This is a genomic window from Mucilaginibacter rivuli (genome assembly GCF_019391655.1).
Classification (GTDB): domain Bacteria; phylum Bacteroidota; class Bacteroidia; order Sphingobacteriales; family Sphingobacteriaceae; genus Mucilaginibacter; species Mucilaginibacter rivuli.
In genome coordinates, this window is sequence record NZ_JAHXPQ010000001.1 from 692,058 (window position 1) to 807,400 (window position 115,343).

Annotated in this window: 99 protein-coding genes and 3 tRNA genes (2 of these 102 cut by a window edge); 58 read left to right on the forward strand and 44 right to left on the reverse strand. The window is 42.3% G+C overall.

Translation table 11 applies throughout. The features are described 5' to 3' along the window. A protein-coding gene (locus KXQ82_RS03010) for a hypothetical protein (RefSeq protein ID WP_219486631.1) crosses the window boundary here: on the reverse strand, positions 1-84 show its 5' portion. 1,005 nt of this gene lie to the left of the window's left edge; the window shows 84 of its 1,089 coding nt (coding positions 1-84); it begins with the start codon at positions 82-84; its stop codon lies beyond the left edge, outside the window. A 177-nt stretch (positions 85-261) separates the two neighbouring features. Here KXQ82_RS03010 and KXQ82_RS03015 point away from each other — a divergent pair, with 177 nt between their 5' ends. Continuing rightward, positions 262-1,653 (forward strand): LutB/LldF family L-lactate oxidation iron-sulfur protein, encoded by a 1,392-nt coding sequence (locus KXQ82_RS03015; protein ID WP_219486632.1) that lies wholly within the window; start codon positions 262-264, stop codon positions 1,651-1,653. 40 nt (positions 1,654-1,693) lie between these two features. Here the strand turns inward: KXQ82_RS03015 and KXQ82_RS03020 are convergent, their stop codons facing one another. Continuing rightward, the gene (locus KXQ82_RS03020) at positions 1,694-2,464 is read right to left on the reverse strand and encodes a hypothetical protein (protein ID WP_219486633.1); all 771 of its coding nucleotides are present in this window, start codon (positions 2,462-2,464) and stop codon (positions 1,694-1,696) included. A gap of 1,225 nt (positions 2,465-3,689) precedes the next feature. On the opposite strand from KXQ82_RS03020, the gene KXQ82_RS03025 reads away from it, so the two are divergent. After that, positions 3,690-5,939 (forward strand): DUF3858 domain-containing protein, encoded by a 2,250-nt coding sequence (locus tag KXQ82_RS03025; RefSeq protein WP_219486634.1) that lies wholly within the window; start codon positions 3,690-3,692, stop codon positions 5,937-5,939. 95 nt (positions 5,940-6,034) lie between these two features. On the opposite strand, the gene uxuA is transcribed toward KXQ82_RS03025, so the two are convergent. Both uxuA and KXQ82_RS03035 read right to left on the reverse strand, forming a co-directional pair. After that, positions 6,035-7,234: a mannonate dehydratase gene (gene uxuA / locus KXQ82_RS03030; protein ID WP_255563383.1), complete on the reverse strand. Its 1,200-nt coding sequence runs from the start codon at positions 7,232-7,234 to the stop codon at positions 6,035-6,037. A 14-nt stretch (positions 7,235-7,248) separates the two neighbouring features. After that, positions 7,249-8,064 (reverse strand): SDR family oxidoreductase, encoded by an 816-nt coding sequence (locus KXQ82_RS03035; RefSeq protein ID WP_219486635.1) that lies wholly within the window; start codon positions 8,062-8,064, stop codon positions 7,249-7,251. Positions 8,065-8,482: 418 nt separating this feature from the next. On the opposite strand from KXQ82_RS03035, the gene KXQ82_RS03040 reads away from it, so the two are divergent. Both KXQ82_RS03040 and KXQ82_RS03045 read left to right on the forward strand, forming a co-directional pair. After that, positions 8,483-8,554 (forward strand) — tRNA-Glu (locus KXQ82_RS03040). Positions 8,555-8,648: 94 nt separating this feature from the next. After that, positions 8,649-8,720 (forward strand) — tRNA-Glu (locus tag KXQ82_RS03045). Positions 8,721-8,877: 157 nt separating this feature from the next. On the opposite strand, the gene KXQ82_RS03050 is transcribed toward KXQ82_RS03045, so the two are convergent. Then, a complete protein-coding gene (locus tag KXQ82_RS03050; RefSeq protein ID WP_219486636.1) occupies positions 8,878-9,438 on the reverse strand; it encodes a helix-turn-helix domain-containing protein in 561 nt (186 codons plus the stop codon). Between the two features lie 180 nt (positions 9,439-9,618). On the opposite strand from KXQ82_RS03050, the gene KXQ82_RS03055 reads away from it, so the two are divergent. From KXQ82_RS03055 to KXQ82_RS03070, 4 genes are all read left to right on the forward strand, one after another. Then, the gene (locus tag KXQ82_RS03055) at positions 9,619-11,304 is read left to right on the forward strand and encodes a GH39 family glycosyl hydrolase (RefSeq protein ID WP_219486637.1); all 1,686 of its coding nucleotides are present in this window, start codon (positions 9,619-9,621) and stop codon (positions 11,302-11,304) included. A 71-nt stretch (positions 11,305-11,375) separates the two neighbouring features. Further along, positions 11,376-12,650, forward strand: a complete 1,275-nt coding sequence (locus KXQ82_RS03060; RefSeq protein ID WP_219486639.1) for a PQQ-dependent sugar dehydrogenase — start codon at positions 11,376-11,378, stop codon at positions 12,648-12,650. Between the two features lie 160 nt (positions 12,651-12,810). Further along, positions 12,811-14,205, forward strand: coding sequence for a glycoside hydrolase family 88/105 protein (locus KXQ82_RS03065; RefSeq protein WP_219486640.1), 1,395 nt, complete (start codon positions 12,811-12,813; stop codon positions 14,203-14,205). A gap of 78 nt (positions 14,206-14,283) precedes the next feature. Continuing rightward, entirely contained in the window at positions 14,284-15,285 is a 1,002-nt protein-coding gene (locus KXQ82_RS03070) for a pectinesterase family protein (protein ID WP_219486641.1), read from the forward strand. A gap of 357 nt (positions 15,286-15,642) precedes the next feature. Here the strand turns inward: KXQ82_RS03070 and KXQ82_RS03075 are convergent, their stop codons facing one another. Next, a complete protein-coding gene (locus KXQ82_RS03075; RefSeq protein WP_219486642.1) occupies positions 15,643-16,629 on the reverse strand; it encodes a c-type cytochrome in 987 nt (328 codons plus the stop codon). 140 nt (positions 16,630-16,769) lie between these two features. Then, complete coding sequence (locus KXQ82_RS03080) at positions 16,770-17,594, reverse strand: DUF3667 domain-containing protein (RefSeq protein WP_219486643.1); 825 nt, start codon at positions 17,592-17,594, stop codon at positions 16,770-16,772. Between the two features lie 157 nt (positions 17,595-17,751). Between KXQ82_RS03080 and KXQ82_RS03085 the strand changes: the two genes are divergently transcribed. From KXQ82_RS03085 to KXQ82_RS03105, 5 genes are all read left to right on the forward strand, one after another. Continuing rightward, complete coding sequence (locus tag KXQ82_RS03085) at positions 17,752-18,297, forward strand: RNA polymerase sigma factor (protein WP_219486644.1); 546 nt, start codon at positions 17,752-17,754, stop codon at positions 18,295-18,297. Between the two features lie 11 nt (positions 18,298-18,308). After that, complete coding sequence (locus KXQ82_RS03090; protein WP_219486645.1) at positions 18,309-19,121, forward strand: zf-HC2 domain-containing protein; 813 nt, start codon at positions 18,309-18,311, stop codon at positions 19,119-19,121. A gap of 12 nt (positions 19,122-19,133) precedes the next feature. Continuing rightward, positions 19,134-20,006, forward strand: coding sequence for a DUF4097 family beta strand repeat-containing protein (locus KXQ82_RS03095; RefSeq protein WP_219486646.1), 873 nt, complete (start codon positions 19,134-19,136; stop codon positions 20,004-20,006). 11 nt (positions 20,007-20,017) lie between these two features. Further along, entirely contained in the window at positions 20,018-20,833 is an 816-nt protein-coding gene (locus KXQ82_RS03100) for a DUF4097 family beta strand repeat-containing protein (RefSeq protein WP_219486648.1), read from the forward strand. A 111-nt stretch (positions 20,834-20,944) separates the two neighbouring features. Then, positions 20,945-23,398 (forward strand): TonB-dependent receptor, encoded by a 2,454-nt coding sequence (locus KXQ82_RS03105; RefSeq protein ID WP_219486650.1) that lies wholly within the window; start codon positions 20,945-20,947, stop codon positions 23,396-23,398. Between the two features lie 8 nt (positions 23,399-23,406). Here KXQ82_RS03105 and KXQ82_RS03110 read toward each other — a convergent pair whose 3' ends face one another. Continuing rightward, positions 23,407-24,501, reverse strand: a complete 1,095-nt coding sequence (locus tag KXQ82_RS03110) for a sulfotransferase family protein (protein ID WP_219486651.1) — start codon at positions 24,499-24,501, stop codon at positions 23,407-23,409. A 115-nt stretch (positions 24,502-24,616) separates the two neighbouring features. Next, complete coding sequence (locus KXQ82_RS03115; protein WP_219486653.1) at positions 24,617-25,117, reverse strand: DUF4251 domain-containing protein; 501 nt, start codon at positions 25,115-25,117, stop codon at positions 24,617-24,619. Positions 25,118-25,279: 162 nt separating this feature from the next. Here KXQ82_RS03115 and KXQ82_RS03120 point away from each other — a divergent pair, with 162 nt between their 5' ends. From KXQ82_RS03120 to KXQ82_RS03200, 17 genes are all read left to right on the forward strand, one after another. Then, a complete protein-coding gene (locus KXQ82_RS03120) occupies positions 25,280-25,564 on the forward strand; it encodes an acylphosphatase (RefSeq protein ID WP_219486655.1) in 285 nt (94 codons plus the stop codon). 32 nt (positions 25,565-25,596) lie between these two features. Next, positions 25,597-27,132: an oligosaccharide flippase family protein gene (locus KXQ82_RS03125; protein WP_219486657.1), complete on the forward strand. Its 1,536-nt coding sequence runs from the start codon at positions 25,597-25,599 to the stop codon at positions 27,130-27,132. Beyond that, positions 27,129-27,560: a dUTP diphosphatase gene (gene dut, locus KXQ82_RS03130; protein WP_219486659.1), complete on the forward strand. Its 432-nt coding sequence runs from the start codon at positions 27,129-27,131 to the stop codon at positions 27,558-27,560. The genes KXQ82_RS03125 and dut overlap by 4 nt, the downstream gene beginning before the upstream one ends. A gap of 8 nt (positions 27,561-27,568) precedes the next feature. Next, positions 27,569-29,308: a tetratricopeptide repeat protein gene (locus KXQ82_RS03135; RefSeq protein WP_219486660.1), complete on the forward strand. Its 1,740-nt coding sequence runs from the start codon at positions 27,569-27,571 to the stop codon at positions 29,306-29,308. Continuing rightward, a complete protein-coding gene (gene lolB1, locus KXQ82_RS03140; RefSeq protein ID WP_219486663.1) occupies positions 29,286-30,113 on the forward strand; it encodes a lipoprotein insertase outer membrane protein LolB1 in 828 nt (275 codons plus the stop codon). Before KXQ82_RS03135 ends, lolB1 begins: the two co-directional genes overlap by 23 nt. 12 nt (positions 30,114-30,125) lie before the next feature. Continuing rightward, positions 30,126-31,409, forward strand: coding sequence for a murein hydrolase activator EnvC family protein (locus KXQ82_RS03145; RefSeq protein ID WP_219486664.1), 1,284 nt, complete (start codon positions 30,126-30,128; stop codon positions 31,407-31,409). 362 nt (positions 31,410-31,771) lie between these two features. Then, entirely contained in the window at positions 31,772-33,205 is a 1,434-nt protein-coding gene (gatA, locus tag KXQ82_RS03150) for an Asp-tRNA(Asn)/Glu-tRNA(Gln) amidotransferase subunit GatA (protein WP_219486667.1), read from the forward strand. 60 nt (positions 33,206-33,265) lie between these two features. Next, on the forward strand, positions 33,266-34,690 hold the full coding sequence (locus KXQ82_RS03155; protein WP_219486668.1) for a lytic transglycosylase domain-containing protein: 1,425 nt from the start codon (positions 33,266-33,268) through the stop codon (positions 34,688-34,690). Between the two features lie 102 nt (positions 34,691-34,792). Further along, positions 34,793-37,075, forward strand: a complete 2,283-nt coding sequence (locus KXQ82_RS03160) for an NADP-dependent malic enzyme (RefSeq protein ID WP_219486669.1) — start codon at positions 34,793-34,795, stop codon at positions 37,073-37,075. A gap of 92 nt (positions 37,076-37,167) precedes the next feature. Beyond that, the gene (gene ruvA, locus KXQ82_RS03165) at positions 37,168-37,752 is read left to right on the forward strand and encodes a Holliday junction branch migration protein RuvA (protein WP_219486670.1); all 585 of its coding nucleotides are present in this window, start codon (positions 37,168-37,170) and stop codon (positions 37,750-37,752) included. Positions 37,753-37,832: 80 nt separating this feature from the next. Further along, complete coding sequence (gene sov / locus KXQ82_RS03170) at positions 37,833-44,798, forward strand: T9SS outer membrane translocon Sov/SprA (protein WP_219486671.1); 6,966 nt, start codon at positions 37,833-37,835, stop codon at positions 44,796-44,798. 67 nt (positions 44,799-44,865) lie between these two features. Continuing rightward, entirely contained in the window at positions 44,866-45,357 is a 492-nt protein-coding gene (locus KXQ82_RS03175; protein WP_219486672.1) for a YcxB family protein, read from the forward strand. 79 nt (positions 45,358-45,436) lie between these two features. Continuing rightward, positions 45,437-46,201: an ABC transporter ATP-binding protein gene (locus KXQ82_RS03180; RefSeq protein ID WP_219486673.1), complete on the forward strand. Its 765-nt coding sequence runs from the start codon at positions 45,437-45,439 to the stop codon at positions 46,199-46,201. A gap of 65 nt (positions 46,202-46,266) precedes the next feature. After that, complete coding sequence (locus KXQ82_RS03185) at positions 46,267-47,379, forward strand: ABC transporter permease (protein WP_219486674.1); 1,113 nt, start codon at positions 46,267-46,269, stop codon at positions 47,377-47,379. Positions 47,380-47,678: 299 nt separating this feature from the next. Then, positions 47,679-48,974 (forward strand): phosphopyruvate hydratase, encoded by a 1,296-nt coding sequence (eno, locus tag KXQ82_RS03190; protein ID WP_219486675.1) that lies wholly within the window; start codon positions 47,679-47,681, stop codon positions 48,972-48,974. Between the two features lie 143 nt (positions 48,975-49,117). Further along, a complete protein-coding gene (locus KXQ82_RS03195) occupies positions 49,118-50,041 on the forward strand; it encodes an RDD family protein (RefSeq protein ID WP_219486678.1) in 924 nt (307 codons plus the stop codon). A gap of 76 nt (positions 50,042-50,117) precedes the next feature. Further along, complete coding sequence (locus KXQ82_RS03200) at positions 50,118-50,594, forward strand: GNAT family N-acetyltransferase (protein ID WP_219486680.1); 477 nt, start codon at positions 50,118-50,120, stop codon at positions 50,592-50,594. A 75-nt stretch (positions 50,595-50,669) separates the two neighbouring features. On the opposite strand, the gene KXQ82_RS03205 is transcribed toward KXQ82_RS03200, so the two are convergent. The 3 genes from KXQ82_RS03205 to KXQ82_RS03215 are packed head-to-tail and all read right to left on the reverse strand — an operon-like array spanning position 50,670 to position 52,781. Then, positions 50,670-51,914 (reverse strand): MFS transporter, encoded by a 1,245-nt coding sequence (locus KXQ82_RS03205; RefSeq protein ID WP_219486682.1) that lies wholly within the window; start codon positions 51,912-51,914, stop codon positions 50,670-50,672. Between the two features lie 27 nt (positions 51,915-51,941). Then, on the reverse strand, positions 51,942-52,172 hold the full coding sequence (locus tag KXQ82_RS03210; RefSeq protein ID WP_219486684.1) for a hypothetical protein: 231 nt from the start codon (positions 52,170-52,172) through the stop codon (positions 51,942-51,944). Between the two features lie 15 nt (positions 52,173-52,187). Next, positions 52,188-52,781, reverse strand: a complete 594-nt coding sequence (locus tag KXQ82_RS03215; RefSeq protein WP_219486686.1) for a TetR/AcrR family transcriptional regulator — start codon at positions 52,779-52,781, stop codon at positions 52,188-52,190. A gap of 249 nt (positions 52,782-53,030) precedes the next feature. On the opposite strand from KXQ82_RS03215, the gene KXQ82_RS03220 reads away from it, so the two are divergent. Both KXQ82_RS03220 and KXQ82_RS03225 read left to right on the forward strand, forming a co-directional pair. Next, positions 53,031-54,308 (forward strand): DEAD/DEAH box helicase, encoded by a 1,278-nt coding sequence (locus KXQ82_RS03220; RefSeq protein ID WP_219486687.1) that lies wholly within the window; start codon positions 53,031-53,033, stop codon positions 54,306-54,308. 191 nt (positions 54,309-54,499) lie between these two features. Further along, positions 54,500-54,826 carry an FtsB family cell division protein gene (locus KXQ82_RS03225; RefSeq protein ID WP_255563386.1) on the forward strand — a complete coding sequence of 109 codons (327 nt, stop codon included), beginning with the start codon at positions 54,500-54,502 and terminating at the stop codon, positions 54,824-54,826. A gap of 108 nt (positions 54,827-54,934) precedes the next feature. Here the strand turns inward: KXQ82_RS03225 and KXQ82_RS03230 are convergent, their stop codons facing one another. Next, the gene (locus KXQ82_RS03230) at positions 54,935-57,034 is read right to left on the reverse strand and encodes a hypothetical protein (RefSeq protein WP_219486688.1); all 2,100 of its coding nucleotides are present in this window, start codon (positions 57,032-57,034) and stop codon (positions 54,935-54,937) included. A 107-nt stretch (positions 57,035-57,141) separates the two neighbouring features. Next, positions 57,142-57,885 (reverse strand): 3-oxoacyl-[acyl-carrier-protein] reductase, encoded by a 744-nt coding sequence (fabG, locus tag KXQ82_RS03235; RefSeq protein WP_219486689.1) that lies wholly within the window; start codon positions 57,883-57,885, stop codon positions 57,142-57,144. A 485-nt stretch (positions 57,886-58,370) separates the two neighbouring features. Here fabG and KXQ82_RS03240 point away from each other — a divergent pair, with 485 nt between their 5' ends. From KXQ82_RS03240 to rodA, 8 genes are all read left to right on the forward strand, one after another. Next, a complete protein-coding gene (locus tag KXQ82_RS03240) occupies positions 58,371-61,517 on the forward strand; it encodes a SusC/RagA family TonB-linked outer membrane protein (RefSeq protein WP_219486690.1) in 3,147 nt (1,048 codons plus the stop codon). 21 nt (positions 61,518-61,538) lie between these two features. Further along, the gene (locus KXQ82_RS03245) at positions 61,539-63,179 is read left to right on the forward strand and encodes a RagB/SusD family nutrient uptake outer membrane protein (protein WP_219486691.1); all 1,641 of its coding nucleotides are present in this window, start codon (positions 61,539-61,541) and stop codon (positions 63,177-63,179) included. Between the two features lie 144 nt (positions 63,180-63,323). Next, positions 63,324-64,850, forward strand: coding sequence for a bifunctional phosphoribosylaminoimidazolecarboxamide formyltransferase/IMP cyclohydrolase (purH, locus tag KXQ82_RS03250; RefSeq protein ID WP_219486692.1), 1,527 nt, complete (start codon positions 63,324-63,326; stop codon positions 64,848-64,850). Between the two features lie 94 nt (positions 64,851-64,944). After that, positions 64,945-65,967, forward strand: a complete 1,023-nt coding sequence (locus KXQ82_RS03255; protein ID WP_219486693.1) for a rod shape-determining protein — start codon at positions 64,945-64,947, stop codon at positions 65,965-65,967. A 144-nt stretch (positions 65,968-66,111) separates the two neighbouring features. Continuing rightward, positions 66,112-66,948, forward strand: a complete 837-nt coding sequence (gene mreC / locus KXQ82_RS03260) for a rod shape-determining protein MreC (RefSeq protein WP_219486695.1) — start codon at positions 66,112-66,114, stop codon at positions 66,946-66,948. Next, entirely contained in the window at positions 66,941-67,456 is a 516-nt protein-coding gene (locus tag KXQ82_RS03265) for a rod shape-determining protein MreD (protein WP_219486697.1), read from the forward strand. Before mreC ends, KXQ82_RS03265 begins: the two co-directional genes overlap by 8 nt. Further along, positions 67,456-69,477, forward strand: coding sequence for a penicillin-binding protein 2 (mrdA, locus tag KXQ82_RS03270; protein WP_219486699.1), 2,022 nt, complete (start codon positions 67,456-67,458; stop codon positions 69,475-69,477). The genes KXQ82_RS03265 and mrdA overlap by 1 nt, the downstream gene beginning before the upstream one ends. Further along, positions 69,467-70,741 (forward strand): rod shape-determining protein RodA, encoded by a 1,275-nt coding sequence (gene rodA, locus KXQ82_RS03275; protein ID WP_219486700.1) that lies wholly within the window; start codon positions 69,467-69,469, stop codon positions 70,739-70,741. Before mrdA ends, rodA begins: the two co-directional genes overlap by 11 nt. A gap of 3 nt (positions 70,742-70,744) precedes the next feature. Here the strand turns inward: rodA and KXQ82_RS03280 are convergent, their stop codons facing one another. Next, complete coding sequence (locus KXQ82_RS03280; RefSeq protein WP_219486701.1) at positions 70,745-71,599, reverse strand: DUF8457 domain-containing protein; 855 nt, start codon at positions 71,597-71,599, stop codon at positions 70,745-70,747. Between the two features lie 85 nt (positions 71,600-71,684). Between KXQ82_RS03280 and KXQ82_RS03285 the strand changes: the two genes are divergently transcribed. Then, the gene (locus tag KXQ82_RS03285; protein ID WP_219486894.1) at positions 71,685-72,260 is read left to right on the forward strand and encodes a thymidine kinase; all 576 of its coding nucleotides are present in this window, start codon (positions 71,685-71,687) and stop codon (positions 72,258-72,260) included. A gap of 18 nt (positions 72,261-72,278) precedes the next feature. Here KXQ82_RS03285 and KXQ82_RS03290 read toward each other — a convergent pair whose 3' ends face one another. The 4 genes from KXQ82_RS03290 to KXQ82_RS03305 form a co-directional block, all read right to left on the reverse strand. Further along, positions 72,279-72,668 carry a hypothetical protein gene (locus tag KXQ82_RS03290; protein WP_219486702.1) on the reverse strand — a complete coding sequence of 130 codons (390 nt, stop codon included), beginning with the start codon at positions 72,666-72,668 and terminating at the stop codon, positions 72,279-72,281. A gap of 1 nt (position 72,669) precedes the next feature. Further along, positions 72,670-73,296 (reverse strand): hypothetical protein, encoded by a 627-nt coding sequence (locus KXQ82_RS03295; protein ID WP_219486703.1) that lies wholly within the window; start codon positions 73,294-73,296, stop codon positions 72,670-72,672. Further along, positions 73,293-73,940 (reverse strand): hypothetical protein, encoded by a 648-nt coding sequence (locus KXQ82_RS03300; protein ID WP_219486704.1) that lies wholly within the window; start codon positions 73,938-73,940, stop codon positions 73,293-73,295. The genes KXQ82_RS03295 and KXQ82_RS03300 overlap by 4 nt, the downstream gene beginning before the upstream one ends. A 115-nt stretch (positions 73,941-74,055) precedes the next feature. After that, positions 74,056-74,418, reverse strand: a complete 363-nt coding sequence (locus tag KXQ82_RS03305; RefSeq protein WP_219486705.1) for a hypothetical protein — start codon at positions 74,416-74,418, stop codon at positions 74,056-74,058. Positions 74,419-74,585: 167 nt separating this feature from the next. On the opposite strand from KXQ82_RS03305, the gene KXQ82_RS03310 reads away from it, so the two are divergent. Together KXQ82_RS03310 and KXQ82_RS03315 are read left to right on the forward strand one after the other, a co-directional pair. Then, a complete protein-coding gene (locus KXQ82_RS03310) occupies positions 74,586-74,930 on the forward strand; it encodes a single-stranded DNA-binding protein (RefSeq protein ID WP_255563390.1) in 345 nt (114 codons plus the stop codon). Between the two features lie 269 nt (positions 74,931-75,199). Beyond that, positions 75,200-75,469 carry a hypothetical protein gene (locus tag KXQ82_RS03315; protein WP_219486706.1) on the forward strand — a complete coding sequence of 90 codons (270 nt, stop codon included), beginning with the start codon at positions 75,200-75,202 and terminating at the stop codon, positions 75,467-75,469. Between the two features lie 267 nt (positions 75,470-75,736). Here KXQ82_RS03315 and KXQ82_RS03320 read toward each other — a convergent pair whose 3' ends face one another. Continuing rightward, on the reverse strand, positions 75,737-76,441 hold the full coding sequence (locus tag KXQ82_RS03320; RefSeq protein ID WP_219486708.1) for an SDR family NAD(P)-dependent oxidoreductase: 705 nt from the start codon (positions 76,439-76,441) through the stop codon (positions 75,737-75,739). 44 nt (positions 76,442-76,485) lie between these two features. Then, positions 76,486-77,625 (reverse strand): lysylphosphatidylglycerol synthase transmembrane domain-containing protein, encoded by a 1,140-nt coding sequence (locus tag KXQ82_RS03325; RefSeq protein WP_219486709.1) that lies wholly within the window; start codon positions 77,623-77,625, stop codon positions 76,486-76,488. 161 nt (positions 77,626-77,786) lie between these two features. On the opposite strand from KXQ82_RS03325, the gene KXQ82_RS03330 reads away from it, so the two are divergent. From KXQ82_RS03330 to KXQ82_RS03340, 3 genes are read left to right on the forward strand one after another with little or no spacing between them, the layout of a single operon-like run. Then, positions 77,787-78,656 carry a carbon-nitrogen hydrolase gene (locus tag KXQ82_RS03330; RefSeq protein WP_219486710.1) on the forward strand — a complete coding sequence of 290 codons (870 nt, stop codon included), beginning with the start codon at positions 77,787-77,789 and terminating at the stop codon, positions 78,654-78,656. Continuing rightward, positions 78,646-79,695: an agmatine deiminase family protein gene (locus KXQ82_RS03335; RefSeq protein ID WP_219486711.1), complete on the forward strand. Its 1,050-nt coding sequence runs from the start codon at positions 78,646-78,648 to the stop codon at positions 79,693-79,695. Before KXQ82_RS03330 ends, KXQ82_RS03335 begins: the two co-directional genes overlap by 11 nt. 48 nt (positions 79,696-79,743) lie before the next feature. Beyond that, positions 79,744-80,727, forward strand: coding sequence for a type I phosphomannose isomerase catalytic subunit (locus tag KXQ82_RS03340; protein ID WP_219486712.1), 984 nt, complete (start codon positions 79,744-79,746; stop codon positions 80,725-80,727). A 55-nt stretch (positions 80,728-80,782) separates the two neighbouring features. On the opposite strand, the gene KXQ82_RS03345 is transcribed toward KXQ82_RS03340, so the two are convergent. The 9 genes from KXQ82_RS03345 to KXQ82_RS03385 all read right to left on the reverse strand — a co-directional run bounded on the left by KXQ82_RS03345 (position 80,783) and on the right by KXQ82_RS03385 (position 87,958). Beyond that, a complete protein-coding gene (locus KXQ82_RS03345) occupies positions 80,783-81,190 on the reverse strand; it encodes a response regulator (protein ID WP_219486713.1) in 408 nt (135 codons plus the stop codon). A 13-nt stretch (positions 81,191-81,203) separates the two neighbouring features. Then, a complete protein-coding gene (locus KXQ82_RS03350) occupies positions 81,204-82,730 on the reverse strand; it encodes a PAS domain-containing sensor histidine kinase (RefSeq protein WP_219486714.1) in 1,527 nt (508 codons plus the stop codon). 336 nt (positions 82,731-83,066) lie between these two features. Next, positions 83,067-83,816: a LytR/AlgR family response regulator transcription factor gene (locus KXQ82_RS03355; protein ID WP_219486715.1), complete on the reverse strand. Its 750-nt coding sequence runs from the start codon at positions 83,814-83,816 to the stop codon at positions 83,067-83,069. Next, positions 83,813-84,847: a sensor histidine kinase gene (locus KXQ82_RS03360; protein ID WP_255563392.1), complete on the reverse strand. Its 1,035-nt coding sequence runs from the start codon at positions 84,845-84,847 to the stop codon at positions 83,813-83,815. The genes KXQ82_RS03355 and KXQ82_RS03360 overlap by 4 nt, the downstream gene beginning before the upstream one ends. A gap of 23 nt (positions 84,848-84,870) precedes the next feature. Continuing rightward, positions 84,871-85,218, reverse strand: a complete 348-nt coding sequence (locus tag KXQ82_RS03365) for a DUF4288 domain-containing protein (RefSeq protein WP_219486716.1) — start codon at positions 85,216-85,218, stop codon at positions 84,871-84,873. Positions 85,219-85,240: 22 nt separating this feature from the next. Further along, positions 85,241-86,062 carry a LiaF transmembrane domain-containing protein gene (locus tag KXQ82_RS03370; RefSeq protein ID WP_219486717.1) on the reverse strand — a complete coding sequence of 274 codons (822 nt, stop codon included), beginning with the start codon at positions 86,060-86,062 and terminating at the stop codon, positions 85,241-85,243. Positions 86,063-86,293: 231 nt separating this feature from the next. Further along, entirely contained in the window at positions 86,294-86,686 is a 393-nt protein-coding gene (locus KXQ82_RS03375; RefSeq protein ID WP_219486718.1) for a LiaF transmembrane domain-containing protein, read from the reverse strand. 121 nt (positions 86,687-86,807) lie between these two features. Further along, on the reverse strand, positions 86,808-87,482 hold the full coding sequence (locus KXQ82_RS03380; protein ID WP_219486719.1) for a hypothetical protein: 675 nt from the start codon (positions 87,480-87,482) through the stop codon (positions 86,808-86,810). 50 nt (positions 87,483-87,532) lie between these two features. Continuing rightward, a complete protein-coding gene (locus tag KXQ82_RS03385; protein WP_219486720.1) occupies positions 87,533-87,958 on the reverse strand; it encodes a globin family protein in 426 nt (141 codons plus the stop codon). Positions 87,959-88,116: 158 nt separating this feature from the next. Here KXQ82_RS03385 and KXQ82_RS03390 point away from each other — a divergent pair, with 158 nt between their 5' ends. After that, a complete protein-coding gene (locus KXQ82_RS03390) occupies positions 88,117-88,569 on the forward strand; it encodes a helix-turn-helix domain-containing protein (RefSeq protein ID WP_219486721.1) in 453 nt (150 codons plus the stop codon). On the opposite strand, the gene KXQ82_RS03395 is transcribed toward KXQ82_RS03390, so the two are convergent. The 6 genes from KXQ82_RS03395 to KXQ82_RS03420 all read right to left on the reverse strand — a co-directional run bounded on the left by KXQ82_RS03395 (position 88,566) and on the right by KXQ82_RS03420 (position 92,458). After that, on the reverse strand, positions 88,566-88,973 hold the full coding sequence (locus KXQ82_RS03395) for a globin domain-containing protein (RefSeq protein ID WP_219486722.1): 408 nt from the start codon (positions 88,971-88,973) through the stop codon (positions 88,566-88,568). The genes KXQ82_RS03390 and KXQ82_RS03395 overlap by 4 nt on opposite strands. Positions 88,974-89,091: 118 nt before the next feature. Continuing rightward, a complete protein-coding gene (locus KXQ82_RS03400; RefSeq protein ID WP_219486724.1) occupies positions 89,092-89,670 on the reverse strand; it encodes a 50S ribosomal protein L25/general stress protein Ctc in 579 nt (192 codons plus the stop codon). Positions 89,671-89,717: 47 nt separating this feature from the next. Further along, complete coding sequence (locus KXQ82_RS03405; RefSeq protein ID WP_219486726.1) at positions 89,718-90,662, reverse strand: ribose-phosphate pyrophosphokinase; 945 nt, start codon at positions 90,660-90,662, stop codon at positions 89,718-89,720. A 72-nt stretch (positions 90,663-90,734) separates the two neighbouring features. Then, positions 90,735-90,805, reverse strand: a tRNA-Gln gene (locus KXQ82_RS03410). A 149-nt stretch (positions 90,806-90,954) separates the two neighbouring features. Continuing rightward, positions 90,955-91,911, reverse strand: a complete 957-nt coding sequence (locus tag KXQ82_RS03415; protein ID WP_219486728.1) for an acetyl-CoA carboxylase carboxyltransferase subunit alpha — start codon at positions 91,909-91,911, stop codon at positions 90,955-90,957. 52 nt (positions 91,912-91,963) lie between these two features. Beyond that, the gene (locus KXQ82_RS03420) at positions 91,964-92,458 is read right to left on the reverse strand and encodes a hypothetical protein (protein ID WP_219486729.1); all 495 of its coding nucleotides are present in this window, start codon (positions 92,456-92,458) and stop codon (positions 91,964-91,966) included. A gap of 150 nt (positions 92,459-92,608) precedes the next feature. Here KXQ82_RS03420 and KXQ82_RS03425 point away from each other — a divergent pair, with 150 nt between their 5' ends. Further along, entirely contained in the window at positions 92,609-92,974 is a 366-nt protein-coding gene (locus tag KXQ82_RS03425; protein ID WP_219486732.1) for a response regulator transcription factor, read from the forward strand. A gap of 6 nt (positions 92,975-92,980) precedes the next feature. Here the strand turns inward: KXQ82_RS03425 and KXQ82_RS03430 are convergent, their stop codons facing one another. Beyond that, positions 92,981-93,301, reverse strand: a complete 321-nt coding sequence (locus KXQ82_RS03430) for a hypothetical protein (RefSeq protein WP_219486734.1) — start codon at positions 93,299-93,301, stop codon at positions 92,981-92,983. A 119-nt stretch (positions 93,302-93,420) separates the two neighbouring features. On the opposite strand from KXQ82_RS03430, the gene KXQ82_RS03435 reads away from it, so the two are divergent. Beyond that, positions 93,421-93,597 (forward strand): hypothetical protein, encoded by a 177-nt coding sequence (locus KXQ82_RS03435; protein WP_219486735.1) that lies wholly within the window; start codon positions 93,421-93,423, stop codon positions 93,595-93,597. Between the two features lie 8 nt (positions 93,598-93,605). Here KXQ82_RS03435 and KXQ82_RS03440 read toward each other — a convergent pair whose 3' ends face one another. Further along, positions 93,606-95,048 (reverse strand): tetratricopeptide repeat protein, encoded by a 1,443-nt coding sequence (locus KXQ82_RS03440; protein ID WP_219486736.1) that lies wholly within the window; start codon positions 95,046-95,048, stop codon positions 93,606-93,608. A gap of 164 nt (positions 95,049-95,212) precedes the next feature. Next, positions 95,213-96,664, reverse strand: a complete 1,452-nt coding sequence (gene cls / locus KXQ82_RS03445; protein WP_219486737.1) for a cardiolipin synthase — start codon at positions 96,662-96,664, stop codon at positions 95,213-95,215. Positions 96,665-96,884: 220 nt separating this feature from the next. Here cls and KXQ82_RS03450 point away from each other — a divergent pair, with 220 nt between their 5' ends. Further along, positions 96,885-98,753: a transglutaminase-like domain-containing protein gene (locus tag KXQ82_RS03450; protein WP_219486738.1), complete on the forward strand. Its 1,869-nt coding sequence runs from the start codon at positions 96,885-96,887 to the stop codon at positions 98,751-98,753. Continuing rightward, positions 98,750-100,987 (forward strand): DUF3857 domain-containing protein, encoded by a 2,238-nt coding sequence (locus tag KXQ82_RS03455; protein WP_219486739.1) that lies wholly within the window; start codon positions 98,750-98,752, stop codon positions 100,985-100,987. Before KXQ82_RS03450 ends, KXQ82_RS03455 begins: the two co-directional genes overlap by 4 nt. Positions 100,988-100,989: 2 nt before the next feature. Here KXQ82_RS03455 and KXQ82_RS03460 read toward each other — a convergent pair whose 3' ends face one another. The 4 genes from KXQ82_RS03460 to KXQ82_RS03475 all read right to left on the reverse strand — a co-directional run bounded on the left by KXQ82_RS03460 (position 100,990) and on the right by KXQ82_RS03475 (position 105,147). After that, complete coding sequence (locus KXQ82_RS03460; RefSeq protein ID WP_219486740.1) at positions 100,990-102,318, reverse strand: sensor histidine kinase; 1,329 nt, start codon at positions 102,316-102,318, stop codon at positions 100,990-100,992. Between the two features lie 116 nt (positions 102,319-102,434). After that, positions 102,435-102,851 carry a VOC family protein gene (locus KXQ82_RS03465; protein WP_219486741.1) on the reverse strand — a complete coding sequence of 139 codons (417 nt, stop codon included), beginning with the start codon at positions 102,849-102,851 and terminating at the stop codon, positions 102,435-102,437. Positions 102,852-102,893: 42 nt separating this feature from the next. Then, positions 102,894-103,346: a helix-turn-helix domain-containing protein gene (locus KXQ82_RS03470; protein WP_219486743.1), complete on the reverse strand. Its 453-nt coding sequence runs from the start codon at positions 103,344-103,346 to the stop codon at positions 102,894-102,896. A gap of 10 nt (positions 103,347-103,356) precedes the next feature. Then, complete coding sequence (locus KXQ82_RS03475) at positions 103,357-105,147, reverse strand: polysaccharide lyase family 4 protein (RefSeq protein ID WP_219486745.1); 1,791 nt, start codon at positions 105,145-105,147, stop codon at positions 103,357-103,359. A gap of 245 nt (positions 105,148-105,392) precedes the next feature. On the opposite strand from KXQ82_RS03475, the gene KXQ82_RS03480 reads away from it, so the two are divergent. From KXQ82_RS03480 to KXQ82_RS03490, 3 genes are read left to right on the forward strand one after another with little or no spacing between them, the layout of a single operon-like run. Beyond that, positions 105,393-107,204, forward strand: coding sequence for a phospholipase D-like domain-containing protein (locus KXQ82_RS03480; protein ID WP_219486747.1), 1,812 nt, complete (start codon positions 105,393-105,395; stop codon positions 107,202-107,204). A gap of 12 nt (positions 107,205-107,216) precedes the next feature. Beyond that, complete coding sequence (locus tag KXQ82_RS03485; protein WP_219486749.1) at positions 107,217-109,019, forward strand: patatin-like phospholipase family protein; 1,803 nt, start codon at positions 107,217-107,219, stop codon at positions 109,017-109,019. Positions 109,020-109,064: 45 nt separating this feature from the next. Continuing rightward, positions 109,065-109,958 carry a hypothetical protein gene (locus KXQ82_RS03490; protein WP_219486750.1) on the forward strand — a complete coding sequence of 298 codons (894 nt, stop codon included), beginning with the start codon at positions 109,065-109,067 and terminating at the stop codon, positions 109,956-109,958. Between the two features lie 4 nt (positions 109,959-109,962). Here the strand turns inward: KXQ82_RS03490 and KXQ82_RS03495 are convergent, their stop codons facing one another. Next, complete coding sequence (locus tag KXQ82_RS03495; protein ID WP_219486751.1) at positions 109,963-110,877, reverse strand: hypothetical protein; 915 nt, start codon at positions 110,875-110,877, stop codon at positions 109,963-109,965. A gap of 172 nt (positions 110,878-111,049) precedes the next feature. Here KXQ82_RS03495 and KXQ82_RS03500 point away from each other — a divergent pair, with 172 nt between their 5' ends. From KXQ82_RS03500 to KXQ82_RS03515, 4 genes are all read left to right on the forward strand, one after another. Next, positions 111,050-112,090, forward strand: coding sequence for a tetratricopeptide repeat protein (locus KXQ82_RS03500; RefSeq protein ID WP_219486752.1), 1,041 nt, complete (start codon positions 111,050-111,052; stop codon positions 112,088-112,090). 94 nt (positions 112,091-112,184) lie between these two features. After that, the gene (locus KXQ82_RS03505) at positions 112,185-113,756 is read left to right on the forward strand and encodes an ankyrin repeat domain-containing protein (RefSeq protein ID WP_219486753.1); all 1,572 of its coding nucleotides are present in this window, start codon (positions 112,185-112,187) and stop codon (positions 113,754-113,756) included. A gap of 2 nt (positions 113,757-113,758) precedes the next feature. Beyond that, the gene (locus KXQ82_RS03510) at positions 113,759-114,250 is read left to right on the forward strand and encodes a DUF2271 domain-containing protein (RefSeq protein WP_219486754.1); all 492 of its coding nucleotides are present in this window, start codon (positions 113,759-113,761) and stop codon (positions 114,248-114,250) included. An 18-nt stretch (positions 114,251-114,268) separates the two neighbouring features. After that, positions 114,269-115,343: the start of a PepSY domain-containing protein gene (locus tag KXQ82_RS03515; RefSeq protein ID WP_219486755.1), read on the forward strand. It continues 1,121 nt past the right edge of the window; the window shows 1,075 of its 2,196 coding nt (coding positions 1-1,075); it begins with the start codon at positions 114,269-114,271; its stop codon lies beyond the right edge, outside the window.

Sequence of the window (115,343 nt, forward strand, 5' to 3'; positions counted from 1 at the left end):
GCTGTCTGTTGTTGCACTTGATCTCGCGAACAAATAGTTAGAATATAAAATCATTAAGCTAAACATTACATATTTTACTTTCATGTCGTACTGGTTTAAGTCGAATAAATTCATATCTATTTATATGAATTTGTATTGTGTGAAATAAATATAAAATAAATACCGCCAATCTCGCATCGGTTTTTTATTTGTGGATAAAATCATCGGTGCAATCCTTTTCAATCAGTGTAATCAAAAAATATAATCCCTATTTTTGAAGCTATGACAAGCATTGCGGATGAATTTTTGGTAGCGGCTGAGGATAAGGCTTTTGACAGGGACCACCGCCGGATATTGAATTACAATATCGGTAAGTATGATGTAGCTGTTGAGCGTGGCTTATCGCGGATAGCTAACCTTGAAAATGCCAAACGCAAGGCCCATACCATCAAATGGAAAGTAATGGAGAACCTGGATAAATTTTTACCGGAGTTCGAGAGCAACTTTCAACGCCGTGGTGGTAAGGTGATTTGGGCCAATGATGCTGAAGAAGCACAAGCCGAGATATTGCAGATCATGCAGCGTGCCAATGCCAAAACGGTAGTGAAGTCTAAATCGATGGTGACGGAAGAGATCCACATCAACGAGTTTTTGGAGAGCCACGGTATCGAATCGCTGGAAACCGACCTGGGCGAATACATAGTGCAACTGCTTGGCCAGCCACCGTATCACATAGTTACCCCGGCCATGCACCTGAGCAAAGAGGACATTGCCAAATTGTTCCACGAACGTTTTGACACACCCATAGACGCCACACCCGAGCAGCTTACCCTAAAGGCCCGCGAGTTACTTCGCGAAAAATACCTCAGGGCCGATGTTGGCATTACAGGCGCTAATTTTTTAATAGCAGATACAGGCAGCATCGCGATAAGCGAAAATGAAGGTAATGCCCGCTTATGCACCACCTTTCCTAAAATACATATTGCCATTGTGGGTATCGAAAAGATCATCCCGTCAATGGCTGATCTGGACCTGTTCTGGCCGCTACTCAGCACCCACGGCACCGGTCAAAACTTAACCGTATATAACTCTATTTTAAGCGGCCCCCGCCAACCCGATGAGACTGACGGCCCCGAAGAGATGTACGTTATCCTGTTAGATAACGGACGCACCAACCTGCTTGCCCAAAAAGACCAAAGGCAAGGCCTGTACTGCATTCGTTGCGGTGCCTGCCTCAATGCCTGCCCGATATATAAAAACGTTGGCGGGCATACGTATAACACGCCATACAGCGGGCCCATTGGCTCGGTCATTACGCCGCATATGCGTGGGATGGAAGATTTTAAGCACCTCAGTTATGCATCGAGCCTGTGCGGTAACTGCAGCGAAGTTTGCCCGGTTAAAATAGAGATACACAAAATGCTGCTCCTCAACCGCCGCGACGCGGTAAAAGAAGGCATCGTCACCAAAAAAGAAAAATGGGGATGGGCGCTATGGAAAAAAGGAATGCTCACACGTAAAATGATGGACTTTTTGAGCGGAAAAACCAAGAACAGGATCTTAAACATGTTCTTTAAAAAAGGCTGGGGCTATTTCAGGGATATGCCTGTAGTGGCTGATAAATCTTTCAGCAAGCAGTGGGTGGAGAAGGATAAGGGCAAGGAAAAAGAATAGGCTTAAGAATCAATAAAAAAATCAAAATATTGAACTTTACCTAAAAAGGTGGGCCACCATTCGAGTTATACCAATTTTCAGCAGTGGTCCATTTCTTTTTATAATTGCCTTCGCCGGAATGCCCCCTGTTGCATTTTGAATGCGCAAATACACTGCCACGCATGTTATATAATCTTGCCATATCCGGCCCTTGAATATCGTCTGGACTTGTAGGCTTTTCTACATTAATAAAAGCATGTAATCTATCTTTCCATGGCGGTAAATGGTCCATATCAACTGATTGCCCTTTTTTTATAGCGCAGCCACATATATGGCATATGTATGTGCCATTCTTTTGCGGAGTATCATCTTTCATCCATTTTTTCGCTCCCGAATTGAACCTGAGGTATTTTCTGATCTCGCCGGATACAATATCATCGGTTTCTAAAGGTTCTTCGGCATAGTCGGCCGGATCCCATTCGTCATCATCATCAGATTTTGAATCTTCAACGCCAATAGCGCCTATCTCTTTTAAAAAGGTTTCAATATCGATTACAGGATCTTCAATATCATTATAAATTGAAAGGCGTCTTTCAATCTCAGGTAATTTTAAATGAACGTCATCCAGGTTTGCTGTCTCGATGAATTTTATGACATCTTCTATTGTAGCAACTTTTTCATTATCGTTTCTTACATAACGCTGTAAGGTGTCATTACTCTGTTGTAGGCGATAGGGGGGTACAGAGGGCATGCGTAAGCCGTTTGCGCCTGCGCCGGTGGTAGTATTATTTGAAGATGACTTATTAGTATACTTATCGTACTGCCTGACCATTTATTCTATATAATATCAGTTTATCAGAGGTGAAACTAATGCAATATAAAATATTAATATTAAATAATTAATGTTTGAGGTGCGTAAAATAAATACACCTCAAACATTAATCAAAATATTGATTTCGCTATACCCATTTCCAGACCCCTGCTATTAGAAGTCTCTGACTTCAAATTAATATATGCTTGTAGTCTCCGACTACATAACCAAAACAAACAGGCTCTTATTAAGGAGCCTGTTTATGCTCGCCTGAAACGTATGATGGTATGGAGTGAGATGTTGCTGTTTTGAGATGGAAATATGCTCGACTTTTCGTATTTTTGTATAGTGTGATTGCACCGATTTGTGGGTAAGATTACACCGATTTTGTGAGTGTGATTGCATTGATTTATGGGTAAGATTACACCGCTAAAGTTCTTTAAAAAATACCCACTTCACACCCTTGGTAATTTGATTGAATGTTTGATCAGGTGGGTTGTCGGTTTTGAAAATATACCCACAAATACCACCCTGTTTCAATGATTGAAGGATTGATTTTTGAAGGATTGAATATTGGGTTATTACATCAGCAGGATGAATCAATCGGTGAAAATCTTAGAAGCTCTGAATTGCGAATTTGGTAATTGAAAACTAAAATTTACCCAAAAACACCCAAGAATACCCAAGGAATTATGCCAAATGGTGGATTTATGTTTGCGAAAATGGCAATAGTTGGGTGGTTGGTGATAGTGCCTATAACAGCGAAAAGATGTGTTAACGTGTTTTGAAAATACCCAAGAATACCCAAGGGTTGAAGGAGGTGGCAGTCTGATTGTATACAGGACATTGCCTATTTCAGTTTGGTCTATACGCCTTTGTATATTACTACCAAGGTTGGTGTTTCCCTCAGTTCAATTTTTGACAGGCCGGGCAGTTTGGGTTTGATCTTGGCAGCCAATAAAAAAAGCCAAATCCCGTTAAGGATATGGCTCTTGTAATTTATCTTTTTGAAGGATTAAAACTGATTTGTGCCTGTGCAGTGCCGAATGACATTGCACCTACAACTATTGCGGCTAAAATTAACTTTTTCATGTTTATACGTTTTGTAGGTAAGACATGAGATGAACGCCATTGTTTTATCAAAAACAACATGTAACAGAAATATTGCCCCATCCCCCAAAAAAAACTATTTGTTATTATAATGCTTAACAACGATATTGTCAGCATAAAAAATAAATAACTATTGATGAGGATTTTTACCATAGCACTGCTTTGTTTTATCAGTTTAAATGTTTTTGCTCAAAAAGATAAGGTAGATAAGGCCGAATTATCTTATGCGCAAAAGGCCGCCGAAATTAAAGCCAAAATATGGGGCGATAACGCAGCTGAATTTGATGTAAAGGTCATCCCCGAAAGTATGAAAAAGGAAAGTGCGGTCATTATCGCTAAATCCGTTAATATTCAGCAAACTACAGGCAGCCGCTTAAAATTCTTTATGTATTTTCCAACATCGGCAACGCGCACTAACAAAGTTACTACCTACCGCGAACGGGTAAAAATTAATGACAAGGTAGCGCTCGATGCTTATTCATCATTATCCTATCAACGTAACAGTGATGAATCTAAAGGTTTTTTATATGTAAAGTTTACTAATAAAATGGATACTTACATTGGGGTTAAAATAATTAAGCCCAATGGCAAAGAGGTTATCGTAAACACAGGCGAAGAGGTACTTATTGAGAATAACGCAAAGAATAAGCAAGGTAAATTAGCCATACCGGAGTTACAGGTTGGCGATATAATTGATTATTATATTTCAACAATAGAATTGGTTGACGGTAGCGAATCAGACTCAGGTAACAGCCATTATTTATATTTATTAGCAGGCGAATACCCGATATTGAATTACCAACTGAATTTTCAGTTTAACAAAAAGGTTAACGTTTATTATATTAATGCCAATGGTGCCCCAGCCTTTACCGAAAGTACCGGAGAAAATGATGATAAAATTTACAACCTGAAATTTAAAGATATTCCAAAGTTTGATGATAACTTATGGTCATCGCCGCTCAGGCAGTTTCCATATGTAGAACTTGCGGCAACCTACACAAATAAATATCTTAACTTTTTAAAGTCGGAAAAAGACAAGTATAATAAAGACAAATCGCGCATAGATAACTTTATTAAAGATTATGAAGATTTTTTAAAGGATGATAAATACCTGAAATTAAATATGTGGATGGGTAATTTACGCGCCGCTGTAAAAGAACATTATAAAACAAGTAAAGAGCTTAAGGCAGCTCCTTTGGATAGTACGATGCGTGTGTTTTATGATTGGTGGAAACAGAATACTTTTAATTTATATTTTGAGCGCGATATGGTGATGACAACAGCCCGTAATACCAGGCATGCATTTAGCCGTACGGGAGTTTATGCCATGGCGCGCTATTTGCTTGATATGGAAGTTGATTTTGATATTTTGCTGGTAGCATCGCGTAACAAGGGCTCGCTCGAATATGTGATGGAGCCTAATGATATTCAAATGATGATCAGGGTAAACGGCGATAAACCATTATATATGGCTTGCGATGATAGATTTACTCACTTTAATGAAATACCAAAACAATACCAGGGCGAAGAGGCTATTGTATTAACACATAAAAAAAATTCACTGAGTAAATTTGAACAAAAAAGAGAGGTCATTCCGGTAGTACCAAGCAAAGAAAACTATATCAACAGCCAGTTTAATATAGCATTTGTTCCGGATAACATGAGCAATGTGAAAATTGAGCGTACAATTAGTGAAGGGGGCTCGATGAGGCATGCAGACCAGCAAGCCCTGATATTACCTGAGCAATATGATGAAATATATAAAAAGTTGCTTGGTGCAGACGAACCTGCAAAGCGGATATATTCGAATGATACTAAGAAAGCAATAGCTGAGCTAAAGAACCAGTTTGAGCAGGCAAGGCAAACTAACGAAACTAATTTTAAAGAAGAAATAAAAGGCGAGTTTGGACAAGAGCCCCTTGAACTTACAAATTATAAAGTTAACAGCGCGGGTGTAACCAGCGTAAACCCGGTTTTTACTTTTACAGGAACATTTGTGATGAACAATTTTGTAAAAAGCGCCGGAGGGAGTTATATTTTTGAAGTAGGTAAATTATTAGGTACCGAAAGCAAAATTGATGATAGCAAGCGCCAGCGTAAAACAGATGTATATATGCCTGCCGCACGTACCATAACACATAATATTACTATTGATATACCTAAAGGATACCAGGTAAAAGGTGTCGAAGAACTTAATCATCAGGAAAAAAATACAGCGGGTGAGTTTACTACAACAGCCAAAATAAACGGAGATAAATTATTTATAACCGCTAACAGGATATATAACCACAATTTTGAGAAAGCTGCACAATGGCCACTTATTGTTGCCATATTAGACAGTATTTATAATTTTAGTACCCAAAAGATTTTGTTCGAGAAAATGTAAACCGGATATATGGGACCATCGTGTAAAACACACATCGCCTCAATTTTGGGCGACGTATGTTTTATTTAAATTTGATATAAATAATAGTAAATCAATTACTTAATCAATATTGATTTCGCTATACCCATTTCAAGTCCGCGCAGTTCTGCCAGGCCGCGTAACCTGCCAATGGCAGAGTAGCCCGGGTTGGTTTTCTTCTTCAGGTCATCCAGCATTTGGTGGCCATGGTCGGGCCGCATGGGTATGCTCAGTTTTCGGTTTTGCATGGCATGGAGCAACTCTTTTACTACGCTGTACATATCAACATCACCTTCAAGGTGGTTGTCTTCATAAAAATCGCCATACTCATTACGTTTTGTGGCACGCAGGTGTATAAAGTTGATACGATCGGCAAAGTGGCGCACCATTGCAGGCAGGTCATTATCAGGGCGCACCCCAAATGACCCTGTACAAAAGCATAAGCCGTTATTTAAGGAGGGCACAGCAGTTATCAGCGCATTGATATCATCTGCAGTGCTCACCACGCGTGGCAAACCTAAAATAGGGTAAGGAGGATCATCGGGGTGTATCACCATCTTTACACCATGCTCATCAGCCACCGGGATGATATGTTGCAGAAAATAGATAAGGTTACTGCGTAGTTTAGCAGCATCAATACCATCATAAGCATCTAACGCCTGCTGGAATTGTTCGAGCGTAAAGCTTTCTTCGCTGCCCGGTAAACCAGCTATAATGTTGCGCTGCAGCAAAAGCTTTTCATCATCGCTCATGCCATTAAAACGTTGCTTAGCGCGCTCTAATTCTTCAGCGGTGTAAGCTGTTTCGGCACCTTTGCGTTTAAGCATAAATACTTCGAAGGCTATAAAGGCGGCCTTTTCAAAACGGAGGGCTTTTGAGCCATCTTCAACAGTATAAGCAAGGTCGGTACGGGTCCAATCCAGTACGGGCATAAAATTGTAGGTAACAATATTTACGCCACAATGTGCCAGGTTAACAATGCTCTGCTTATAGTTTTCAATATATTGTTTAAAATCGCCGGTTTGGGTTTTAATGGCTTCGTGTACGGGTACACTCTCCACTACATCCCAAACTAAGCCAGCCGCTTCAATAATGGCTTGGCGCTTTTTTATTTCTTCAATGGTCCACACCTGCCCGTTGGGTATGTGGTGCAGGGCGCTAACTACACCGCTGCAACCTGCCTGACGTATATCGGCCAGGCTAACAGGGTCGTTAGGGCCATACCAGCGCATGGTTTGTGTCATGCTAAAAATAGCTTGTTGTTGATCTGATCGCATAGCTTTAAATCTTATTATACCCCACTAAAAATTGAAAAACCACCATCCACATTCACTACCGTACCGGTAACAAATTTTGAAGCATCGCTTAATAACCACACCAATGCGCCAATCAGCTCATCGGCATCGCCAAAACGGCCAAATGGTGTTTTTTTAAGTACCAGGTTACCGCGCTCAGTATAGCTGCCATCGGGCTGGGTTAATAGTGTGCGGTTTTGCTCGGTTAAAAAGAAACCCGGGGCAATGGCATTAATGCGGATGGTATCGCCATGGCGGCGCGCCGTTTCCACCGCGAACCATTTGGTATAAATATCAATAGCGGCTTTACCCATACTGTAACCCAATACCTTGGTAATTACACCCTGCGGCGCCATTGATGATATATTTACAATACTGCCTTTACCTGTTTGGGCAATAGCCTCACCAAATATTTGTGTAGGTATCATAGTGCCGTACAGGTTGAGGTCCATCACCTGCTTCATGGCATCCATGTTCAGTTTAAATACATCATCGCCGGGTTGTACAACGGCACCCGGCATATTACCGCCCGCGCCGTTAACCAAACCATCAATGCGGCCATAAGTGTCTATCACTTTGTTTTTTGCTGCGATAAGCTGCTCTTCATTCATTACATCGGCAACTAAAGCAATGGCTTTACCACCTGATGCATTGATGGCGGCGGCACGTTCTTCGGCTACAGCCTGGTTGCGGCCCAATATGCCTACTGTGGCACCGGCCTGCGCAATACCTTTAGTGAAAGCATCGCCTAAAATTCCGGTACCACCGGTTACTATAATTACTTTATCGGTTAGCGAGAAATTGATATCCATTACTGAGATTTTGTTTGGTTATGATGATGTTTATAAAATGAGATAGACATCCGCCTGCTAAATTGCTTAAATTTTAGCATATCATTATAAAAAGGGGCTTTTTTTCTACGCAAACGTTTACGCTAAAACCAGGGTATGATGGCAAGAAAAGCATTCCGCCCAATATGAAATTGACAAGGCAATGATATATAAAAAGGTGCTTGGGATATAATTAAGCCATGTTTTCAAACTTTTATACCGAACAGGTAAAAAATTATCCGATTAAATTTTTAAATTATTTTTAAAGCTATATCTTTGCAATCCCAAAATAAGGGTTGTTCTTTTTGTTTTGAAGGTTAATTATAGCACGCAAGTTTATTAACCGACATCACAATAAAAATAAAATAGCAAATGCCATAAAAGGTAGAGATACTAAAATGGCCCGTTCGTCTAGGGGTTAGGACGTTAGATTTTCATTCTAGAAACAGGGGTTCGATTCCCCTACGGGCTACTTTTTAATATCAGTCATTAGTCGTTAGTTCAAAGTCTTGAGTCGCTTTGAAAACATTTCCGACTCAAGACTTATAACTACAGACTCAAAAAATGGCCCGTTCGTCTAGGGGTTAGGACGTTAGATTTTCATTCTAGAAACAGGGGTTCGATTCCCCTACGGGCTACTAAAGGAAACGTACAATTATGGACGTTTCCTTTTTTTATGGAGTTTCCTTTTTGACTGCCAGGAAATTAAAGCCTTCATTTAAGCCAAAAAAGGTGTTCGACTCCCTTCAGAAAGCTAATACCGATAAATTAGATGGTATATAATATGATTAGCCTCTACACAAAAACATCCAAATAAGTAACGCTATCTGTAACAGGCAGTATTCCATGTTTTTGCAGCGCGCTAAAATAAAGGCTGTCGCCTTTTTTAAGGGTGTATTCGGTATCTCCTATCTGCATTTTCATTTCACCATCAATAATAAAAACATACTCTTCACCTTCGTGCGATAGCTGGTGCGGTATAACCTCGCCTTTTTTAGCCACAAACAAAAACGGCTGCATCTTCTTTTCGTGAAACTCGGTAGCGTAAGGAAAAATAGAGTAGCCTTTATCGGTATTGGTCAACTTTTGCATTGCCGTATCAAATGTGGTAATAATGGCTTTATCGCGGCCATGCTGCTCCATCAGGTTTGAAATATTGGTGCCTAACATCTGGGCTATTTTTACCAGCGTAGCTACCGAGGGTACAGTGCGGTTGTTCTCGATTTTCGAGATCATGCTTTTCGACAGGCCGCAGGCATCAGCAATGTCCTGCAGGGTCCTTTGCTGACTTGATCTGAGTGTCTTTATCCTGTCGCCAATATTAAAACCTGAATTATCCGATGGGCTGTTGTCCATGTAATGAAAATGATGCTGGGGGTTTTATTCTACTTCACCCAAACTTAATGTAAAATTAATATATTCTAATGTATAATTATTCAACAATGTTGAATAATTTGAAACATTGTTTATTTGTCTGATTTTTTTTATAGTTTAGCAAACCGTTTCCAAATAAACATAAAACCAATTAAACTAAATATGAAAAAGCTATTCTGTAATATTTTGCAGCTTTTATTAATAGTATTTGCCTGTTATAACAGCGCGAATGCCCAGCTATTATCCCCTGTGCAGGTATCTGTAGATATGGCCAAACCGATAGCGCCAATGAAACCCATTTGGGCCTGGTTTGGGTACGATGAGCCAAACTATACTTACATGAAGGACGGCAAAAAACTCTTATCCGAAATATCGGCCATGAGCCCTGTACCAGTTTACGTGCGTACACACAGTTTATTGGTAACCGGTGATGGCGTAGCCGCATTAAAATGGGGGTCAACCAATGCTTATACTGAAGATGCCAATGGTAACCCGGTATACAGCTGGAAAATAATAGACAGCATTTTTGATACTTACGTTAAACGCGGAATGAAACCCCTGGCACAAATTGGGTTTATGCCTGAAGCCTTATCCAGCCACCCGCAGCCCTATCGCCACCATTGGAAACCCGGCGATAATTACAACGATATTTACACCGGATGGGCCTACCCGCCAAAAGATTATAAAAAATGGGGCGAGCTGGTTTACCAATGGGTAAAGCATAGTGTTGAGCGTTATGGGAAAAAAGAAGTGGAGAGCTGGTATTGGGAACTATGGAACGAGCCAAATGGTGGATACTGGAAAGGCACGCCAAAGGAGTTTTTTAAACTGTACGATTACTCATCTGACGCGGTAAAGCGCGCGTTACCCACAGCCCGCATAGGCGGAGCGGATGTTACCGGTGGTGGTATGAAGTTTCTGCACGATTTTATTAAACATTGTTTAACCGATACCAATGCAGTTACCGGTAAAATAGGTGCACCGCTTGATGCCATACTCTTCCACGCCAAGGGCTCGCCTCAATTAGCCAATAATATGGTAAGGATGGATGTGCGCAGGCAACTGCGTGATATTGCCAATAACTTTAAAGTGATAGGCTCTTTCCCCGAAGTGAAGAATCTGCCGATCATCATTGGCGAATCTGACCCCGAAGGTTGTGCCGCCTGCGGTATGGCGACCAATCCGCAAAACGCGTATCGTAACGGTACCATGTATTCCAGCTATACTGCCGCCGCTTTCGCGCGAAAATATGAGCTGGCCGATCAGTATAAAGCAAACCTCACAGGCGCGGTATCCTGGTCGTTCGAGTTTGAAGATCAGCCCTGGTTTTACGGCTTCCGCGATCTGGCAACAAACGGTGTTGATAAACCGGTGTTGAATGTATTCAGGATGTATGGCATGATGACCGGCGAACGGATGACAGCCACCAGTAACCGCATGTACCCGCTTAAAACTGTTTTAGATTCGAGCGTTCGTGGTGCGCAAACAGATGTAGGCGTGCTGGCATCAAAAGATAAAAAATCGGCCTCGGTAATGGTATGGAACTATCATGACGAAGATAAGGTAGGAACACCTGAACCCATTAAACTATCTATCAGCAATGTGCAAGCTAAAGCGGTTACCATTACCCATTACCGTATTGATGCCGAGCACAGCAACTCTTACGAAGTATGGAAAAAAATGGGATCGCCGTTAAAACCAACAGCTGAGCAAGTAGCGACCCTTGAAAAAGCCGGGCAATTGCAAACCATGGGCATCCCTGCAAAAGCTACGGTGAACAATGGTACGCTCGATGTCAATATTTTGTTACCAAGGCAGGGCGTATCATTAATAAAGCTAACTTGGTAGTTTATAACCGTATGAAAAGAACGAGTTACCAGTAAGAACGTTTCTTATACTTGTAAAACCAAATAAAACCAATGAATAGTTACTTAAAAAAAATTACATCTGCTGCAGCAATACTTGCATTGCCATTGCTTACCGCATTTGCACAAACAGCCCCGGCGCCGTTACCAGTGCCTGCCTTGAAAGTTCCGGCAGGTTTTAACTTTAGCGTAGTTGCCGAAACCGGTACCAGGGCAAGGCATATTGTAGTTACACCAAATGGCCTCATCTATGTAAAGCTGGCCAGGCCAACTAAAGATGGTAAAGGTGTTTTAGTATTGCAGGAGGATGCAACAGGCAAGGCCACCTTAAAATCGGGTTTCGGAAATTATGGCGGCACTGGTGTGTATCTTAAAAATGGTTACCTGTACACTTCGTCAAACCAGGAAGTTTTCAGGTATAAACTGGATGATAAAAATGAAGTGATCAACCCTGCCGCACCCGAAAAAATTATTACAGGATTAAAAATGGGAAGGGAGCACGAAACCAAATCTATCGTTCTGGATAACGCAGGCAATATTTATGTAAACATTGGCGCTTACTCCAATTCATGCCAGGAGCACGATCGTCAAAAGGGCTCAATGGGCGTAAAAGGTTGCCCTATTTTGGATTCTGCAGGCGGAATATGGCAGTTTAAAGCCGATAAGCCGAACCAGACCTACAAAGATGGTGTGCGATATACTACAGGCTTAAGAAACGTGGTGGGCCTTGACTGGAATCAGCAACTCAACCAGCTCTTTGTAATGCAGCATGGCCGCGATCAGCTGCACGATATCTTCCCGGATATGTTTACCGTAAAAGAATCTGCGCTGTTACCTGCCGAGTGTATGTATGCACTGAAAAAAGGCGATAACGCAGGCTGGCCGTATATGTACTACGATCAGAACCAGCACAAAAAGATCATGGCTCCCGAATATGGTGGCGATGGCAAAAAAGAAGCCGTGGGCAATTTTATCGATCCTGTTGTTGCTTTCCCCGGCCACCTTGCGCCAAACGGCTTGTTGTTTTATACCGGCAATCAATTCCCCGAGAAATATAAGAACGGAGCTTTCGTAGCTTTCCATGGTTCATGGAACCGCTCGCCTGAGCCTCAGGCAGGTTACTTTGTGGTATTCCAGCCTTTTAAAAATGGTAAGCCCGCAGGTGATTGGGAAGTGTTTGCAGATAACTTTGCAGGAACTCCCGAAAAAGTAGCATCCGGACGGGCCGACCGCCGCCCATGTGGCCTTGCATTAGGATCGGATGGTTCTTTATATGTAACCGATGATAGCAAAGGCACGATATTTAAAATAACCTATTCGGCAAAATAATATTTGCTAAAAGATTGATTAAAAGGGGCGGCTATCCGCCCTTTTTTTGTTTCATAACAGTATAGGATGCTAACTTTCAAAACTTCTGTTAGCTTTGTGTATAACCAATTCATTGTACAACCTTATCGGGATGAATAGTCCGGTAGCTATACATTTTTTAATGAGATCATTTGCTAAAACACACAAGCGTTGTGCCCGTTTAGGGTATGTTACGGCAGGCTTTGCACTGCTATTGGCCCAATTGCCTCAAACCCTGTTGGCGCAAACTACAACTGCAAAAAGTAACGATGTTACCACGCCGCTGCACCTGATGAAGCCTGCCTACGTAACCCCTTACGGAGAAACAAAACAGGCCGACGTAAAAGCGGTCCTGGATAAGGTTTATCATTACCTGGATACCACCACGCCTTACCAACTGATCGATCAAACCGGTAAAGAACCCATTACCGATCTTAGCAAAGCCAACTCCAACAGCATTTTTATGCCCGGCGATTTCAGGCTGCTCAGCTACGAGTGGGGGGTAACCTACACCGGTATGCTGGAAGCAGGCGCCGCCACCGGCGATGCTAAATATACAGACTACACCATGAAGCGTGTAGAGTTTATAGGTAATGCGGTCGCCGCCTATAAAAACTACCTTAAGACCTCGCCGGGCGCTAAAACACCGGTAAACTCTATACTTAACCCGCAAGCGCTGGACGATTGCGGTTCCATTACCGCGTCCTTCATCAAAGCCGAACGCGCGGGCGCTTCCAAAACGTTGCTAAGGCCGGTTATTGATAATGCTATCAACTTTATCCTCACCAAACAGTTCCGTTTAACTGATGGTACGCTGGCCCGTAACCGCCCGCAACCAAATACCTTGTGGTTGGATGACCTGTACATGAGCTTACCCGCTATTGTACAAATGGGCGCGTTAACCGGCGACAAAAAATACTTCGACGAAGCGGTTAAGCAATACAGTCTTTTCTCAAAACGCATGTTCAATAACGAGCGCGGCCTGTATATGCACGGCTGGGTTCAGGATATGGACCCGCACCCGCAGTTCCACTGGGCACGTGCCAATGGTTGGGCCATCCTCACCAAAATCGAACTGCTGGATGCCCTGCCTGCAAATCATCCCGGAAGGGCAACCATATTGGCCATGCTTAAAAAACATGCCGCAGGCCTGGCGCAACGCCAGGATGGCACAGGTTTCTGGCACCAATTACTTGACAGGAACGACTCTTACCTCGAAACATCCGCTACAGCCATTTATGCCTACTGCTTTGCCCGTGCCGTTAACAAAGGCTGGTTAGATGCCAAAGCTTACGGCCCTGCTGCCCTATTAGCCTGGAATGCCGTTAGCACCAAGGTAAATGCCGGCGGACAGGTAGAAGGCACCTGCGTTGGTACAGGCATGGGTTTCGATCCCGCCTTTTACTATTACAGGCCCGTAAATAACTATGCCGCGCATGGCTATGGCCCGGTATTACTGGCCGGTGCCGAAATTTACCGTATGCTGCAAAACCATCCTTTTGTTATTAACGATAGCTCTGTTCAGATAAATAAATAAGCTATTTACAATTGCTATCTATTTTATTAGTTTTGACAACCGCAATGTAACCGATTGCGGTTTGTCAAAACTTAAATTATGAAAGCAAGATTATCCATCATTACCTTACTTGTATTGATCTCGGCCTGCGTATTCTCGCAGGTACCCGGCTATCCTAAAGATATTACTGTTGCCCTGGATGGCAGCGGCAACTACAAAACCATACAGGAGGCCGTAAACTCCGTGCGCGATTTTGGCCAGCGGGTTACCATCCATATCAAAAAAGGTACCTACCATGAAAAATTGGTGATCGGCACCTTTAAAACCCAGGTCACGCTCGAAGGCGAGGATAAAGATAATACCATCATCACCAACGATGATTACTCAGGCAAAGCTGTTCCGGGTGGTAAGGATATATATGGCAGGGATAAATTTACCACGTTCAACAGCTACACCATACTGGTTCAGGGTAGCGATTTTGTGGCTAAAAACCTCACCATACAAAACACCGCGGGCAGGGTGGGCCAGGCCGTCGCCCTCCATGTTGAAGGCGACCGCTGCACCATCGAAAACTGCCGCATACTGGGTAACCAGGATACCCTTTACGTAAGTAACGAGGCCAGCCGCCAGTATTACAAAGACTGCTACATTGAAGGCACTACCGATTTTATCTTCGGCGAGGCTACCTGCGTTTTCCAAAGCTGCACCATCCGCAACCTCATGAACTCGTATACTACTGCCGCGTCAACCACATCGCGCCAAAAATATGGCTACGTGTTTTTTGATTGTAAGATAGTAGCCGACACCACAATTAAGAAGGTTTACCTTGGCCGCCCTTGGCGCTCTTATGCCAAAACGGTTTACATCCGCTGCAACCTGGGCCCTCAAATACTGCCCGAAGGCTGGAACCCCTGGAAAGGCGACAACATGTTTTTAGACAAGGAAAAAACCGCTTACTATGCCGAGTACCAAAGCACTGGCCCGGGAGCCAATGCCAAAAGCCGGGTACCATGGTCGCACCAGTTAACAGCCGCCCAAGCTAAACGATACACCCTCGCCAATATTTTTGCCGGTCGCGATAGCTGGGAGCCGGGTAAATAGGGTGGTGGGTAAAAGTGGGTATTTGTCGGTATATTTTCGAAACCAACTCCTCACCTGGTAAACTCAATCAACCAATCAATAAATTACAAGGGTGGTAAAATTAGGTATATTCTCAATACCAACCACTCACTTAATAAACTCAATCAACCAATCAACCAAATTACAGGGGTGGTATTTGTCGGTGTTTCAAAAAACCAACCACTCACCCAATAAACTCAATCAACCAATCAACCAAACTACAAGGGTGGTAAAAGTGGGTATATTTTCAAATAACAAATGGCAATAGCAACCGCATAAACAGCGGTGCTATCGCCAATACAAATATACGCAATTTAGCGCGTAAATACCGTAATTTGCCTATTCGGCTTCGGCGCGTTTATCAAACTTTACTACCTGGTTCTTTACCGGCTTAATGGTTTTCAGGTAAGTGTAAATTGCCTCCAGGTCGCTCACTTTCATACCGGCATACATGGTCCATGGCATTACTGTTTGAAACTCGCCGGGTGCTACTGCCTGGGGTTTATAATCTTTAGCTTTATATTTTTTAAAAGCCTGAACGAACTGCTCTTTTGTCCATTGGCCAATTCCGTCGGTTTTATCAGGTGTAATATTGGCGGTGCGTACCGTTATGCCTGGTAGTTTAAATTCCATACCACCGGCAAGGTCCATTCCCGGTAAAGGCGTGCCTTTATCATTTTGTGTATGGCACTCGCGGCAAGCCGCGTTTTGCACCAGGTACTCACCATATTTTACCGTATCGCTTTCGGCGGGGCGTTTGCCAAAAGTGGCTTTCGCCGGCATGGTATTTACGATGAAGTTTAGCGGGAAATCCAACTTGCGCTTTTCATACGATTTTTCCTGTGGTGCAAGGCTGCGGATATAGGCTATAATATCGTAAGCATCTTCGCGGTCCATCTTACTGTAATACGGCCAGGGCATCAGCGGGAATATGGCCGAACCATCTTTTTTAACCCCGCAGGTAAAGGCCCGCAATATTTCGCCATCGGTCCAGTTCTTCAGGTTGCCGGGGGTAATGTTTGATGAGTAAACCTTTCCCGGGAAACCGGCAGACGCGTCAAATAATTCGCCGCCCCCGCCCTGCTGCGTGGTGTCAATGGGTGCCGCAAATATCGTCCAGTCGCGGGTACTGTGGCAGTCAATACATACATTTACGTGCATGGCCAGGTATTTACCATGTGCCACCCGCGCAGGTGTAATGTCAACTTTTAATTCTTCGGGCTTTCCAACATTGGGTAACGCCCAGCTTACATAGGCCATTGCTACTACAATCAGCAACAGCACGGTCACAACCACATAGGGCATGATCTTTTTTACTTTTTTCATTGTGTGATAAGGGTTGGTTAAAATGCTATCAATTAAGGCTTTATGGTAAATATAAAAATATTCTTACTTGAATACCGCATACCTAAGCCTTAACCTTACGCTTTACTAATAAGCATCAGACGAACATTTTACCCAAAAAGTTACGACCAATAAACAATTTTGAAGAACAGCGCCATGCGGTAGTATTGTATGAAACTAAAATAAGTGGCGCCAATTCCAAGAGCCACTAAAACGGCGACGAAAGTATGTGGCTTGTAAAATCGCCGTATGGCAATAGCTACGTAAGTTGCAATGATAATAGCCGTGAGCAGGCTAACGAGCGAATCAAAATCTTCCGAGTAGGATACCTTTGTGATGAGATAGAACGGAACAGTAATGAGCCAGAACGACACCAGGTTCCATAACAATACAAACGAAATAAAATGCGCCGCGAAGGAAAGGTGGGTAGTAAAATATTTCTGTTTCCAAAAAAACAAAAGGTAAAATATAAAGCCGTAAAACGGTATGAACAGAAAAATAAACTCTTTGGATTCGGTGGTGATCTTTTCGTTAAACAGGTGCTTGTATTCGTTCGTTGTAGTTTTACTTTCAGCCAGTTTCTCCTTAATAATTTGCCGGGTATTATAATTGGTAAATGGCCGGTAACTAATGTAATTATCCAGGCTTAGGCTATACAGGTTATGCCCCATGATCAAAAAGAAGAATAACAGGTTTATTATCAAAAAGAATTGTACGGGCCGCATACTGCGGATACGCCGGCCTTCGGCATAGTCAAGGCTTAACTGCCCGGGCTTTGTTATAAGCGTTTTGAGGGTGTAAAAAAACTTGCTGTCAAAATGGATAAAGCCCTCAAAGGTTTCCTCTACAAAGTGCTTTAACGACAGTTGGCCGGGATGAAATTTTTTCTCGCCGCAATTAGGGCAAAAATTTTCCTGGTGGGTATTACCGCAGCTTTTACAATTCATTTGGTCAGGTTGATTTGTAAAGGCAATATACTGAATTTCTTTTTAACGGGTGTTATTCCCCCATCCCCAAAAAAATTCTTAAATTTCCTGTAACCATTTTAAAAAGTGCAGGTTTCCAATCACAGATAACAACTTAAGCACATCACAATAACAAAAAATGCTGACCGACAATGCAATTATGCTGAAAGTGAAAGAGGGCGACCTGGACCGCATGGGGCTGCTTTTTGAGCGCTACCATCGCCAGCTGTATGGTTTCCTGTTCCACATGACGTATAAGAAGGAACTGGCAGAAGATATGGTACAGCATACCTTTTATAAAATGCTCAAGTACCGCAACAGCTTTACCGGCACTGGCGAGTTTGTACACTGGATGTATACCGTGGCCCGTAACGTGTTAAAGGATGAGTATAAAAAAATGAAACGTGCCCAGTTGCATGATGATGTTGACAACATATCCGACATATTACCAGGCGGTGTGCACACCGGCGATATGTACGACAAAAAAGAAGCTGCCCGTGGTTTACACAAAGCCATGGAAAAGCTGAGCGACGAGCAGCGCGAAATACTGACGATGAGCCGTTTCCAGGAATTGAAACACCAGGAAATTGCTGAAATATTGAACATGACCGAAGGCGCCGTTAAAGTACGTGTGCACCGGGCCATGCAGGAGTTAAAGAGTATTTACACAAAAATGGAAAGCTAAACAGTACGAAGATGAAGTGTGAGCAATACCAGGATCTGTTTACAGATTATATAAACAAACAATTACCCGCTGCCGATAAAGCAGCGTTTGAGCAGCATATAGCGGCCTGCCCGGCCTGCGCCAAAGAGTTAAAGGCTTTTCAGCAGGTTTGGGATGTGCTGGGCGAGGTAACTATCCCCGAGCCATCTGCCGACATGCCGATGAGGTTTAACGCCATGCTGGCCAACTACAAGGCATCGGTAACCGAAGAGGTAAGCGTTTGGGATAAACTGAAAGGCCAATGGCAGCAATTATGGCAATGGCAGCCGCGCTGGCCAATGGCATATAACCTTGCCATATTGGTAGTTGGCTTATCGGCAGGGTTTTGGTTTTTGAACGGTAACAAGAATGCCGACAGCGAAAAAATGAAAACCTTAGCCGCCGAGGTGCACGAGTTAAAACAAAGCGTAATGCTTTCGCTGTTGGAAAATCCATCCGCCTCCGAACGTATCCGTGGGGTAAGCTATACCAGCGAGATCAAACATGCTGATAAAGAGGTAATAGACGCGCTGTTCGCCACGCTAAACAACGACCCGAACGTAAATGTGCGCCTGAGCACGCTGGATGCTTTGGCAGGATTAGCCAATCACCCCGAAGTAAGGCAGGGCCTGGTGCAATCCATCAGTCAGCAGGATTCTCCGCTGCTGCAATCCGCCATTGCCGATGTAATGCTCAAACTACAGGAGAAAAGTTCGGTAGGTTCATTCAGGGAATTATTGAAGCAGAAGAACCTGGATAAGGGCGTAAAACAAAAGATCAGTAAAACCATCAGCAAGTTAATTTAAACACATAAAGATATGAACACACACAAACTATTGATCCCGCTTGTAGTGGGATGCGGGCTGTGCCTTGCCCAAATTACCGCCACAGCGCAGGAGTTTAAAACACACATCAGCAAGCAATTTACCTTGCAGCAAACTGCATCCGCCAGCGTATTGGCCATATATAATGTATTTGGTTCGATAAGGGTAGAGGGTTACAACGGCAACGAGGTCATCATCGAAATTGATGAAACCATCAAAAGCGATAACGAGGGCGACCTGGCCGCCGGCAAGCGCGATTTTAAAATGGGTTTCAGCCAAAGCAAGGATAGCGTGATAGCATATGTAGCCGCCCCTTATGATAGCCGCCCGCACATCAACTGGAGAAATAACGAAGATAACAGGCACATCAATTACACCGTTAAGCTTGATTATGTGGTAAAAGTGCCCAACAACATTAACCTGCGCGTATCAACTATTAATAACGGTACCATTGATGTGAAGGATGTATACGGCAAATTAAAAGTAAACAACATTAATGGCGGCATAACCATTGCCAACGCCAAGGGTGTTAGCGATATTCATACCGTAAACGGCCCGGTAACGGTAAATTACCTGGCTATCCCAACTGATACCTGTAAGTACTATACCATAAACGGTAAAATGGAAATTACCTTTCCCAAAAATCTCTCGGCCGATATGCAATTCAAAAGCATGAACGGTAAATTCTATACCGATTTTGACGAGGTGGAAGCGTTGCCTACACAAGTAACAAAAACACAGGATAAAAAAGCTAACGGTACAACATATAAACTTAACAAAAACACCCAGGTACGTGTAGGGGCGGGTGGCAAACTCTTTAAATTTGAAACCCTTAACGGGAACATATACATCAAAAAACAATCTTAATTAATAGAACAATGAAAACGATAAAATTTACAGCCATATTAATGATAGCCATGGTGTTATCAGTAAAACTAATGGCGCAGGAGCAGTTGGTGGTACCGTTGAGCGATCCGGGTAAACCTTATAAATTAAATATCGACCTGGTAAGCGGTACCATAAACATTACCGGTTATGATGGTAAGGATATTATAGTTGAAGTAGGTGGCGATAAACGTAAAAATGATGACCGTGACAGGGGCGACCACAATGGAATGCACCGTATAACCGGCGGCGATAACCTGGACGTTACCGCCAAAGAAAAAAACAATACAGTAAGCATAAATTCGGGCAGCCCGATGAAGGCCGTTGTGTTGAATATAAAAGTTCCGCAAAGCAACGCCCATATGAAACTTGCTACCATAAACAACGGCCATATATCTGTAAATAATGTAAACGGCGATTTTGAAGTAAGCAATATAAACGGTGCCATCAACATGGAAAACGTTACTGGTTCGGTGGTAGCCAATACCGTTAATGGCGGGATAAAGGTGTTCTTCAAATCAGTTGATCCTAAAGCAGCAATGGCATTCTCTACCCTTAACGGGAACATTAACGTAACTTTTCCGGCCAATTTAAAGGCTAATTTTAAATTGAAATCAGACAGGGAAAACATCTATACCGACTTTGATATGGTAACCGATAAATCGGCACCTAAAGTAACTAAAACAGTTAAAGATGGTATGTACCGCCTAACTATGGACGAATGGGTTTACGGTAAAATTGACGGCGGAGGCCCCGAGATCATGATGAAAACCATGAACGGCAGCATCTACATCAAAAAAGCAAAATAAAACTCCAACCACAGCATACACCTGGGGGCAATGATATAGCATAACGCTATGCCCCCTGTGTATTTCTTCCACCTCCCTGTGGTTAATATCTAATAACATCACCTCATCCTTATGAAAAACAGTATTGTGGTTTTTTTAACCATCTGGGCTTGCTTTGCCCTGTTATCAGCATCCGCGCAAACACAACAGGCAGCCAAAATAACCGGTTATGTGTTGGATGAGGCTAAAAAGCCTGTTGATGCGGCTACAGTTATGCTAACAAATGCCAAAGATTCGGCAACATTAAAAACCATGCTTACCGAGCCTGATGGTAGCTTCGCTTTCGCGGATGTAAAGAATGGCGATTATAGAATGGTCGTCACTTCCGTGGGCTATCGTAATTTTAAGGGTACGACATTTAACTTTAGTCAACAAGTGGTTAAGCTACCTTCTATTACCCTATCGGCGACAAGCAAGGCATTAAAACAAGTTGAGATTGCCGGGCAAAAGAATTTTGTAGAGCAAAAGATAGACCGCACGGTAGTAAACGTTAACGCCCTCATCAGCAATACAGGCTCAACAGCGCTGGAAGTTTTAGAAAAAACACCCGGTGTTACTGTTGATGATAACGGCAATATCTCCTTCAAAGGTAAATCCGGCGTAATGGTGATGATAGATGATAAACCCACTTACCTGGAAGGCGAAAATCTGGCCAATTACCTTAAATCGCTCCCGGCGTCAATGCTCGATCAGATCGAGTTGATGACTAACCCACCTGCAAAATACGATGCATCGGGCAATGCGGGCGTTATCAACATTAAAACAAAAAAATCAAAAACCAAGGGCTTTAATGGTAGCGCTGCCATTAGCGTTGGCAGAGCCGCGTACTGGCGCACGCTGGAAAGTATTAACCTGAACTACCATGTAAACCAGGTTAACTTTTTTGCCAATCTGGGTTACGGTATCCAGAATAACTACCGCCGTTTGGATGTGGGGCGCACGTATTTTGACCCGGCAGGCGCCATGGCCTCAAGTTACACCGAGTTGGCTTACTTTCACCCGGTAAGCTATAACCATAACCTTAAAACCGGTATGGATTATTACCTGTCGCCAAAAACTACTTTGGGCTTGGTACTTACCGGTTCATATACGTCGGGCCATAATGTTAACCCGGTGAACAGCATGATAAAAAACAGCATCGGCGATATCGATTCCAACATCGTAGCGGTAAACACCACCGAAAACAGGTTTTACAATGGCGGCATCAATTTAAATTACAGTCACCAGTTTGAAACGAAGGGGCAGGCCATTACTTTCGATATAGATTACCTCAAATATAATTCCCGCCGCGATCAGTCATTTTTAAACAGTGCCTATAACGGTGCAGGTACCTTAGGCAGTTCGCAAAACATAACAGATTACCTGCCCACCGATGTAAATATTTATACAGCTAAAACCGATTATACCCAGCCGTTGCAAGGTAAAGGCAAGATAGAGGCAGGCCTTAAAACCGGTTATGTAAACACCGATAATGCCGCCAATTATTTTAATGTAATAAACAATGTAGCTACCGTTGATTATAACATGACCAACCGTTTTTTTTATAAAGAAAACGTTAACGCCGCTTACTTTAATTTTAGTAAAGAGTATAAAAGGTTTAGCCTGCAAGCCGGCTTGAGGTTAGAAAATACCAACCTGAAAGGCCACCAGTTAGGGAACGCGCAGCGCCCCGACTCCGCATTCTCCCAAAGCTATACTAACCTTTTCCCAACAGCATATGTGCTGTATAAACTAGATACCGCGGGGACTAATACACTTAAACTGTCTTACGGCAGGCGGATAGACCGGCCCTATTACCAGGATCTTAACCCATTTTTAACCATTTTAGATAAATACAGCCAGTTTGAGGGAAACCCATTTTTAAGGCCGCAGTTTTCATCAAACTATTCGCTTGGGTATAGCTACAAAAGCATATTTTCGATAGCCGCCGAGTACGTTCGTATAACCGATTACCAAACGGAATCCGACGTGCAAAAAGGGAACGTATTTTTAGCCACCAGTGTAAACCTGGGCGAAAGTGTTTATTATGATATCAACACCAACCTTACGCTGAGCCCTTTTAAATGGTGGAACTTTAACTTATATCTCCAGTTAACAGCAAACAGGGATAGGGGCCAGATCTATAATTCCTACCTCAATACTCAAAAAATATATTACAACATTAACAACAGCAACCAATTCAATTTGGCTAATGGCTGGAGTGCCGAGCTGACTTACTATTACCTATCACCAACGGCCAGCGCGCAGTTTACGCACATTTCGCGCCAGCAGATAAATGCGGGTATCCAGAAAAAGATATTGAACAATAAAGGCAGCATTAAACTGAGCGGGCGCGATATATTCAGGGGTAATTTTTCGGCGGGTAACATTACCAATATCCCCAACGTGGCCGCCACTTACCATAATGATTTCGCTATCCGTTCGGTTACGTTAGGCTTTACCTATAATTTTGGCTCATCAAAAGATAACCCTAAAAAACGTGATACCGGCGGTGCAGGCGCAGAGGTTGACAGGGTGCGGAATTAATGCCTGCCTTAAAACATCAGGTACCTCAACTTTAAATATAGCCCGCGCATTAAGCCCACTTTGGTAAACGAGTAGTTAAACTGGGTTGCAATATTGCCAACATATGTAGCCATCAATTGCTTTTCGCAGATGCTAAGTACTTCTGTTTTTGGGGCTTGCTGCGGTTTAAGTATCTTTCCGGGTTTCGCGTTATGATTAAATGAACTGTTGGCTTGCGATAATATACCGGCAATAGTAGGGCAGCTTAACAGTGGCGAGTCTTTAATGCCTAAAAATTCTCTTACACGTTGGGTAACCGTTTCAGGGTCATGGCAAATATCTTCGTAACGGATCAGTAAATACCGTGGATCGTTAAGCGCTACCTGTTCTGCAGCAATTTTATAGGATGATTTAATGTCTTTTAAAACACTGCGTGTACTTACACCAGGTTCAATCACCCTTCGCGATGCAATTACTGCCGGTGCTTCCCGTACTACATGTATAATTTTTGCCTGTGGTGTATCATGCCATATCCTGCTTAAAAAAAGCTCGTTTGCAGGTGTTTTATCAACCCAAAAGCCTGCATTCAGGCTATCGGTACAGGCAGCATAGGCTAATATTACTGCTACCAGCTTATTATTGCTGATGGCCCAGCAGGCCATAACGTACCGGGCAAAATCTACATAAGGCGAGCTTTGCTCTCTGCTTTTGCCTAATAGCCAGTAAGGTGCATAGTTAACAGGGGCGGCAAGCTTACATAACCATTCTTTTACTAAAAAAGCCATTTGCCTGTCCTGCTCAAGTACTAATAATTTCGATTCGAGGTTGGTGTAGTATGTTCCTTCTGATGGCAGTACGCAAAGCTCGGGGTGGCTGTCTAAAAGATCCCTTAATAGGGTTGTGCCGCTGCGTTGTACACCACATATGTAAACAGGGTTGATAGAAAGCTTATCGGCCATTACCGATTCTTCGGCAGTTAAGGGCATTGGTCCCAGTCGCTCGGCTTCGGCCCATACCAGGTTTGCCCATGCGGTTTGCGCTGCTAAAAACTTGGCCGTTGGCTTACGGGTTGCCGGCAATAAATTGTTCAGGTTGTGTTCTGCTTCAATGATCTTGTTCAGCATATATAGTTTGTAAGGGGATATTACATTACAAACATAAGGTGCTGCGGGCCACATTAGCTACACGTATAAATACGCAATTTTTGCGTTTAAATACGTGCGTGGTTTATGCCAGGGGCTATTTTTTTCTGGCAATGTATCCCTGGAAAGTGATAGGGTCGCGGTTAACGCTGGTTACCTGCAAAGAGGCGTATCCATCATCCCCTATGTTAAGGTACATCTTCTCCGTCCCCTTAGTATTTGTAAATTTAAACAGGATATCCCAGCCGCCTTTTTTACCTTCCGTTTTGCTGTAAGTAAAAGTTGTAGATGTAAAATGTATGCCGCCATCCGTCGGGTCCATCGGTGCCTGGTAAGCGCGGCCATAATAAGGCAGGTAAGCTATCACAGTATCGCGCGATATACGCACATCATATTCCGATGTCAGGTTGATATTACCACCACGCATAGGGTTAGCATAGTTAGCGTGAAAAACGTAGCTGTCGGCATTTACCATTTCTTTCACATCGGCAATCTTTTTTTGTTCCCGTTGCTGTTTTTTAGTGTTTTGAGCAATGCCGCTTAACGATGCCGCGCATAATAATGCCAGCATGCACATACTTTTTATAATGGTTTTCATTCTGAAAGGTTTATAATAAAACGATGATAATAAAGATATGTTTTATATATCAAATATATGCAGCCGGTTATGATGTTTATAGTTTGCCCCTTGTGTAAAAAAGGATTCCTTTTGATGTGATAACTGCCCTATATTTGTACATATAGTACTATACAAAATATAATGGCGTTAAAGCATCTCAACATAACTGTTAAAGGCAAAGTGCAGGGGGTATCGTTCCGTATGTCAACAAAGGCAGTTGCCGATCAGATTGGCGTGCGTGGTTTTATTAAGAATGAACCCAACGGCGATGTATATATTGAAGCCGAGGGCGATGATTTTAGTATCCCTTTGTTTTTAGACTGGTGTAATGACGGCCCTACGGGTGCCGTTGTAGAAGCTGTTGAAACCCATGAAGCCGAACTCAGAAACTATCGTAATTTTGAAGTTGTAAAACGCAACCTGTAAAGGTGCAATTTAAAATACCATACAGATAAGCATTGTCAACAGCTAAAAAATTTGCAGGGCAAACCGCCATATACGGGCTAAGCACCATTTTATCCCGGTCGTTAAATTTTATTTTAACCTATATCTATGTAAAGGTATACCCGGCCAAAATATACGGCATCTTTACCAATATGTACAGTTGGGCATCAATGCTTAATGCCATACTTTCTTTTGGTATGGAAACCACCTTTTTTCGCTACCTCACCAAACACGAAAAAGATAAGGATAAAGTTTACAGTAATTCATTTATTGCCATACTATCAATGGCCGTAGTTTTTTTATTGTTTACCGTTTTGTTTGTTGATGGTATTGCCCAGTGGATGCGCGGCGGCGAGGATGCGTCTAAAATTATTAACAATAATGCGCAGGCAAATTTTACTGATTATGTGAGTTATGTAAAATGCTTCATCTATATATTAGTGGTTGATGCACTGTGCGTTATCCCGTTTGCAAAAGTGCGTGCCGATGGGCGCCCTATTCGTTTTGGTACCATAAAATTGTTGAATATTCTCTTTTTCGTAGGATTAAACCTGTTCGCTATTTACGGTGTTCCATTCATTATCAGTCATAACCTGCCAGGCGGGGCCTGGATGCAGCAATGGTTCCGGCCGGGATGGATAGGGTATGTATTTTATGCTAACCTTATTGCCAGCATCATTACCTTTTTAATGCTCCTGCCCGAATTACTAAAGCTCAAATTTAGTGTTGATGGCAAAATGCTTAAAGAAATGCTCTTTTACAGCTGGCCGATCTTAATAGCTAATATCTCGTTCATCCTGAATGAGAATTTAGATAAAGTAATGCTAAAACACCTGTTACCTGCAGCCATCAGCGATCAGCAAGTGGGTATTTATGGCGCGTGTGCAAAAATTTCGTTGTTCCTAAGCATCTTTGTTCAAGCCTTCAGACTTGGCGCAGAACCTTTCTTTTTCAGTCATGCTAAAAACAAAAACTCGGGCGAAACCTATGCCCGTATCATGAACTACTTTGTAATTACCGTGGCCCTCATTTTTGTAGCACTGGTTACTAATATCGAGATACTAAAATACTTTATCAGTAACCGCAATCCGGCACAGCAAGCTATTTATTGGTCGGGCCTGGGTGTAGTGCCACCACTTTTATTTGGTTACGTAAGTCTTGGTATTTACATGAATCTTTCCGTTTGGTATAAACTATCCGATCAAACCAAATACGGGCTATATATTTCAGGCGTTGGCGCCATACTGACTGTTGTACTCAACTGGATATTTATCCCTAAATACAGCTATATGGCATCTGCATGGGTGTCGCTTATCGCTTATGCGAGCATGATGATATTATCCTACCTGTGGGGGCAAAAAAACTATCCTATCCCATACAACGTTAAAAAGAATGTTACATACATCATTGCATCAATAGTTATTGTAATTTTATCATTCTATGTATTTAACCGCAATATTTTTATTGGCAACGGTTTATTGATCTTGTTCGCGCTGGCTGCGTTTTTTGCTGAGCGGAAAGAATTAATGTTAATTTTAAAAAGGAAATGAACATTCGTATTATAAATAAGTCTAAAAATAGTTTACCGGCTTACGAAACAGCCCATGCCGCAGGAATGGACCTTCGTGCCGATTTGGAAACAACTATGGTATTGCAGCCCATGGAGCGTAAACTGGTACCAACCGGCCTTCATATTGAGTTGCCCGTAGGTTTTGAAGCGCAGATACGGCCGCGTAGTGGTTTAGCGTTTAAGCATGGTATCAGCATTGTTAATTCGCCGGGGACAATTGACGCGGATTACCGCGGCGAGGTAAAGGTTTTGTTAATTAATTTATCAACCGAACCTTTCGAGATCAATACCGGCGACCGCATTGCACAAATGGTGGTAGCCAAACACGAAACCGTAAACTGGAACGAGGTGGAAGAATTATCAGAAACATCGCGCGGGCATGGCGGTTATGGGCATACAGGCAAGTAAAATACATTTTGAATAGAGCTATCATCATATCGTTATTAGGCATCAGCATAAGCTTATCCGCATCGGCACAAAAGAAAAAGGCCGATGAGGTTAACAAAACCGCTGCTATTGTGGGCAAATCAATGTCGGCAATGGATAGCAATGCTGTAACACAGCTCTTCTTTTCTGCTTTGCGCGAGAAGACGGTGGAAAATACCACGCTTGCTGCCGAAATGTTTAACCGCATTTTACAAATGGATCCGCAGAACGATGCATCCATGTACGAGCTGGGTAAGATACGCCGCACACAAAATAATGAAACTTCGGCCCGCGACCTGTTTGAGAAAGCCGTAGCCGTTAAGCCCGATAATGAGTATTACTGGCTCGCTTTAGCTAACAGCTACGAAAAGAGTAATGATATTCCCAAACTGGAAAACGTATTTACCCAACTCATCAGGCTGTCGCCGGATAACCCCGAATATAAATTTGACAAAGCCAATGCACTCTATCTCGAAAAAAAGTATGATGAAGCGCTTGCCTTGTACAACGAATTGCAGCAAAGCAGCGGGCTAAATGATGCCATATTGGTAAGCAAGCAAAAAATTTACCTTAAACAAGGTAAGGTAACCGAAGCAGCCGCCGAACTGGAAAACATGATAAAGGCAAATCCATCCCAATTGCGGTATTCTCTTTTACTTTCCGAATTATATAATTCGAACGGAATGAGCGATAAGGCCCTCGCTATTTTATTGAAAGCTGAAAAGATAAATCCCGATAACGACCATGTACACCTTGCTCTTGCCGATATTTATCGCGATAAAAAAGATTATTTGGCCAGCTTTAACGAGCTTAAACTTGCTTTTGCCATACCCAATTTAAGTATAGAACAGAAATTGAACATTATCAGGGGATATATACCCAAATTTCCCGATGTTAATGCTAAAGAAAGTGCTTTGGAGCTTTCGCGGATATTAACGGTAACCCACCCCAATGATGCCCGCACTTATGCCATGTACGGCAATATGCTGCTGGAAACAGAGCAATACCCCGAAGCAAAAAAAGTATTTAAAAAGGCGGTAAAGTTAAATGACCAGGACTACTCTGTTTGGGAGCAACTGGTACGCCTGGAGTTAGGCGGCGAAACGGACGAGGCTATTAAAGATGCCAACGAAGCACTCTCAATTTTCCCTAACCAGGCCTGGCTTAATTACCTTGCCGGGATAGCCTGGATACAAAAGAAAGATTATAATAAGGCCCTTGGTTACATGAACAATGTGCCTGCCTTAGAAACCCAGGATAAGAATTTGCTTTCACAAACCTACTCCGCAATTGGCGATTGTTACCATAGCATAAAAGATTTTAAAAAGTCGGATGAGGCTTATGATAAATCTATCGAATACAACCCGGATAATGTGTACACCTTGAATAACTACGCCTACTACCTGAGCTTGCGGGGCGAGGCTTTGGATAAGGCTGCCCAAATGTCAAAACACTCCAACGATCTGGATAAAAATAATGCCTCGTTCGAGGATACTTATGCCTGGATATTATTCAGGCAAAAAAAATATGCCGAAGCAAAAACCTGGATCGAAAAAGCCATTGCTAACAGCAAAAACAAAAGCGCCATAGCCACGGAGCATTATGGCGATATCTTGTTTTTTTTAGGCAAGGCCGATGATGCCCTGGACAACTGGAAAAAAGCGAAACAACTTGGCGGCTCCTCTGCTGAATTAGACCGTAAGATAAATGAAAAAAAATATGTTGAATAAGCTATGCCTTGCCTGTTGCCTTTTCGCGCTGTTTAGCTGCGCGGCAAAAAAACAATTGGTAGAGCGCAAAGCAGATACCGCGCTTGTTAAAACCCAAACCATAACAGCACCTGTTACCAACGGTAATGTGATTGATAATTTTAAAGTAGATAAAATAAACACCATTAAATTAAAGCAAACTGTTTTTAATACCTTTTCTGGGAAAGCTGCTGCTAAGCTGACCATTGATGGTAAAGAGAATAATGTGACCATGGTTATCCGCATAAAAAAAGGGGAGGGGATATGGATAGCCGTTACAGCAATTTTGGGTGTTGAGGTGGCACGCGCCGTTATTACTCCCGATAGTATAAGTGTAATGAACCGGTTGGAAAGTAATTACCTTAAAAAGCCTTTTAGTTATATTTACCAATACACCAGCAACCAGATCAATTACAAAACCCTCGAATCTGCATTGATAGGCAATGCTATCCCCGAATTGTTAAACAATGATGCGGAGCTAAAACCGGATAACGGTGACCTGGTATTAAGCGGTACTTTACAGGAACTGGTTTATAAACTGATCATCGGCCCCGATCTGCGGGTTACACAAACCAACATGACCAACCCTGCCGCAGGGCAAGCTGTCGAAATAGCAAATACGCAATTTATACAGGTAGGTACGCGCATTGTTCCATCGCAGGTTACGTTAAGCTCTACCGAAAAAGAACGCAGTATTAAAGTTGACCTACACTACACCAAAGCCGATTTTGATTTGCCTGTTGAATTTCCTTTTAGTATTCCCGCCCGATATTCGCCAGTAAACTAATATATTTGCTTGATGAAGTTTTTTAAAGCCCTCTTTTTTCTGTTTATCGTATTGGGTACCTGCAAAGCATTTGCGCAAAGCAGCGACGAATTGAAAAAGCAGCGCGAAAACTTAAACCAGCAGTTGCAAAGGCTTAACCGCGATCTGGAAGAAACTTCAAATAATAAAAAATCGACCATAAGGCAGCTTAATATTATTAAGGAACAGATCGAGATCCGCACCAAAAAAATTAAAAATATCGATTCGGATATCCGCCTTTTAGATAACCAGATATCCGACAATACCAACGAGGTGCATAGCCTGCAATCGCAATTGGTGCAATTGAAAAAAGAATATGCCGCTATGGTGCTGTTTGCTTTTCGCAACCAAAGTGCTTACAACAAGCTCATGTTTATTTTTGTAGCAAAAGATTTTAACCAGGCCTATATGCGCCTTAAATACCTGCAGCAAATAGGATCGTACAGGGTAAGGCAGGCCGAGTACATTACCGGCACACAAAAAGACCTGAACCATAAAATTGTTGAGCTTGATAAAAACAAAGAGCAAAAAACCAGCCTGCTTGTTGATCAGGAAAAAGAGAAGGCCACTTTAGGTAAAGAAAGGAATCAGCAAGCCCAGGTAGTTGTCGATCTGTCAAAACATGCCAAACAGGTAAAGCAGGAAACCGCCCAAACACAACGTAAATTAGCCGCGATAGACAGGGCCATTAGTGCCGCCATTCGCCGGGAGATAGAAGAAGCCAGGCGCAGGGAAGAAGCAAGGATAGCTGCCGAAGAGAAAGCCGCCGCCGCTAAAGCTAAAGCAGATAATAAACCGGTTGCCCCTGTAGTACGCAAGCCTGCAAAATCAACCAACGACTATTTGACCGCAACGCCGGAAGCCGCGAAATTATCTAACGATTTTTTAGGTAACCGTGGCCGTTTGCCATGGCCTGTTGCTGCCGGTAATTATATCCGCCGCTTTGGTACGGTGTATATTAACGGCATTAAGGATGAGAACCAGGGCGTAAGTATAAAAACTAACGAAGGCGCGGCAGTAAGAGCGGTTTTTGATGGCGAAGTGCTGATAGTGCAGGATGTGAGCGGAACCTATACCGTAGTGATAAGGCATGGGGGGTACTTTACAGCCTATTCCAACCTTAAATCGGTATCGGTATCGCGCGGGCAAAAGGTATCAACCAAGCAAAGTATAGGTACCGCGGCAACAGACCCGGCTACCGGCAATGCCGAAATTGAGTTTGAAGTGCTAAAAGGCGAAACCTATATGGACCCTGCCGGCTGGCTTGCTCAGAATTAATTTTTGATATCGGATGTCGGATGTTCGATGTCGGATTTAAGAAGAATGTTAATCTAAAGGCCAATATCCCGCGTTAGGGATCGCAGTGGAAAACCCGGAGCGAAGTCCGGCCGATTAGGACTGAGTGAGGAGTTGCAACGCAGGGCCGGCCAAAGGCAACGCCCAAATCGCAATAAATCCACCAACTTTTACTTACCTCTTTATCCAATGACCGTTTTTTCTATCCATTATTCATCAAATACTATCAGTTGAATAAAAAATCAAACTTTATCATACTAATCCCAGTATATTTGTAGGATTTTATTTTTATTAAGGACAGGTTTTTAACCATCCTTTAATAAGTTTTTTTATTTTCGCTCCTCATGACGGAATTGTACACTAATTTATCGGCCATACAGGCAGATATTCAACAAGGTAAAACATCAGTAGTTAAGCTGGTTGAAGCATATTTACAGCAAATAGATCAGCATCGTCATTTAAATGCCTTTCTCGAAGTTTTTGATCAGGAAGCATTATCCCGCGCAAGCGAAATAGATAGTAAATTAAAAAATGGTAAAGCAGGTAAGCTGGCCGGTATGGTTTTGGCCATTAAAGATAACATTTGCTATAAAGGCCATAAATTAAGCGCCTCATCAAAAATATTGGAAGGTTTTACCTCCATATATTCTTCAACAATTATTGAGCGCCTGCTGGCCGAAGATGTAATTGTGATAGGCCGTACCAATTGCGATGAGTTTGCCATGGGCGGCTCTAACGAAACCTCGCACTATGGCCCGGTAAAAAACTACCTGGATACAACTAAAGTTCCCGGTGGCTCATCGGGTGGTGCAGCGGTAGCTGTTCAGGCCGGTATGTGCCATGCTGCCATTGGTACAGATACAGGCGGCTCTGTAAGGCAGCCATCTGCTTTTTGCGGGTCTATAGGCTTGCGCCCAACTTATGGCCGTATATCGCGCCATGGTATCATTGCATATGCCTCTTCGTTCGACCAGGTTGGCCCTATGGCAAAATCGGTAGAGGATGTGGCTTTGCTGTTAGAAGTGATGGCCGGTGCTGATGAATATGATGCCACTGTAGCCCAGGCCCCTGTTCCCGAATACTCAAAAGACCTCAGTTTTAGTGGTAAAAAAAGAATAGCATACATCAGCGAAGCATTGGATAGCCCCGGCGTTGATCCCGAGATCAAAAAACTATTATTGGATAATATTGAACAGCTAAAGCGCGACGGGCATACTGTTGAGCCTGTATCATTTAAATACATGGACTATGTAGTGCCTACTTACTACATTTTAACCATGGCCGAAGCGTCATCAAACCTGGCACGGTATGATGGTGTACACTACGGTTATCGTAGCCCCAACGCTACCGACCTGGAATCGACCTATAAAAAATCGCGCTCCGAAGGCTTTGGTAAAGAGGTAAAACGCCGTATTATGCTGGGTACATTTGTACTGAGCTCAGGTTATTATGATGCCTATTACGCCAAGGCACAAAAGATACGCCGTATGATACGCGATAAAACGGTGGAGATACTGCACAATTACGATTTTATCCTTTCGCCAACTACGCCAACACCTGCCTTTAACATCGGCGAGAATATGAAAGACCCGATTGTGATGTACCTGGAAGATATTTTTACTGTTCAGGCTGCCCTTGCTGGGATACCTGCAATTTCTCTACCGCTGGGCAATAATGCCGCCGGATTACCGTTAGCTTTACAGCTATCTGCCCAAACCTTCAACGAAACCGAATTGCTGAAATTTTCCAAATATTTTTTGGAACGCTCAAATAATTAGTATATTACAACAATTTAGGGTAACTACGGCTCAATAAAAGCCGTATAAAAAGAAATGTGCATGAAGAAATTTTGGACTTTTATCATCTGCTTGACAATTATTCAACAAGTTAAAGCCCACTCCGAACCTCTCTCTCTTAAAAAAAGCAAATCCGATTCCAGTTACAATGAAAAACCCGGCGACACCACTTTGGTGCCATTGGTTACTGTTGTGTCCGGTTTTCAGGATCCCTTATCCAAACGCCGGTTAGATTCGATAAAGAAAGAGATCCCCCTTGATTATAACGAATACGTACAAACCTATATTGATCTGTATACCCGCCGCAAAGATGAAATGGGCCGTATAATAGGTTTGTCCAAATATTATTTTCCTATTTACGAAAAGTCTTTTCATGATGCCGGCGTTCCCGAAGAAATTAAATACCTGTCGGTAGTTGAGTCGTCACTTGATCCTAATGCCGTATCGCGCGTAGGCGCAACCGGCCCATGGCAGTTTATGTTTGCTACAGCCAAACTATATGGCTTGAGCATGGATAACTACATTGATGAGCGTAAAGACCCTATACAGGCCAGCTATGCCGCTGCCGCTTATATTAAAGACGCTTACCTTGATTTTGGCGATTGGTTAGTAGCAATTGCATCATACAATTGCGGTAAAGGTAATATTACCCGTGCCATACAGTTGGCAGGAGCAAGCGATTTTTGGTCGATACGCCCGTACCTGCCTGCCGAAACACGTAACTACGTGCCTGCCTACATTGCCATGAGCTATGTAATGAACTATTATGGCAGGCATGGCATAATGCCGCGCTCATGCGATCTTTCGGCCAAAACGGATACCATTATGGTGAATAAGTTTGTATCGCTTGCCGGAATTTCAACCGCGCTTAAAATAGATATGTCGCAGTTGAATATGCTTAACCCCCAGTACAAAAAGCATATCATTAACGGCTCAGCGGCAGCGCCAAAAAGGTTGGTGATACCACAGATCAGAAAAGAAGACTTTGCTGTTTTATATAATGTGTTGAATGATTCGGCCATTGCGCCAAATCAGTTGGAGCCGGTTTACGCCAGCACTAACGAAACATCGAGCTTTACAAGGCCGCTTAAAGCAGAAAAAGAAGAAACACTGCCAACGAGCCATAAAGTTAAACGTGGCGAAACGCTGGCTTCTATAGCGGATAAGTATGGTATGGAGCCGCAGGAGCTGAAAGCCTGGAACCATCTCGCAACATTCAAAGTATCTCCTGGCCTGCAATTAAGGTTAACCGCCCCAACCGGCACCGAAGAACGTTATAGCGCGGCGAAAGAAAAAGCAATACCTGCGCCTAAAAGCTACCTGACATACAAAGTAAAAACAGGCGATACGTTGTCGCAGATAGCCGAAAAATTTGACGGAGCTACGGTTGAAAAAATAAAATCGCTTAATGGTTTAAAGGCAGGCCGCCTGCAACCCGGCATGACATTAAAAATAAACCGCGGTTAAACTGTTTAAACCAATATTTATAAGGCCCTGCTTTGCGGGGCCTTTATTTTTTTATACGGGCTCAAAAAGAATCGTAATTTTGTGGGCTTTATGGCTGAGAAAATGAACAAGACCAATCGTAAACTCGATGCCCTCGAATACCACTCGAAGGGCCGCCCGGGTAAAATACAAGTAGTACCTACCAAACCCACCAATACACAACGCGATCTTTCATTGGCATACTCGCCCGGCGTGGCCGAGCCATGCCTGCGCATTGCAGAAAATCCTGATGATGTATATAAATATACCGCCAAAGGTAACCTGGTTGCCGTTATCAGTAATGGAACTGCCGTTTTAGGCCTGGGTAATATTGGCGCCGCTGCAGGCAAACCAGTAATGGAAGGTAAAGGACTGCTGTTTAAAATATATGCCGATATCGATGTGTTTGACTTAGAGGTTGATGTTACTGATGTTGATGCCTTTGTAAATATAGTTAAGGCGCTTGAGCCTACCTTCGGTGGTATCAACCTCGAAGATATATCGGCCCCAACCTGTTTCGAAATTGAGCGCAGGCTTAAAGCCGAAATGAACATACCCGTAATGCATGATGACCAGCATGGTACAGCCATCATTTCATCGGCAGCATTATTGAACGCGCTGGAGCTTCAGAAAAAAAAGATCGACAAAATAAAAATGGTGGTGAACGGCGCGGGTGCCGCGGCTGTTTCCTGCTCAAAAATGTACCTCTCGTTAGGCGTTAAGCCCGAGAATTTGGTGATGTTCGATATCAACGGCGTTATACATCCCGGCCGTACCGACCTGGATGAAATGCGCATGGCTTTTGCTACCCATCGTACCGATGTTAGCAACCTGGCTGATGCCATGAAAGATGCCGATGTGTTTATCGGCCTGTCGGCAGGTAACGTGGTTACGCAGCAAATGCTCAAGGTAATGGCTAAAAACCCTATTGTTTTTGCCATGGCCAACCCTACGCCCGAGATCGATTATGAGCTTGCCTGCGAAGCGCGTAAAGATATCATTATGGCTACCGGACGCTCTGATTATCCTAACCAGGTAAATAACGTGTTGGGTTTCCCATACATATTCCGTGGCGCGTTGGATGTGAGGGCTACCACCATTAACGAAGAAATGAAGATTGCGGCAGTATACGCTATTGCCGAGCTGGCTAAAAAGACAGTTCCCGAAGAGGTGAATTTGGCGTATAATGCTAAAAATCTACACTTTGATAAAAATTATATCATACCAAAACCCATGGATAACCGGTTAATTACCGAGGTATCAATGGCGGTAGCTAAAGCAGCTATGGAAACAGGTGTGGCCCGCAAACAAATTACCGATTGGGCAGCTTACGCGGATGAACTGAACGCGCGCCTGGGTTTTGATAATAAGATATTAAGAAACATAGCCAACAAAGCAAAATCGAACCCTAAACGGGTGGTATTTGCCGAGGCGGATAATTATAAGATACTAAAATCGGCTCAGATCGTAATTGATGAGGGTATAGCTATTCCGATATTGCTGGGTAATGTGGACCGTATCAAGCAGATCATGGTAGAGAACGACCTGCAGTTAGGCGATGTGGAAATTATTGATACCCGCGTAGAAACCGAGAAGGCATGTAAATATGCTGATTACCTTTTCAACAAACGCCAGCGCAGGGGGGTAACCCAATTTGAAGCCAAAAAGCTATTGCGCGACCGTAACTACTTTGGTGCTTGCATGGTGCAGTTTGGCGATGCCGACGCATTGATATCGGGTTTAACCAAAAACTACGTACAAACGGTGAAGCCTGCCCTGCAGATTATTGGTACCGAGCCGGGCGCAAACCGCGTGGCAGGTATGTACATGATGATCACTAAAAAAGGCCCTGTATTTTTTGGTGATACCACGGTAAACGTTAACCCAAGTACACAGGAACTGGTTGATATTACCGTGCTGATAGAAAAATCGGTGCGCAAGTTCAATATCAAACCACGTGTGGCGGTATTGTCTTATTCTAATTTTGGCTCAAACGACGGGCCGATACCCGAAAAAACCCGCGAAGCGGTGAACATACTGCACGAAAAGTACCCTGATATGGTAGTAGACGGCGAAATGCAGGCTAACTTTGCCATTAATACCGATTTGCTTGCTGATAACTATCCGTTCTCGACGCTGGCAGGCGAGGCCGCCAATACCCTGATATTCCCTACGCTCGAATCCGGCAATATAGCCTATAAATTGTTGCAGGAATTGGGTGGGGCCGAAGCAGTTGGGCCGATATTGTTAGGAATGAAAAAATCGGTACACGTATTGCAACTGGGTAGCTCCGTTCGCGAAATTGTGAACATGGTAACCATAGCTGTAGTTGACGCGCAGGAGAAAGAAGGAGCGCAAAAAAAGTAGCCGGAAATTTAATATTTACCCAACAATAAATTAGGGCAATAAGGGTTATTGTTTTTATCATTGCGTAATTAAACAGCAAGCTTATAACCAACATGTACGCATATATAAACGGCAAACTGGTATACAAATGCCCCACTTATGTTATTATTGATGCCGGCGGTGTTGGTTATCATATTAATATTTCGCTGAACACCTATTCGGGTATTGCAGATCAGGAAAACTGCAAACTGTTTACATGGCTGCATGTGAAAGAAGACGGGCATACGCTATATGGTTTTGCCGATGAAGGTGAGCGCAGATTGTTTTTACATTTGATCTCCGTTTCGGGAATTGGGCCTAACACAGGCCGGATGATGTTATCATCTATTAACCCGGCCGAAATACAGGCGGCTATTTTGAAAGGCGATGTGCCTGTGATACAGCGGATAAAAGGTATTGGTCCAAAATCAGCCCAGCGGCTTATTTTAGAATTACAGGATAAACTACGTAAGGACGGACCTGATACCCTGATATCAATTCCGGTTAACCATACCGCTAAAGATGAAGCGTTATCGGCATTGGTAATGCTTGGTTTTGTGAAGAATGTTGCCGAAAAAGCATTAGACAAAGCAGCCGGCTCAACTACCGAAAATTTAACTGTAGAGCAATTAATAAAAATTGCACTTAAAAGCTTATAATTACTGAACAATTTTTACAGCATACCTTGATCAATATTAGTATACGGAAGCGGGCTTTCAACCTTGTGTTTTTTGCTGCGATGCTCGGCTCAATGTCGGTATTCGGGCAAACAGGCTCTATACTGAACAGGGATTCCTCGTCTGTAAAAACACCTATAAATATTGATAAGTCGAACAACCTCAAGGCAAGGCAGGGGTATTTAATGCCCGATCCGCCAAACCTTGTGCGCACCGTAGAATATGACCCGGCTACAAACAGGTATATCTTAACCGAAAAAATCGGTAATTTGCCTTATCGCCCCGCGCAGTTTCTTACCTTTTCGCAATACCTTGATCTTACACAACGCCAGGGTATAAAGGTTTATTGGAAAAAGCTTGCCGATAATTATGCTTATGATTCGCAGCAGCCCGGCTTTATACCGCAGATTAAGATCAGGAGCCGTACTTTCCAGCAAATATTTGGCAGCGATGTGATCGATATCCGCCCGCAAGGCTCTGCCGAAATGATATTTGCCGGGCAGATCAATAAGAACGAGAACCCGCTGTTCAATACCACACAGCGTACCCAAACCAACTTTAATTTTGACCAGCACATCCAGATGAACCTAACCGGTTTTATCGGCGATAAGCTGAAGATCAATACCAATTATAATACCGACGCCCAATTCCAGTTTGAGAACCAGATCAAGCTCGATTATACCGGCAGGCCCGATGAGATCATCCAGAAAATAGAGGCCGGTACGGTAAGCATGCCGTTAAATACCACATTGATCAGAGGGACGGAGGCTTTATTCGGTATAAAAACCAAATTCAAATTTGGTAAGCTCGATGTTACCAGTATTTTTTCGCAACAGCGTTCGCAATCGCAGCATATTACGGTGCAGCAGGGCTCGCAGCAGCAAACTTTCCGCTTGTCTCCTGCAGATTATGAGGCTAACAAGCACTATTTTTTAGCACAGTATTTCCGCGATAATTATAACAAGGCACTGGCTAATATCCCCATCATCAGTTCGAACGTTACCATCACCAAAATAGAGGTATGGACAACCAACCGTAATAACAGTACTACCGATTCGCGCGATATCTTAGCCTTTTTGGATCTGGGCGAAAACCGGCCTAACAATACAGCCCTGGTACAAGGTGGTGGCTCTGCATTACCTGCAGGTTTTACAGGCCCGGCGGGGGCTTTCACACAGCAATCAAACAACCTGTTGCAAAATTTGCCGGCAGGCGCAAGGCAAACAAACTCCAGCGCTGTGGCAAGCTACTTTGCAGGCACAGGCGCAACGGATAACTATTCCAAACTAAGTTATGCACGTAAGTTAACAGATAAGGAGTTTACCCTGCACCCGCAATTGGGTTATATATCATTAAACTACCCGCTAAATAATGATGAAGTATTGGCAGTAGCTTATCAGTATACCTACAATGGGGTGCAATACCAGGTGGGAGAGTTTAGTACCGATATTAAGGTTGACCCAACTACACCGCGGGTACTCTATACCAAATTGTTAAAAGGCGAACTGCTCAAAACCAAGCTGCCTACCTGGAAATTGATGATGAAAAACATCTATTCGTTAGGTGCGTACCAGGTTAGCCCAACCAACTTTAATTTGAGCATTACCCGTTTGGATGAAACATCGGGTATTGAAAAGCCTATAATGGAAGAAGGGGCCTTAACCAAATCAAAACTATGGTTGCAATTGGGTAGTTTGGATAACCTGAATCAGCAGCAGCAAAAACAACCTGATGGATATTTTGACTTTTTAGAAGGCGTTACCATCGATTCGCAAAATGGGCGCATTTCGTTTCCCTTGTTAGAACCCTTTGGCTCCGATCTGGCAAAGAAGTTTGCACCCGGCGAACAGGCTTTGGTTGATAAATATGTTTACCAACAACTGTATGATTCTACAAAAACTGTCGCGCAGCAATACTTCCCGCAAAAAAACCGCTATTTAATTAAAGGTACCTACACTTCAACATCAGGCTCGGAGTTTCGTTTAAATGCCATTAATATCCCGCAAGGTTCGGTGGTTGTTACATCGGGTAGTTTAAAATTGCAGGAAGGGACTGATTTTACGGTTGACTATAATGGCGGAACAGTTCGTATCTTAAACCAATCCCTACTGGCATCGGCGCAGCCCATCAATATCGATGTGGAGAATAACGAACTGTTTGGCGTGCAGCAAAAATCGCTGTTTGGTTCGCGGTTTGATTATCGAGCCAGTAAAGAATTGAGTTTAGGTGCAACCATTCTGCACTTATCAGAGCAACCCATCACTCAAAATATCAGCATAGGCGACGAGCCCATATCAAATACCATTATGGGCTTTGATATCAACTACAATGCACAATCGCGGTTTTTAACCCGTATGGTAGATAAATTACCATTCATATCTACAAAAGCGCCTTCGTCGGTAACGTTTAATGCTGAGTTTGCCAAGTTAATGCCTGGCCACCCCAGCGCCCTCAACTTTGCAGGTGCTAATGGTACATCATACCTTGATGATTTTGAGAACAGCCGCTCCATTATCGATATTAAAAGTGCATCGGGCTGGCAAATTTCGGGTACCCCGCAGCTATTCCCCGAGTCGCAGCTGATCAATGATTTGAGCTATGGTTACAATCGTGCCTTGCTTGCCTTTTACAACATCGACCCGATATTTTATTTTCGCTCAAGCAGCCAATCGCCGCCGTTGCCAAACGCGAACAACGAACTGTCAAACCATTATGTAAGGCAGGTTTTTGAGCAGGAAGTTTATCCGTATAAGCAATCTATCACCGGTTCGCCGTTGCCATTGCCTACGCTCGATATGGCTTTTTACCCCACCATACGCGGGCCCTATAACTTTAGCACTACCGGCATTAATACCGACGGTACTTTGCAGAACCCTAAAAGCCGCTGGGGCGGGATGTTCAGGCGGGTAGACGTGAATGATTTTGAATCGTTAAACGTACAGTACATTGAGTTTTGGATGCTCGACCCTTTTATTTACAAGCCTGCATCACAAGGTGGCGATCTGTATTTTAACCTTGGCAGCATATCAGAAGATATTTTAAAAGACGGCCGTAAAAGTTTAGAGAACGGCTTGCCTGCCGATGGCGACCCCAATGCTGTTGATAATACCGCATGGGGCCGTGTAGCAAAGGTGCAGCCTGTTGTACAATCTTTTGATAATAATCCCGATGCCCGTTTGTTGCAGGATGTAGGGCTTGATGGCATGGGCGATGCGGATGAACGCGCTAAATTTGCATCAGTGGTGCAGAGCGTAAGCAATACCGTTAGTGCTAAAGCCGCGGCCGCTTTTGCCGCCGATCCATCAGGCGATGATTACCAGTATTACCGCGGCCCCGCTTTAGATGAAGCCAACGCAGGCATATTGCAACGGTACAGCCACTATAATGGCACCGAGGGTAACTCAAAAACCGCGGAGCAATCGCAGGCGCAATTGGGTATCCAAACATCGGCATCAACATCATTACCTGATGGCGAAGATATAAACCGTGATAATACCATGAGCCAGGCTGATGAGTATTTTCAATATAAAGTATCTATGCGCCCGCAAGATTTGGTGGTTGGCCAAAATTTTATCAGCGATAAAATATCAGCTACTGTTAAGCTGGCCAACGGGCAAACACAAACTGTTAACTGGTACCAGTTTAGGGTACCTATTAATGGCTACCAATCAAAAACGGGCAACATTCAGGATTTTAAAGCCATCCGCTTTATCCGCATGTTTATGACAAATTTTGCTGATACTTCGGTGCTGCGCTTTGCCAGCCTGCAATTGGTACGCGGCGAGTGGCGCGCTTTTAACAACGAGCGCAATCCGGCCAACGTAATTGCCGATCCGGCTATCCCAAATCCACCGCTTGATAACTCGGCGTTGAATGTAGGTACCATAAATATTGAGCAAAACGGTACCCGTACACCTATACCATATGTTTTGCCACCGGGTATTAACCGCCAGCAAGATTATAATAACCTGGCCACCAATACCCAGCTAAATGAGCAATCGTTATCGGTAACGGTAAATAATTTACGTAGCGGCTATTCCAGGGCGGCATTTAAAACCTTTAGTAACGATCTGCGTAAGTATAAGCACATCCAAATGTTTATACATGCCGAATCGCTGCCAAACCAAACACTGCGCGATAATGAACTGAGCGCGTTTATCCGCATGGGTGCCGATTATGTAGATAATTATTATGAGTTTGTTATCCCGCTAAAGGTAACACCAAACGGCACCAGCGACCCGGCCCAAATATGGCCAACCGCTAATAATTTAGAAATAGACCTGGCGCGGTTAACCGAGGCTAAAATGCAACGTAACCTCCAGCACAGGCGGATAGATGTTCCGTTTACCTATAACGGCGTTACCATTAAAGGGCAACCTGATTTGAGCAGGTTAGCTACCATTATGCTGGGTGTACGTAATCCGTACAGTGTTGCGGGTGCAGATAGATCGGGAAATGTTTGGTTTGATGAGCTGCGCCTGACCGACTTTGACGAAGGCGGGGGCTGGGCCGCAACAGCAAGATTGAACGCCAAGCTGGCAGATTTTGCCGATGTAACCGTATCCGGAAGTAAAAGTACAGCAGGCTTTGGTCCGCTGGATCAACGTGTAAGTAACCAGACCTTAACCGATACGCACAGCTATGATGTAGCCACCAATATGGAGCTTGGTAAGTTTTTCCCCGCAAAAATAGGGTTGAAAATACCGCTGTATATTGATGTCGCTTCGCAGGTAAGCACCCCTGTTTATGACCCAGCCGCACCCGATCTGAAACTTGCAGATGAGCTGGCTGCCGCGGATACCAAAGCAACCCGCGATTCGCTCCTTGCAGTGCAGGCACAAGCGCAGGATGTAACAACCCGCCGTAGCATTAACTTAACCAATGTGCATAAAGTTAAAACAGACCCTAAAGCAACAAACCATTTTTGGGATGTTGAAAATCTGAGCGCTACGTATGCTTATACCGAGTATGACCATCATGATTTTATAACACTTGATAATTTCCAGAAAACGTACCGTGTAGCATTGAGCTATAATTTTAGTAACCAGCCCGTGTATTACACCCCATTAGAAAAACGGATAAAAAGTAATATGCTGGCCATTTTTAAGGACTTTAATTTTAGCATTTTACCAAGCCGCCTAAACTTCAATATTACTTTCGACAGGTTTTATTCGGAAAATACCCTACGCAATAATGACCCGAATAACTTTATCCCGATACCGACCACTTTTAACAAAAATTTTACGGTAAGGCGTGTATATGGCATAGGCTGGAATTTATCAAAATCGTTAACGATGGATATTGATGCCACCAATCTTGGTGTGATAGATGAGCCGCAAGGCCGTATAAACGGTTTGAAAAAAGACACTTTGTGGAGCAACCTGAAAAGCCTGGGCCGCACTACCGATTATAACCACACCCTGAACTTTAATTACACCGTACCCATTAATAAATTGCCGGGCTTTGACTGGACAACCCTGATGGCCCGTTACAGTGCAAGCTTTGAGTGGAAAACAGCTCCACAGTTTGCACTCACAAATTCTGATTTTAATGTGGGTAACAGTATCCAAAACTCACGCATTATACAATTAAACCCGGCACTAAACCTGGCCTCATTATACAGTAAATCCAGCGTATTGCGTAAACTTAACGACCCGGACAGTAAGGGCTTGGGTAGCTTGTTTTTAGGTTTGTTAACCAGTGTTAAACGAATAAGCGGAACCTACACCCGTACCGAGGGTACATTTTTACCGGGCTATTTACCCAAGAGCAATTTTTACGGTGCCGACCCAAGCTATGATGCACCGGGCATTGGCTTTTTATTAGGGAGCCAGGCAGATATACGCCAAAAAGCCCTTGCCGGCGGGTGGATAACACGTGATACCCTGCAGAATCAGCTTTATGTAACTACTTATAAAGAAGAGATTCACCTGTTGGGTACTATTGAGCCAATAAAAGATCTGCATATTGATCTGAAAGCCGACAAGATCCGCAACTCGAATTACCAAACCAATTTTAAATATTTAAACACTACTAATAGTTTTGAAGACCTGAGCCCTATTACCACAGGTGATTACAGTATTTCTACCTTATCAATAGCGACGGCATTTTCTAAACCATCAGGTATTAACAATTTTTCGCAAACGTTTCAAAAATTCCTGGATAACAGGTCAGTTGTATCACAACGTTTAGGTAGCACTAATCCTAACTCGGCTGGTGTTTCATCAGGTTTTGCCGATGGTTACAGCGCGTCATCGCAGGATGTTTTAGTGAATGCGTTTTTAGCTGCATATACAGGTAAAGATCCGGGCAGTTCAAAACTGAGCAGTTTCCCCGATATACCGATACCGAACTGGGATATCAGGTATGACGGGCTTGGCCGTTTGCCGTTTTTATCCGATATTTTTAACGCCGTTACTGTAAGGCATGGTTACCGCTCTACCTATACGGTGAGCAATTACAGCACCCTGCAACGTTACCACGAAAGCAGGGGCGCGGTTGATACCCGCGATGTGAACGGCGACTTTTTACCTTTTTACCAATTCTCGCAAATTAGTTTGTATGAGCAGTTTGTGCCATTGCTGGGTTTTGATATGCAGTTTAAAAACGGCATGACTGCCAATATTGAGTACCGCCAGTCGCGTGCGTTGAGTTTAAGTTTGGCCAATAGTCAGTTAGCACAACAAAATGAGAGCAATACAGTATTTGGTTTTGGCTATCGTACCAACAAATTCAGGTTCCCGTTTGGCTTGTTCAGCAATCTGCAGTTAAATAACGATATGAACTTTAAGATGGACTTTTCTATCAACGATACCAAAACGCTTATATATCGTGCAGATATCCAGCAGGCCGAAGTATCATCGGGCGCTAACAATATCGCCATTAGGCCATCGGTAGATTATTCGCTTAATAAACGCTTTATCGCAAAAGTATTTTACGATTCGACCATTACCAAGCCTTATACCTCGCAGGCTTTCAATACCTCCTTCGCTAATTTTGGCTTTAGTTTGAAGTTGTTGCTGCAGTAGCGGTACAAATTAACATTTGAGTATTATTGGGAAAGTATTTTTATCTTTCGTCAGTAAAAACTCCCGTATGGAACCTGTTATCATCAACTCCAAATTAGAACAGAAGAGATACCGTAATGTAAACCTGTATGTTCTTTTACAAAGAAAGATATTATGGTTTATGTTGGTATTGGCCTTTGTTATGCTTTTGCTATCATTTATTATGAGCGAGGGTAGCACCTTAGCTTACCTGGCTATATTTTATTTTGTATACCTGTTGGCTATGCCCTTTCTGGTTATTGTAAAATCCAAAAACTACTACAAAAAAATAGCACACATTAGCGAGCCTAAAACTTATGAATTTTCTGAAACCGGCGTTAAAATAACAGGTGAAACCATAAAGGTGGAATTGGCCTGGTCTAATATTAATAAAGTTGTTAAACGTAAAGATGATTACATCTTGTTTAACTCTAACAGCCGTAGTTTTTTTACTTTTCAACAGCAGGTATTTAAGAGTGATGAAAAGATAGTCGCATTTGAAAGCCTCATAAAACAGTATGTAAAGAAGAATAACTTTTAGATAGTTTGTTTACCTAAAAAAAACCGCCTTTCGCCGAAAAACTTATGGTAATATCAAATAAGTATTCGACTTTTGCGACATGGCAAAACAACCTATCATTACTGTTAACAACCTTGTAAAAAAGTACGATGATTTTACCGCTGTAAACGGCATCAGCTTTGAAGTTTATGAGGGTGAAATATTCGGCTTGCTGGGCCCAAACGGCGCCGGAAAAACTACCACTTTAGAGATTATTGAAACCCTGCGCGATAAAACATCGGGCCACATTATGGTGGATGGTTTTAATATTGAGACTGATGGCGCGGCTATTAAACAGCGCATTGGCGTACAGTTACAAGCTGCAGGGTATTATCCAAACTTAAACTTAACTGAACTTATTGAGCTGTTTTCGGGTTTGTATGGTATTGATGTTTCGGCCAACGAAATGCTGGAAAAGGTTGCCTTAACGGATAAAGCAAAATCAAAATACAAAGAACTTTCGGGCGGGCAAAAGCAACGTTTCTCTATCGCGACAACGCTGATAAACAACCCGCGTATTGTGTTTTTGGATGAGCCGACTACCGGGCTTGACCCCCAGGCGCGCCGTAACCTTTGGGACCTGATACGCGAGATACGTGATAACGGAACCACCGTAGTTATAACCACTCATTATATGGATGAAGCCGAGGTACTGTGTGATCGTGTTGCCTTTGTTGATGGCGGAAACATTATAGGTATTGATACTCCCGATGCCTTTATTGATGAATTGATAGCCTCTGGCTTTGAGCGTAAAAAGGAAGTAAAGGCCGCTAACCTTGAAGATGTTTTTATTACCAAGACAGGTAAGGAATGGAGAGAATCCTGAGAAAGAATTAAGAATAAAGAATCAGGAAATCAAGAAAGAAACACTATTGAATTACAAGTAAACAAATGAACAACTCCCCCAAAAAATATAATAATACAAAAGCTACGCTGGCTATTGCCAAAGGTAGTTTACGCTCTATGCTACGCAGCCCATCGGCAGTGGTATTTACGCTGGCATTTCCACTCATTTTTATTTTGGTGTTTGGCTTTATTGGCGGTAATGGTGGCATTAAAATAGATGTTGGTGTAGCTAAGGGCACCGATACCACTAATATGGTTTACCAGGCGTTAAAGGCCAATCCGGTTGTGCACCTGGTATTGAATAAAACGGAAGCGGATATGAAGGCCGACCTGGAGAAAGGGCGGTTAGACGCCATCATCTCGGTGCAGAAAAACACTTTAGGCGGAGCGCCAATTTTATTGGATGTGCAATACACCAAAGCTTCGCGCGAGAACAGCAAGATATTTGCCTCGGTAATAAATAGCATGATATCGCGGATAAACACGCCACCGGTAATCACACCTGTACCAATGCTTGTACAACTGCATGAATCGACAATTGAGGGCCGTATATACAAAACCATCGATTTTATTTTGCCGGGCCAATTGGGCTTTTCGTTATTGAGCAGCGGCGTATTCGGTACGGCGTTTGTGTTTTTAAGCTTGCGGATCACGCTGGTTATAAAACGCTTTTTTGCTACCCCGGTTAAACGGTACAGTATTGTTTTGGGAGAGATGCTTGCCAGGATGATATTCTCGTTAATAGGAGCCTTGTTCATCATTATGATAGGGCACTATGCTTTTGGCTTTACACTGGTGAACGGGGTAGTTACGGTAGTGAATATGCTGATATTATCCATCATCGGGCTCATTGTGTTTATGGGTTTTGGCTTTGTGGTATCAGGCATAGCCAAAAACGAAAGCAGTGTACCGCCAATAGCCAATATTATTACGTTACCGCAGTTTTTGCTGTCGGGTACATTTTTTTCTATCAGTGCTTTCCCGGCCTGGCTACAGCCAATAAGCAGGGCATTGCCGCTAACATATTTGAACGATGCCATGCGCAAGGTGGCTTTTGAAGGTGCAACACTGTTTGATGTAAGCCACCAGATATTGATACTGTTTATTTGGATGGTGATTATTTACACCGTGGCCGTAAAGACGTTTAAGTGGGAATAGTTTTTTGATGTCGGATTTTCGATTTCGGATTTGTTTTCTGTCCCGTCATTGCGAGGCACGAAGCAATCCTAAACTCTGCATTAACGCCAATGCATGTCGCCTACCTGTCTATCGAAGATTGTTTCGCTATCGCTCGCAATGACGGTCGGGAGGCTTAGTGTATTTTTTACACAATTATTTGTTATCTTTGTGTTAATGGTGTGTTTGATAGCATATTTTTGCTACTTTAGCGCCGTTTTAAGCTTATTGGGCTTAATAATTAGTAAAAATAGGATAACGATTAACCAAGAAAACACAATATGAGCATTATCATTGACGTACACGCCCGCCAGATACTGGATTCGCGCGGTAACCCTACCATCGAAGTTGAAGTTTTAACCGAAAACGGTGCCCTTGGCCGTGCCGCTGTTCCATCAGGCGCATCAACAGGCATACACGAAGCGGTTGAGCTGCGTGATAACGACAAGGCTGTTTACATGGGTAAAGGTGTTTTAAAAGCCGTTGCCAACGTAAACGATGTAATTGCTAAAGAATTGAAAGGTTTAGACGTTTTTGAACAAAACGCGATAGACAAATTAATGATCGCTTTAGACGGTACCGAAAACAAAGGTAAATTAGGGGCCAACGCTATTTTAGGTGTATCATTAGCGGTTGCTAAAGCTGCCGCTCAGGAAAGCCGCCAGCCTTTATACCGTTACATTGGCGGTGTTAACGCTAACACGTTGCCAATCCCGATGATGAACATCGTTAACGGTGGTTCGCACTCTGACGCGCCTATCGCGTTCCAGGAGTTTATGATCATGCCGGTTGGCGCGCCTTCGTTCAGCGAAGCTTTGCGTTGGGGTACTGAAGTGTTCCACAACCTGAAAAAGATATTGCATGACCGTGGTTTATCAACCGCTGTAGGTGACGAAGGTGGTTTTGCACCAACTTTTGAAGGTACCGAAGATGGTGTTGAAACGATTTTGAAAGCGATAGAAAAAGCTGGTTACAAGCCAGGTGTTGATATCTGCATCGCGTTTGATTGCGCTGCATCTGAGTTTTATAAAGACGGAAAATACGATTATACCAAGTTTGAAGGTGAAAAAGGCGCTATCCGCAGCAGCGCAGAGCAAGCAGATTACTTAGCATCATTAGTAGCTAAATATCCTGTTATCTCGATAGAAGACGGTATGGCCGAAGATGATTGGGCAGGCTGGAAATTACTAACCGAGAAAATTGGCGATAAGGTACAATTAGTAGGTGATGATTTGTTTGTTACCAACGTTAAACGTTTACAACAAGGTGTTGATACCGATACAGCTAACTCTATCCTGGTAAAAGTTAACCAGATTGGTACCTTAACCGAAACTATTGACGCGGTTACTTTGGCTCAAACCAATGGCTATACTTCGGTAATGAGCCACCGCTCGGGCGAAACTGAGGATGCTACCATTGCTGACTTAGCTGTTGCCTTAAACTGCGGCCAGATCAAAACCGGTTCGGCTTCACGCTCTGACAGGATCGCGAAATACAACCAATTATTACGCATCGAAGAGGAATTAGGCGCTAACGCGAAGTTTATTGGTAAGAACTTTAAATACGCGAAGAAGTAACTTTTGGTCCATGGTCTATAGTCCATGGTGAGAGGATTTAATATTTGAGAGCCCTGCGAGAGATCGTGGGGCTTTTTTTGTTATTAAGATAGCAACCTGGTTTTCGCTTTTTATTCGTTAGTTTTGATCAAACCTTATCAAACATGTGGAAAAAGCATACCCCTGCAATTGTTATCATTCTCGGTTTTATTATCGCGATAGGCGGTATTGTTAATGACGCCCTGATTGACACACATAGTTTTGATGTGATGGATATACAAGGTTTTTTTCGCCCCTTAAATCTCAGGTTGATATTTACCGATTCTTTAGCATATAATGGCCATAATTATGTGAATGCGGTTTTTGATATGATCCTGTTGTTGGGTGTTATTATTTACCTCGCTACAAAAAAACGCGAGCCGGCTGTTGTGCGTTTTGCATTCGCTATCATTTTTCTTTCGAATATTATATCATTAACAATTGGCTTAGGTTCCTTCTTTTGGTCTATCAAAAAAGTGTTTGCGCTGGGGCCCTTGCATGTTATGATAGATATACTCTTTTACCTAAAATGTTTATTTTGGATATACATATCATACCGTGTATTGGCATATTTTAATGATTGCATAAAACTGAAGGAAGAAGTGGTGGCAGCGGATGGATTTCTTCAAAATCAGTTGGTCAAAGCGTCTTCGGGCCGACGTTTTTTTCATCCTGTTATAGATACGCTTGTAACTATTGTTCTTTTTTCTCCGATGCTTAAATGGCTGATCCCTGAGCATAATTTTTTTGAGCCCCGCAGGTCGGGTATTGAGGATCATATGGCGCTCGTGATCATTCTTTTGAGAATGATCTACTATTTGTTTTACGAAAGTGTTTTGGGTATTACGCCGGCAAAATTGTTGACCTCAACCCGTATTGTAGATGAGAATGGCAGTAAGCCCGGGTTCAGCAATATTCTTGCCCGTACATTGTCGCGCCTGGTACCGTTCGATGCTTTTTCTTTTTTTGCTGATGATGGCTGGCACGATAAATGGTCGCGCACCTTTGTGGTAAAGGAAGCGGGTATTGGGAGTGAAGAACTGCATTAGCCTCGATGTATAAAGTAACTAGTTCTAATTACCCTGGCCCCTTGCTTTACACTTTATTTTTACATTATATTTGATCATGGTTAGACTATTGACTGAAAAAGACGCGGCGGCATACCGGGCATTGCGCTTAGAGGCACTGCGTTTGGTTCCGGATGCTTTTTGCTCGGACTACAAGACTGAGAACGAAAAACCGGAACTTTTTTTGGAGAAGTGTTTAAAGGAAAAAACGGAGATCCCTTTTGTTTTTGGTGCCTTTGAGGGTAAAGAACTGGTAGGCATAACCGGTTTTGCCGGCGACGAGATCATCCAGATATATATATCGGAAAAACATCGCCGTAAGGGAATGGCACGCGAGATGGTTTTAGCTGCCGTTGATCATGCTTTTAGCCGAATAAAGTTGCTGCTGTATGTTAATGTTGCCGTTGTACTTGCACAAAACAACGCTCAAAAATTTTACGAAAGCCTGGGCTTTGAGCCTACCCGCATGGATACGTATACCCACAACGGATTTGGCATACAATTAATGGCGCTTAGCCGCAGCCGTAACCGGTAAAGGTTTGATGATCCAGAGTGTCTTTTATATCGTAAAGATGAGCCCTGCAAATTTCGCAGGGCTTTTTTTGTTTCCTTAAACCACTTTCTCTGCCAATTTCTTTTTCACCAATTGGCTTACGCGATAGATCATAAATATACTGATGGCTGTTATAATAGCGGTAACATAGCCCAGGGTGGAGTAGTGCTCCAGTGGGCTGGTCTTAGTTTTCTGCACCACAATCATCCCTCCAACTGCGGCCGCCATGCCCCCGGCTATTTGCTGCAGCGATGAGTTGATACTCATATAAGCACCACGGTCCTTCATTTCGGGAATACCGGTGGTTAAAGCGCTTGATGGTACCATACGGCTCATAATACCCATCATCATCATAACGTTGAATATCATCACCAGCCATAGTGGTGTTTCTGCCAGGTTGGTGTATATCACTACAATTACAATCATCCATATACAGGCGATGGCATACAACCGGAACTTATCTATTTTATCGCTCAGCTTACCTACAAGCGGCATAATAATAAGCGTACTGATGCCTGCTACCATAAACAGTAATGGCAGTTGGTTTTCGGTAATTTTGAGGTTGTTAATGGCAAATGCGCTGCCAAAAGGCATCATCATAAAACCACCTATTGATAAAAGTGCAGTGGCGGCAAAGCCTATACCGTACTCCGGGTTGCGCATGGTATGCCAAAGGTGCGTAAACGCATTTTTATCCTGCTGTAATTTAAGGTGTTGGGTTATTGGTTGCAGCTTCAAAATAATAAGCAGCAGCACAGCGGCGGCCAAAGCGGCTACCATTAAAAAAGGAGCGTGCCAACCCCATAGGTTTGCCATATAAAGGCCTATAGGTATACCCAATACCTGGCTGGCGCCAAAACCCATCTGTACAAAGCCCATTACACGGCCACGGTGGTGTATATCAAACAAATCGGCTACGATGGCGAGTGATATGGAGCCGATAACGCCGCCAAACAAGCCGGTAACAATACGGGCAGCCATTAGCATCCAATATGAATTGGCTATGCCGCATAGTATTGTACCTATAATAAAACCGCTGTAAAAAAAGAGCAGCAATTTTTTGCGGTCGAAACGATCGGCAAAGCCGGCAGTTAGCAGCCCCGAGATACCGGCGCTAAAGGCATAGGCCGATACGGCGAGCCCGAACTGTGAAGTTTGAAGACCGAGCGATTTCATCAGTATATCACCCATTGGCGACATGATCATAAAATCCAGTATCACCGAAAATTGGGTGAAAGCTAAAATAAACACCACAAATTTTTGATATCCTGTAAAAGGTGTGGCTGCAGTTTTGTTTTCCATTGTGTTGATAGATGTTTTGTTGTTAGTTTACCCGGCTAATTCTTCGCAAAAAAAGCCGCAATTATTTATGGTTGATATTACATCCTGTGGCGTTAGCTCGGCCGATACTATACGTAATACGCAGTCTTCATCGTCCAGGTCAACATTCCAGTGGTGTATCAGCATATGCGCATCAAGTATTTTACCGGCGCAGTGCCGTGCCTCTGCCGTAGCGATATCCGTTTTAAAGATCAGTATGTTTTTAATTTCGTTGTACATAACATTCCTCCTTAATTAATTTATTTTAAGCGCTTTAACCACCAGGCCGAACGTTTGCCAAAGTATCTCATCCGTCATCCCGAAAGGTTTTGCTGCCAGGCTCATCCCTTCCTTATGAAACCGTATTAAAGAATATAATGGTGCAAATGCCAACGACCAATACACTTCCAACGGCATTTGATTGATTTCGCCACGGTTAACGGCATTGTTTACAAAACGACCCATTACTTCTTTAAAATGCATACTCATGGGGCCAATTACCTTTTCGTGATAGGTAGAACTGCGCAACTGTTCAAACAACAACATGGCGTAAGGTTCGGTCATCATATAATTGTACCTGTTTTGCCATTGTACCTTTAAGCCTTCAGCAAAATGCATTTCCGGATCGAAATTTTTTAACGTAGCCTCATGCATCGCTTCACCCTGCTCAATTGCTATCCGGGTAATCAGGTCGTCTTTATCCTTATAATAGATATAGAGTGTGCCAACAGATATATTGCAGGCTCTGGCCAGCTTGTTAACGCTAAAACCTTCAAAGCCATCGGCCACGAGCATTTGTATGGCGGTTTGTTTTACTAATTGTTCTTTATCAACATTACGGATGCGCATATACAAATATAAATGAATGAGCGCTTACTTTTAAAAATATTTTGATAAATATATTTTCGCAATGGTTTTTATTGGCTCAATATTTAAAATACCGGCCACACTTTCCATTTTACCTCATCTGCTTCCCATCCAAATAAAAAACGTATCTTTGCGGCAATATATGCGCATTTGCATATATCCGCACTTAACCGGCTCTGAACCCAAAATCATTTCCTTTTATAGAGCGGGAACTTTTATACAAAACATTACATGTTATTCGAAGACTTAAAATTAATTGAGCCTATCCTCAAGGCCTTAAAACACGAGGGATATACTAATCCTACGCCTATACAAGAGCAAGCCATACCTATCGTTTTAGAGCGTAAGGATCTTTTAGGCTGTGCTCAGACAGGTACCGGTAAAACAGCCGCATTCGCGATACCTATTTTGCAAATACTACACCAGGACCGCCTGCAGCATAAAGAGCAAAAAACCATAAAGGCACTGATATTAACGCCAACGCGTGAGCTGGCCATACAGATAGATGAAAGCTTTGCCGCCTACGGTAAACATACCGGCCTGAAACATTTGGTGATATTTGGCGGTGTATCGCAGCATCACCAGGTAGAAACGCTGAAACGCGGTGTTGATATTTTGGTAGCTACTCCGGGCCGTTTGCTCGATCTGGTGAACCAAAAATTTGTGCACTTGGACCACATTAAAGTTTTGGTATTGGATGAAGCCGACCGTATGCTGGACATGGGCTTTGTTGTTGATGTGAAAAAGATCATCGGCAAACTACCGCAAAAGCGCCAGACGCTGTTCTTTTCGGCAACCATGCCTAAAGAGATACAGGCCCTTGCAAACAGTATATTGCATAATCCCGAAAAGGTGGAAGTTACACCGGTATCGTCAACAGCGGATACCATACAACAAGGCCTATACTTTGTGGATAAAAACGATAAGAAAAACCTGCTTATCCATATCCTGAAAGATAAAACCATACAAACCGCATTGGTATTTACGCGCACCAAACACGGTGCCGATAAGGTGGTGAAAGACCTTACCCGTGCAGGTATTACTGCCGAAGCTATACACGGTAATAAATCGCAAAACGCGCGCCAGCGTGCCTTAACAAACTTTAAAAACCGCACTACCCGTATTTTGGTGGCTACTGATATTGCCGCGCGTGGTATTGATGTGGATGAGTTAACCCACGTTATCAACTACGAGTTGCCTAATGTGCCCGAAACATATGTGCACCGTATTGGCCGTACAGGCCGTGCAGGATTAAGCGGCATAGCCCTTTCATTTTGCGATGCGGATGAAGGTGAATTTTTGTACGATATCCATAAGCTGATAGGCAAAACCGTGCCGGTAATTGATGATCAGCCATACCCTATGCGCCCGCCATTAATGGGCCCGGGCATCAAATCGCCAAACAAGCCGGGCGGCGGCGGCGGCCGTGGTGGTAAAGGCGGCGGCGGTCAGCGTGGCGGTGGCGCTAAAAAGCATGGAGAGTTTAGGAGCAGGGCGAGGAGAGATTAAGTTTATCCCAATTATGTCATGGCGATGAGGAACGACGCGGCCATCACTGAGGTGGTAAAGGACATGCAAAGTTCGCTGCCTTTCTCAGTGATTGCTTCGTGCCTCGCAATGACATAATTTATTATTCTTATGGGTATTGTTAACAAGTTAATAACCTCAACTTGCTAAGCCGTTGCAATTAAAATATTTTTATGAGCAAAATCGTTAATATAGATATGAAGCGCCTTATCGACCTCTTTAAAAACAAATTCTTTTTGGTTACCGTAGCATTTGTGGTATGGATGGTGGCGTTTGATAAAAACGACCTGCACTCGCAATATCAATATTACACCGAACTGCGCAAGGCCGAAAAGGAACGTGATTTCTATCTCAAAGAAACCACGCAGGCCCGTAAAGATCTTGACGATTTAACCACCAATCCCGAAAAACTGGAACGCTTTGCCCGCGAAAAGTACCTGATGAAAAAGGATAATGAGGATGTGTTTGTGGTGGTGAGGGAGAAGAAGGCGGAGAAGTAAATGGTCATGCTGAACTTGTTTCAGCACCCCACTTGCTAAGTAGCAACTATTTATCGCACGCCTACCTTTATGATGAGGTGCCGAAATAAATTCGGCATGACTTGAAGGTTAAACTTCGCCGTCACGTTTCCTTAGAAACCACTCAGCACTCAGCAGCGCCAACACCAAAAAGAACACCCATTTCACATCCACCAGGTCACGATAGGTTTTATCATCATAAACTATTGTTTTGATGTTTTCGTTCTTGCGTATCATATCGGCAAGGGTGCTGATCTGCGATGGTGACACCATTTGGCCGCCGTTATCTTTGGCGAGGGCTTGCAGCAGGTGATGGTCGGCAGTGCTTTGGCGGGTTTCTGCGTTAAGTACTTTGATAACAAATTGGCCTGTTGCATTAAACAACTTGTCGCCAAGTTTGGTGGCTGCGGCGTAGGTATATTCGTCGGGTGGTAAAGCACCGGCGTTGAGCTGGTAACTCTGGCCGTTGCGGGTAAAGATGAAGCTATACGTTTTACCTGCTTTGCTTTTTAAATCAATTTTAACATCAGGAGTGTTGATGAGTTGGAGGGCGTCGTTGTACAGTTCGGCGTTAAGCAAAATGTCTTCACTCTCATCAAACACGTTCTTAGCCGGGTAAACCCTGAAACGCTGGCGGTTGTTGTTGGCGGTGAGGTATTGTACCGACTGGCTCATCAACTCGTCAACCGCGCTGTAATTACCTTCGTTCCTAAATTCGGCTAAACGCCATTTCCATAAACCTTCGGCAGTTAATATGGCAATGCGGCGGCCATTATCATCACCAAAAGCTAATAAGGGGTATGAGGTTTCAACACTGCCTATTTTTTGTTTGAGCAATACAGTTTGCGCATTGGCTGTACCGTAGTTACCAAAAGGAGCGGATAAGGGTGGTAATGAAGCCAGGGTCTGGCGGGTAGAGTCGGACAAGGTAAAGGCAGCGAAATCAGCTTTCGGATTTGCAAAAACCTCCTGCATTTCTAAGCGCGACGAATTGATCTGCACCATTTTTTGCAGCGAGTTAAGCTGCTGCAAGTTTGATTGCGCGCCTGCTATATACCATACAGGTATTTTTGATTGGGTTAAAGCGGCTTGTAAAGCTGTTGGCACCGGCGCGCCTGCCGATGGTATTTGGTATAAAATAACCGCGCTGTAGCCGGAAAGTTTGGCAGCCGTCATTTCATTCAGCAGGCTGGTTTTAACCTCGTAATTGCGGTTTCCTTCTAACGATGATTTGATAGCGCTGATATCGGGGTGGATATTGTTGTATAGTACCAATATCTTTTGTTTACTATCCAATACCTCCACGTAAATGGTTTCGGAGTTATTGGTGGCCGATATTTCGTTGGGTGCCGGTTGCAGGTTAAAGCTGAATTTATGCACACCTTTTTTATCAGCGTGAAGCTTAACTGTTATTGCTTTACGGAACTCATTTGCCGGGATGCTGATGTTTTGTGTACCTACAGGAGTGCCATCTTCGCTGATGCTTAAATGGAGGTTTTCGCCTTTGCTTTGATAGGCTTCGGTTAAAACTTCCACTTCAAAGTCGTTACCCAAAAAAGCGGTCTTATTATAGTTAATGTTGGCGATGAGCAGATCGCGTTTGGGGATGGTATCGCCTAAGGCAACTGTGTAAATATTGGTTTTTAAATTGCGGGCAACGTATTGCGGGCTACTGCCTTTATTGTACAGCCCATCGGTAGCTAAAACCAGCGCGCCTATGTTTTGGTTGGAGAAGCGATCGGCAAGGCCGCTGAATACTCCCGACAGATCAGTTTGCTTGCCGTTGAAATTGGCAGACAAACTATCCTTTAAATCGACAGCGAAGTGAAACTCGCGTACATCATAATCATTGCCCAGTGTCTTTTTTAAAGTGCCGAGGTCGTCAACCAACTTCGCAGGCTCAAAACCTTTTGGTTTGAAGAGATTGATGGACGATGAATTATCCTGCACCACCAATACCAGCGGCTTTTGCTGGCGGCTGCTCATTGTTTTTATCATTGGTGATAATAGCAGGAAAGCGATAATGGTAACAGCTAAAAAACGAAGCCCGGCTAAAAGGTAGCGTATATTGTTACTTAGGTTGCCTGCTTTGCTATAAAGTAGCCAGGCATATATAGCGCCCAGCAGCAGGCAAGCCAATGCCCACCATACAGAAAACGAACCCCAGGTTATTGAAAACAAAAACAGCATATCTAATTGTAAATATGCTGTTTTTTATAAGAATAAGGAATGCTATGTTAAAGATATTACAAAAGCGCCAGGCTTTTGACTTTCGACTTTAAACTTTCGACTTGATTTTACAGCATTCCGCCGCAAACAGGAATTACCTGCCCGGTTATGTACGCGCTCATATCTGACGCTAAGAAAACGCAGGTATTAGCCACATCTTCAGGCTGGCCGGCACGTTTTAACGGAATGCCTGCTTCCCAGCCTTCAACTGTTTTAGGGTCGAGTACGTCGGTCATTTCGGTGCGGATAAAGCCGGGGGCAACCACATTGGTACGGATATTACGTGAGCCAAGCTCTTTAGCGATAGATTTGGAGAAGCCGATGATACCCGCTTTTGATGCTGCATAATTTGCCTGGCCCGCGTTACCTTGTACACCAACTACCGAGCTTAGGTTGATGAACACGCCGTAACGGTTCTTCAACATAATTTTTGATGCTACTTTGGTGGTATTGAATATCGATTTAAGGTTAACGTTGATCACATCGTCAAAGTCTTGCTCGGTCATGCGTAACAACAGGTTGTCTTTGGTGATACCCGCATTATTTACTACAATATGCAGGGTGCCAAAATCGGCAACAATATCATTAACCAGTTTTTCGGCCTCAGCAAAGTTTGAGGCATCAGAGCGATAGCCTTTTACTTTGGTGCCAAACTGCTGCAATTCCTGCTCCAGGGCAAGGCCTTTTTCTACAGATGACAGATAGGTGAAAGCAACGTTTGCGCCATGCTCGGCAAACTTTTCGGCAATTTTACGGCCTATGCCTTTTGATGCCCCGGTTATCAGAGCTGTTTTTCCTTCGAGTAATTTCATTGAATGCGGTGTTTAACAGGCCGTGAAGTTAGAAATTATTTTGCCGCGCCACAAACAGCTTTATTGTAGGTATGATATAGGTTGAGATGGTGATACCGAAAAGCAAGTTTGTTAAAAAAGGAAAGCCATACATGAAATTATTTTTGAAGTTTTTAAACTGATATCAGACACAAATATTTTACTGATGTGTCAAAAATTGTGTAACTTTTTTAACACAATTATTAAAATCGTGATTAATTGGTAATTATTTTGATTTTAATAATTAGTTATTAAGTGCTTTTGGTTTTTTTGAGCATATTTTAAATAATATGTTGTAAAATTTTATATAATGTAATAAAAGTACTTGAAAATTAGTTTAATTTTATTAAAAATTGGTGATTATAACATGTTTTTTGTTTGAATTTATGGTAGTAAAAAGAAAGAATTGAACATTTTTCTTAATTTGACGGTGTTTATTATTATTAACTGACCTTAATTAACAAAAAATGAAAAAACTGTTACTCACAAGTTTGTGTGTTTTGCTGTACTCGTTACAGATCTTCGCACAAGACCGTACAATCACAGGTACGGTAACATCCAAAGACGATGGCACGCCAATCCCCGGAGTAGGTGTTAAAGTCAAAAGTGAAGGTACTACGGTAGGTACCACAACCGGAGGCGATGGTAAATACTCCCTGAAAGTACCATCAACAGCAAAAACCTTAGTATTCTCATTTATCGGTTACGCTACGCTCGAAAAATCAATTTCGGGTAACGTAATTAGTGTGGCACTCGAAGTTTCAACCAAACAGCTTACAGAGGTGGTTGTTACCGGTGTGGGTGTTGCCACCAAAAAGAGCCAGGTAGCTATTGATGTGGCAAGTGTTTCATCAAAAGACTTTGGCAAAAGTAGTACTACTAACATTACCCAGGCCCTTACCGGGCAAATTGCCGGTGCGCAAATTATTCAGCGAAGCGGAACGCCGGGAGCCGGCGCGCTTATTATTTTGCGTGGCTATACCAATCTGGGTAGCTCTACACCACTTATTATTGTAGATGGTGTTCAGGTAAGCTCAGATTTATTAACAGCTATTGATCCGAATACGGTAGATCACGTAGAAGTTGTTAAAGGTGCTGCCGGCGGTATGTTGTATGGTGCACAGGGTGGAAATGGCGTTATCCAGATCTTTACAAAGAAGGCTGTGAAAAATGCAAAACTATCTATCGATTTTTCATCAAAGTACAGTAATGACCGTGTGGTAATAGGGCATGACCTGATCGAAAAATATCACCATTATGTTACTAATGCTGCCGGGGCCATTTTAGATGGCTCGGGTAACCCTGTTGTGCCATATACAACAACCGGATCTGGTGCTACTGCAAAAACAGTTAACGGATTATGGACCGACCCTGCAGAATTACCATATGCTACCGACCCTACAATAACAAACGATAAGCCATTCCTGATGCCAACTTATGATCACGTTAGGCAAGGATACGTGCCCGTTAGTACCTATGTAAACACATTAAATATTCGTGGTGGCTCAGAAAAGGTTGATTATACATTCGGTATCAATAACCTTGATCAGGGCGATGTATTCAGCAACAGCTATAACCGTACTAACCTCAATTTTAACATTGGTTTTAGTCCGGTAACCGGTTTAACCATCAGAAACAGTTCGCAGTTGTATTATACCCACAATAACTTAATTGGATCTAACCGTTTTAACCTGGTTAACTCTTTGCCTTTTATTGATTTTAACTATATCGACCCTACAACAAACAGGCATATTGTTAAGCCAAGTAATTTAACAGATGGGAATAATGCACTTGCTGAACGCGATGTGCACCAAAGTGCAACCAATACGCCACGTTTGCTCGAAACATTTAATGTAAACTACAAGTTCCCCAAATTTGTTGAGTTAGATTACAAGTTTTCGATGGATTACCGCAATATTGATAGCTATGACTTGTATTTAAACCAAACAGGGTTACCACAGCTCTTGTTTTTTGGTAACATAGCCGGTCAAATACAAGATAGTAACGAGAGTTTTAGGGTAGACTATTCAGTAGCTAACATGTACGTGCGTACTGATTTTAAAAACGATTTCCATATCAATCTTCCTATCAAAACCACTACACAGTTTAGTTATGACTCACGTAGAGAAACCGATCGTGTTTATACGGCAACAGGTACGGGTATATTGCCTTTCCCTCCGTCAACCTTGGGTTCAGCAACTACCAAAGCCATCAGTTCATCAAATTCAGAGACATTACTCTATGGTTATTTAGTTAACCAAACTATTGATTATGGTACTTTATTTGGTGTATCAGGTGGTTTCCGCGCAGATTATTCATCGGCATTTGGCGGCCAGTCTACCGCATTTATCTTCCCACGGGCTACAGCGTATTTTAATCCATCAGAGTTGTTTAAAAGTCACGATTTGTTAACCAGCTGGAAATTGCGCGGAGCATACGGTGAAGCAGGCGTTCAACCCGGAGCTTATGACAGGCAGGTTACACTAACATTAGCCAGTTTAGGAACAACAGGTACTTCACTATACACTCCAAGTGCAGCAAGAAACTCGAATCTGCAAGTACAGGTAACTAAAGAAACTGAGGTTGGTACTGATTTTAGTTTGAAGCCTTTTAAAGGTAACTGGGCAAGTAACTTTGCTTTCAGTGCTTCTTACTGGAAACGTGCATCAGAAAACGTGATCCAGAACGCCCCGGTTTCTCCAACAACGGGTGCCGCTACGATACTTGATAACCTGATCTCATTATCGAGCCAGGGTATCGATCTTTCGTTGGATGTTGATGCCTATAAATCAAAAAACTTTGATTGGTATGTAGGCGTACGTTTTGCCAAAACAAAAACCACCATCACCAAATTAGCTAATGGCATTGCCATTACAGCAGGTGCCTTTAACCTTACAGAAGGTCAGGAACTTGGTATTTTAATGGGCCAAACACCACTGCATAGTGTTGATCAGTTGAAGCCGGATGGCACGCGCTACATTGCTACAACTGATGTGGGTAAATATACCATGGTTGATGGGAATGTAGTAAGTATTACCGGTGCAACTACTAACCAGGCTGTGTTAACTGCCTCTAATGATGTATCTGTAATGGGTAACACAAATCCTAAATTCACATCATCATTGATCAACAGGTTTGTTGTGTTTAAAAAATTAAGCGCATCGGTACAGTTTGACTGGAACCACGGCCAAAGCATATACAACCAAACCAGGCAATGGCTGTATCGCGACAGGGTTTCATCGGATTTTGATGAGCCGGTAACCATTAATGGCAAAACAGGTGCATTTGTTACATATTATAATAGCTATTACAATGCGCTTAACCCGGTTTCGTGGTTTGTTGAAGATGGTAGCTTTATCCGCATGAGGGATATCTCTTTGAGTTATGATTTTACCAGTTTGATAAATCAAAAATGGTTGAAAGGCGTGGTGCTTACTGTATCAGGCCGTAACCTTGCTACATGGACCAATTACAAAGGCTTAGATCCCGAGAGTACTACCGCGGTGAGCAGCCAGGGTGGTGGTTTAGGTTCTATAGGTTCATTTACCGGGGTTGATTACTACAGTACGCCAAACTTGAAATCGTACCAGTTTAGTTTAAATATTAGCTTCTAATTAATATTAACAAGAAAGAAAATGAAAAAGATATTTATGGTTTTTACCGTTGCCCTAACCTTTATGGCAAGTTGTAAAAAAACAGACCTGCAATTAAATAACCCCAACTCGCCCACCCCTGCCGGATCCTTAACATCCCAGATAGGTATTGAGGATTATGCCTTGGGCATGTGGAGCAAAACGGTTGTAAGTAATAACCTGTTAGTACATGGTTTGGTTATTCACAGCATTATGGGCGATGAACAATTTTCATCGGTAGGTAACTTTGGCTGGCGGTATTGCAACCAGGTTGATAAAATAACTACCCCTGCACCATACAATAATGTGGTGCCCAACGTTTTTAATACTACGCAGCTTGCACAGTTAAAATCGTTAAATACATTAGGCTCTTCAGCAGCTTCGGTTGCATCTAATGCATTTGTTTGGGAGTGGAACTTCGGTTATTTTATAAACGGGCAGGCTAATGTACTATTAAAAGCTATTGCCGATAATCCATCCGCGCTATCAGCAACAGAAAAAGCTACTTTACAGGCCTGGGCATATTGGTGGAAAGGTGTTGGGTATTCAAGGGTAGGATCAATGTACCTTGCGGGGGTTATCAATAACTCGCCCGATGGTACAACCAATTCAACCTTCGTTGCACACGATGCGATAATTGCCGAAGCCAATGCAAATTTTGATAAAGCCATTGCGCTATTAACCCCAATTTCGGCAACTGATGCAACCTACAAATCTACTTTGGGCGTGATTATTCCAAGCTTTAACGTTACAACTACGTTTATTACTCCCGCTATGTGGATAAGGGAAATGTATACTTACGAAGCCAGAAATTACATGGTTAACAAAAAAGTGGCCGCCATGACCACTGCTGACTGGACCACCGTTAGGGACCTTGCTTTAAAAGGCCTGGTGGCTGGTGATGTTACTTTTTCGTTAGGTATGGACCCCGCAGGAAGTAACGATTTATCGGGCTCACAACAGCACCCTTACGAGTGGGATTCGTTTACGGCAAACAATGGCTGGACATATCCAAGCGAGCGTTGGGTGCAGGATTTTAAAACCGGCGATGCAAGGTTCACCAAGGGTGTGACGGCATTGAATGCTTCGCAGGTTGTTGTAAACAGAAGTTCGCGTGGTATACAGTTTGGTACGCGCTATATGTTAACCACTATTGAGAACGGTGGGTACTGGTCAACAGATAACCATAAAGGACAAGTGCAATTTGCCTGCTCATGGGAAGAGAATAACCTGATATTGGCCGAAGCGTATATCCGCACAAGCCAAATTGAAATAGGCTTGCCTTATATTGACCAGGTAAGGAGCGTAAATGGTGCAAGTTTAGCAGCAATTGCCAATACTGGTTTAGGTTTCCCCGCAGCTATTGAGGAGTTAAGAAGGGAACGTAGAGTAGCACTGTTTTTGCGCGGTACAGCATTTTTTGACGCCCGCAGAAATGGAGTAACAGCGCCGGTAAGCGCGGGGGGGGGGCGCGCCGGGGCCATTGTTTTAGTACCCAATAGTATTACAGGCGCAACGCCATCAACCGGGTACCAGGCATTGGCATGTGTAATGGATTACAATTATGCCGATTATTGGGATGTTCCGATAACGGAGCTTAGTTATAATACACCGGCATTAGGCTCAGCAGTTGTAGCTAATTAATTCACTTTATAGTTAAATTAAGGCCGTCGTGATTTTTTTGCGACGGCCTTTTTTGTTGATAGGGTTTATGTTAATTTAAAGAAGCTTTTACTTTAATATAACCTTTTAAAATTGCTACTTTTGCGGCTCATCAATCAATCCTCCATGAGCACTAACGTTTCTATCAAAAACGCTTTAATTTCAGTCTATTACAAAGATAATCTCGAAAACATTATTCACCAGTTAAACCGCCTTGGTGTAAATATTTACTCTACCGGTGGCACCGAGCAATTTATCCGCGATCTGGGTGTTAATGTAATACCTGTTGAAGATCTTACATCATACCCTTCGATATTAGGTGGCCGTGTTAAAACCCTTCACCCTAAAGTTTTTGGTGGGATACTTTCACGCCGTGGTTTACCGGGCGATGAGCAACAACTGGAGCAATACGAGATCCCTGAAATTGATTTGGTTATTGTTGACCTGTACCCTTTCGAAGAAACGGTAAAATCGGGCGCGGCTTACGAAGATATCATTGAGAAGATAGACATCGGCGGCATATCGCTGATACGTGCAGCAGCTAAAAACCACAAAGATGTGGTAATACTGGCATCTAAAGATGACTATACAGAATTAGAAAACATATTGGCAGCACAAAACGGCGAAACTACTTTTGAGCAGCGCCGTAAATTTGCTAAGCAGGCTTTCAATATTTCATCGCACTATGATAGTGCCATATTTAATTACTTTAACCAGGAAGATCCTCAGCCGGTTTTTAAACAAAGCATACAAAGCAGCCAGGTATTGCGCTACGGCGAAAACCCGCATCAAAAAGGTGTGTTTTATGGTAATCTTGATGCCATGTTTACCAAGCTGAATGGTAAAGAGTTATCGTACAATAATTTAGTGGATGTTGATGCCGCTGTGGCGCTGATAGACGAGTTTACCGAGCCAACCATCGCGATACTAAAACATACCAATGCCTGTGGCGTAGCTTCGCGCAGTTTTATTAAAGAGGCCTGGTTGGACGCTTTGGCTTGCGACCCGGTTTCGGCTTTTGGTGGTGTGATCATCGCTAACGATGAGATAAACGAAGAAACCGCTGCCGAGATCAGCAAACTGTTTTTCGAGGTGCTGATAGCGCCGGCGTATACCGATGAAGCGTTGACTTATCTTACGGAAAAAAAGAACCGCATTATATTGGTGCGTAACCCGGTTGAATTGCCTGTTAAGCAATTTAAAACCTTGCTGAACGGTGTAATTGAGCAGGATAAAGACGCGGTGATAGAAGGCCCGGCACAAATGACACCGGCTACCGTGCGTAAACCAACTGAACACGAATTACGCGACCTGCACTTCGCTAACAAACTGGTAAAACATACCAAATCAAACACAATAGTTTTTGTGAAGGACAATACTTTGCTGGCAAGCGGCGTTGGACAAACATCACGTGTTGACGCTTTGAAACAAGCCATAGTTAAAGCCGGTAGTTTTGGCTTTGATCTGCATGGCGCTGTAATGGCTTCGGACGCATTTTTCCCTTTTAATGATTGTGTTGAAATTGCTGCCGATGCGGGTATAGTTGCTGTATTGCAACCCGGAGGTTCAATAAAAGATCAAGACTCGATTAAGATGGCTGATGAAAAAGGTATCTCGATGGTAATGACCGGGGTGCGCCATTTCAAGCATTAAAATTTATTTTTTTATAACGACAATTTGTTAAGCTAAAAATGAGATAAAGCGCATTTTTTTTACAAACTTTGCAAATTAACAGAAACGGAACAGAATGGGTTTATTTAATTTTTTCACGCAAGAAATTGCCATCGATTTAGGTACTGCGAATACCCTGATTATACATAATGATAAAGTTGTAGTTGATGAACCATCAATTGTAGCTTTTGACCGCTCAACAAATAAAGTGATTGCCATAGGGCGCCAGGCCATGCAAATGGAAGGCAAAACCCACGATAATATACGTACTGTTCGTCCGCTTAAGGATGGTGTGATAGCAGATTTTAACGCTGCCGAACACATGATTCGTGGGATGATCAAAATGATCAACAAAGGTAAGGGCTGGTCGTTCCCGTCGTTGCGTATGGTAATCTGTATCCCGAGTGGTATTACCGAGGTGGAGAAACGTGCCGTGCGCGATTCGGCCGAAATTGCGGGAGCTAAAGAAGTTTACCTGATACATGAGCCCATGGCAGCAGCCGTAGGTATCGGTATTGATGTGGAAGAACCTATGGGTAACATGATCATTGATATTGGTGGTGGTACTACCGAGATCGCCGTTATCGCATTATCGGGTATCGTTTGCGATCAGTCTATCCGTGTTGCAGGTGATAACTTTGACAGTGATATTGTTCAATACATCCGCCGCCAGCACAACATTATGATTGGCGACCGTACTGCTGAGAAAATTAAAATTGAAGTAGGTGCCGCATTGCCTGAACTGGCTGAGCCACCTGCTGATTTTGCGGTGCAAGGTCGCGATTTGATGACCGGCGTACCAAAACAGATCACCGTATCGTACACCGAAATAGCACATTGCCTGGACAAATCGATCTCGAAAATTGAGGAAGCGATTTTGAAAGCGCTGGAAATTACCCCACCCGAGCTTTCGGCAGATATTTACCAGACAGGTATTTATTTAACCGGTGGCGGTGCATTGCTGCGTGGATTAGATAAACGTGTGGCTGCCAAAACCAAACTACCTGTACACGTAGCCGAAGATCCGTTACGTGCTGTAGTTAGGGGAACAGGTATCGCGCTTAAAAATATTGGTAACTTTAAATTCCTGATGCAGTAAGAAGGAAGTACATAGTAGTTAGTATTTAGTATTTAGATACGGCCTGATCGGTCTTTAAAAATCAATCAGGTTTGCTTTTAGATGTTAGAGCTAACTATTAGATTTATATCTAAATACTAACATCTAAATACTAAATACTGAAGAATGCGTAACCTTTTGATTTTCATCAGCAAGTACAACGCATTTTTTCTGTTTGTTATTTTCGAGATCATTTCGCTGGTTATAATGGTTAATTATAACTCTTTCCAAAAAGCAACCTATATCGAATCATCAAACGAGATAACAGGGGCGGCTTATGATAAAGTAGGCCAGGTAAGGGGCTACCTCTCATTAGGTACAGTAAATGATAGCCTTGCCCGCGAGAACGCGCGTTTGCGCAATTTGCTTAAATCATCATTTTACCTGGATACACTGCAAAAAAAGAATATTGTTGATAGTATTTATAAGCAGCAATACAGCTATATTGTAGCAAAGGTAATTAACAACTCTGTTAACCACCGCAATAATTACATTACCATAAACCGCGGCAGTAAAGATGGTATAGCTAAGGATATGGGTGTTATTTGTGGTTCGGGCGTGGTGGGTATAGTGGTAAACACAACCGATCACCTGGCTAATATACGCTCGGTATTGCATAAAGACACCCGCATAAGTGCTATGCTGGCCGATACCAAAGATATAGGTAACTTTTTATGGAGCGACAACCTTGACCCGCACTCGGGCCTGCTGGTTGATGTGGCCAATAATGTAAAACCACGCATGGGTGAGTGGGTGGTAACATCAAACCTGTCATCATTATACCCGGCGGGCATTCCCATAGGCAGAGTTAGTAGCCTGCAATCAAAAGAAGGTGGTATATTCTTAAACATGGATATTAAAATGGCTGTTGATTACAGTAAGCTGGAATATGTGTACGTAATTAACAACCGGATGGCACTGGAGCAAACGCAGGTAGAAACAGGGAGGAAAAAGGATGATTAGAATATTGCTCATCAACCTGTTAAGGTTTATAGCACTTGTGTTCTTACAGGTGTTTTTGTTGAAGAATTTAAGCCTTTACGATCTGTCAACACCGTACCCTTATATCCTGTTTATTTTATTACTCCCTTTCCAAACGCCAAACATCATATTGTTTATACTGGCATTCGGTTTGGGTATTACCATCGATGCTTTTTACGATACCCCGGGCCTGCACGCGGCATCATGCGTATTACTGGCTTTCGTCAGGATATTCTTTATCAGCATTACTGTACAAAAAGATGGCTTTGATAACGAGCCCGACCCAACCCTTGGCGCAATGGGCTTCAGGTGGTTTTTTATGTACGTGCTTATTTTAACCCTTATACATCATTTCTTCCTGTTTAACCTTGAAGTTTTCCGCTTATCCGAAATACAATATACATTGCTTCGTTTTGTATTAAGTTCAGCATTTACCGTATTTTTAATGCTGATTTCGGGCTTACTGTTTTTCCGGAGAAAAGAACGTTAATGAATAGTTTTTTTGAACGCCGTTATGTTATCCAGGCTTTGTTTATTGTTTTGGCAATAGGCTTGCTGGCCCGTATATTTTATATCCAGATCATTGACGATCAATACACGGTATCCGCTAACCGTAACGTAGTGCGCACTGTAGTTGATTTTCCGGGACGTGGCCCCATAGTTGACAGGAACGGCGTTATACTGGTGCAAAACGAACCCATTTACGATATTATGGTTACCCCGCGCGAGGTAGTAGCTTTTGATACCCTGAGGTTTTGTAACCTGATAGGCATTGACAAAGCCGGTTTTGAAAAGCGCTGGGAGAAAGCGGTAGCCTACTCCAGGAGTTTAACTTCGGTATTTGAAAAGCAGATACCTTTTACCATATATGCGCCATTTCAGGAACACTTATCCGAGTTTCAGGGCTTTTCTGCCCAGTTACGGAAGGTGCGCACTTATCCAGACTCGATAGCCGCACAGTTTTTGGGTTATACCGATGAGGTAACGGATAAAGATATTCAACGCTCACACGGGTATTATAAAAAAGGCGATTTTATTGGCCGCACCGGGGTTGAAAAAGCTTATGAAGACTTGCTGCGCGGGCAACGTGGTGTGAGGAATATCCTGGTAGATTCGCGTGGCGTAAATAAAGGGCGTTACCTTAACGGGATGTATGATACCGCGGCTGTGCCGGGTAAAATGCTCAAATCATCATTAGACAGTCGCCTGCAAAAACTGGGAGAAAGGTTAATGACCAATAAGGTAGGCAGTATTGTTGCCATTGAGCCATCAACAGGCGAAATACTGGCCTTTGTAAGCAGCCCTACTTACGACCCCAATATGCTAACCGGGCGGGATAGGGGTAATAACGTAGCTAAATTATCAGTAAACCCATACTCGCCATTTTTTATCAGGCCCATACAAGCCTATTACCCGCCGGGTTCATCATTTAAACCATTAAGCGCGTTGATAGCTTTGCAGGAGGGCGTTATCACGCCACAAACTACCTACTTTTGCGCGGGCGGCTACCAGGCAGGTAACCACTTTGTGGGCTGTACACACCACCATGGCGTAACCGATTTGCGTTTGGGTATAGCCGGGTCATGCAATACCTATTTCTGTAATGTGTTTGATAAATTAATGAATACAGATGGTTCGCAAAACACACGTGCCAATTTTATCGATTGGAAAACTAATGTAAACAAATTTGGCTTTGGCGCAAGGCTTGATGTTGACTTGCCGCATGAGGGGCGCGGTAACGTACCAACTCCGGAGCATTTTGATAAGATTTTCAGGGGCACCAAATGGCGCTCAAGTACTTTTATATCTATGGCTATTGGTCAGGGTGAGTTAGAAGCTACCCCTTTACAGATGGCAAACATTGAATGTATTATAGCCAACCATGGCTTTTACTATAAACCACACCTGATAAAAGCCATCGGCGATAAGCAAATTATTAAGGACGAATATTTGGTTAAAAACCCGGTAGGTATTGATGCGCAATATTTTGAGCCGGTTATTGACGGTATGCAGGATGTTGTAGAGCATGGCACCGGGGCAAACTCAAGAATAACAGGTATTACCATGTGTGGTAAAACGGGTACGGTGCAAAATCCGCATGGAAAAAACCACTCGGTATTTGTAGCCTTTGCCCCGCGCGAAAACCCTAAAATAGCTATAGCCGTAGTGGTAGAAAACTCCGGCCAGGGTGCGGATTGGGCGGCCCCGATTGCAAGCTATATTGTAGAGAAATACCTGCGCGATACGCTCACCAGCAGGCCATCGGGCAAAACCCCTGAATGGATTATGGAGCAGAATTTGCTGCCGGAGTTAAAACCAAAGCTTACACCTGCCGAAAAGATGGCTTCAGCCAAAGCGGACTCAGTAAAAAAAGTTAAGGCAGATTCGCTGAAGAAGGTAAAAGCCGACAGTGTTAAGGCTAAATCAGGTTTGAAGAGCGCATCAGGCAAAAGCCGTAAAAATAATATTCAACAAATAGCAGGCATCCAACCAAAAAAGAATGAACACTAATAACCAGCGCAGCTTCTTTTTTAATGTAGACTGGATAACGGTATTCATTTACCTTGCCTTGTGTACTATTGGCTGGTTCAATATCCACTCGGCGGTTTATGATGAAAAGTATCCAACCGTGTTTGGCTTCCATACCGATTATAGCAAGCAGTTTTTTTTTATACTGGTGTCTATCATGTTCGCCATTATTATATTGTTGTTGGATAGTCGTTTTTTTAGTGCGCTCGCCCCTGTGTTTTATGGTACCACGGTAGTTTTACTTTTATTGGTGCTGGTAATAGGGCGTAATGTGGGGGGGAACCAAGCCTGGATATCGGTTGGGCCGGTAAGGTTACAACCCTCCGAATTTGCCAAGTATGCCACCTGTTTGCTTCTTGCGCGATACCTGAGTGGTGTAAACATCAAAATAACCGAGATCAAATCATTCCTTATCGCGGCAGCTATCATTTTTGTACCGATGATATTGATCAAGATGCAACCGGATGATGGTTCAACCCTGGTTTTTTGCTCATTGATATTCGTATTGTACCGCGAGGGCTTATCACCCATATTTTTAATATTGGCTGGCTTGTTTATTACGCTGTTTATCCTGTCGCTTATTTTTAAGCCAATATTTGTTATTGGTGGCTTGCTGATTATTGGTGGGATTATTATAGCAGCAGTGCGCCGTTTCCGTAAGCTGGCTTTGATGATGCTGGCAGGTTTAATTATATCAATCATGTTTGTGGTGGCTGTGCCCTTTGTTTACAAACACGTTATTAAAGAGCACCAAAGGGTACGTATTGACGAATGGCTGGGCCTGGCATCAAACCTTAAGGGGGCGGGTTATAATGTACACCAATCGAAAATTGCTATTGGCTCGGGTAAACTTTGGGGCAAAGGCTATTTAAAAGGCACACAAACCCGTTTTGCGTTTGTGCCCGAGCAAAGTACCGATTTTATTTTTTGTACCGTAGGCGAGGAGTGGGGCTTTGCAGGATCGATAACTGTAATTGGCCTGTACGTATTTTTAATACTGCGCATTATTGTGCTGGCCGAGCGGCAGCGATCGCCTTTTTCAAGAATATACGGTTATGGTGTAGCCTGTGTTATCTTTTTCCACTTTTTTATCAATGTGGGGCTTACCATTGGCGCGGTGCCGGTTATAGGTATCCCGTTGCCGTTTTTAAGCTATGGGGGCTCATCGTTACTTAGTTTTACCTTTTTATTGTTCACACTCATTAAGCTCGACTCGAACCGTATGGGCGCTATAATTAGCAGCTAAAACTTAATTAGGGTAGCGGCGCCTTAACAGGGTGTAAAATTTATCGGCTGTGGCCTGCTTGCTTTCCCAGTTATTTTTTTTGACGTAGTTATTCTTTAAAAAAGTATCAGCTTCATCAAATTTGTTAAAGCGGTTCAGTATCTCAATAGCTTCGCCGTAAGCCATACTGTACCCATTAAACAGGTCTTTTACGTACAGTAACTTATCATTAAGGTTAATGGCCGATTTGATATCTTTTATTTCGGGCAGGTCAAACTGATCGGCCAGGCGCGGGTTTGCCATTTGCGCGGCAATGATCTGATTAATGGTTGATGCAGGCTTTGATGGCTCTTCCTTTACTGTTTCTTTGGGCGTTTCTTTTACCGGTTCAACAACAGGTATTTCTTCGGCAACGGTAACAATTGAGGTTTCTTCTACAGCGTTAACACTTACTTCTTCAACTGCTGTGGCTTCTTCGTCATCGTCAAGGTAATCCACATCGCTTAAAATCAGTTCGTGCCTGATGATGGGTTCTTCGGCCGGAGCTTCTTCTATAACGGGCTCTTCGAATGTTATTACATCTTCGGCTTTTTCAGCTTCGTCTTTCTTTTCGGGCCAGAATATTTGCGCGGGTTGTACTACGGGTTCAAAAAACTTTTCCGTAAAAGGTGGGGCCTCTTCGGGCATTAGCGGTACGGCGCGTTGTTTATTATGTTTTCTTAAAACCTCTATATTTTCCGATAGGTAGTGCGTATTGGCGGCAAACAGCTCTAACTCCAGGTCGTTAATATCATCTTTTGTTTTTTCGATGAACTGGTATTGCTCATTTAACTCGTTTAAAATAGTACCAATCTTTTTAAAGATCTCTTGTTGTTTCATAATTATACCGCGGGCAATATGTTGGTAAAATATTAGAACGAAAATACCATTAAATTCTGATATTAGGGGCTTAGAATATGTAATGATGCTATTTAGCGAGTATAACAAGAACCGCAGGGAATTTGGAGGAAGTATAGAGCTGATATGTGGTTCGATGTTTTCGGGTAAGACAGAAGAGTTGATACGCAGACTTAAGCGCGCGCAGATTGCCCGCCTCAACGTAGAGATATTCAAGCCCAAAACAGATGTTCGTTATGATGAAAACGCGGTAGTATCGCACGATCTGAACTCGATACAATCAACCCCCGTTGAAAACGCGTCATCAATATTATTATTAGGCAGCAATACGCAGGTTGTTGGTATTGACGAGGCACAGTTTTTTGATGAAGAGCTGCCCGATGTTTGTAATAAGCTTGCCAATAAAGGTATCCGTGTTATTGTTGCCGGTTTGGATATGGATTTTTTAGGCAAACCCTTTGGCCCCATGCCCGCCATTATGGCCATTGCCGAATCGGTAACCAAGGTACACGCCGTTTGCGTAGTATGCGGTAACCCGGCATTGTACTCGTACCGTTTGGTAGCGAGTGACTCCAAGATATTGTTGGGTGAAAAGGAAACCTATGAGCCAAGGTGCAGGGTTTGTTATAATTTGAATCAGTAAGAATGATTTACATAAGGATCAGTTTGGTGAAATTTTGATTTCCCAAACATATATTAACGTCAATAACGCTCTTGTTTTCGTTTGTAAATCACCTTTCACCTCCGGTATTCCTTTAATCAAGCTATGGGCCCTATTATCTATTTCTGGGTTATGAATTACTGCTAACGCAGATCGACTTCTGATTTTGGTAACGGGGAAGTTTATAATTGAATTTTCAGCTGGAACTTTTGCTCTTAATAAAGATTCTTCTGGAGTGGAGTATTTATTCCAGTCTGTGGACATGCCATCGCCTCGGCTCCTAAAAGCACCGGGAATGACTTCATTGTTAACGATATAGCTTTTGTGTACTCTGTAATATAATATTCCATTATCAGGAATCTCTTCAGCTTCAAAGATTTCAGATTGCATATCAATCAAATATTATTGGAAAAATCTTTAATATTGGGTTTAATGGGTCAAAAAATCCTTCGGACTTGTTTTTTCCATAGTCATCTCCATAAAAGCTACTATCACCTTGTTCTGATATATTAACTAAAAATAAAAAGCTGTCATTTTTCCAAAATATATCGATACTTCCATTAGGACCTTGCAATATTTGCGGAGCTGGAAGTTTCTTATTTAGTTTACGTACCCAGTTAGAATAACTTATTAAAAACTTTACCGCCTTAATCCATGTGGATCGATGATAGCCTTTTGCTCCTTCTGTATCCCAATCATCTTTTAAGTCTAATATATATTTCGATTTATTAATGGCGTCGTAAATATCAATTTGTAATACCGAAATATGTCCAACTATTTCCTCATTAAGTGATATTTTAAACTCTAATGGCACTCTTGTTTTGATCTTTAAATCAAATATTGAGTTTTCATTGAATTGTTCATTTGATTTTGAATCACTTAAGCAGTCATCATCAATCAAATAATTCTTAGGGGAATGATTTTTTGCAGGGTATGTAGATCGATTGTGCCGAACTTTTTTTAAAGTAGGAAGACTCGTTCTGTGAACTGCGCTATAATTAGAATCCCTTATTTTCATATGTGTATAACATCAGATCCATATTTTGATTTTATCACTTCAGTTCTTTCTTTGGCCTTGATAAATAATTCAATCATACTGTCTAAATCTTCTGTATCAAGGGTCAGGTGCATATTGTTATGTCTCCCGTCTTCGCGCCTATAATGAATCACCAATGTATGATATAGTGATAAGCCTGAAATTTCATTTTTTAAAAAAATGGGTCTTAACTCTTCTTGTACATTGGAACTTATATAAAGGTTATGATTTTCAGCTGCAAGGTTATACGCACGTGATGTTACTAATGGATTAGGATTGTTTATTTTCAATAAGCTAAAAAGCCATTCTCTAACCAAATTTATATCTGATTCTGCGTAGTCTTCATCCGCTTCAATAACAGCGACTACTTCATCTACAATTTCTGTATCTGAAATATCTACTGAATCTTTTGTTGTTAATAACGAAATAAAAACATCACATATTTTATCCGCATCATTATAAGACAACGAATAGTTTTCTGAAATTCTTTTAGCGAGATCTCTATGAGGTTCACCTTTGGCGGAATTATTAAATTCTTCAATAATTCCTTTTCTGATATTTTCTTCCAAGTTGGCAGAATTAACCAGTGTTTCAATGTCGTCAGAAGGAATGGAAAATCGAGACATAAAAGTATTTTATAGTCAAATATACATTAATTGCAATAGTAAACAATTTTCGAACCAATTAGTTTAACGATGAACTTATCAATATAAATATAAAAAAATTGTTTGTGATTCTAACCTATTCTTTCTCCTCCCGCTTCACCAACAACACCTCATCGTTATCCAATAGCAAATATCCATATTCGTAGCAAAAGTAATAGCTGCTGCCGGTTTTGGTTTGGTAGATGCTGGTAATGTGATCAAAATCAAAACCTTTTCCCGCCATTTTTTTACGGGTCACTTTAGTTTTGCCTGTGGGGTTCAACTCTTCCATAATGCGCCGGTTGCGCTTGAGGGTGTTGTTGATGTTGCGCACCAGGTTATAACTATCGCTGTTAAGCTGGTTGTTGTAATTGTTACGGCACTGGTCGTCGCAAAACTTTTTATCTGATCGGCCGTGTAATACGGTGCCGCAATCCAAACACAATCTTTCTTCGGGCATAAATTATTGTTTAACATAAAGTTAGGTATAAATTATCCATTTGCAAACGCTTACAAACGAAAATTAACATTTAGAAGTGCTTATTATACGACTAAGCCAAACGACCTGCTGCAACTTTGTGCTGTTGAATGAAGACAAATAGTATTACGAAAATTTAAAACTTAGCAATGATGAGCACATTAAAAAACAGCGTACGCCTGGTAGGCAACTTAGGGATGGATCCGGAAGTAAAGAACTTTGATAACAACCGTAAACTGGTTAAGCTTGCCTTAGCTACCAGCGAGAGCTACAAGAATGACAAAGGCGAAAAGGTAACCGAAACAAACTGGCACAACATAGTAATATGGGGAGCGCAAGCAAAGTTTGCCGAAGATATGTTAAAGAAGGGCGATGAAGTAGCTATTGACGGTAAGTTAGCAAGCCGTAGCTATGTAGATAAAGACGGTAATAAACGTTACGTAACCGAGGTTGTGGCGAATGAGTTTTTAAAAATGAATGGTAAAAGGGCTTGACCGCTGATTTGACTCACCCGGTCTTTGCTTCGCTCGACCACCCTCTCTCCCGCAAGCGGGAAAGAGGGTAAATAGCACTTGATTTTTTACCCTCTTTCCACCGAAGGTGAAGAGAGGGTCGAGCAGCGTAGCGCACTCGGGGTGAGTCAGGCATGCGATAGATAGCAAATTGTTTGGTAATGGGCTGGCGATGTGAGAATGATAAGTGAATGAGACCGCCAGCCCTAACTGAACCTGTTAAATTTAAAACACAATTGATTATATTTGTTATGTACTTAGAAGCAAAAGAAACCGCCCGGTTATATCAATTATTATCTGATAAGTTAGGTAATGATACCACCGAGGCAATGTTTAAATACATTGATAATAAAACAGAACGATCTGTGGAAGCAACGATAAAAACATTGGCAACTAAACAAGACCTTGCCGACGTGAATGCGAATGTGCATAAGGGATTTGCTGAGAACATCAAATGGATGTTTATTTTTTGGGTGGGGCAGATTGGAGCTATTATAGCTTTAATATATTTGAAAAAGTAGTAGCGTCAATATCAGATCTTCTCAAAACATAGCTAAAACAATATTCTATAGAAGCATTTGGCACTGACAGGACAGGGCTATTTTCCTATGCCATTTTTGCTTATCCCAGCGATTTTGATTATATTGGATAAGGTCGCATTTAGTTTAAAAGCCTAATGTTGCTTTTTGAAAAAATACCTGTTTTTACCTGCTTTTTTATGTGAAAGAGCAAGGAGCAAAGACGAAAGATAAAAATCCGAAATCGAACATTCAAAACCCGAAATAAACCTACGGTGTGCTTAATGCAACGGGCAGTATCTTACCATTAAAAAACTTATGGCCGGTGAGTGCAAAATCGGCAATGTATTTACCCATTTCAAAAGCCATGATAGGTGATTCATAGCCGGGGAATGCTTTTTCGAGCATTTCGGTCTGGGCTGAGCCAAGAGCAAGGCAGTTAACTTTTATCTGCTGTTCGGTAAGCTCTTGAGCAAGGCACTCGGTAAGTACGTGCAGTGCCGCCTTACTTGCCGAGTATGCAGACAGTCCAACAAACTTAGCACTTCCCTGAAAGCCGCCCATGCTGCCAATGTTAAGAATGTGCGAGCCTGCAGGCATTAAAGGGATTAACGCTTGTATAATGCGTACATGGCCCAGGTAATTGCTTTGCAGCATATCTACAAAGTCGGTTTCTTCGAGTTGGGCAAATGGTTTATTGATAAGTACACCTGCATTGTTGATGAGCGCGTCTATGTTATCATCAAAACGTGCGCCTATAAACTGTTTCAGGTCGGCATAGTCATCGTGAACAATATCAAAAGCAACGGGGAACAAGTTGCACTCGGGGTTAATACCTTTGGCAATATCCAGCAGGCGCGCCAGTTTATCCTGCGAACGCGCAATGGCTATTACGTTGTGCGCGTTTGTTAATGTTAATTCGAGCGCGGCCTCAAAACCAACACCGCTGCTTGCCCCTGTTATAATAATGTTCATATGCCCGTAAAACGCCCTGTTGGGCAAATTGTTCTTTAAATTATTTAATCTTCTTCCAGCTTATCCGCACGGAATACATAGTATACCCCGAATAACGATACGATGGCCGATACTACGTAGAACGACAAGCTTAGTACCACCGCAAGTTCGCCGTTCATGTGGAACATTTCGGCTATAACGTATTTAAAAATGAACTCGCGGAAGCCCAAACCACCAACGCTGAACGGAATAACCGCCGCCATTGATGACGCCAGGAAAGCCGACAAGTATGGCGCGAATTTACCATCGTGGTGCAGGCTGATCATGATGAGCAAAATGGTAAGTACCTGCAAACCCTGGACACCGACGGCCTTGAGGTGTGCTTCCCAAAAGTGTTTGGTATAATCGTTAAAAAACGTGTAAGCCACAAAGTAGTAAACGGCTGTACCCGTTATCAAAGCCGCCCATGTTATTAAGGGCGTAATATGCATTACTTCCAACTGTGGCAGAAAGATCACCAGTACCGCGGTAATAAAGCCAATGGCCCAAAATCCGCTTAAGCGATCAAAAAATATAGCCCAGAATACTTTTTTTGCCGGTTTTTTATAGCGTTTGTTCAACAGGTAAATTTTGTATCCATCACCACCAATACCACCGGGTAAGCATAGGTTGTAAAACATGCCCAACATGTATAGGCGCATGTTAAACTTCCAGTCGATATGCAGATCGATTGATTTGAAAAAGCTCAATAGCCTTGATGCCGCTACAAAGGTTGAGGTAAAGAAACAAGCTACAGCAGCCAGCATCCACCACGGGTTTGATTGCGCGATAAGCACCTTTACATCGTCTATCTTTAATTTACTGAATACATAGTAAAGTAAAGCGATTGTAATAACTATTTTTAAAATAAGCTGTGTAATGCTCCAGATGCGTGCTTTTAATGTTTTGGGCTTTTTGGTTTCGGTTATCGAGTCGAGATCCTCGTAAGGGAAGGATTCTCCGGGATCGAACGGGCCGGGCAGCTCTTCATCATACGCCTTTCGCTTTTGCGGATCAATGAGCGTTTGATAAGCCTGCTCAACAGATCTCATTTGTGAAGGGGAGAAGTTTTTATTCGCAGTAAATTCACCATAAGCAGTTTCAATCTCTGTTTCTGATGCATTTTGACTTATGCCAAGTAATTCGTAATAAGTTCTGTTTACCATGCTTTTTGGGGCATAAATAATTTATATGGCAACGTTGCCGTGCTGCAAAGCTAACAAAAAGCGTACACTCATAAAGCGGTGATGAGCTATGCATGTTAAGATAACGATTATGACACTTAGCTTTAATATTAATTTTTAATTTTGCGCAAATTATTAAGGGGATGGCTAAAGTAAAAATTGGGTTGGTGCAAACCACATGCACTGCAAATAAAGAGAAGAACCTGGCAAAGGCCATTACAAAAGTACGCGAGGCTGCAAAGCAAGGCGCGCAAATTGTATGCCTGCAGGAGTTGTTTACCTCGCTTTATTTTTGTGATGAAGAAGATCATGATAATTTTAAGCTGGCCGAGGCTATTCCAGGCCCGTCGACAGATGCGTTATCAAAAGTAGCTGCCGAACTTGGTGTGGTGATCATCGCATCACTATTTGAGAAACGTACCGCAGGAGTTTATCATAATACCACTGCTGTATTGGATGCTGATGGTACGTATTTAGGTAAGTACCGCAAGATGCATATACCGGACGATCCGGGTTTTTATGAGAAATTCTATTTTACCCCGGGCGATCTGGGATATAAGGTTTTCAAGACCAAATTTGCTACCATAGGGGTATTGATCTGCTGGGACCAGTGGTACCCGGAGGCAGCCCGCATTACCGCGTTAATGGGAGCCGAAATATTATTCTACCCAACAGCGATAGGCTGGGCCACCACGCAGGATGAGGCGACCAACATAGAGCAATATAACGCGTGGCAAACCATACAACGCAGCCACGCTGTTGCCAATGGTGTACACGTGGTGAGTGTGAACAGGGTAGGGCATGAGGCTGGTATTAAATTCTGGGGAGGCTCGTTTGTTGCCAATCCTTTCGGGACAGTGATGTACCAGGCATCGCATGATGATGAGGAAGTGATCATCCAAGAGGTTGATTCTGATAAAATGGATTATTATAGGACACACTGGCCATTTTTGAGAGATCGCCGTATAGATTCGTATCAACCAATAACTCAGAGACTATTAGATGGAGACTAAGATATATCCAGCTTCGCAGGGGTACACGTTTCCTGCTGAATGGGTTAAACATACTGCAACTTGGCTAAGCTGGCCACACAAGGAAGAAAGTTGGCCGGGGAAGATCGAGACAATATATAAACCGTACTGCGAATTTATAAAGATCGTAGCGGAAGGTGAGTTGGTGCGCATCAACGTCGCGGACGCCAACATGGAGGCTTTCGCGAAAGGCGAATTAACTAAAGTTGGTGCTGATCTGGGTAAGATCGAGTTCTTTCATTTCCCAAGTAATGATGCCTGGTGCCGTGATCATGGCCCGGCGTTTTTGATCAATACAGCAACTAACGAAAAGCAAATTGTTGATTGGGGCTATAACGCCTGGGGCGGCAAGTATCCGCCTTTCGATTTGGATGATGTTATCCCCACCAAAATAGGTGAGCGATTTGGTTTACCTGTTTACAATCCCGGTATTGTAATGGAAGGCGGCTCGGTTGATTTTAACGGAGCTGGTACGATATTAACTACTACAGCCTGTTTGCTGAATGAGAACCGCAACCCGCATCTTACAAAAAAACAAATAGAAGATTACCTAAAGAATTATTACGGCGCCAAACAAATACTGTGGCTTGGCGATGGTATTGTTGGTGATGATACCGATGGGCATATTGATGATATTACCCGTTTTGTAAACCATGATACAGTAGTTACCGTGGTTGAGGAAAATGAGGATGACGAGAACTATCATATTTTACAGGAAAACCTCGAAACCTTAAAAACATTCAGGTTATTAGATGGCAAGCCGCTGAATATTGTGGAGTTGCCAATGCCATCACCTGTGGTGTACGACGGGCAGCGCCTGCCGGCATCATACGCTAATTTTTATATCGCTAATTCGGCAGTTATCGTACCAACTTATCGTGATAAAAATGATGAGAAGGCTTTGCGTATATTGCAGGAGTGTTTCCCTGATAGGAAAGTTGTGGGGATAGATTCCACGGATATCATCTGGGGATTGGGAAGCTTTCATTGCCTGAGCCAGCAGGAACCTGCTATAATTTAATCAATACATCGTAATTATTGTTTACAGATCAATCATAAAAACAACCATATGTCAACAGCATTATACCCACTAAAGTTTAAAACCATTTACAAGGACAAAATTTGGGGTGGTAATAAGATAAAAACCTATTTAGGTAAAGATTTTGCACCATTGCCAAATTGCGGCGAAACCTGGGAGATATCGGGTGTAAAGTCTGATGTTTCGGTAGTTGAAGGTGGTGCGTTGCAAGGCAGCTCGCTGGCTGATTTGCTGGAGCAATACAAAGATGAGTTGGTGGGTAAAAAGGTATATGCTCATTTTGGCAATATCTTCCCGCTGCTGGTGAAATTTATTGATGCGAATGATTGGTTATCCATCCAGGTTCACCCTGACGATGAACTGGCTAAAAAGCGCCATAACTCTTTCGGTAAAACCGAAATGTGGTATATTATCGAATCTGATCCGGGTTCTACACTGATAACGGGTTTTAACCAGCAGGTTGATGAGAAAGTATACCTCGAGAAACTAAACAGCGGTAAATTGGATGATATCCTGAATAAGGAAACTGCAAATGCCGGTGATGTTTTCTTTTTGCCTGCAGGCCGTGTACATACCATTGGGAAGGGCCTGCTATTAGCCGAAATACAGCAAACATCGGATATAACTTATCGTATTTACGATTTTGACCGTGTGGATGATAAAGGCAACAAGCGCGAGCTGCATACCGAAGAAGCCCTGGCCGCTATTGATTATACCGTATATCCGGATTACAAAACTCAATATACACCGCAAAAGAACGAGGATGTACATATTGTAAGCTGCCCGTACTTTACTACCAATGTTATGGATTTTACGCATGGTACAAATAAAGATTACTCAAATCTTGATTCGTTTGTGATACATGTTTGTGTTGAAGGAGCCTACACCATAGTTTATAATGGAGAACGCTATGATGTGAAAATGGGAGAGTGTATTTTACTGCCTAATACCGTAAACCAGGTTGAGATAAAAACTGAAAGTGGTTTTAAAATATTAGAAAGCTACATTGCCTAAGCAATAAATTGAACTATATAAAAAGGCTTTGGTTATAAACCAAAGCCTTTTTTGTTTAAGCTGCTAACCTGAAAAGCTCTACCAATGTATCGGGGCTTATGGGTTTTATTACATAGTCGGTTATATCCGATATGCTTTTTGCACGTTCAATATCATCGTCATTTATAGATGAACTTACCATATAGATGGTGATCTTTTTACCTAATTGTGGTTTGATCTTTACAAAGCTTTCCATAAAGCCCCAGCCATCCATCACAGGCATGTTAATATCTAAAAAAATGATATCGGGCAGTGAGTTTAAGTTTTCAGGATCGGTTAAAAAGTCTATCGCTTCTTTACCATTATAAAATTCCATTAAATTGGGACTGAGTTGTTTAATGCTGATCAGCTTTTTGAGTCCATAAATATAAATTTTGTCATCATCTATTACGCATACAGTTTTAGCCGGGGAAATCAAAGTCATGTTTATTTATATGTTATACTAATTTTATTGTGAATTTTGTACCCACATTTACGGTACTTTCAATATGTATCGATCCGCCTAATGATTCGATCTGGTTACGTGTTATAAAAAGGCCTATGCCTTTAGCATTCACATTTTGATGAAAGGTTTTGTACATGCCAAAAACTTTATCCTTGTATTTATCCAGATCAATACCGAGCCCGTTATCCTCAAAGGTTAACCAGGTGTGTTCTTTGTCAAAATAACTTTTGCAAATTATTTTGGGATCACGGTCAGGGTGGCGATATTTAAGCGAATTGGTCAGCAAGTTTAAAAAAATACTTTCAAGATAAGCGGGTACGTAATTAATAGTTGGGCAAGATGAAAAGTCGTAGCAAATAATAGCTTTTGTTTTGTGGATATTGTTATCCAACGCACTTTGGATATTCTTAAAAATGCTTTCAAAATCAACAGGTTTAAGCTCTTTGCTGATATCTGTCTGGATTTTTACTATTTCGTTTAAATGATCAATAGTTGTGGCTAAACTTTCGCTGATGGAGCGGATATTGCCAAATACTTCTTCTTTTTCGGGGGCAGAGATATTTTGGTCAAAGATATTAACCATAAACTGTAAATTGCCCGAATGCGAACGTAAATTATGTGATACAATGTGCGCGAAATTTTGCAGGCGCTTATTATGATCGCTTAACAGATCAAGTGATTGCTGCAGATCGAGCTCTTTAAGCTTGAGTTGATTAATGTTTTGAAAAATGCCCCGCAGAATGATACACTCGCCATCTGTATTGATTACAGGTACACCCTTCGTTCGTACCCATATTACGTTGTTTTTGGCCGTTCGGAATTTAACTTCCAGATCATAAGGCTTACAGTATTTTATGGCATCGCTTACAGCAGCCGATATGGTATCGCGATAGCCGGGTTCGTAATAGTTTATGGCGGTGTCTAAGTCGGGTTTCGAATCAAGGGGCAGCTCGTGTATGTCAAATACTTCTTTTGACCACGTAAGCTCCATATTTACAACATCCAGCTCCCAGCCACCAATATTGGCTATCTTATGGGTTTCATTTAAAAAAAACTCATCTTTTTTTAAACGCAGCTCGGTACGTTTTTTTTGGTCGATATCTGTAACGGCCCCTATCATGCGTGTAAGCTTACCATGCTCATTGGGCCAGGCTTTACCCGATGTTTCGAACCATTTGTAGTTACCTTGCTTGGTGAGCATCCTAAACTCTACCTTATGCGGTGTTCTGTTTTTTATATGATCCTGAAAAGAACCAAAAACTATAGCCCTATCGTCGGGATAGACAATTTCTTCTAAAAAATAAATATAGCTGGGTGCTATTTCGCCGTATTCATAACCCAATAGCTCGCAAAATTTAGGCGACCACCATGCTTCCTGCGTTTCTATATTGCGTTCCCATAAACCCGTATTGGTACTCTCAATAAGATAATGCAATTGCTTATTGGCAAAATAGTGCTCATTTAAGGCCTGCAATCCTATCGGGAACATACCCAAGCTGGTGTCTTTATTTTCCGACATCTATCAGGGTTAAATGATTAGTAGGTTAACGTTTAATTAATAGTATTAATAAATTTATACGGGCGTCAATTAAAAAGGATGCATTTACCCTAAATGCTTAAAACATGAGCAGCCACAAAAAAGCCAACTGCTATTTTGAAAACAAGAAAATGGTAAAACGATTACATCAGGGGCCTATAAAACATATATATACTATCGCCTAAACCCCAAACTAAATAACTGGCTGATAACAAAAATATAAACTTTAATGAATTTATAATCATTACTTTATAAATTATTAAAATTAAATTGGGTTTTTGTTAACCTAATTACAACAATAAGTAAGTTTTTTTGAAATTATATACCCAAAACAGCCTTAAGCTTAACATAACCCGTTTTACTTACCGGTATTTTGGCACCCGATTTTAAAATGGCGATATGGGCATCTTTTTCATAAGGATCGATACGGGTAATTTGCTGTACACTGAGAATGTACGAGCGATGTACACGCACAAAATGGCGCTGATCGAGCGTTTGCTCAAAAAAGCTCATGGTTTTATTTTTTAGGAATGAACCTTCCTGGGTGTGGATACTTACATAATCATCATCAGCCTCAAGGTATATTACATCGTGTACCGGGATGATTTTAACTTTTGTACCTGTTTTAACTACAATACGCTCATGTTGCGCAGGCGATGGCGGAACTACAGAATTGAGGAGGGTTTCATTAGGTTTTTGCGTTTCAGCCATAGCCGGAGCCAATGATAACCATTTATCCACCGCTTTAGCAAAACGCTCTTTACTAAATGGTTTTAGCAGGTAGTCGGCAGCATGTGCTTCAAAAGCTTTTATGGCATATTCATCAAAGGCTGTAGTAAATATTACGGCGGGTTGCTTATCCACTAATTCGAGCATTTCAAAACCATTTATTTTAGGCATCTGCACATCAAGGAATATCAAATCAGGTTGATACTGATTGATGGCTTTAACACCTTCAAAACCATCGCCACACTCCTGTAATACTTCTATCTGCGGAAAATCCAGCAAATACTCTCTTACTATTAAGCGGGCAAGGGGTTCATCATCAATAATTAAAGCTCGTTTCATACCTGTGGAATTTTTATTATGGTAGTAAATACATCATCGGCCGTGTGTGTTTCAACAAGGTCGTTACGTGCAAATAGTAAATATAAGCGGCGTTGTACCCCGCTTAAACCAAAGCCTGTACCTTTCATTGGGCGGCTGGTTTGCGCATCATAAGGGTTTTGTACCATTAGTACCAAATAATTATCGCTGGCTTCGGCCCTAATGCTTATGGTAACGTCTTCCGTTGTATCGTACAAGCCAAATTTAATAGAATTTTCTACAATTGGCTGCAATAACATGGCAGGCATCATCATATCCTCACATTTTCCATCACAACTTACCTCGGCCGAAAGGCGATGCCCAAACCTCACTTTTTCAATATCAAGGTATAACTGCACCTGGTGCAACTCTTCGGTAAGCGTTACCGGGGCCTGGTCGTCTTTTTTTAATGTTCCGCGCAAAAAATCAGATAGCTGGTGAATCATTTTTCGTGCCTCATCCGGCCTGATACCGATAAGCGCGTTAATAGAGTTTAAGCTATTGAATAAAAAGTGTGGTTGTAACTGTTGCCGTAAATTGTACAACTCGGCTTCACGGGCAAGCCGTTCTGCATCAGTTTTTCGCTTTTCGTTCTCTTTCTGGTCAAGTTGGGTAAACCAAACTACACTCACCATGGCCATACAGCCAATAATCAAAAAATTAATAAAAAAGCGGATGGTTAGCGATTGCGAATAAAAGCCCTCATAAGTTTTATCATCTACAAAATAAGGTAACGACCAACGCGATATAAATACACAAAGCCCGGCTAAAACGCCGCACCATACCAGTAAATTAATATAACTTTTTTCGCCGGGGCGGTAGTAGCGCAGGTTGTTATTAATAAGCCAACATGCACAACTTAATAAAACAGTGTTAACCATACCATCGGCACCGGCTATATACCAGTTGTAGCCAAAGCTTTCTATAATATAAGCCTGCACACCAACCCAAACAATAAAGCAGGTAATGAGTGCATACGCAATTTTAGAAAATGTACTTTGGTGTGAAGCCAATGTGGTCAGTTTTTATTGATTTTTTAACAAAAGGAATGATCACTCGAGCCTATTAATGCCGCTTTATGGTTTGCCCATTTAATATACAGTTCCGCATCTGCAGGCTCCTGTATGGTATAATATAGTTCGGTACCATCTGTAAGGCCGTTCAATAATGTTATTTCGGCCACGTTGATGAATTGCCATTTTACCGGCTGCTTGTGGTTGTTGATAAACCTTTCCTGGCTTTTGAGGCCTATATCACTTGCCTTTTCAAAAGCCTGCCTTTCATTACCCGCATTTATCAAACGTAATTGCTCATCAAATTGTGGCGTATGGTTCCCTTCGCCGCTGATGATCTGAAAAACTATTTTTGCGATGTACCAGTTCATTAGGTTGATATTTTAATTAGGTTTAGTAACTCCTTATATCAACACCTGCAAATATGGAGGTGCCTTTTAATACCAGTATTTTATCACTGCCATAATCACTTTTCATCATCCGCTTATCATCAAAACCGGCAAACAGGGTTACCATATCTGATGTTACGTGCCAGTGTGGCGGTACTATTAATTTTATCCCACCAAAAACCTGTGTTACTTCAATAATAACGCGGCCGTTAATATCGGCCTGGGTAAGATCAATATCGGCACCACCAAAAATGTTGACGATCTCGCCGCCTTTAAAATCTTTTGACAGTACCCTTTTTTTAGCCCCCGCGAAGATGGAAATAGCATCAAGGTAATCGTCGCCCATATTATATTTTGCGTCGGTAGTATTAGTGTTAGTTTCAGCATCATTGGGTACAGTGTAATCTACTACAGGGCCGGTAGGGTTGTTGTATTGCTGTTTCCATTGTTGTTTCCACCTATCTTTATTCCACCTGTCTTTGTCCCATGGGCGGTTACGGTTGGTTATCATACGTATGCCTATGGCGATAAATATGACAGGCCAAAAATTGTTTGCAAAATGGGTGTGGGGGATGGCTTTATCAATAAGGAAAAATATGCCGACAAATAACCATATGATCCATCCGCTGTTCCTGAAATTATGTTTTACACCATTAAATATCGCGAAAGCGATAACCCACATTGGCCAGCTAAAAAGCCATCCGGGGATAAAGAAAAAGTCGAGTTGGTTTATTAATATAATAAAGCCAACCGCTACAAATATGGCACCTGCCAAAACTGTGCTTTTTTGGCGGCCTTTATTATTTTCATCTATGTCGATACTCATGAGTAGTTTATTTTATTTAATGATATAAAACTAAGATAACAATTGGAATAGGCAAAAGCAAAACTGGCAGCGTGCTTTGAATACTCGGTAAAAGCCGGGTTTTTATCGGTAGAAAAGTTTGAGCAAATTACCTGAATAGTATTATGTAATAAGATTATAAACCCATGTAAACGAAAAACGTCCCGGGGCTCATGCCGGGACGGGGTATAATCTATGTTGAGGTGGTTATATTTATAATGAATCTCTGTAATCTGTATTGTGCCATTGGTTGCGGTGCTCCCAACGGTGGCGTTGCCAGTGCCCATCTTTAAAGAACACCATACGTATGCCTATAGCTATCAGCACCAGCGGCCAGAATACGATGAGGTGGTAACCTGCTATAACATTTATTAACGACAATCCACCCACTACCATAAGGATGATTGCAGCAGGGTGCCTAAAGTTGTGCTTTGCACCTATGGCTAAACCTATTACTATAAGCCACATTGGCCAGCTAAATAGCCAGAAAGGTAAAATGAAACCCACTAACTGGTTTAAAAGGTATATGCCGCCTACGGCTAATAGTATTATACCTAAAGTGGTCCTCCTGTTGTTACGTGGTGTATGTTCTGTGTAGTTTTCCATTGTTTTGTTATTTGATGATGTAAACATACGGCAACATATTACACAGGCCCAGGCAAATTAGGCGGAGTGCTTTAACAACTCGGTGAGCAGCGGGTAATGGTCGGTAAAACCAGATATGGTTTTACCGTTGTTTTAAAGCAACGCCCGCCCAATTTGTGCGCTGCACTATTGATGATGGAATATCAACCTGTTTCTGATCCCACAGGTGCGCAAAGCAGGCGGCATTCATAGTTTTCAATAACTGTAAGTGCAATTTGCTATCAAAAAGCAAAACAGTGCCGCTTACAATGCGGTTATTGCTGTATAAAGCATTGAGAATGGTGATGGTTGATGAATACGATTCGCAATTGATATGTACAAAGGCACATGGCTGTGGTTTCCAAAATAAAAAATCGGCTAAGGTGCTAATGTGCACCTGCTCCGGTCTTTGTGGTTTTAATCCTAATAACAAACCGCCTTTCCTTGCAATAGTAACTTCGGGTTTGTTAATGTCTTGTATATCATAGTTACCGGCTGGTCCTGCAAAGCTAAATAGTTTACCCGCAGGCTGATTTTGTTTGTCGGCACCCAGGAAATTAGGAGCATCGGTTTTGGGCGTGCCAAAGCTTAGCCAAAGGCCATCCGTTTTTACCTGGTTTACTATGTGGTTTTCAAGTTGGGTGTTGTTGTTGGCCAGTTCTTCGTCGGCAATGTCATAGTATTTTGGCGGGGCATTGTGGCGCTGTGTTTTAAAAGCCTCAGTAAAATTGGTATAAGCCTGAAAATATGAGGGTACTAATAGTTGTTGTGCTTGCATTATTGTGTTGTTGGTTGTGTTGAAATTGATTTATTGGCGAAGTAGTTAAATTACTGCTCCGCTCCATCAGTTACTTGCGATGCATTTATCATTGCTGATGATAGCAGGGTATAGCATTTTACCCATGCCGCGCTAACTTGAGGTGTCCAATGCTCACCAAGGCCCATTTTTAATGTCCAAAGCAATGCCTCGCCAACAATTGTATAATGTTCATCTTTAACGCCGTATTTAACATGGCGGCGGGCAAGGTTGGCTACTTCGTCAATTATCTCGTCCAGTTTATCCAACTTGTTTATGACATAACCTATCATGGTTGTGAGCGCGTTTGATTGTGTTGCCATATCGCTCCTGAACATAGGTTTCAATTCGGGTGCTATTTGAAAAAGGCGTGAGTAAAATAATTGACCTGCTGCTAAAGGGTTTACGGCTACCAGTTTCCAGCTCTCTTTTACTAATGTTATTTCTTCTGTTTCCATTGTGATGTTATTTTGTGTTACTTATATGTTACACTTTGTTTATATTGATTTTAATTCGAATGCAAATATGTAACATTTATTTGTCATATTGAAATAAAACGATGAAAAAATGTAAAATAAATTTTAAAGTGTAACATTTTATTAACACATTTGAATCAATGCACTTGGGAAGTAAGATAAAAGAGGTATATGAGGCCGGTAATATTAACCTGACCGACTTTGCCAAACGTATAGGTACCGTTCGGCAAAATGTTTACCGCATCTTCGAGCGCGATTCGGTAGATGTGGATATGCTGCAAAAAATATCTGATGTGCTGGATTTTGATTTCTTTCAATATTATGGCCGCGCCGCCAATCAGCCATCCTCAACAGCCGCTTCAACCGATTTGCTTCAAAAAGAGATTAACGTGCTGACCGAGCAATTGGAAGAGGTAAAAAAAGAACTGGAGTACCAATTCAAAATAGTATCGTTAAGGCAGGAAGAAATGCGCCTGCTCGAATCAAAACTTAATACTCAAAAAGCATTATCAGATGCTATTATCAATAGCCTTAAGGAGCGCCAGCAAAGTTTTGTTAAGCGTATCCGCGAGTTAGAGCAAAAAGCGGATTAGTCTTTGTTACCGGTTATCATGGCATGGGTTAGTTTGCCGTAGGCCAGTTTCCAGGCACTTTCTGCATCATCGTTCCATTCATCGTGCAGGTTTTCTTTTAGTGTTGCTATAAGCGCAACTAAAACGGTTTTGTAGGCACCCGTAGGTACGTTGTATTGGTGATGGCGCTTACCCAGGTCAATGGCGTCTTGTAAAACCTCATCAAAGCGATCAAGCTTAAAGGTAACATACGTTATCATCTCAATAAACTTGCGTGCCTGCTCAGTCATGTCAATTCTAAAGAGCGCCTTTAACGATGGATCGATGCTGAAAAGCTTATCGTAAAAATAAATACCGGGGTCTTGCTCTAATACGATCATCTCGCTCCAGGTACTTTTAACCAATGCTATTTGTTGGGTTGTCATTTCAGGCTAAAAATAATAAATATTTATAGAATAGTGTTTTAATAATATTCCGGCACATAAGCCCATAAAAAAAGCCCCGATAAAATCGGGGCCTTTAAATTCATCAGCGTTAGCTAAATTATTTTTTGTTTGCTTCTTGTTCAGCCTGGCGTAATGCACGTGAGGTAGTAACAGAAACGATGGTATCTTCCATAGCGTTGGTAATTACCATGTTAGTTACTTTTAAGTCGCTAACACGAACTGATTTACCTACTTCTAAACTTTCGATACTTACATCAATGTTATCGATATGGTTTTTAGGCAATGCTTTGATACGCAGTTTACGTAATTTTTGCACTAATTTACCACCCACTTTAACACCTGGTGATGTACCTGTTAAACGTACAGGGATCTCGATAGTAACTTCTTTGGCCGGATCAAGTTGTAAAAAGTCAACGTGAATGATCATTTCGGTTAATGGGTGAAACTGGATGTCTTTAATAATTGCCTGTGTTTTTTTACCTGCAATTTCCAGATCGATGAAATGAACAACGGGAGTATAAACAACCGGTTTCAAATCAGCTACGGACACCGCGAAGTGGGTTTGTGTTTCCCCACCATAAAGCACTGCAGGCACTTTGCCATCATAACGCAGCTCTTTGGCGTCTCTTTTCCCTACGTTCTCTCTTAAAGAACCGCTAATAGTAATTGATTTCATTATTTTAATTTATTTGTTAATTCCCCATCATCGCGATGAGAATACTTTTAATCTACTTTAAACAAATCGCTTATCGAGCCATGCTCGTTAACGTTTGTTATGGCTTTGGCAAACAGTTCGGCAGTTGATAATACCCTTATTTTGCTGCTTTCCTGTTTCAGTTGTATGCTATCCGTAACAATCAGTTCGCTCAATTGCGAATTCTCTATCGTTTCGATAGCCTTGCCTGATAATACGGCATGTGTACAAACCGCTCTAACGCTTCGCGCGCCTTTATCCATTATTAACCCGGCAGCCTTTGTTAAGGTTCCGGCGGTATCGCAAATATCGTCTATCAGTACAATGTCCTGTCCTGCAACATCGCCAATTACCGTCATCGACTCGATCTCATTTGCACGTTTACGGCGTTTATCGCAAATAACAACCTCGGCATTAAAAAACTTTGCAAAGGTACGCGCCCTGTATGAGCCACCCATATCGGGCGATGCGATGGTTAAATTTGGTAGATTTAAACTTTTAATGTACGGTACAAATATTACCGAAGCATCTAAGTGGTCAACCGGTATGTCAAAGAAACCTTGTATCTGCGCCGCGTGCAGGTCCATCGTCATAATGCGGTTAATACCCGCTGCAACCAATAGGTTGGCTACTAATTTGGAACCTATAGCTACACGTGGTTTGTCTTTTCTGTCTTGCCGTGCCAGCCCAAAATAAGGGATAACCGCGGTAACATAATGTGCCGATGCCCTGCGTGCGGCATCTATCATCATTAACAGTTCCATCAAATTATCAGTGGGCTGGTTGGTGCTTTGTATTAAAAATACATCGCTGCCGCGTACCGACTCATCAAATGATGGTTGAAACTCACCATCGCTAAAGCGCGATAAAGTAACACTTCCCAGATCACGGCCATACGATTTCGCTATTTTATGTGCCAGTGTTTGCGTAGCTGAACCGGCAAATAATTTTACAGGATTAAATTGTAAAGGCATGGCAGATTTGGATGTGGGTGTTACCTTATAAAAAATTCGGATTCCGAAACTGACGAAATCCGAATTTTTATGTTGCCCGACCAGGATTCGAACCTAGACAAACGGTACCAAAAACCGTCGTACTACCATTATACTATCAGGCAATCTCCTATCGGTTAGTTTCCTTTCCGAAATGGAATGCAAATATAGGATGATATTTTTAAAGTCAAAAGCATTTTTTCTAATATTTCTAAATATTTAAAAACCAGGTCTTTTAAAATAAAAATGCCTTTTATGCTTTTAATTTGAGTATTTACCCTTCAACTACCACACCCATGCTGCAAAACTTGTCAATCCGCTCGGCAACTAATTCGTCAACGTTTTTCTCGGCAAGCACTTTCAAATCTTTTATCAGTTGCTTTTTTAAAGTAGCAGCCATGGCAATAGGATCCTGGTGGGCGCCGCCAAGTGGCTCTTTAATTACACCGTCAACCAGCTTGTTCTTAAACATATCAACCGAGGTCAGCTTCAACACTTCGGCAGCTTTTTCTTTATTTTCCCAGGTTTTCCATAGGATGGTTGAACAGTTCTCGGGCGATATAACCGAATACCATGAGTTCTCCAGCATCATTACCTTATCCCCAATGCCAATACCCAATGCACCGCCCGACGCACCTTCGCCTATTACTACGCAAATAACGGGTACTTTAAGTACCGCCATTTCTAACAGGTTACGGGCGATAGCTTCGCCCTGGCCACGTTCTTCAGCCTCAAGGCCGGGGAAAGCGCCCGGGGTATCTATAAGGGTAACTACGGGTTTGCCAAATTTTTCGGCTATTTTCATTAAGCGCAACGCTTTGCGGTAGCCTTCGGGGTTGGGCATACCAAAGTTGCGGTATTGCCTCATTTTTGTATTGATACCTTTTTGGTGACCAATGAACATTACGGTTTGCCCGTTTAATGAGCCAAAACCGCCAACAATGGCTTTATCATCGCCCACGGTACGGTCGCCGTGCATTTCTATAAAGTCATCGCACATTAGCTCTAAATACTGTAAAGTATATGGCCTTTCGGGATGGCGAGATATCTGCACCCTTTGCCAGCCGGTTAAATGGCTAAATATTTGTTTTTTTGTAGTTTCAAATTTTTCTTCAAGCTCGGCTAACGTTGCCGACATATCAACCTTGGTCTTTTCTTCTACTTGCTTTATCTTTTCTATCTGCATTTGCAGATCGGCTAAAGGCTTTTCAAAATCGAATGTTATCTTCATCAGTACAAATAATTGCCAAAAGTAAATAATTCAATTGGTAAATGCGGGTATATTATAGCTTGTGTAACTGGCTGTATTTTTTTAACTGCCCGGCAGATAAAATGTTTTGGGTTTTTAAATACGTTTGCAGCATGGCATTGCGTAATTCGCCAATATCGCCACCATAGCGGTTGGCATAAAAAATTAAATTGCCATCATTAATTTGTTTGGTTTTGAAAAGCATGTTCAGGGTCTCTTCATTCTTGATGATCAAAGCGCCCATCTCTTTCATTTTGCGTTTCAGTTCGGTGGTAATGGCTGTAAGCTGCGTTACCTGTTCGGCATTAAGGCCCAGTTCTTTTTTTAAGCTGAGTGCCTTTTGAGGCGATGGATAGTTGTTAAGTACAGCTATACGGTCAAGATTGTTGATATCTATGCCATCAAAAAAAGCTTTATATTGTTCATATCCCAATGATTTTGCCGGTGCTGATAGGCTGTCGGCTACATTCTGCGCAAAGCAAAGTGTAGTAAAAAGCAGTAAACAGAGCGTAAAAAATAACTTGTTCATTGTTTTTGAATATGCCCCAAATATAGCGCAATAACCAATTAACACAATATAGCACCTTAAAACTGTTATTTGTTTGTTAATTATTACGAATGTTTTTATCGTGGCACATTAATTGCCTTACCGTTAGTATAAAGTTAAAAAGTGAAACAAATGAGTAAGAAGATATTAGTGCTTGATGACGACGTATTTATCTTATCAGCACTGCAGGACGTACTTGAATATTATGGTTATGAGGTAAAAACTCAGACCCGTGGTGATAAAGTTTTTGAACAGATAGAAGAGTATCATCCCGACCTGATTTTATTAGATGTAATGCTTGCCGAAATGGACGGCCGTGAAATTTGCCGGAATATAAAAGAAAAACCTACTACAGCAGAGATACCTGTTATCCTGATCTCGGCTACGCATAATTTAGCAGATTGTTTGAACCAGCAATTGCCGCCGGATGATTTTGTGCCTAAGCCATTTGATATCGGAACATTGATGAGCAAGATAGAGCATCAGCTTGCGGCATAACGGTTTTTAAAGAGCGATGTTGATTTCTTGTTCAACACGCGGGTCATCGGGAAGTATCTCAATTTCGGGATGCCCAATATATTGAGTGTACCACTTAATAGCCGTTATTACCTCGAGCGCGTCATCGGGGCTAATATCAATGGTTTCAAATACAATAAGTTTTTCGTTTAGGTAACCGTAAAGCTGTATCTCGTCTTTCCGGGCAACATAGGGCATGTCATCGGTAAAATAAACAGCTAATTTTAATTCTGAGTCCCTCGAGTAAACTATATCGGGAGATATTGGGTTAGAACCAACCATTACAAGGTACACATTCCTACTCATCATGCCTCTTTAACAATGTAAATTCAGTATGGTTTAAATAATAGTGTATTTTTTATTGATGAAACAAACACGCTGTTTTATTCTTTTAGGAGTGTAATTATTTACCTGAAACAATAAACAAAATGAAAAAAGTCTATCTCCCAATGCTGTTTTTAGTAATGCTTGCATTAAGCAGTTGCTCGGTTATTACCGGAATATTTAAAGCTGGTGCTTTTGTTGGCATTTTAGCCGTAGTAGTTTTAGTAGGGCTAATATTATGGATTATATCAATGTTCCGGGGTGGCGGTGGCGGTAATTAAGGCAGCGCTTAATTATTAAGGAAGGCTTCGCTTATAGGCGTATTGTAGGCAATGGTTAATTCGGGCGTGTGTTTTTTGTTATATGCAACTTTTAACACATTTTGCCCCGGCGATACCTGTATTACAGCATGGTACTCATACTCGTAATTACCGGTCTGGATATTTTTAGGTAATTCTTTAGTATCCAGTACGCTCACTTTGTCGGCATCAACAACAAGGTCATTTATCATTAATTGTATGCCTTTTTTGTTGATAGGTTGCGTAGATGATATTTTTACCCTAAGTGCAATTTGTGGTTTGCCCGATAGTTGTATGGTGTTTTTAAACAACTTATTTACATCTTCAATGGGCGATATCCAAACCAGGTTGGTAAACTGGCTTACAGGGCGTTTTTTTGCGCCCGCCATAGCCTCGTCAAAGTATTGGTAATATGGTTTGTAATAAGCACCGCCCTTAGCTAAAGCTTTGTTGTAATTTAAAATAGCGTGGCCATAACCTTTTGTTAAAAAGTAAGCATATCCTAAACTGTTGTATGCCCTTGAGTCGGTCGAATCAATAGCTATCGATTTATTAAGGTATTGTATAGCTTCTTTGTAATCGTGTAGGGTAAGTTTTAGCTCGCCCATGTTTAAATAGGTGTAGGCGCTGCGCGTATCCAAACTGATGGAGGTGTTATAATCAACCAGAGCCTGCTCATACATGCCCAATTTAAACTCGGCAAGGCCCCTGTTTGTATATCCCCGCGGCGATTGCGGGAAATTTTCTATCGCTTTTTTGTACTCAATTATCGCATCCTGATAGTTACCAAGCCAAAAATTTACCGCGCCGCTGTTATTGTAAGCGTACTCATTACGTGGGTTTATGGCGATGGCACGGTTAAAATCAGCGAAAGCTTCGGCATACAGGCCTAATTTCATTTTTTCAAAGCCAAGGTTGTTGTAGGCTGTATAATTTTTAGGGTCGAGCTCGATAACGCGTTTGTTGTCTTCCATAGCGGCATCAAAGCGGCCAAGCTCGCTTTGGGCATTAGCGCGGTTAACAAAGGCGCTAACATAATTGCTGTTAAGGGCTATGGCTTTGTTGTAATCAATAACAGCCTTTTCGTATTGCTTTAGTTTTTTGTTGGCATCGCCGCGGCTAAGGTAGTAAAAAGGGTTGCCGGGGATAATTTGTATGCCTTTATCATAATCGGCAATGGCATCATGATATCGCTCCATGCCATAGTACGCTAAACCCCTTACAATGTATGCCTGTGCGTTTTTAGGATTGGATAAGATGGCTTTATTGCAATCATCAACAGCGCCCCTGTAATTGCCATTGTTCTCTTTTTCTATGGCGCTGTTAACATAAGTAGCAGCATTATCGGCAGGCGCAACTTGGGCATTCACTATACTCAAAGGGAATATAATGAGGATAACTATCCTGTACACAAATTGTAATGTGCGCCGCATCTGCTGTTTAAAAAAAATTAAATGCCGGTTTTAATTGGTCTGCTTAATTATCCTATTGATTATAAGTACTAATACAAAGGTATATAATTTCTATTATTATCAAATCAATAAAAAACTACAATTAATTTAACGTTAAATTTCGGATTTCATTATTGTCGCGATAGTTAAAGCAGGGGGGAAAGCAGTCTTGCTACCTTTTCGGGAAGTTGGCGGTAAACGCGGCGATTGTTCCAGCGCGTGGTATTTATACGTACGGAATGTTTCAGGTCATCATAAAAAGCATCCCGCAGTTGTTTAGAAATGGCTTCATCATATATCATGCTGTTCACCTCAAAGTTAAGCTCAAAGCTGCGGTGGTCCATATTGGCGGTACCAATGATGGATAACTGCCCATCAGATACTAAGGTTTTAGCATGTATAAAGCCTTTTTGATACAGGTAAATCTCAACTCCCGAATCCAGCAGTTCGGCGTAATAGGAGCGTGCTGCGGCATCAACAAAAGCAGAGTCTGATTTTCCAGGTACCAATATCTTCACCTTTACCCCACTAATGGCCGCCACATTCAGGGCATCCAGCAAATTTTCACCGGGGATAAAGTAAGGGGTAGTGATCAGTATTTCGTTTTCGGCAAGGCCAATGGTTTGCAATAACGAGAACATAATGGTAGGCGTATCCGAATCGGGGCCGCTGGCGGCTATCTGCACCATGGCCTTGCCTTTAGGGCTTGGGGTAGTGCAAAAATATTCCTCGGTTATAGGCAGTTGCTGGTCCGAGCAAAAGTTCCAATCGCAAATAAAAAGGTACTGCAGGTAATAAACACCAGGGCCAACTATTTTAACGTGGGTATCTCGCCAGTAAATTTGACTTTTATCATGTGGTTTGTTAATGTACCTGTCGCTCACATTAATGCCCCCGGTAAATGCGGTATGCCCGTCAACAATAATTATTTTACGGTGGTTACGGTAATTTACCCGGTTAGCCAATAAAATAAAATAAACCTTGAAGAAGGGTAGCGCCTCTACACCTGCATCCAGCAGGGCAGGCACAATTTTTTTGCGGATAGAGCGGCTGCCAAAGTCGTCATAAATAAAGCGTACCTGCACACCTTCATGCGCTTTTTGCATTAAAATATCAGCAATTTCGTTACCTATTTCTTCATCCTCAAAAATATAGTACTCAATATGGATATGGTGTTTGGCGCTTTTTAAAGCTGCTATCACTTCCGGGAATTTGTTCTCGCCGTTCAATAGTAGTTTAACTTCGTTATTGGCGGTAAGGGGGCTATCGCTGTCGTTCAGTAAAAAATGCGCTAATTTTTTATGTTTTTGCACTTCGGGCTCGGCCGTGTCCCAGGCTTTTTCCGATTCTATATTTATTTTTTTGCGGATGCTGTTGAGCAGGCTGCTATCATTCGCTATTTTTTTGCTATACAGCTTATTTTTACGGTAATTGGCCCCAAACATTAAATGGATGCCGATACCAATAACAGGTAAAAATATAACCACCAATACATAAGCCAGTGTTTTGGTGGTTGATGCGGTATTGTAAATAATATTGAGGCAAACAAAAACAATGACGAGGGTATAACCTATTTCGCCCAGAAGTATCCAATTCATTTCATGCATAGCGGCAGTGTATACAACCGCTTAGCGGTTAAAGGGTTTTGATGCTTTCATCAAAATTACAATTAAAGATGCAAACGACAGTAACTGTTATGTTTTTATAGCCATCGATTTAAGTCATATCAACAGTATTTTTTTTAGATAAATATTTTTCTTTTTGAATAAGCCTTTTAAAAAATACTTTTATCTTGCTCTTGTATATTTAACCCAATTTATGACTAAACTATTAACAGTATCTATAGCATTCATTATGCTGGCTAATTGCGCTGTAGCCCAAACAACCGATTCTTCTGCAACTATTACCTCATCAAAAGTAAGCTATCAATTTGTTTATAATCCCAAAGTTAACCGGGTGGAAATTAAGCAAATATCCAAAACCAGCTATATCAGCAATGGTTACCAGGTAACTTTCCCCATAAACGAAACTTACAATGATGATGTAACCATTGATGCAGTTGAGTGTAAAGTTGATAACCGTACCCCGGCAGGCTTTATGCCGAAGTATAGTTATATGTCTATCAGCGATGTTTTTTACTCGGATGCAAGGGTTTGCTATTTCCCGTTAAGTATGCCCAAGGTAGGCAGTACAGCTGTAGTAACCTTTAACGAAACCATTACCGATCCGCGTTTTTTTACCAATGTGTTCTTTCCCGAGGATATGTTGGTTAACACGAAAGAGATCACCATTAAAATACCGCATTGGATGAAAGTTGATATCAAAGAGATCAACTTTGATAAAAGCATTTCGCGCGATTCGACCTATGACAGCAAAAATGATATGGATGTGCTTACCTGGACGGCCGACGAAATTCCGGCGGCAAAACAAGAAGGAAATGCTCCCGGCCCTACTTATTCATACCCGCATTTGCTGATTTTATGCAAATCCGCTTATGTTGGCGGCAATAATTTTACCTATTTCGGCACCCTTAATGATCAGTATGCATGGTACCGCGAGTTGGTTAAAGGTGTGGTTAATGATAAAGATATTATTGGTGCCAAAGCCAAAGAATTAACCGCCGGACTTACAGCCGATATGGATAAAATAAAAGCCATTTATTATTACGTGCAGGATAACATTCGCTATATCGCTTTTGAGAATGGCGTTGCCGGTTTTAAGCCCGAAAAAGCCGACGAAGTGCTGCGTAAAAAATATGGCGATTGTAAAGGGATGGCCAACCTGACCAAAGCATTGCTGGTTGCAGCCGGTTATGATGCCCGTTTATGCTGGCTGGGTACCAACCACATAGCTTACGATTACAGCACACCATCATTAGCGGTTGATAACCACATGATATGTGGCCTGGTTTACGGTGGCAAAACCATGTATCTTGATGCCACAGAAAGCTATATAGGTATAAACGAATATGCGGAGCGTATACAGGGCCGCCAGGTTTTAATGGAAGATGGCGATAAGTATGTACTTGGCCGTATACCCCTGGTGCCAATGCAGCAAAACTTTGATACCGAAACCAGTAAACTAAGTATTGTTGGTAACAGCCTGAGCGGAAGCGTAAGCCATGTTTGGAAAGGCGAGGAAAAAGAAAGTGTGCTGGCTGGCTTAAACAGTATTAAAAAAGATAAAGCCGACGATGCGCTAAATAAGTTCCTGTCGGATAATAACAGCAATTATGTGATTAAAGACCTGGTGATATCAAACACCAGCAACCCCGATAAAGATGTGAATGTAACTTATAATGTTGATCATAAAGCGGCAGTATCTCAATTCAGCAAGGCATATTATGTAGATATTGACCTGAAAAAGGAATTTTTAACATCGCAGATAAAAATAGGCAAACGCAAAAACGATTTTTGGTTTGATTATAAAACTACCATCAATAAAGAAACAGAACTGGCTATCCCGGCGGGTTATAAAGCAACACTGCCTGCAAACCTGAATATTACCAACCCTGACTATGAGTTTCATATTACCTACAGCGAACTGCCCGGCAAATTGGTTTACAAAAAGAATATTGTGATAAAGAACCCACGTCTGCCAAAGGCAAAATTTGTACAATGGAACAAAGACATTGATCTGCTGGCTAAAACATATAAAGAAAACATCATACTAAAACCTGTACAATGAAACTAAGGTTACTTATTATAGCATGCCTGCTTACAACGGGCAAACTGTTTGCGCAAGAAGATACTATATCTTACGCCAACAAGGCCGCGCAACTGCAAAAAGAGATATGGGGAAAGCAAGCGCCCGAGTTTAATGTAACGGCTATCCCGGCAGGTATGGCTAAAGAGAGCGCGGTTATTATAGCGCATGCTTATACATCGCAGCGTACATCCAACGGTAAAACAAAATTCATGATCGTTTCTACCAGTACGGTTACTAAAACCATCAGGGTAAATACGCTGCACGAAAGGATAAAGATAAACGATAAGGTAGCGCTCGAAGACTACTCTAAACTGAGCTACCAGAAAAAACTGGATAAAACGGTATCGCTGATGTTGTTCAATAAGCTGTTGAATACGCACAACACCTTCATTGGTGCTAAGCTGGTAAAGCCAGATGGTAAAGAGATAGTTGTAAATACAAGCGAAGAGGTATTGGTAAAGAATGAAGACAAGGATCAAAAAGGCATACTGGCTATACCCGGCCTGCAGGTAGGCGATATATTGGACTATTATATCAGTACCGTTGAGGTGAACGAGGATAATAAAGGTAACTCGTTCAAGGATAACGAAGAAGTAATTGTATTAATGGAAGAGTACCCTGCTTTATATTTCAGTCTCGATTTTCAGTTTAACAGCAAGCTGAAGGTAAAATGTATGTATGCCAATAACGCCCCCCATTTTGTAGAAAGCAAGAACGATGCCGGCGACCAGCTTTACAGCCTGAAAATGACCAATGTGCCAAAGTTTGAAAGCAAATTATGGACATCGCCTTTAAGGCAGTTCCCATATATTGAGATAGGCAGCAGCTACGGCAATGCTTATACCGATAATATTAAAGGGACAGAAGCATTTGTGAGCAAAGGGTCAATGCTGGAGGCTACCAAACAAATATTATCTAAGGCATTTACCGAAATGAGTGATGTTGGCCCTGCAGAAAAACGCCTGAAGAAGTTTTTCAACTCGCCGAAACCTACAAAAGATGAAAGCCTTGATAGTGTAATGAAGGTAATGTACGATGAATATAAATACCTTGCTTTCGATCTGTATAATGGTGATGAGATAAAGAAATTTCACGACCTGAATTACCGTAAGGCGAGTGATAAAGTAAGTACCATATCCATGAGTTTAATGCTGAGTGACCTGGGGGTTGACCATGATGTGCTGATGGTATGCTCACGCCTGAATAATACACTCGCCAATGTTTACGGCCTGAACGATTTTACAGCAGCAATACGCATAAACGGAGAAAAGCAGATGTATATGTTTTTTGATGATGTGATGACCCACTTTAACGAAGTGCCCGCACGCTACCAGGGTGAAAAGGTAATTGTGATGCACCCGGTTGGCGGAAATAGTAAGTTAGGTTTATTTACGTCAACCGATTCGATAATGCCTGTTTTTGGTATCGATAAAAATCACTCGGACGAAAAGCTGACGGTGAACATGATGCCCGATATGCAAAAGCTGAAACTGACCTGGAACGTTAAACAAGACGGGAACCTGCGCCACGGAGATCAAAAATTGTTAATACCGGTTGAAGATGTTGACAATGCTTTTATGGATGCCGTTAATGGCGACCCTATTGAAACCCGTTTAAAGCAACAGGCCCTCACCAAAAAAATGAGCGATGATTTTACCTTCTCGTTCGAGAAGGAGCGGGAAGAAATGAACAAAAACTTCATCGAAAAAATAAAGGATCAGTTTGACCAGGAACCGCAGCAATTAACAGATTTTAAAGTAATAAACCCCGCCCTGGAAAGCTCGGCTCCAACATTTAACTACACCGCAACTTTTGTATTGGATAACCTGGTTAAAAAAGCAGGCGATAACTATATTATTGACGCGGGTAAACTTACCGGTGGCTTTTTAACCCTTGATGAAAAAGATAAAAACCGTGTACTTGACGTATACATGCCCGAAGCACGCAGCTTTTCGTACACCATAACATTGGCTATACCAAAAGGCTATGTAGCAAAAGGTATGGAAGAGATGACGAACAGTAAAGCCAATAAAACAGGCTCATTTTCATCTGTTGCAAAAGTTAATGCTACAGGTACCGCGGTAACCATTACCGTAAACCGTAACTATGCGCATAATTTTGAAAAAGCGGAAGACTGGGGCCTGATGAAAGAGATCATCGAAGCGGCATCAACTTTTAATGATCAGAAAATATTATTTGAGAAGAAGGGATAGCGCTATGATCTTACCGGCAATTTGATAATAAATGTTGAGCCTATGGTTAATTCGGATATCACTTCAATAGTGCCACCCATTTTTGTTATAGCATCTTTAACCAGAAACAGGCCTATACCTGTGCTCTTTTTATTTCCTCCGGCCATAAAAAACTGGTTAAATATGTATTGCTGATCGTGGTTTTTAATACCAAGGCCGTTATCTTCAATTTCTATAATATCAAATGCACCGTTTTTGTAAGACCGTATTTTTACATACTGCCCGGGCTTGGAAAGATCGGCATACTTTATGGCATTTGATACCAGGTTATTCAATATGATCTTCAGTTTTAGCGGCTCGGCATAAACTTCATTCACAGCAATATCGGTGATGAATGAAACCGGCGACCCGCTTTTCATAAAAGTGTTTTGGCTTGTTACCTGATGAATAATTTGTGGTAAGTTGCAAAGGACTATCGCATTTCCATTTTTTTTGTTTTTGATGGATGAGAGTATTTCAGCAATAAATTTATCCTGGTTTTCCAGGCTAAGTCTCATCAGCGCGGTATAGGTATTGATTTGTGATAAGTCGGTTTCTGCTTCTACAATACCAACCAGGGCCGTTAATGACAATATAGGCGAACGCAGGTCATGGGCTATATTGTAGGTAAATTTATCAAGGTCTTCGTTAATTGCTTTGAGCTCATAGTATTGACCGGAAATTATTTTTTTTGATTTATTGAGCCTGCGGATCATTAATATAGCGTACAGTAAAGATCCGCCAATAATAATGAGCGTAATGAACAGGTCGGCTATGAAAACGTAGTGATTTAGCCGGAGGCAACAAGTATTTAGTGAGCTTGAGAACGATTGTTGAGCAATGTCTAACTTGTCAGAAATGTAATTTATCCTTAAAATCAGTTCCTGCCTATCATTCCGCAGTTGTTTAGCTATACTTATTTCCTGGTGTGCCTTTGTGGCAATTTGATTGAGCTGGTCAATATAAATATCGCCGGCTTGCCTGTCGGTAATTACTTTCTTAAAATATGGGTATCGCTCCAGCCGCCTGAATAACCATATCATATTAGTAATATTATCAGGGCTATTGCGGGCCTGCAGAAATCCAATTCTTATATATGCGATATCACTGTTCGATAGCAAGCCTACACGCGCCATGCGGTTGCCCAGTGGAATGCTCAGATCGTGTTTAGAAAAAGTATATTCTAATTCGTCTTGCGTATAAATGTAGTTCACCAGGTGGCGGGCGGCATCTTTTTGGCTTTTGGTAGATTCAGATTCTCCCTGGATGTATGCACTGCTTGCCGAAAGCACTTTGATAGTGTAATAATTCATTACAACCATTATTGTTGTTGCCAATAGTACAACAAACAATAATAAATACATTCTTAATCTCATTTAGGGGCCTTCTCATGTAATCAACACAATAAGCCCCTAAGTGTTTGTACTAATTAAAGGTTACCCTTTTGCCCAAGTGAAAACCAGTTACCCGAATCATCTTTAAACAAAGCTTCAAAGCCATAAAATTCTTTGGTTGGCGGTTTGGTAAACTCAACACCTTTGGCTTTCAGTTCCTCGTAAGTTACCAGCAGGTTATCGCACTCAAATACGCCAAAACCAAACGTGCCTTTGCTCACAAGCTCTTTCATTACCACGGCCGACTCTTTGCTGAACATCATGCCTTCACTAATGGCCATCAGGGTGATCTCCAGTTCGGGTTGGTCGGGTGTACAAACGGTTAGCCAGCGCATGCCCGGGCCCATGGGGGCATCGGTATGTACTTTAAAACCGAGCTTGTTAATGTAAAAATCATAGGCGCTGTCCTGGTCCAGCACAAATATGCTGATGTGGCTTAATTTTGTGATCATTGCTTTTCGTATTTGTTTAATACGAAGGTGCTTACTTATTTATTAAACGGCTTCTTCAAAATTGCTATTTGTGGCCCACCCGTTTTTTTCGGCAAAGCAGTTTGGGATAAACCGGAGCGGTGCATTTGCTACAGCGTTTAATTTTTGATGTTGCTGCAATTGATAGCTGGCAGGCGTTGATCCCGTAAGGCGCTTAAACAAACCGGTGAATGAGCTCACACTTTCAAAACCCACCGCATAACAAACATCGGCAACAGCCATATTGGTTTTTAAAAGTCCCTTAGCTTTTTCAATGCGGAGGTGCGAGAGGTACTGGTGCGGTGTTTTATTATATACGGAATTAAACAGCCTTATAAAATGGAATTTTGAAAAAGCGGCTTCCCCGGCAATATTGTCCAGGTCTATTTTATCGGCAAAGTGTTCGTCAATAAACAATTTAGCATAAACTATCCGGCGGTATAAATATACTTTCGGATATAAATCTTGTTGTTGCATCAGGTCAGTTTTATGGCATTTCCATACAAATATAATCATACATCACATTCGCATCGCGTGAACCGGCGTGCCCTTGTGATAGCGTGATGGTATTGCCCCCGGTGTGTAACTTAGATACAGGCACCTGTAACGTGTACACACTGTATTTGGCATGGTTGCCTTCGCGCACCAGCGCGTTTCCGCCATATACCTCGGGTGCCGCCATATAAACTCCTGTAGGTTGGCTTTCGCCATTTATATAAACACGCAACGATGAGTTGTGTATGCCTGCAATAGCAAATGTTAATGTGGCAAAACCTGCTTGAGGTACAGCTTTTAATTTGAAATTGATATTCCATGGCCAGGAAACAAAGGTACTGTCGGGGGTATAGTAGTTGCTGTGGGCGTAATTGAGTTTGTCTTTCCAGTCGCCTTTATCGGCATCATATACCAGTGGGTTAGGTAGTACACGGCTATAGGTTTCCCACATAAAAGGTTCAAAATATTTATCACCAAACTTAAATTCGGATGTTTTACGATCGGGTATGCCTATTTCCCATAACAGGTTGCCTTTATCACGGATAATATTACGAGTGAGCAGGCCGGCATTGGTTATTTTACCGGTATTTACTACAATGCCTTGCTGAGTATACTCATCAACCGCGCCGGTAACAAAGGCATGCAGGTCATATGTTCCGGGCCTCACATCAGGGATGGTAAAATTACCTTTAGCATCAGCCTTTATCCAATATTGGTACGTTCTGGAATCTTTTTCCCAATGTACTCCCGGCGATGATAAGCCCACCCAGGCATAAGCCCCTGTTAGTTTGGGCTTATAGGGATCGTGTACAGCAAACGTACCCGAAACTATCCCACGTTGTGCTTTGGCAGGATATTCAGCATTGTTTTTTATCCATGCATAGGGCCAGGCAGCTTTTTCAGTTTTTACCTGTTTTTTTGCATCGGCCCACATGGCATCCGCATTAGCGCCTGAGTTTACATAGAGTAGAAAAGGACCGTATATTTTGCTCCAGTCTTCGCCGGCTGCAACGGTGGTGCCGCTACCCGAGTAATGATCGCGGCCAAAATGTACAATGTTTATGGCTAAGCCCGCGTTCAGATCGGCCTGTGTAGGCCCGTCGTTAAAATAATCATATCCACCCAATACCATCCAGGCCCCAACTTTATCTTTTGTTGATGCATGGCCGAATGTGCCTACATCATGGTATTCAACGCTGTAGCTGTATTTACATTCATACTGATCTTTCATTACACCGGTGGTGAGCTTAACCGCTTCGGGGATACTCGTTTTTTTGGCTGCCTCCATATCAGCTTTTGAGGGGAGTATCCTGTTACGTATCGAATCGACCATGATATGATCAAATCTGTCCATATCCATTTTCCATACCATGCGCCACTCGCCAAAAGTTACATCGGGGTAAGTTTTTGGGTGGGTGAGCACAGCATAACTGTATACACCCGATTTTCCTTTTTGCATCACATAGTGAACATCAATATCAACAGCCTGCTGGCGGTAGGCTTTTTGCCATGTACTTTTAAATGAAACATCGATCAGGTCAGTGGTTTCGCTGGCTACCGTAACAACACAGTGTTTAAGGTGCATCATCGTAGCCTTGCCATCCATGCTGTAATAGCCATCAATCAGCATTTGAATACCTTTGTATTTATATGAAATGATATTGGCATCATATTTAGTGAGCGTTACCGAAACGACACCATTGTTTAATATGATACTATCGCGATAATCTTTCATCAGGCCGCTTGGGCCTGTATCCTGTATGCAACCTGCAAATGCGGGCATAATTGAACATATTAAGAAAAATAAGACAAGGCGGATACTATAAACAGCAAAGTTTTTGATGCACAGGTAATTCATTACAGTGGTTTAAATGGTTGATCAAATATATTATTAATAAGCACATTGACAGGTATTTGCTGGTAAGTTTTTAAAAGATAAAATACCGTGTTTATACGGGTATATTATTAAATATTAAATGTTTAGTTTTAGCTAACCTTATTGAACATTATTTTTAACCAGCCTAAACCATGAAAGTGTTTCAATCAAAAAACGGAGTATGCCTTACGGCTTACCAGGGCGATGCTATGACATTGCTTGGTTTTGATATCGATAAAAATAAAATAACCAACTTTAGCGGCTTTAGCATACGTGTTACACAGCCGGGCCGTAGCCCTTATTATTTATATAATAAGCTATGCTACCCTGCAACGGTAACTTATGCCGGTGTAACCGCCACGCCCAACCGTATCACAACAGAGTTTTCGCCTATACAAAAATTCAGGTGGGTGCACGTTCCCGCTACCGACCATGATATTAATGACCCTGTTTTTGGTGATTATACTTACGCTGTTACCCCTCGCTACCTGGTGAACAATGTTTTACAGCCTATAGATCCGAATAATACGGTTACAGTAACCATTGCGGTTTGTCCGTTCAGGTGTAATGATCTTGAAATTGGTTTTACCCGCAGTTATATCGCATCGCAGGCTTTTGTAAACAATTTTGGCAATGAAGTGAATTTAAGGCCAAAAACAGGACCGGATAAGAACAAGATCATTTTTGATACCAAACAAATTGCCGGTACGGCCAACAGAAAGGTAAATGGGGTGACAACGCCGTATCAATATACCTATGATGAACTGCACACCTGGTTAGGCTGGCAGGCACGCGCACGGGCGTTTGAGTTTTTGCAGGAAGCAGCAGATGACCCGAATATTAGCATGGATGTATTTGCGTTTGATTTGGATGAACCTGCAGCCTGCTCCATGTTGCTGGATTTTGCCGCACAGGGCCGCCTGCGGATGATACTGGATAACAGCTCAACCCATATTGGCAACATGAGCGACGGCACGCCACAATACGAAGACCAGTTTGAAACATTATTTAAGGCAAGAGCAACAGGTAATGCGAAAATAGTGCGAGGGCACTTTCAGGCGTTGGCGCACTCGAAGGTGTTTATTCAGAAAAAAAACGGGAAAGCCATTAAGGTATTATCCGGATCGACCAATTTTTCGACCAATGGCCTGTATGTAAATGCCAATAACGTTTTGATATTTAATAATGCCAACGTGGCCGCCTTGTATGAGAACTTTTTTGATGCTTCCCTCTTGGGGATGTCAACATTCAAAAATTCAGAATGGGCAACCAAGGGCTTTAGTTTTAACCGCACAGGCCAGCCTGATAATGTTGATGATGCCGGTGTGCCGGATATGATCATCCGCTGCTCGCCGCATACCAAGGCAGACGCCACTGCCGAGTTGCAGGGACTGGCCGACCAGGTGAAAAACGCAAAAGATAATATCCTGTTTGCTATTATGGAGGATGAATCGGGCAGCGCGCTGCTGGAGGAAATACTGAGGCAGGTAGAAAGCGATGAGAAGTTTACTTATGGCATTACAGATACTTCAAAAAAAGTATACCTGTATAAGCCGCATAGCACAAAGGGCATCCATGTGGTAGGGAAAGGCCTGGCACCCAAATTACCCCCGCCATTTAATAAGGAGCCGGGCATACCGGGTATCAGCATACATCATAAGTTTGTTGTGCTCGATTTTAATACCCCGGATGGCGTAGTTTTTTGTGGGAGCAGTAACCTGGCTTTAGGCCCGGAACAACATAATGGTGATAACCTGCTTGAGATACGCGATCAGCACGTGGTGACCGCTTTTGCCATTGAGGCCATCAGGCTGGTTGACCATTTCCAGTTCAGGGATAAGGATAATACGGCCACTAAAAGTGATGTGCCATTGGTATTACATACTGACGATCAATGGGTAGCCAAGTACTATGATGATACGGATATGCATTGCCGCGAGCGTACTTTATTAGCTAAGCACTAAAAATTAAAGCACATGTCAATACTCGATCTATCAACCCCGCCCGCACAGGCAGAAACCCCTGCCGATCTTTCGCGTAAGCAGGAAGCTGTAAAACCAGCTGGTTCTTTTGGCGATATGGCTTTGGCCTTGTCGGGAGGAGGTTTCAGGGCCGCGGCATTTAGCCTGGGCGCCATATCATACCTTAACCGTGCATGGCTAAGCAGTGCCGATGATCCATTGTTAAAGCATATTTCATTCACCACATCAACATCCGGAGGCTCATTAACAAACGCGGTTTACAGCACGGCTATTTTTAAGCCCGGCTTTGTATTTGATGAGTTTTATGAGGGCATGAAAACCTTTATGAATGGCGAAGACCTGCTTACCCGTGTGTTCGACATTTTAACAAATGCCAAAAAATGGAATGAAAAAGGTACTGAAACAATAAATGGCAAGATACAGAAAGTAGAAAAGAGCCATAACCTCATCAATGCTTTTGCGAAGGCTTATGATGAAATGCTTTTCAAAAACTCAGATACCGGCAAAAGCGAAACGCTGGATATCTTTTTTAACCGCCATGCTAACCCGCACCTAAAAACTGTTTGCTTTAACGCTACCGAATTAAATAACGGTATTGCTTTCCGTTTTCAAACCAATGGCTATCCCGATAGTATTTTTACCGTAGGCAACTATTACCTGCATTTTAACAATGCCGATGTAGCGCGCAAGTTAAAGATAAGTGATATAGCGGCAACATCATCCTGCTTTCCATCGGGTTTTGAGCCAATGATATACCCGCATGATTATATTCACCCGGGTTTGCAAAATGTGGATGATATGCTCAAGGCTATTGATTATAAAAACAACAACCCTTTAAAACTGAATACTGTTGTTAACAAACCATTTTGTATGATGGATGGGGGAGTAGTTGATAACCAGGGATTGGAAAGCATGATGATGGAAGATAACTTCCGCGCTAAGCATCCCGATAAAAAGCCATTCGACCTGATGATGGTTTGCGATGTGGGCAGCTATTTTATGGACAGGTTTGAACCTATAGCCGCTACATCAGGCACGGTACAGAACATTACTTTAAAAACAATTAGGAGGGTATTATCGGTAGGGCTTTTGGGCTTGGCTATCAGCATATATTTACTGTTTTGCTGTCCGCAGGCACGTACGATAGGCTTGCTATTGCTGATACCGATGGCGATGATAAGCGCGGTGTATTTGTTTACTAAATATTTAACAGCTAAAAAAATGGAAGGCTTAAACAGTACCCATTTTGGCCGTACCATTGCCCGGTACTTGGGATACTTTGGCAGCCTTAAATTTGGTCTGCTGCAGCAAATGATGATAGCCAGGTTTAAATCGATATTGATGCTTAACCTGAATATATTTTTAGCACAGGAGCGCAGGCAATCGTACAGTTCTTTTTACGGCATGCCGGTTTATAAGAACAGGGCGCTATCATGCTTTATTTACGAGTTTTCATGCCAGCATGACCAGGTTCGCAAAAACAACCTCGAGACAAAAGACGCTGAATGGTGGAAGCCTGCTGAAGCGCAATTAACGCCGAGTAAGCAATTGCAGGATATGGCCACCAAAGCAACATCAATGGCCACTACTTTATGGTTTGATGCCGGTCCGCAAACCATGCGCGACGCGGTGATAGCTTGTGGCCAATTTACCATGTGCTACAACCTGCTCAAACACATTTACCGCCTTGAACTGCTGGATGCATATTGGAAAACAGACAGTGAGCTACAGCAACTAAAGGCAAGGCTATTGGCCGATTGGGCCTTGTTTAATGCCAACCCCGGTTTTATGGTATAATATTAATGATCACTATATTTATAGGCAATACCTAACCATCACATCATGAAAAAGATTACGCTGCTTGCTGGCTTAACAATGCTTATTGTTTTTAATTGTTTGGCACAGGAAGACGGTGTACCCACGGGCTATAAACTAAAGCACTCCATGAGGCTGATAAAAGTTTACCAGGACAGGAATAACAAACCAGACCTGGCAGATTTTAACTTTTGGATAAACGATTATTGGTTTAAGATTGATAAAACCGAAGTGGTAGACAGGGTAGAGTACATTAGGATAACCATACCCACAACCATTAGTTTTAACAATACAACCAAAAAATTTGAACCCGAACCGCATTATGAAAACCCGTTACGGTGGCGCGAACATGGCTGGCCGGATGGCGTACCGATTGATTCGGATGATTTTAACTCGTGGTTATGGATAGCCAAAGCCGATTTTGATGAGTTTAAAGAAGATTACTTTGGTAAGGTACCTTTTCAATTTGTATTTTCCGGTATGGCTATTCCGTTTAAATACCGCCCTGCCGAAGGCACACATGCCAGCTCGATATTGAACGGGGATATCAATATCGGTACATTTTTAGGCATCAGGTTGCCTATATTTAATAATACGGGTGGTATCAATTTCGGTGGCTCGCTGGGAGTAAGCTCCCTGCCGATGAATGCGTCGAACAATCATGGTATTTTAGATAACAGCTCCGAATCAATATCGGGTTTTAACTATGGTGCCGCGGTTATTTTTGATTGGCAAAAGAAGTTCCAGATAGGATTGGTAATGGGATATGATCATGGCGTTGGCGATCTGTCACGCAGTTACATTTACCAGGATAAATCCTGGTTTGCCATATCGTTCAATTATAAATTCCTCGATTTTGATTCGGCGCCATCAAAACCTAAGCAACATAGCGAAAATGAGGTAAGCAAGGCGGGGCATTAGTGCCTTACCTCATCACCTTTACATTCTTAGCCATCACATATTTGGCCCAAAAATCAGTCGGGCTGAGCATTCCTGCTATATCGGACATGCCGCGTGGCATACCGCCGCCACCACCCGGAGGCATTCCTCCACCGCCAAAGCCGCCACCTCCTCCACCGGGGCCCATGCCACCACCTCCGCCACCCATAAACGAGGATGCGCCCGGAAAGATGGCATCGATCTGGATACCGTTCAGTTTAATGTTGTAAACAAACTCTTCGTTGCTCTTGCCGGACAGGTGCAGGTATTTTAAAGGCATAGCCATTTCTATCACCAGGTTACCTTTAGGGTCAAAATCGGCTGTGGCTTTAATACTGTATTCGTTGTATATCGAAATGGTGCTGTCGGGCACATCTTTAGTAAAACCTACCAGTTTAATTTGTTTGGCCGCGCTGATGGCTTTTTTACGCATACCGGCAATGGTTGCCGAGTCTAAACCTCCGCCTCCGGGCGAACTTTGTCCGCCCTGCCCACTTCGCATACGCTGCATGCCCTGCATGATCTGGCTACGCAGGTTGGCAACATCTACTACCGGGAAACCTATTATGTAAGCATTTTTATCTTTCTTTTTACCCGACGGGCTGATGGTAATATCAATACCACCTCCTAATATTTTATTGTTATTAGCCTGGTTGTCCGATTTTATAACGAAGTATAAGTTATTGTCATCATTGGCTATGGTATAATAAATATCTGTGGCCTTATTAAACGCCTGGAAATTATCGCCCCATTCAGTTAGTTTACCATCAACCTTAATGTTGAGAGGTGCCCACAGGCCATCTTCCTGCGCGGCGGGTAGTTTTTGAGCGGTTGCAGAAAAGCTTAATGTTGCAAACAGCATGCTAAAGCCTGCAACGATGGTTTTTGAGTATGTTTTCAAAATAGTTTTATTGATTATCAGGGATACTAATATAGGTAATATTACCTATAGATGCGATACGCCATATATTGTTACAAATGGTTTGGCCTGAATTTATTGTTTGCAGTCAATCGCATCGTTAATGTTACGATTTGGGTATCTGATTAATGAACCTAAATTGTAGTTTTAAGGCATGAAAATTTTGAATAAGCTGGTATGCACCCTGGTTGCCGGGTGCTTGTTAAGTTTACCTGTTATTGCGCAAAATACCGATGAGGCTACCGATATGGTAAAGCAGGGTATTGCCTTGCACAACCAGGGTAAGTATGCCGAAGCCATTGCAAAGTTTAATGAAGTATTAAAAACTGACCCTGCGCATGCTTATGCCAATTACGAAATGGGTTTTTCGCTCTACGTATCAAAAAAAGGAAAGGATGCCATACCTTATTTAGAGAAGGCTATAAAATCGCCCGGCGGCAATATCAGTGCAGGTGCTTATGCTTTGCTGGCCAGTATTTATGATGAAGCCAACGATACTAAAAAAGCGGTAGATATGTACCGCGAGGTGATCAGGATCAATCCTAATTATCCGCAGGTATATTATAATTTCGGGTTAACGTATTTTAGAAACGGGCAATACCAGGCTGCAGAATCATGCGCTATTGAGGCGATAACACAAAACCCTAAAAATGCAAGCAGCCAGCGTTTATACGCGCTGGTTAACTTTCATCAAAATAAAAGAATGAACGCGTTGCTGGGTTTATGCAGTTTTTTACTGTTAGAACCTACGGGGCCCCGGGCGGCAGAGGCTTACAGCAATATCCAGCACATTTTACAGGGCGGTGTACTTGCCGAGGATAAACGTGATACTACACTGGCGCTCTCTACAGAAGACGAAAAGGAGATGAAGGTATTTAACGTAGGGATACAGCTTACTACGAGTTCGGCAAAGGCAAAAAATCTTTCAGGGGCCGACCAGTTGGAATTTGAGTTTAAAAATATTATCGCTTTTGCCGCGGCGCAATCGGAAAAGAAAACAGATTTTACCAAAACTTTTTTCGATAAGTTTTTTGTGGATTACCTAAATAAACTTGCCCTGAGTAACAGTATGCCGGCTTTTGCACATTCTGTTGCCGCAATAAAGGATTCGAGGGAAGCAACATGGGTAAAGGCCAATCCCGATCAGGTTACAGCTCTGGCCGAGTGGATCAAAACCACTGACAGGCCGTTGTGAAGGCCCGATCCATTCAATGTTTAAATATTATTTTTATTTAGACTGATTCTTATTAGTTTTGTGCGCTTGATCACATACAAGAGTAGCAGACTATATGAAAAAAATCCTTATCATCATTTTTACCATCAGCACCTTTGTTGCGCAGGCGCAAAAGAATGTGCTTTTAGATCAATCATTCTGGCAAACGCAGCCCGATGTAGCGGCTATAAAAGCTGAGATAGAAAAAGGGAGCAATCCTTTGCAATCAAACGCGATGAGTATGGATGCCGTAGTGATGGCTATAAATGCCCAGGCGCCAAATGCATCAATTGAGTATTTGTTGAGCCTGCCTGGCAGCGATGTGAATAAGCTTACTCATGATGGCCGCACCTATTTGCATTGGGCCGCAACCCGTGGCAATGTTGAAATAACAGAATACCTGCTTAACAAAGGCGCTAAAATTAATATTGAAGATAGCCACGGCACAACACCTTTAACGTTTGCTGCCGGTAGCGGCCAGCAGAATACCAAAATATACGACCTGTTGGCAGCACATGGTGCTGACCTGAAAAAAGAGGTGAACGAGGATGGTGCCAATGTTTTATTGTTAGCTGTTGCTAATGATAAAGAGTTGGCATTAACAAATTATTTTGTATCAAAAGGGATCGACCTGAATAGTAAAGATGCGGCAGGCAATAATGTTTTTGGATATGCTGCAAAGTCAGGCAACGTTGATCTGTTAAAAACACTGTTACAAAAAGGCGTAAAACCTAATGCCAATGCCATGCTGATGGCGGCACAAGGCGGCGGCGGCCGCCGCGGTGGTGGCGGTGCAACGCTGGCCACCTATCAGTACCTTGAAAGTTTAGGTATCAAGCCAACCGCGACTGCTAAAAATGGTGAGAATGTATTGCATGCCCTTGTTCGTAAGCAAAACCAGAACGATATTATCCAATACTTTATTACTAAAGGGGTTGATGTTAACCAGGCTGATGAAGAAGGCAATACGGCATTTATGAATGCGGCATCTGCAAACCGTGATACGGCGGTGTTGGCCCTACTACTGCCAAATGTGAAAAATATTAACCAGGCTAATCTAAAAGGTGCAACGGCATTAACCCTGGCTGTGCGTAATTCGGCTGATGTGATGAATTACCTGATTGCTAAAGGTGCCAATGTAAATGTATTAGACAAAACCGGCAATAACCTTGCTTACTATGTTATTGAAGCTTACCGCCCGCAAGGGCAGGGCTTTGGTGCCCAGGGCGGTGGCGGCAGGCCACAAGGCGGGCAAGCTGCAGCAGGTCAGGCTGAGCGCCAGTTTAACGCGCCAAGGGCTGATGATTTTGATACCAAACTGCAGGTACTAAAGGATAAGGGGTTGAACATTATCGCCCCGCAAAAAAACGGAAATACCCTTTACCATTTAGCTGTAGCTAAAAATGATGTATCTTTACTTAAACGTCTTGAGCCATTTCATATTGATATTAACAGTAAAAATAATGAGGGTTTAACCGCGTTACATAAAGCAGCGCTTATTGCAAAGGACGATGTGATGTTGAAATACTTGCTATCAATAGGTGCTAAAAAAGATGCTGTGACTAATTTTAAGGAAACAGCTTTTGACCTGGCTGCCGAAAATGAATCACTGTCGAAAAACAATGTATCTGTTAATTTTCTTAAATAATTATGATATCTAAAATTTATACAATAGCTGCCTTGTTACTGGCGCTAACATTTGCCAAACCAGAAGTAGCGGTAGCCCAGGCCACTAACAAATACAAGTGCATGATACAGATGACCAGTTACATGGGCGAGGGCGCTTACATTGTTATTTCGCTGATAGATAGTAAAGGCGCTTATGATAAAACCCTGTACGTATTGGGTTCAAATAAAAAATGGTACAAAACGTTAAAAGAGTGGCACCAGTTTTATGCTAAAAACCCTTCTAACATCAGCGCTATTACCGGGGCTTCGGTTACCGGCGGCGACCGTAGTGTTAACGTAATAGAAATTGAAACCTCGAAAATAAACGCCGGATATAAAATTAGATTTGAAAGCGCCGTTGAAGATAAAGCTTATAATGTAAAAGACCTGGAGATACCGTTGACCACAGAAACGCTGGCCGCTAAGAATGATGGTACAGGCTATATCCGTTATGTACGCTTTAGTGCTAACTAAGCTTATCGCTATTAAAGTATGACCATTTCTGTTTGGAGATACAGCCACCTTGCATTGGCTGTATCTTCTTTTTTATTACTTACGCTGGCTGCTGTTACAGGCATTATACTTGCATTTCAACCTATAACCGAAAAAATACAGCCTTACAATGCCGATGGGTTTAACAAGTTAACGCTTGCCCAAACTTTGCCTGTACTGCGTAAAACCTATCCGGGCATTACGGAACTATCGGTTGATGCCAACAGGTTTGTACAGGTAAAGGGTACCGATGGACAAGGCAAAAAGCTGTTAGCTTATATCGACCCGCAAACAGGAAAAGTATTAGGCATACCCGGTAAAAAGAGCGAGTTTTTTGATTGGGTAACGGCACTGCACCGCTCATTATTTTTACACGAGGCCGGGCGCTTTTTTATAGGTATTACAGCTTTCCTTTTGTTGCTTATTACCGTTTCCGGGACAATGCTCATCATCCAGCGGCAGGGTAGTATAAAGCGTTTTTTTACCGTTATAGCACGAGACAATTTCTTCCAGTATTACCATGTGGTGCTGGGGCGTTGGTCATTGGTACCAATATTTATTATCGCGCTAAGCGGAACGTATTTATCAATGGCCCGTTTTGGCCTTGTTGGTAAAGCCCAAAAGCTACCGGTGATTAATATTGACAATATAAAATCAGCTCCCGAAAAGCCAGCCGCTGATTTTGCTGTATTTAGAGATACGAAGCTTTCAGAAATAGAATCGGTTGAGTTTCCTTTTTCTGAGTTCCCGGAAGATTACTATATCCTCAAACTTAAAACCGGCCAGATAGCTGTTAATCAATTTACCGGTGATATATTGAGCGAGGTTAAATACCCTGCCGCTGTAATGTTTACTAACCTGAGCCTTTCACTACATACCGGCCGGGCAAGCATAATATGGGCAATAATACTGGCAGTAGCATCGGGCAATATCCTGTTCTTTATTTATTCAGGCTTTTCCATTACTTTAAAAAGGAGGGCAAATCGTACTAAAAACAAGTATACCGCTGCTGATAGTAAATACATTATTTTGGTGGGATCGGAAAATGGCAGCACTTTCCGTTTTGCAAACAGCA

Excerpts from the sequence above, each read along its gene's own strand:
- KXQ82_RS03015 (WP_219486632.1), top strand. The coding sequence starts at position 262 with ATGACAAGCATTGCGGATGAATTTTTGGTAGCGGCTGAGGATAAGGCT.
- KXQ82_RS03020 (WP_219486633.1), bottom strand. The coding sequence starts at position 2,464 with ATGGTCAGGCAGTACGATAAGTATACTAATAAGTCATCTTCAAATAAT.
- KXQ82_RS03025 (WP_219486634.1), top strand. The coding sequence starts at position 3,690 with ATGAGGATTTTTACCATAGCACTGCTTTGTTTTATCAGTTTAAATGTT.
- uxuA (WP_255563383.1), bottom strand. The coding sequence starts at position 7,234 with ATGCGATCAGATCAACAACAAGCTATTTTTAGCATGACACAAACCATG.
- KXQ82_RS03035 (WP_219486635.1), bottom strand. The coding sequence starts at position 8,064 with ATGGATATCAATTTCTCGCTAACCGATAAAGTAATTATAGTAACCGGT.
- KXQ82_RS03050 (WP_219486636.1), bottom strand. The coding sequence starts at position 9,438 with ATGGACAACAGCCCATCGGATAATTCAGGTTTTAATATTGGCGACAGG.
- KXQ82_RS03055 (WP_219486637.1), top strand. The coding sequence starts at position 9,619 with ATGAAAAAGCTATTCTGTAATATTTTGCAGCTTTTATTAATAGTATTT.
- KXQ82_RS03060 (WP_219486639.1), top strand. The coding sequence starts at position 11,376 with ATGAATAGTTACTTAAAAAAAATTACATCTGCTGCAGCAATACTTGCA.
- KXQ82_RS03065 (WP_219486640.1), top strand. The coding sequence starts at position 12,811 with ATGAGATCATTTGCTAAAACACACAAGCGTTGTGCCCGTTTAGGGTAT.
- KXQ82_RS03070 (WP_219486641.1), top strand. The coding sequence starts at position 14,284 with ATGAAAGCAAGATTATCCATCATTACCTTACTTGTATTGATCTCGGCC.
- KXQ82_RS03075 (WP_219486642.1), bottom strand. The coding sequence starts at position 16,629 with ATGAAAAAAGTAAAAAAGATCATGCCCTATGTGGTTGTGACCGTGCTG.
- KXQ82_RS03080 (WP_219486643.1), bottom strand. The coding sequence starts at position 17,594 with ATGAATTGTAAAAGCTGCGGTAATACCCACCAGGAAAATTTTTGCCCT.
- KXQ82_RS03085 (WP_219486644.1), top strand. The coding sequence starts at position 17,752 with ATGCTGACCGACAATGCAATTATGCTGAAAGTGAAAGAGGGCGACCTG.
- KXQ82_RS03090 (WP_219486645.1), top strand. The coding sequence starts at position 18,309 with ATGAAGTGTGAGCAATACCAGGATCTGTTTACAGATTATATAAACAAA.
- KXQ82_RS03095 (WP_219486646.1), top strand. The coding sequence starts at position 19,134 with ATGAACACACACAAACTATTGATCCCGCTTGTAGTGGGATGCGGGCTG.
- KXQ82_RS03100 (WP_219486648.1), top strand. The coding sequence starts at position 20,018 with ATGAAAACGATAAAATTTACAGCCATATTAATGATAGCCATGGTGTTA.
- KXQ82_RS03105 (WP_219486650.1), top strand. The coding sequence starts at position 20,945 with ATGAAAAACAGTATTGTGGTTTTTTTAACCATCTGGGCTTGCTTTGCC.
- KXQ82_RS03110 (WP_219486651.1), bottom strand. The coding sequence starts at position 24,501 with ATGCTGAACAAGATCATTGAAGCAGAACACAACCTGAACAATTTATTG.
- KXQ82_RS03115 (WP_219486653.1), bottom strand. The coding sequence starts at position 25,117 with ATGAAAACCATTATAAAAAGTATGTGCATGCTGGCATTATTATGCGCG.
- KXQ82_RS03120 (WP_219486655.1), top strand. The coding sequence starts at position 25,280 with ATGGCGTTAAAGCATCTCAACATAACTGTTAAAGGCAAAGTGCAGGGG.
- dut (WP_219486659.1), top strand. The coding sequence starts at position 27,129 with ATGAACATTCGTATTATAAATAAGTCTAAAAATAGTTTACCGGCTTAC.
- lolB1 (WP_219486663.1), top strand. The coding sequence starts at position 29,286 with ATGAAAAAAAATATGTTGAATAAGCTATGCCTTGCCTGTTGCCTTTTC.
- KXQ82_RS03145 (WP_219486664.1), top strand. The coding sequence starts at position 30,126 with ATGAAGTTTTTTAAAGCCCTCTTTTTTCTGTTTATCGTATTGGGTACC.
- gatA (WP_219486667.1), top strand. The coding sequence starts at position 31,772 with ATGACGGAATTGTACACTAATTTATCGGCCATACAGGCAGATATTCAA.
- KXQ82_RS03155 (WP_219486668.1), top strand. The coding sequence starts at position 33,266 with ATGAAGAAATTTTGGACTTTTATCATCTGCTTGACAATTATTCAACAA.
- KXQ82_RS03160 (WP_219486669.1), top strand. The coding sequence starts at position 34,793 with ATGAACAAGACCAATCGTAAACTCGATGCCCTCGAATACCACTCGAAG.
- ruvA (WP_219486670.1), top strand. The coding sequence starts at position 37,168 with ATGTACGCATATATAAACGGCAAACTGGTATACAAATGCCCCACTTAT.
- sov (WP_219486671.1), top strand. The coding sequence starts at position 37,833 with ATGCTCGGCTCAATGTCGGTATTCGGGCAAACAGGCTCTATACTGAAC.
- KXQ82_RS03175 (WP_219486672.1), top strand. The coding sequence starts at position 44,866 with ATGGAACCTGTTATCATCAACTCCAAATTAGAACAGAAGAGATACCGT.
- KXQ82_RS03180 (WP_219486673.1), top strand. The coding sequence starts at position 45,437 with ATGGCAAAACAACCTATCATTACTGTTAACAACCTTGTAAAAAAGTAC.
- KXQ82_RS03185 (WP_219486674.1), top strand. The coding sequence starts at position 46,267 with ATGAACAACTCCCCCAAAAAATATAATAATACAAAAGCTACGCTGGCT.
- eno (WP_219486675.1), top strand. The coding sequence starts at position 47,679 with ATGAGCATTATCATTGACGTACACGCCCGCCAGATACTGGATTCGCGC.
- KXQ82_RS03195 (WP_219486678.1), top strand. The coding sequence starts at position 49,118 with ATGTGGAAAAAGCATACCCCTGCAATTGTTATCATTCTCGGTTTTATT.
- KXQ82_RS03200 (WP_219486680.1), top strand. The coding sequence starts at position 50,118 with ATGGTTAGACTATTGACTGAAAAAGACGCGGCGGCATACCGGGCATTG.
- KXQ82_RS03205 (WP_219486682.1), bottom strand. The coding sequence starts at position 51,914 with ATGGAAAACAAAACTGCAGCCACACCTTTTACAGGATATCAAAAATTT.
- KXQ82_RS03210 (WP_219486684.1), bottom strand. The coding sequence starts at position 52,172 with ATGTACAACGAAATTAAAAACATACTGATCTTTAAAACGGATATCGCT.
- KXQ82_RS03215 (WP_219486686.1), bottom strand. The coding sequence starts at position 52,781 with ATGCGCATCCGTAATGTTGATAAAGAACAATTAGTAAAACAAACCGCC.
- KXQ82_RS03220 (WP_219486687.1), top strand. The coding sequence starts at position 53,031 with ATGTTATTCGAAGACTTAAAATTAATTGAGCCTATCCTCAAGGCCTTA.
- KXQ82_RS03225 (WP_255563386.1), top strand. The coding sequence starts at position 54,500 with ATGAGCAAAATCGTTAATATAGATATGAAGCGCCTTATCGACCTCTTT.
- KXQ82_RS03230 (WP_219486688.1), bottom strand. The coding sequence starts at position 57,034 with ATGCTGTTTTTGTTTTCAATAACCTGGGGTTCGTTTTCTGTATGGTGG.
- fabG (WP_219486689.1), bottom strand. The coding sequence starts at position 57,885 with ATGAAATTACTCGAAGGAAAAACAGCTCTGATAACCGGGGCATCAAAA.
- KXQ82_RS03240 (WP_219486690.1), top strand. The coding sequence starts at position 58,371 with ATGAAAAAACTGTTACTCACAAGTTTGTGTGTTTTGCTGTACTCGTTA.
- KXQ82_RS03245 (WP_219486691.1), top strand. The coding sequence starts at position 61,539 with ATGAAAAAGATATTTATGGTTTTTACCGTTGCCCTAACCTTTATGGCA.
- purH (WP_219486692.1), top strand. The coding sequence starts at position 63,324 with ATGAGCACTAACGTTTCTATCAAAAACGCTTTAATTTCAGTCTATTAC.
- KXQ82_RS03255 (WP_219486693.1), top strand. The coding sequence starts at position 64,945 with ATGGGTTTATTTAATTTTTTCACGCAAGAAATTGCCATCGATTTAGGT.
- mreC (WP_219486695.1), top strand. The coding sequence starts at position 66,112 with ATGCGTAACCTTTTGATTTTCATCAGCAAGTACAACGCATTTTTTCTG.
- KXQ82_RS03265 (WP_219486697.1), top strand. The coding sequence starts at position 66,941 with ATGATTAGAATATTGCTCATCAACCTGTTAAGGTTTATAGCACTTGTG.
- mrdA (WP_219486699.1), top strand. The coding sequence starts at position 67,456 with ATGAATAGTTTTTTTGAACGCCGTTATGTTATCCAGGCTTTGTTTATT.
- rodA (WP_219486700.1), top strand. The coding sequence starts at position 69,467 with ATGAACACTAATAACCAGCGCAGCTTCTTTTTTAATGTAGACTGGATA.
- KXQ82_RS03280 (WP_219486701.1), bottom strand. The coding sequence starts at position 71,599 with ATGAAACAACAAGAGATCTTTAAAAAGATTGGTACTATTTTAAACGAG.
- KXQ82_RS03285 (WP_219486894.1), top strand. The coding sequence starts at position 71,685 with ATGCTATTTAGCGAGTATAACAAGAACCGCAGGGAATTTGGAGGAAGT.
- KXQ82_RS03290 (WP_219486702.1), bottom strand. The coding sequence starts at position 72,668 with ATGCAATCTGAAATCTTTGAAGCTGAAGAGATTCCTGATAATGGAATA.
- KXQ82_RS03295 (WP_219486703.1), bottom strand. The coding sequence starts at position 73,296 with ATGAAAATAAGGGATTCTAATTATAGCGCAGTTCACAGAACGAGTCTT.
- KXQ82_RS03300 (WP_219486704.1), bottom strand. The coding sequence starts at position 73,940 with ATGTCTCGATTTTCCATTCCTTCTGACGACATTGAAACACTGGTTAAT.
- KXQ82_RS03305 (WP_219486705.1), bottom strand. The coding sequence starts at position 74,418 with ATGCCCGAAGAAAGATTGTGTTTGGATTGCGGCACCGTATTACACGGC.
- KXQ82_RS03310 (WP_255563390.1), top strand. The coding sequence starts at position 74,586 with ATGATGAGCACATTAAAAAACAGCGTACGCCTGGTAGGCAACTTAGGG.
- KXQ82_RS03315 (WP_219486706.1), top strand. The coding sequence starts at position 75,200 with ATGTACTTAGAAGCAAAAGAAACCGCCCGGTTATATCAATTATTATCT.
- KXQ82_RS03320 (WP_219486708.1), bottom strand. The coding sequence starts at position 76,441 with ATGAACATTATTATAACAGGGGCAAGCAGCGGTGTTGGTTTTGAGGCC.
- KXQ82_RS03325 (WP_219486709.1), bottom strand. The coding sequence starts at position 77,625 with ATGGTAAACAGAACTTATTACGAATTACTTGGCATAAGTCAAAATGCA.
- KXQ82_RS03330 (WP_219486710.1), top strand. The coding sequence starts at position 77,787 with ATGGCTAAAGTAAAAATTGGGTTGGTGCAAACCACATGCACTGCAAAT.
- KXQ82_RS03335 (WP_219486711.1), top strand. The coding sequence starts at position 78,646 with ATGGAGACTAAGATATATCCAGCTTCGCAGGGGTACACGTTTCCTGCT.
- KXQ82_RS03340 (WP_219486712.1), top strand. The coding sequence starts at position 79,744 with ATGTCAACAGCATTATACCCACTAAAGTTTAAAACCATTTACAAGGAC.
- KXQ82_RS03345 (WP_219486713.1), bottom strand. The coding sequence starts at position 81,190 with ATGACTTTGATTTCCCCGGCTAAAACTGTATGCGTAATAGATGATGAC.
- KXQ82_RS03350 (WP_219486714.1), bottom strand. The coding sequence starts at position 82,730 with ATGTCGGAAAATAAAGACACCAGCTTGGGTATGTTCCCGATAGGATTG.
- KXQ82_RS03355 (WP_219486715.1), bottom strand. The coding sequence starts at position 83,816 with ATGAAACGAGCTTTAATTATTGATGATGAACCCCTTGCCCGCTTAATA.
- KXQ82_RS03365 (WP_219486716.1), bottom strand. The coding sequence starts at position 85,218 with ATGAACTGGTACATCGCAAAAATAGTTTTTCAGATCATCAGCGGCGAA.
- KXQ82_RS03370 (WP_219486717.1), bottom strand. The coding sequence starts at position 86,062 with ATGAGTATCGACATAGATGAAAATAATAAAGGCCGCCAAAAAAGCACA.
- KXQ82_RS03375 (WP_219486718.1), bottom strand. The coding sequence starts at position 86,686 with ATGGAAAACTACACAGAACATACACCACGTAACAACAGGAGGACCACT.
- KXQ82_RS03380 (WP_219486719.1), bottom strand. The coding sequence starts at position 87,482 with ATGCAAGCACAACAACTATTAGTACCCTCATATTTTCAGGCTTATACC.
- KXQ82_RS03385 (WP_219486720.1), bottom strand. The coding sequence starts at position 87,958 with ATGGAAACAGAAGAAATAACATTAGTAAAAGAGAGCTGGAAACTGGTA.
- KXQ82_RS03390 (WP_219486721.1), top strand. The coding sequence starts at position 88,117 with ATGCACTTGGGAAGTAAGATAAAAGAGGTATATGAGGCCGGTAATATT.
- KXQ82_RS03395 (WP_219486722.1), bottom strand. The coding sequence starts at position 88,973 with ATGACAACCCAACAAATAGCATTGGTTAAAAGTACCTGGAGCGAGATG.
- KXQ82_RS03400 (WP_219486724.1), bottom strand. The coding sequence starts at position 89,670 with ATGAAATCAATTACTATTAGCGGTTCTTTAAGAGAGAACGTAGGGAAA.
- KXQ82_RS03405 (WP_219486726.1), bottom strand. The coding sequence starts at position 90,662 with ATGCCTTTACAATTTAATCCTGTAAAATTATTTGCCGGTTCAGCTACG.
- KXQ82_RS03415 (WP_219486728.1), bottom strand. The coding sequence starts at position 91,911 with ATGAAGATAACATTCGATTTTGAAAAGCCTTTAGCCGATCTGCAAATG.
- KXQ82_RS03420 (WP_219486729.1), bottom strand. The coding sequence starts at position 92,458 with ATGAACAAGTTATTTTTTACGCTCTGTTTACTGCTTTTTACTACACTT.
- KXQ82_RS03425 (WP_219486732.1), top strand. The coding sequence starts at position 92,609 with ATGAGTAAGAAGATATTAGTGCTTGATGACGACGTATTTATCTTATCA.
- KXQ82_RS03430 (WP_219486734.1), bottom strand. The coding sequence starts at position 93,301 with ATGATGAGTAGGAATGTGTACCTTGTAATGGTTGGTTCTAACCCAATA.
- KXQ82_RS03435 (WP_219486735.1), top strand. The coding sequence starts at position 93,421 with ATGAAAAAAGTCTATCTCCCAATGCTGTTTTTAGTAATGCTTGCATTA.
- KXQ82_RS03440 (WP_219486736.1), bottom strand. The coding sequence starts at position 95,048 with ATGCGGCGCACATTACAATTTGTGTACAGGATAGTTATCCTCATTATA.
- cls (WP_219486737.1), bottom strand. The coding sequence starts at position 96,664 with ATGAATTGGATACTTCTGGGCGAAATAGGTTATACCCTCGTCATTGTT.
- KXQ82_RS03450 (WP_219486738.1), top strand. The coding sequence starts at position 96,885 with ATGACTAAACTATTAACAGTATCTATAGCATTCATTATGCTGGCTAAT.
- KXQ82_RS03455 (WP_219486739.1), top strand. The coding sequence starts at position 98,750 with ATGAAACTAAGGTTACTTATTATAGCATGCCTGCTTACAACGGGCAAA.
- KXQ82_RS03460 (WP_219486740.1), bottom strand. The coding sequence starts at position 102,318 with ATGAATTATTACACTATCAAAGTGCTTTCGGCAAGCAGTGCATACATC.
- KXQ82_RS03465 (WP_219486741.1), bottom strand. The coding sequence starts at position 102,851 with ATGATCACAAAATTAAGCCACATCAGCATATTTGTGCTGGACCAGGAC.
- KXQ82_RS03470 (WP_219486743.1), bottom strand. The coding sequence starts at position 103,346 with ATGCAACAACAAGATTTATATCCGAAAGTATATTTATACCGCCGGATA.
- KXQ82_RS03475 (WP_219486745.1), bottom strand. The coding sequence starts at position 105,147 with ATGCCCGCATTTGCAGGTTGCATACAGGATACAGGCCCAAGCGGCCTG.
- KXQ82_RS03480 (WP_219486747.1), top strand. The coding sequence starts at position 105,393 with ATGAAAGTGTTTCAATCAAAAAACGGAGTATGCCTTACGGCTTACCAG.
- KXQ82_RS03485 (WP_219486749.1), top strand. The coding sequence starts at position 107,217 with ATGTCAATACTCGATCTATCAACCCCGCCCGCACAGGCAGAAACCCCT.
- KXQ82_RS03490 (WP_219486750.1), top strand. The coding sequence starts at position 109,065 with ATGAAAAAGATTACGCTGCTTGCTGGCTTAACAATGCTTATTGTTTTT.
- KXQ82_RS03500 (WP_219486752.1), top strand. The coding sequence starts at position 111,050 with ATGAAAATTTTGAATAAGCTGGTATGCACCCTGGTTGCCGGGTGCTTG.
- KXQ82_RS03505 (WP_219486753.1), top strand. The coding sequence starts at position 112,185 with ATGAAAAAAATCCTTATCATCATTTTTACCATCAGCACCTTTGTTGCG.
- KXQ82_RS03510 (WP_219486754.1), top strand. The coding sequence starts at position 113,759 with ATGATATCTAAAATTTATACAATAGCTGCCTTGTTACTGGCGCTAACA.